This is a genomic window from Streptomyces sp. NPDC085460 (genome assembly GCF_044541975.1).
In the GTDB taxonomy this organism is placed as follows: domain Bacteria; phylum Actinomycetota; class Actinomycetes; order Streptomycetales; family Streptomycetaceae; genus Streptomyces.
Window position 1 is genome coordinate 54035 of sequence record NZ_JBITTO010000007.1, and the last position, 110397, is coordinate 164431.

Sequence of the window (110397 nt, forward strand, 5' to 3'; positions counted from 1 at the left end):
TGCCCGCCTCAACCGGGTGACGCCTCCACGGCCGACCTCGGGCACCGCCTCGGGCAGCGGGCTGACCCTCCAGTACAACGGAAGGGACCACACTTCAGCATCCTCCGGAACACGGAGGGCACGTACAGCTTCCTCGACCGCGAGGGCAACTGGCGTCGGGCCGGATGCGGCTACCACAGCTGCGGCTGACCGTATGCCTTCCACGACATGACGGCCCGGCAGGAGGAGCCGGGACCCTAGGCTGGGGGCCCGATACCCGACCGAGGGAGAGACCTGACGTGGATCCGATCACCGCAGGCGCGCTCGCGGCACTGGCGGGCGGCATCGGTGCCGAGGCCGGCCGCGAGGCGTGGCTGGGGCTGGCCGCGCTGGTACGGCGCCCGTTCCGGCGCGGCGCGGCCTCGGAGGAGGCCGGGGAGAGCGCGGAGCCGGCGATCAGCTCCGGCGAGGTCGAGGTCGCCGCGCTGGAGAGCGCGCCCGCCGACCCCGTCCGCGCCCAGGCGCTCGCCACCGCGCTGGGCGTGCGCGCCGCGCTGGACGCCGAGTTCCGCGCCCGGCTCGACGAGTGGTGGCAGCAGGCGCGGACGGCGCGGTCCGGCCCCGTCAGCAACCACATCAGCGGTACGGTGCACGGCGCCGCCGTCCAGGGGCGTGACTTCTCCGGCGTGACCTTCCACGTCACCCGCCCGCCCGCCGCGAACGACCAGGACTAGCCCGGCACCGGCCCCGGCCGCGCGCCGACGTCTCGCACTCCCCCGGCGGGAGGGGGCCGGTCTCCTCGCCGAGGCCGGCCTTCGGCGCGTCCCGGGCCGCCGTGTCCCCCGGTTGACCGCCTCGTTCGTCACTGCGGCTTTCGATCGAGCGAGGACGAGGTGGGTCATGCGGGTCCGAGGGGTGCCGGAGAAGGGAAGCGGGGGCCGTGCCGGGGCGGCGGACCGGCCGGGGAGGATGAACGCGCTCGACCGCGCGTTCGCGCTGCTGCCCGCGCGGGGCGCCGCGCCGATGGTGGTGGGCCACGTCCTGGACTTCCCCGCCGGGGCGTTCACGCTCGACGAGCTGCGCGGGCGCGTGGCCGAGCGGGCACCGGGTCTTGAGCCGCTGGGTGTCGTGGCGGACGCGGGGGCTCGCCGCTGGACCCGCACCCCGCCGCCGGAGCCCCGGGTGCACGTCCGTGAGGAGCGGGCGGACGGGCGGCTGGCCGAGGCGACCGACGCGTGCCTGCGGGCGCCGCTGCCCGCCCGTCCGGCGCCCGGCTGGGACCTGCGGCTGCTGACGTGCCTAACGGAGCGGGTGTCGCGGGTGTGCTTCCGTATCGAGCACGCCGTGACGGACGGGGTCGGCGCGGCGCACGTGGTGGCCGCGCTGCTGGCCGACGATCCGGTCGCAGGCCCGTACCCGTACCGGCCGCCGGGGCCGGGCCGGGCCTCCCTGCGATGGCTGGGGGCTTCGCCGTTCGAGCGGTTCCCGGAGCACGAGACGGTTCCCCCGGGATGCGCGTCGGTACCGAGCGGGCGGGCGTCGCTGGTGTACGCGGACGTCCCGGACGGGGAGCTGCGGGCGGTGGCGTCGCGGTGGGGCGCGGGTGTCAACGACGTGTACCTGACCGCTGTTGCCGGCGCGTTCGCGGCCTTCCAGCGGCGGGAGGCGGGGCGGGTGCACGACCTGCGGGTGGTGATGCCGATGTCCGTCCGTACGGAGGGGGCGCGGCTGGCCCCGGGGAACGCCGCGCTGCCGGCGGTCCTGCGGCTGCCGTGCACCGCGCCCGGTCCGCGCGAGCGGCTGGAGGCCGTGGTCGCGCAGACCCGCGCGCACAAGGCGTCCGGGCTGCGGGAGGGCGGCTGGAAGGCCCTGCTGCGCATGCCGCCCCGCTTCCTCCTCCGGACGACGGAACGCGCCCGGTTCCGGCTGGCCGCCAGCCACATCGGCGTCCACGGCGCCTACCGCGTCCTGGGCACTCCCCCGCTCGCCGCGAGCGTCTTCGGCCTGAACAGCCCCGGCATGCTCGGCTACGTCTCCCTGACCCGGACGCAGGCCACCGCCCGGCTCGCGGTCGTCCACGACCGGTCCCACGGCGCGGCCGGCGACCTGCCCGCCCTGTGGGTGAAGTCCCTCGCCGAACTCGCCGAGCGCGTCATGTAGTCGCCGCGTGGCCTCGCTCGGGGAGGGCGGCGGCACACCGCCCTCCCCGCCCTCACCGGCCCGCCTCCGTCAGCGGCTGAGGTCGCGGAAGCGCTTCACCGCCAGCGGGAAGAAGACCGCGACGAGGGCCAGGGGCCAGGCCACCGCGAGGAGTTCGGCGTGGGTGGCGGCCCAGGAGTCGCCGTCCGCTCCGGGGTTGCCGAACAGGCCGCGTACGGCCGTGGCCGTGGCCGACATCGGGTTCCATTCCACGGCCGCGCCCAGCCACTCCGGCATCGACGCGGGCGAGGCGAGGGCGTTGGAGAGGAAGGTGACCGGCCAGACGAGGATCTGGACGGCCTGGACGAGTTCCGGCTTGCCCGCGACCATCGCCAGGTGGATCCCGATCCACAGCATCGCGAAGCGCAGCAGCAGGAGCAGTCCCACGGCGCCCAGGAAGGCGGCGGGGCCTTCGCTCCAGCGCCAGCCGATCGCGTAGCCGACCGCGATCATCACGACCAGTCCGACGGCCGACTGGAGCATGTCGGCGACGCTCCGGCCGACCAGGACCGCGCCGGAGTGCATCGGCATCGAGCGGAACCGGTCGATCACGCCCTTGCCGAGGTCCTGGGTGACCGACGTCATCGTCGCCTCCAGGCCGAAGGCCATGGTCATGGTGAGCATGCCGGGGACCAGGTAGGAGGTGAAGTCGCCCTCGACGCCCCGGCCACCGCCGATGAGGTAGCCGAACATCAGCATCATCATGACCGGGAAGACCAGGCCGACGACCACCTGCACGGGCTGGCGCGCCCAGTGGGCGAGCTCGCGCCGGGTCATCGTCCAGGAGTCGGCGACCGCCCAGCCGAGCCGGGAACGGGTGGGGTGCGCGGTGACCGCGCTGTGCGCCACGGCGCTCATGCGGCGTCCTCCTTCGTCAGGTGCATGAAGACCTCGTCGAGCGTGGGCCTGCGGACCGCGATGTCCTCCGCCTCGATGCCGGCGGTCTCCAGCGCCCGTACGGTTCCGGTGAGCGCGGCCATGCGGTCGCCGACCACGGCGCTGACCAGCCGCCGGTCCTCGTCCACCGTCACCTCTCCGGGGAGGAGCGCGGCGGCGTCCGCCAGCCGGCGGGCGTCGCGGACGACCACGTCGACGCGGTCGCCGCCGGTCTTCGACTTCAGCTCGTCCGCCGTGCCCTCCGCGATGACCTTGCCGTGGTCGATCACGGCGATCCGGTCGGCGAGCTGGTCCGCCTCCTCCAGGTACTGCGTGGTCAGCAGGACGGTGGTGCCGCCGCCGACCAGCGACCGCACCGCGTTCCACACCTCGGTGCGGCCCCGGGGGTCGAGCCCGGTGGTGGGCTCGTCCAGGAAGAGCACCTCCGGCCGGGAGATGAGCGACGCGGCGAGGTCGAGGCGGCGGCGCATGCCGCCGCTGTACTGCTTGACGGCCTTGCGGCCGGTGTCCGCGAGCCCGAACCGCTCCAGGAGTTCGTCGGCCCGCGCGCCCGCCCGGCGGGCGCCGAGGTGGTAGAGGCGGCCGAACATCTCCAGGTTCTGGCGTCCGCCGAGCTCCTCGTCGACGGCGGCGTGCTGGCCCAGCAGCCCGATCCGCGCGCGCACCTCGGCGGCCCGGGTCCGTACGTCGGTGCCCGCCACCTCGACGCGTCCCTCGTCGGGGCGCAGCAGCGTGGACATGATGCGGACGGCGGTGGTCTTGCCGGCGCCGTTCGGGCCGAGGACGCCCTGGACGGTTCCCGCGCGGACCGTGAGGTCGAGGCCGTCGAGGGCCTGCTTGTCCCCGTACTTCTTCCGTAGACCTTCGACGACGATCGCCAGATCGTGGTCAGACAACGCACCCTCCCGGCACTCACTGATCAAACTTGACTAGAGAAGACCGTACGCCCCTCGACCCGACTAGTCAAGCTTGATTACCCAAGTGCGGCGGCGGCGGTCACCTCGGGTAGTCAAACTTGTACAGTTGCAGGAGTGAGAGCCCTCCACGAGGGACGGGAAGGAGACGCGCATGTCAGCGATCCGGCTGCTGATCCTCGGCGCCGTCCGCCAGCACGGGCGGGCCCACGGCTACCAGGTACGCAACGACCTGGAGTTCTGGGGGGCCCACGAGTGGTCCAACGCCAAGCCGGGGTCGATCTACCACGCGCTCAAGCAGATGGCGAAGCAGGGGCTGCTCCTCGCGCACGAGGTCGCGCCGAGCACCGCCGGCGGCCCGCCCCGGGTCGAGTACGAGATCAACGACAAGGGCACGGAGGAGTACTTCACGCTGCTGCGCGAGGCCCTGACCTCCCACGACCAGAAGGCCGACGTGCTCTCCGCCGGCATCGGCTTCATGGTGGACCTGCCCCGGGACGAGGCCGTCGCGCTGCTGAGGCGCCGGATCGCGGGCCTTGAGGAGTGGCGGGCCTCGGTCACCGAGTACTACACGCCCGAGGACGGCCCCGGCCAGCTCGGCCACATCGGCGAGATCATGAACATGTGGCTGCACTCCGCCGACGCGGGCGCGGAGTGGACGCGCGGCCTGATCGAGCGGATCGAGGGCGGCGCGTACACCTTCGCCGGGGAGGGCGACCCGTTCGTCGGCGTCCTGGCGGAGGACGACCCGAACCCGTACGCGACGGGCCCGCACCCCGAGGACGACCGCTAGGGCGTGTCCGACCCCGATCCTCCGGACAGGCCGTAGGCGCTCCGTCCCGCGACCAGCGTGCCGAGGGCCGTGCGCAGGTGGGTGACCGAGCGGCCCGTGCGGGTCGTCGTCACCATGCCCGCCGATCTGAGCGCCGCCGCGTGGGACGAGGCCGTCGCGTCGCTGACGTGGAGGGCGCGGGCCAGGGACGACGTGGTGTGCGGCTCGGCGAGGAGGCGCAGGGCGTCCAGCCGGGTGCGGCCCAGGACGGCGGCCAGGCTCTCGGCGGGGGCGACCGGGCGCCCCTCGGCGAGCGGGAGCCCGGGACCGGCCGGGTACGTCAGGACCGCGGGACGGCCAGGGGTGTCCTGGAGAAGGGGACCCGCCGGGTGGTGGAAGGTCGGCAGCAGGACCAGGCCGCGCCCGTCGAGGCGGAGGTCGCGGTCGGGGATCGCGCCGGGCCACTCCCACACGCCCTCATGGAGCCGGCCGCCCGGCGCCAGCCCTGTCAGCGCGGCGGCCACGCCGTGCTCGGCCGCCGTCAGGGCGTAACGGGCGAACTCCTCGCGGTGCAGGTCCTGTACGACGGACCAGACCGGGGCGAGGACCGTCTCGTACGCGGCCCGCTGGGCGCGGTACACGGTGCGCCAGGCCGTCTCGTCGCCCTCGTGCAGGCCGCGCAGCCAGTGAGGGACACCGCGCACCGCCCCGTACACCCGCTCCAGTTCGGAGCGGACGAGACCGGGGCCGGTGGCCCGGATCCGCTCGAAGCCGTCGGCCAGGGAGTCGCCGAGGACGTCGAGGAAGGACGGCGGTCGGCCCGCCGGAACCAGGTCGGCGAGCGGGCCGCTCGCGGGCGGGAGAGAGCGCAGGACGCGGGCGCGCCACGGCACCGTCAGCGGCCCGCCGCCCGGGGTGACGGCGGTCGTCAGAGCGGCGTGGAGCTCCTGGAGCGGCGCCGGGCGGGGTGCGAACCGGACGCGGGCGAAGTCCTCCGCGGTGAAGTGGACGCGCAGCACTCGCACAACTCCTCGTCCGGGGCGAGCCTTTCGGCCAGGGCCTGAACCTTCGCGCCGGGACGGCCCCGTCCCCAGGATGTCCGTATGACGTCTCGACGCGCTTTTCTGAAAGGCACCCTATGCGGGAGTGCCGCCGTCCTGCTGCCCACGGCCGCGTCCGCCGCCGCCGGCGGCGGCCCGGTCCTCCGGCTGCCGCCGCCGACCGGCCCGTACCCCGTGGGCATGCGGACGGTCTGTCTGACGGACCCGGACCGTGCCGACCCGTGGGTGGGCGGCGTACGGCAGGTGATGCTGACCGTCCTCTACCCGGCCCGATCGCTACGCGGCTTCCCCCGGGCCCCGCAGCTCACGCGGCGCGAGGCCGACGTGTTCGCCGAGTACGCGCCGTACGTCCGCCCGGGACTTCCGGAGCTCGGGGCGGTGGACTGGGGCGCGGTCCTCACCCATGGCCACCGGGGCGCGCCGCCCCTGCCCGGGCGGCGGCCGGTCCTGGTGTACTCGCCCGGCGGCGGCGACTCCCGCACGCTCGGCACGACCCTCGGCGAGGACCTGGCGAGCCACGGCCGCGTGGTCGTCCTCGTCGACCACCCCGGTGACGCCTCCCAGGTGGAACTGCCGACCGGGATGCGGCGGACCGTCCTGTTCGGACCGCCGGACCCGGCGACCTTCCGCACGATGGTGGACACCCGGGTAGCGGACCTCCGTCTGGTCCTCGACCGGCTCGGCGACCTGCCGCTCGCACCCGTCATGGACGCCCGCCGGATCGGGTTGTACGGGCATTCGGCGGGCGGCACGGCGGTGGTGCGGGCGGCCTGCCGGGACCGCCGGGTCGGCGCGGTGGCGAACCTGGAGGGCTATCTCGACCTGTACCCGACGCCGGTCGGCTTCGCGCGGCCGCTGCTGCTGTTCCGCACCGACGGGTTCGACGGGGCGGCCCGTATCACGTCCTCCTGGGCGGGCCTTCCCGGCCGCCGGATGCTGCTCTCCGACGCGAACCACTGGGCGTTCACCGACTACGGCCCGCTGGTCGCGCGGCTCCACACCGCCGGTCTCGTGACGGCTGCGGCGCGGGCCGCGCTCATCGGGACCGGCGACCCGGCGGTGACCCTCGCGGAGGTACGGCGCCGGGTGGGGGGCTTCTTCGCCCGCCACCTGCCGGAGCGGGACCACGCGGAGGGGCCGGTGCCCCTCCCGGGCCGCGCCACGGGGCGGCCGGAGGCCGGCTGAGGGTTCTCAGCCGCCCCAGCCCTCGTCGGAGTCGAACTGCCGCTCCCACAGGGCGAAGCTCTCCGGCTGGAGCCCGTAGGCGCTGTACTCCTTCAGCGCGGCGTCGACCTGCGGCGGCAGGGACGTCATCGATCCAAGGTCGCAGACGATCCGCCACCCGGGGTCATGTGCCCGCCGTTCCCCGGGAGTCAGGGCCTCCGGCCGCAGGCGTACCTGGAGGAGGTGGCGGCCGGTGCTGACGCCGCGGGGCCGGAACTCGTGCACCGCGACCTCGTCGACGTGCCGCCACTCGAAGCGGGAGGCGTACTTGTCCCGCCACCGGCACTCCAGGGTGTCGCGGTTCAGGCGCAGGTCGACGACGTAGGGCGGCAGGATCCGGGTGAGCAGGGTGAGCAGGAAGCCCAGCAGCATCAGTCCGGGACCGAGCAGGAGCCACATGCCGCCCCACATGGAGCAGACCAGGGTGAGGAGGACTCCCGAGGTGACCCCCCGTTTCAGCGGCGCGACGTTGGTCCTGCGGACCCGCAGCCGGAACGCGATGCCGGCATCGCTGGTGTGGGTGATCGCCTCGGGAGGCAGGGCGTCCCGGCCGGAGCGCCGCGCCCTGCGCCTCGCCCCCAGCGGGGTGGTCTCCGCGAGCCGTTCCTGGAGGCGGACGCTGCGGAACTGGTAGACGCCGCCGGTCTGCCGCAGGACGCCCTGCCGGTGCGCGTCGGCCAGATAGCGGGGCAGGCCCCACGGAGCCCGGCGGGTCAGCGCCAGCGTCGTCCGGCCGAGCAGCCACCGGCTCCAGGGGCTGACGCACACGAGCATCATGGACGCGCCGAGCCACGCGGCGACACCGGCGGACAGCGCGGAGGCGCCCGAGCGGCTCAGCTCCACGATGCCGACGCCGAACCCCGCGACCGGCCCGATGACCGTGATGCCGAGCAGGACGGCCGCGTGCTCGCTGCGCAGGAGGATCCGCGGCGTCGTCGCGTCCTCGCCGCGGTCGGTCGGAGCCGCGTACATCACGGCGAGCAGGACGCACAGGACGGGGCAGAGCCCGCCGCAGATCCGCCAGACCAGGGGGCCGTCCGTGGGCCGGGTCACCGACCAGACGCCCACCACGAAGGCGGGGATCGCGAAGAACAGCGCGCCTGACAGGCCCTTCCGGTCGGTGGCCCTGACGGCCGAGCGCAGCGCCGCTCCGGGGCGCAGCAGGTGGACGCGGCGCCTGGGCTCGCCGAACTTGAGTTCCGTGTACCAGGTACGGCCGGCGAGCTGGGCCCCGAGGCCGACCAGCACCCCGAACCCGAACGACGCCGAGGCCAGCAGCCCTCCCACGGCGCTTGGCCTGCCCGCCATCCCCCAGATGGTCCCGCCGGCCAGGATCGACACCTGGAGCGCCAGAAACCCGGCCACGACGAGCAGGGGCACCGCCGCCACGCGGGCCCAGGGCGTGGCCTCGTGCAGTCGCCACCACGCCAGATCCGGTGTGCCCGCCCTGGCGAGATGCTCGGCCAGTGTCTCGGCGTACTTCCGCGCCCGCTCGGCCTTCCAGCGGCGCGGTGGTTCCCAGCGGTCGTCCGACGGGACCCGGCCGTCGAACGCGACGGGGACGAACCGGTCGAGCAGGTGGTCCTCGATGGCCTGCCGTGTCGGATAGGCCGCCGGGTCGGCGAGTTCGGCCGGCTCGGTGGCCGGGTCCGCGTACACGGTCCGGGCCAGCCACAGCATCAGCGGCGTCGACAGGGCCGAGGCCGCCGGTCCGGTGGGCGTCGCCCGGATCCGCTGGAACAGCGGTTGCCATCGCGGTCGCAGGTGGGGCGCTGTGCTGGTGGCCAGGTAGGTGACCGCGTCGCCGGCTTCGAGCGGTTGCGCCTCCAGGCAGGCCGTGGACCTGAGCATGACGTCCCGCGCGGGTCCTTCGAACGCCTCCGTCCGCGAGGTGAGGATCAGCGGCCTGCCGTCGTACAGCGCACGGTTGAGGCCGTGCAGCGCCGAGGACCGGCGCGCGGCCGGCATCTCGTCGAGACCGTCCAGCACCGGCAGCACCACCGATCCGGCACGCTTCCACAGCTCGGCCGCGGGATGGCGGCCCGAAAGGCGCGGTAAGCCCGGGTAGTCCGCCGCGAGCCTGCGGATGAACCACGCGTCGAAGGTCTCCCGTTCCGGATCCCACGACGCCATGGACATCGGGACCGGAACCGGCAGCTGTCCCACCGCACGGACCGGCTCGCCGCCGCCTGGAGGCGTGAGCCTGCGCTTGAGCAGCTCCAGCGTGAGCAGGACGGCCAGCGCGGTCTTTCCCGAGCCGGCACCGCCCAGGATGACGAGCCGGCGCTGCGGGAGGCCGAGGAACCCCGCGACCATGTCGGGGACTTGGTCGCCGCGGGGCGCGTCGGCCGCGTCGTTCGGCGCCGCGCGCCGAGCCCACTGGAGACGCGGCTTCCACCGCACCGCCAACGACGGCCGGTCGCCTCCGATGTCCCAGACCTTCGCTTCCTCGCGCCACTGCCGGAACACCGCCTCGGCCAGGGCGCGTGTCGCCCTGTCCTCGGGCGTCTCGGCCGGCGGGGCGTGGAAGTGGATGTCGCCGTAGTTGTCCCGGAACTGGACGACGATATCGGCGTTGCCGTTGAAGACGTTGCGGAAACCGCCGTCTCCGAACTCGCCGCCGGCCGGCCCCCGCTCGGTCATCGGCCCCCCATGAGTCGCTTCCGCTCGGACGGTGGCATCGTAGCCACGAGGGTCGCGCACGGCCCGGGATTCGGCAACGGGAGCACACGCGCGACCTCGGACCCACGCGTCCTCAGTGGAAGTTCATCGGACCGTGGAAATCCCTGCCCATGACGACGTTGTGCTGCGTGCCGCCTTCGATCGTGTTGTGGACGTCGCCCTCGCCGGTCCGCCGCGCCCTCTCGTCCTCGGCCGCCCGGCCCTCCGACCGCCACCACGCCTCAAGGCCCGCGCGGAAGGCGGCGTCCTGCCCGGCCCGCAGTTCCAGTGCGGCCAGCAGCGCACGAGCGTCGACGACGGCCCGCTCCTCGCGCCCGACGCTCCGCTCCAAGGCGTCGGCCTCGGCCACACCCGGGGGCAGGGGGACCGCGCCGGCCCGCTCCGTGTCCGGCCCCGGGCCGCGCCTCACCAGTTCCCGCAGGGCCGTCCACGCCTGGGCTCCCGCGGCCCCCGCCGTACCGCCGGCCAACGCGACGAGAAGTTCGGCCACCATCGCTTCCACGAGCACCTCCGGTCTCCCCGCACCCACTGTGCGATCCAGCGAGCGTAGCGTCCGGGGGCGAAGTCACGGCCGTCCAGGTCAGGTTCGGATCTGCCACTCCAAGCAGCGGTGGCCTGATCCGTCCTCGTAGGGTGCGGGCCGGTAGAAGAGGAACGGACCGTCGGATTCGACAGCGTCGGCCAGGGTACGGAAGAGCTGGGTCAGGCTCGTGGCCCACAGGGTTCCGTCCAGGTCCCCGGACCCGATGCCCATCTCGTACACGTGACCGTACGAGGGTCCGGGTCGGTGATCGACGAAGGCCACCCCGCCGTCGTTGGGCAGCGCGAACGGCACGCAGCGGTGCAGGTTCACGGCCAGTTCGTCGTCCTCCCACAGGTCGGCGTCGATGTTGTCCTCGCCGACGTCCACGAGCACGTCGTACATCGTCATGATGTCGTCCACCCCGCACAGGCGGTGGCCCGAGGGGAGGAAGGCACCGGCGGGGAGGCGTCGGCCGGAGCCGGGATCGGCCACGGGTTCGCCGGCTCCGTCATGCTGCCGCAGCAGGGCCGTGAGCTCCGGGTGCAGACCGAAGCCGAGCCGGGACTCCAGCGCGGCGAGCCGCTCGCGCTCCGCCGGCCTTCGCAGCATGGCGTGATCGGCGGGCGAGTGCGCGGCGAGCCAGGACTCGAACCGCGTCCACTCCCGCTCGAAGGCGGAGAGGTCTGTCTGTGTCATCCGCCGAACATAGACGGTCGCACGGACAGCGAGGTCCCGGGGCAGGCGGAGTGGGTGGGGCAGGCAGGGTGGGTGGGGCAGGCAGGGTGGGTGGGGCAGGCGGGGTGGGCGGGGCAGGCGGGGTGGGCGGGGCCGGCGGGGTGGGCGGGGCCGGCACGAGCGGCACGAGTCCGGCCATGCCCGCTCACGGGCTCGTCGTGCGCGAGTCGTGGCTGGGCGGTGGCCCTGAAGTGCCGTTCACCCGGTCGCTGGGCGGTGGCGCTGAGGTCCCGAGGGCCCGCTCACCTGGCCGGTGGCCCTGAAGTGCTGATCACCTGCCGGACGACCTCCTCCGCGTCGAGCCGCTCGCCCCGGGCGCGGGCGGCCGTGTACGCGTCGTCCCCCAACAGCGCGCGCACGACCGTCTCCGCCCGCTCCACGTCCCCCCTCTCCGCCGGGGGCAGCGGCGCTCCGGTCGACGCCCGCAACGTCCCCGCCGCGCCCAGCAGCAGAGCCGCCTCCTCGCCCCGCCCGTCCAGGGCATGGGCGCCCGCCAGTCCCTCCAGGCCCAGCGCCACCGCCCGCGGGTCCCCGCTCGCCCGAGCCGTCGCGTAGCCCTCCTCGTGCAGCCTGAGCGCACCCTGCGCGTCGCCCCGCAGCTCCGCCGCGAAGCCCAGTTCCGCGAGGATCAGCGCGTTGGCGCCGTCGAGCCCGACCAGCCGGTGCCACGCGAGGACCTCGCGGAGGTGGACCTCGGCCTCGTCCAGCAGGCCCTCCCGGCGGGCTCCGAGGCCCAGGCCGAGGACGGCGTTGATCTCACCCGCCCGGAAGCCGGCCTCGACGGCCGCGTCGCGTCCCGCCCGGTGGTACACGCGCGCCTGCCCCAGCTCTCCCCTGAGGAGCGCCGTCCGGCCGAGACCCGACAGCAGGTCGGGCACCTCGGTGGTGAGCCCGAAGCCCTCGGCGGTCTCCAGCGCGGCACGCTTCAGCCGGTCCGCCCGCTCGTACGCGCCGCGGATCTCCGCCACGGTCGCCAGCGGGTACACCGACCACAGCCCCCCGCAGGCGTCGCCGACCGCCGCGAAGAGCGCGGCGCTGCGGGTCGCGTCGGCTTCGGCGCCCGCCAGATCGCCCCTGAGCAGCCGCTGTACGGACCGGTCGCCGAGGGCGGCCGCCTCGCCCCACGTCTCCCCGGTCCGGATGTATCCGTCGAGCGCCGCGTTCGTCAGGTCCTCGCCCTCGCTCTGGCTTCCGGTGCCGCAGAGCGCGTGGGCGAGGAACCAGCGGGCCCACGCGCGCCCGGCGGTGCCGGCCCCATAGGCCGCGTCGACGGACGCGAGCGCGCTCGCGATGCGTCCGTGGCGGTCCGTGCCGTCGCCGCTCATCACGGTGAGCCCGGTCCGCCAGACAGCGACCCGGGCTTGAAGCCGGGCGAGGGCCCTGGGACCGGGCACCGGGTCGGAGGAGGTGCCTGCCTCACCGGGTACCGGTTCCCGGGCGGAGGAGACAGCCGCCCCGTCAGGTACCGGGTCGGCCGGGGCGCCCGCCCCACCAGGTGCCGGGTCGGCCGGGGCTCCCGCCGTGGCCAGCGCCGTCGCCGTCGCCGTCGAACGGACCGCCTCGCCCAGGCGCCCGCGCAGCACCCAGTACCAGGCCAGCGCGTCCACGAGCCGCAGCGCGTGCTCGGCGTCGCCGCGCCGCGCCGCGCGGTCGAGGGCGGCGCGCAGGTTCGGCGACTCGGCGTCGAGGCGGGCCAGCCACTCCCGCTGCGCGGGGCCGCGGAGCTCCGGCTCGGCGGTCTCGGCGAGGCGCGTGTAGTACGCGAGGTGCCGGCCGTGCACGGCCTCGGTCTCCCCCGCCTCCGCCATTCGCTCGACGCAGTACGCGGCGACGGATTCGAGCAGCCGGTAGCGCGGTCCGTCCTTCCCGTCGACGGCGATGACCAGGGAACGGTCCACCAGCCGGGCCAGCAGGTCCAGTACGTCGGCGGCCGCGACCTCGCCGCCCCCGCACACCTCTTCCGCCGCGTCCAGCGTGCAGCCCTCGGCGTGGACGGCGAGGCGGCGCAGGACGAGACGCTCCGGCGCGGGCAACAGCTCCCAGCTCCAGTCGATCACCGCGCGGAGCGTCTGCTGCCGGGCTGGGGCGCCCCGCTGTCCGGCGCTGAGCAGCCGGAACCGGTCGTCGAGCCGCTCGCGCAGCCGGTGGACGCCGAGCGCGCGCACCCGGGTGGCGGCCAGTTCCAGGGCGAGCGGTACGCCGTCGAGGCGCCGGCAGATGTCCTCGACGGCGGCCCGCTGGGCGTCGTCCGGGACGAATCCGGGCGCGGAGTCGGCCGCCCGGGCCACGAACAGCTCGACGGCGCCGGGGAGGTCGAGCGGGGGAACCGGCCACAGCGTCTCCCCGGCGAGTGCCAGGGGCTCCTGGCTCGTCGTCAGCACCACGAGGTCGGCGGCGGTGCGCAGGAGCAGCTCCGCCAGCGCGGCGGCCTCGTCGATGACGTGCTCGCAGTTGTCGAGGAGGAGCAGCATCCGCTTGTCGCGCAGGACGTCGGCCAGTCGCTCGGCGCCGCTCGGCGTCCGTCCCGTCTCGGGCCGTACGCCCCAGGCTCCGTCGTCGCGCAGCCGGAGGGCGGCGGCGACGACCTCGGCCAGCTCGCCGTGCGCGCCGGCGAGCTCGACCAGCCAGACGCCGTCGGGGAACAGCTCCCGCGCCCGGCCGGCGGCCTGAACGGCCAGGCGCGTCTTGCCGACGCCTCCGGGCCCGGTGAGCGTGACGAGCCGGCGGCCGGCGAGCAGCGCGCCGACCTCCTCGACGGCCGCGTCCCGCCCGACGAGCCCACTGATGGCCGTGGGCAGATTGCCACGCGGGCCGGCCCGGCCGGCGGCATCGGCTGGGCTGTCGGCATCGGCTGCGCCGGGGGCGGGCAGGTCGGTGGCGGACAGGTCGGGATCCGCCTCGCCGGTAGCGGCCCGGCCAATTGCGCGCGGGTCAGTTGCAGGCAGTTCGGCATCGGCCCCGCCGGTAGCGGCCCGACCGGCAGCGGGCAGGTCGGTGCCCGCCTGTCCGGTGCCGACCCGGCCGGTCTCCCGAGCGGCCTGCGCCGCGGCTTCCGACGTCGGGGCTCCCGAAGCCGGTTGCGCGTCCGGCTCTCGTACGTCCGCTGCCAGGGCCGGGTCCTGGCGCAGCATCGCCCGTTGGAGGCCGGCCAGTTCCGGGCTCGGGTCGAGGCCCAGGTCCTCGGCGAGTCGGGCGCGCAGCTCCTCGTATCCCGCCAGGGCCTCGCTCTGCCGGCCCGAGCGGTAGAGGGCGCGCAGTTGCACGGCGCGGAGCCGCTCGCGCAGCGGGTGGGTCGCGACGAGCTCCGCCAACTCGCCTACCAGCATGGCGTGTTCGCCTGCGGCGAGACGCGCCTCCGCCGCCTCCTCGCGCACGACGAGCCGCTCCTCCTCCAGCCGGTGGGCGGCCGCGCGGGTGAACGGCTCGTCCGCGAAGTCCGCGAACGCGGGTCCGCGCCACACGCCGAGCGCCTCGGCGAACAGCGCGGCGCGGCGCTCCGGTTCGGGTACGGCGCGGGCTCGGGTGGCGAGCGCGGCGAACCGCTCCGCGTCCAAGGCGCCTTCGGGGAGGACCAGTTGATAGCCGGGCGCGCGCGAGGCCAGCAGGGCGCGGCCGCCCGGTTCGGCCTCCTCCAGGACGCGTCGCAGCTGGGAGACCTTGGCCTGGAGGGCGCGCAGCGGACGGCCCGGCGGCTCCTCGCCCCACAGGTCGTCGACGAGGCGGTGGGTGGCGACCGGGCGGCCCGTGTCGACGAGGAGCGAGGCGAGCAGGGCACGCACCTTGAGTTCGGGGACCCGGACGGGCCGCCCGTCCTCGGTCCACACGGCCGTCTCCCCCAGCACCCCGAATCGCATGGGATCACCGTAACTCCCGCCGGAGCCGGGGCCACACCAAGCCCGCACCCGGCCCGCACCCGGCCCGAGCAGTCCCGGAGCCGCCCCCGAATCAGGTCCGAGCAGCCCCCCGAACGGAGCCGTACAGAACCCGAACCGGCCCCGAACCAAACCCGAACCGGACCCGAGCCGATCCCGAACAGCTCTCCCGCAGAGTCGTCCCCGTCAGCAGGAAACACCACCACCGAGGAGACTCCGATGGCCCGCTCCACCACCCTCACCGGCAAGACCGCGCTCGTCACCGGCGCCAGCCGCGGCATCGGCCGCGCGATCGCCCTGCGGCTGGCCGCCGACGGCGCCCGCGTCGCCGTCCACTACGCCAGCAACGAGGCCGCCGCGAAGGAGACGGTCGCCGCGATCGAGGCGTCCGGCGGCTCCGCGTTCGCGATCCGCACCGAACTGGGCGTCCCCGGGGACGCCGAGGCCCTCTGGCGGGCCTTCGACGCGCACGCCGACGGCGTCGACATCCTGGTCAACAACGCCGGGATCGCCGGCGCGGGCACCATCGACGAGGTCGAGGAGGCCGACTACGACCGGGTCTTCGCGGTCAACGCCAAGGCACCGTTCTTCATCGTCAAGCACGGCCTCGACCGGCTGCGGGACGGCGGCCGGATCATCAACATCTCCTCCGGCGTCACCAAGGTCGCCTTCCCCGGCATGACCTCGTACGCCGCGTCCAAGGGCGCGGTCGAGGTGCTCACCCTGACCCTCGCCCAGACCCTCGGTTCGCGGGGCATCACCGTCAACGCGGTGTCGCCCGGCACCATCGAGACGGACATCCACCCCTGGATGGCCGACCCGGCCGCCAAGGCGCACGCCGCCGGGTTCTCGGTCTTCGACCGGGTCGGTCAGCCGGGAGACGTGGCCGACGTCGTCGGCTTCCTCGCCTCCGAGGACGCGCGCTGGGTGACCGGCCAGAACATCGACGCGAGCGGCGGCTCCGGCCTCGGTCTGTGACCTCCACCGCGCCCGCCCGCCTGCCCCCGGACCCTTCCGAAGGACGCCTCCATGCCCCGCCACACCCTGCTCGTCCACGCCCACCCCCGTACCGACTCCCTGACCGCACAGGTCTCCGGCCTCCTGCACGCCCGGCTGAAGGACGGCGGCGCGAGCGTCGACGTACTCGATCTGTACGCCGAGGGCTTCGACCCCGTCCTGCGGCCGGCCGACGAACCGGACTGGGCCGACCGGGAGAAGACGTACTCCCCCGAAGTCCACGCCCATATGGACCGCGTCCTCGCCGCCGACGACATCGTGGTCGTCTTCCCGGTCTGGTGGATGGCGCCGCCGGCCGTCCTCAAGGGATGGATCGACCGGGTGTGGAACTACGGCTTCGCCTACGGCCGCAGCAAGCCCCGCCTGGCCGGGAAGCGCATGCTCTGGCTCGCCCTGATGGGCAACACCGAGGCGGAGATCGCTCAGTGGGGCCTCTCCCCCGTCCTGGACCTCCAGCTTCGGGTGGCCGTCTCCCGGTTCTGCGGGATCGAGGACGCGTCCGTCGCGATCCTGCACGGCACCGAGCTGTCGGGGGTGCCGCGTGCGCAACGCCCGCAGCGCGTGCGGGAACTGCTGAGGTCCGCCGAGGAATCCCTGAACGGAGCACTGCCCCGATGACCACCACCGACACCCCCTCTGCCCCCTCTTCCCCCTCTTCTCCCTCTTCCTCCGTCGAGACCGGGCCCGCGAAGGCCGGGGCCCGCCAGTGGATCGGACTCGCCGTCCTCCTCCTGCCCGTCACGCTGATGACGGCCGACCTCGGCGTCCTGTGGCTCGCCACGCCCTACCTGGCCGCCGATCTCCGGCCGAGCAGCGCCCAGTTGCTGTGGATCACCGACATCTACGGCTTCCTCACCGCCGGCACCCTGGTCATCATGGGCACACTCGGCGACCGCCTCGGCCGGCGCCGGCTCCTGATGACGGGCTCGGCCGGCTTCCTGCTGGCCTCCCTGCTCGCCGCCTACGCGCCGAACGCGGAGACCCTGATCGCCGCCCGCGCCCTGCTGGGCGTGGCCGGAGCCGCCGTACTCCCCTCGACGCTCGCCCTCATCAGCCACATGTTCGCCGACGCGCGGCAACGGGCGACCGCGATCGCGATGTGGGTGACGGCGCTCTCGGTCGGCCTGGCGATCGGCCCGATCGTCGGCGGGGTGCTCCTGGCGGCCTGGTGGTGGGGATCGGTCTTCCTGATCGGTCTGCCGGTCATGCTGATCGCCCTCGTCGCGGCGCCGGTCCTGCTGCCGGAGTACCGCGATCCCGCCGCCGGCCGGACCGACGTGCCGAGTGTGGCCCTCTTCCTCTTCGCGGTCCTGCCCCTGGTGTACGGGGTGAAGTCGGTGGCCTCGCACGGCCCGACAGCCGGGGCCGCCGGGGCCTTCGCCGCGGGTGCGGTCCTCACCGTCCTCTTCGTCCGCCGCCAGAACCGGCTGACGACACCCCTGCTCGACCTGCGGCTCTTCCGCGACCGCGCCTTCACCGGTGCGCTGCTCACCCTGCTGCTGGGCATGACCGCGCTGAACGGCGTGGAGTACCTGGTCCCGCAGTACCTCCAGGCGGTCGCCGGCCGGTCACCCCTGGAAGCCGGGCTCTGGCTGCTGCCGGGAGCGGTCGGGCTGATCGCCGGATCGCAGCTGACCCCGCCGCTCGCCCGCCGCTACCGCCCCGCGTACGTCCTGATCGGCGGTCTGCTGGTGTCGCTCGCCGGGTACACGGCGATCGCGCTGGCGGCCGGGGCCGGTACGGCCTCCCTGGGCCTCGCGGTCATCATGTTCGGCGCCGCCCCGATCAGCGTCCTCGGCACGACCCTGGCAGTCGGCGCCGCACCCCCCGAGAAGGCGGGCGCGGCGGCGGCGACCGGCCAGACCGCGTACGACCTGGGCCTGGCCCTGGGGATCGCGCTCACGGGAAGTGTCGCGGCGGCGGTCTATCGCGGCGGGATCCCCGGCGACGCTCCCGCCGCGGCGCGGGAGTCACTGGGCGCGGCGAGCACGGTCGCGGACGAGCGCCTGCTGGCGATCGCGCGGGAGTCCTTCACCACGGCTCTGCAGGCGGCGTCGACGCTCAGCGCGGCCTTCGCACTGCTCACGGCGGCGCTGGTGGCGGTGCTGCTGCGCAAGGTGCCGACGATCTCTTCGGGCGGGTAGAGGGCCGGAGGGCGCGGCGGGCTCGTCCTGTGGACGGGCCCGCCGCGTTCCGGTCCGCGTACGCCGCGTACGCGCCTGAGGCCGGGGCCGATGAGTTCCGTGGGGGCGACGAGTCTGCCCTGGCAGTTGCTGTGGTCGACGGGTGGAGGAAACCGTGGAAGACGTCTGGTCGATGGTCCATGCGGAGCGCGCGGCGCTCATCGGTGTCCTGGAGCGCCTCGACGACGCGCGGTGGGACGAGCCTTCGCTCTGTGCCGGGTGGACCGTGCACGACGTGGTCGCCCACCTGGCCGACACGGCTCGGACGACGCGGCTGGGTTTCGTGCTCGGCCTCGCGCGGGCGCGGTTCGACTTCGACCGCCAGAACGCCCGCGGCGTCGCGCGCGAGCGCGGCGCCTCCCCGCGGGAGACGCTGGAACGGCTCCGTCGGGTGGCGGCGCGCAGGTCGACCCCGCCGGCGCCCCTCGACAGCCGGCTCGTCGAGGAGGTCGTGCACGGCGAGGACATTCGCCGGCCGTTGGGACTCTCCCGCTCCTACCCGACGGAGGCCGTCGTCAGGTCGCTCCGTCTCCAGGTCCGGACGCCGGCCTCCCTCGGCGGGGCCAGGGAACTCGTGGCCCGCACCCGGCTGACGGCCACGGACGCCGACGTGTCGATCGGCGAGGGCCCGGAGGTGAGCGGGCCCGCGCTCCCGCTTCTCCTGGCCGTCTGCCGTCGGCGGGTGGCGCTGGACGACCTCGGCGGACCGGGACTCGCGGCGTTGGCCGCCGCGATGTGACGGAAGGCTTACGCCCCCGGCGCGCTGGGCCCCGGAGGGAGGGGCCCCTGCCTAGGGTCGTGCGTATGCGTGTACTCGTCACAGGCGGAGCCGGGTTCATCGGCTCCCACATCGTGAGTGCTCTCCAACGGGCCGGTCACGAGCCGGTCGTGCTGGACGTCCTGCTTCCCAGCGCCCACACCTCCGTACCCGAGGCCCCCGCCGGGGGGTTCCTGCGGGTGGACGTGCGGGACGCGGAGGGCGTCCGGGTGGCGCTGCGCGGCGTCGACGCCGTCTGCCACCAGGCCGCCATGGTCGGTCTCGGCAAGGACTTCGCCGACGCGCCGGCGTACGTCGGCTGCAACGACCTCGGGACGGCCGTGCTCCTCGCCGGGATGGCGCGGGCGGGAGTGGAACGACTCGTCCTCGCCGGGTCGATGGTGGTGTACGGGGAGGGCCGGTACGACTGTCCCCGCCACGGGCCGGTGCGGCCGGGTCCTCGTCACCCCGAGGACCTGGCGGCGGGACGGTTCGAGCCGCGCTGCCCCTCCTGCGGTTCCGCGCTCTCGCCCGGCCTGGTCGGTGAGGACACACCGGCCGACCCGCGCAACGTGTACGCCGCGACGAAGCTGGCACAGGAGCACCTGGCGGCCTCCTGGGCCAGGTCGACCGGCGGCACGGCCGTGTCCTTGCGGTACCACAACGTGTACGGGCCCGGGATGCCCCGCGACACCCCCTACGCCGGTGTGGCCTCGCTCTTCCGTTCCGCGCTCGCCCGGGGCGAGGCACCGCGCGTCTTCGAGGACGGCGGACAGCGCCGTGACTTCGTCCATGTACGGGACGTGGCCGCGGCCAACGTCGCCGCCCTGGAGACCGACACGCCGCCGGCCGGCGCTCTCACCGCGTACAACACCGGCAGCGGGGATCCGCAGACCGTGGGGGAGATGGCGACGGCCCTGGCGCGGGCGCACGGGGGTCCGGGGCCTGTGACGACGGGTGAGTTCCGGCTCGGGGACGTCCGGCACATCACGGCGGACTCGTCCCGGCTGCGGCGTGATCTCGGGTGGCGCCCCGAGGTCGGGTTCGCGGCGGGGATGGAGGAGTTCGCCCGGGCCGGTCAGCGGGCCTCCGCGGCCGTCGGCGGGTAGGGCGGTCAGCCCTCGTGTCGCGGGCGGGCAGACCCGGTCAACCGCAGTGCCGCGGGCGGGTGAGCCCGGTCAACCGTCGTCGCGGGCGGGCAGACCCGGTCAGCCGTCGTGCCGCGGGCGGGTGGGGCCGTCCGTCCGTGTCGCGGGCGCGTAGCCCCGGTCAGCCGTCTGCCACGGGCAGGGAGACCTCGAAGCGGCAGCCGCCGGGCACGTTGCGGACCTCGGTCCGGCCGGCGTGCGCCTCGACGATGCCACGGACGATGGCGAGGCCGAGACCGGCTCCGGCGGGTGGCGTGCGGGCCTCGGTACCGCGCCATCCCGTGTCGAAGACGCGGGTCAGATGCTCGTCAGGGATGCCGCCGCAGCCGTCGGTGACGGAGACGACGACGGCCCCGTCCCGTCGCCGGGCGGCCACCGCCACGGTGCCGTCGGCGGGCGTGTGGCGGATGGCGTTGACGAGGAGGTTGGCCAGCACACGGGTCATCTCCCTGCCGTCCACGTCGACCGGAACCGCCTCGACCTCCTCACCCACCAGGCGCACCCGGTGTTCGCGCGCGAGCGGGTCCGCGCCGCTCAGGGCGTCGCCCACGAGGTCGTACACGGAGATGCGGCTGGGGGTGAGGACCACGGCTCCGGCGTGGATGCGGGAGAGGTCGAAGAGGTCGTTCACCATGCCGGTGAGGCGTTCGACCTCGGTGCGGATCTGCCGGTGGTAGCGGGCCGGTTCGGCGGCCATGCCGTCCTCCAGGGCCTCCGCCATCGCCCGCAGTCCGGCGAGCGGGGTGCGCAGGTCGTGGGAGATCCAGGCGACGAGCTCCCGCCGGGAGGACTCCAGGGCCCGTTCGCGCGCTCTGGAGGCTTCGAGCTTGGCGCTGGTGGCGGCGAGTTCCCGTGTGAGCGCGGCGAGTTCCGCGGGCGCCTCCCCCTGCGGCGGGGCGAAGCTGCCGCCGTCGCCGAAGTGCCGCGCGGCCAAGGTCAGCGCACGGCTGCCCGCGACCACCCACCGGCCCAGGACGAGGGCGGTGGCCAAGGAGACCAGGGCGGCCATGGCGACGACGACCGTGACGACCCACAGGTCGTGCGGCGAGAGGAACATCGCCCGGGCCACGGCGAGCGTGCCGGCGAGCATGGCGGTGACGGTCACGACGGCGACGACGGTGAGGGACACGGCGACCGAGAGGCGCCGCACGAGACGGAGGACGAGGGCCCCCGCGAGTCCCGCACAGGCGGCCCCGGCAAGGGCGAAGACGGCGATGAGCAGGACGTCCTTCACGCCGGGGCCTCCTGTCCGGCACCGGTTTCGAAGCGATAGCCGACGCCCCACACCGTCTGGATCAGGGCGGGGCGGCCGGGGTCGTCCTCGATCTTGGCCCGCAGCCGGCGGACGTGCACCGTGACCGTGGACAGGTCGCCGAAGTCCCACCCCCACACCGTCCGCATCAGCGCCTCGCGGCTGTGTGCCGTGCCGGGGTGCTCCATGAAGTGGGCGAGGAGGTCGAATTCGCGCAGGGTGAGGGCGAGCGGAGCACCGGCGCGGGTGGCCCTGCGGGTTCCCGGGTCCACGGTCAGGTCCCCGGCGCGCAGCGGGCCCGGGGAGGCGGATGCCGCGGCGGTGTGGTGGCGGCGCAGCACGGAGCGGACGCGCAGGACGAGTTCCCGGGGGCTGAAGGGTTTCGTGACGTAGTCGTCGGCGCCCACTTCGAGCCCCGTGACGCGGTCCTCCTCGTCGCTGCGCGCGGTCAGCATGATCACCGGTACGGGGCCGGTGGCCCGCAGCAGACGGCAGACCTCCAGGCCGTCCATGCCGGGCAGCATCAGGTCGAGGACGACGAGGTCCGGCCACCGCTCCCCGGCCCGGCGCAGCGCGTCGGCGCCGTCCCCGGCGTGCTCGACGGCGAACCGGGCCCGCTCCAGGTAGCCGGTGACGACCTCGGCGACCGTCGGGTCGTCGTCCACCACCAGGATCCGTGGGGCGGGGCGGGGGCCGCTGTGCTCGCTCATGGCGCCCAGCCTCGCATCCGCGCCGGGCGGGCGGCCACGGCCGGCCGGGGGGACCTCGCACGGCGTCCGCGTTTCGTAAGGACTTCCACCGCCCCGGAGCGCGACGGGATTCCTACGGTGGGAGCCGTGACCTCCATGAGCGTAGACGTCGTCCTTCCCTGTCTCGACGAGGCCGAGGCCCTGCCCTGGGTGCTCGCCCGGGTTCCCGAACGATGGCGGGCGATCGTCGTCGACAACGGCTCCACCGACGGTTCCGCCGCGCTGGCCCGCGGCCTCGGGGCGACGGTGGTGCACGAGTCCCGGCGCGGGTTCGGCGCCGCGTGCCACGCCGGACTGCTCGCCTCCGACGCCGACTTCGTCTGTTTCTGCGACTGCGACGCGTCCCTCGACCCCGGCCTCCTCGCGGGTCTGCTGGACTCCGTGCGCGACGGCTCCGCCGATCTCGTCCTCGGCCGCCGGCGGCCCGCCGAGCGCGGTGCGTGGCCGCTGCACGCCCGGGCGGGGAATCTGGCGCTGTCCCGCATGGTGCGCCGCAGGACGGGGCTCCGGCTGCGCGACCTGGGCCCGATGCGGGTCGCCCGGCGGGACGAGCTGCTGTCCCTGGGGCTGACGGACCGGCGCAGCGGCTACCCGCTCCAGATGGTCGTCCGGGCCGCCGACGCCGGCTGGCGGGTGCGCGAGGTGGACGTGCCGTACCTGCGGCGTTCCGGGCGGTCGAAGGTGACGGGCACGTGGCGGGGCACCTGGCAGGCCGTGCGGGACATGCGCCGGGTTCTGGACGAGGCCGCGCCGGTCGCGGGTGAGCGCGGATGACGGCGCTGCTCGTGATCGCCAAGGAGCCGCTGCCCGGCCGGGTCAAGACCCGCCTCACTCCCCCGTTCACGCCCCCTCAGGCCGCGGCGCTCGCCGAGGCCGCCCTGACCGACACGCTCGCCGCGGCGGCCCGGGTTCCGGCCGGCCGGCACGTGCTGGTCCTGGACGGAGAGCCCGGCGCCTGGCTGCCCCCGTGCTTCGAGGTGGTCCCCCAGGTGGCGGGCGGGCTCGACGTGCGGCTCGCCGCCGCTTTCGCCGGGTGCGAGGGCCCGGCGCTGCTCGTGGGCATGGACACCCCGCAGCTCACGCCCGCCCTGCTGACCCCGGCCGTGCGCGGAAGCGCGTACGACGCCTGGTTCGGTCCCGCGGTGGACGGCGGCTTCTGGGCCCTCGGCCTGCGCTCCCCCGACCCGGCGCTGCTGCTCGGCGTCCCCATGTCGCGGGCCGACACCGGCGCCGTCCTGTACGGGCGGCTCCGCGCGGCCGGTCTGCGGATCGGCCGGCTGCCCGAGCTGCGGGACGTGGACACCGCCGAGGACGCGCGTCTCGTGGCGGCCGAGGCGACGGGCACCCGCTTCGCCGCGCTGCACGCCGCCCTGGACCCGGCGCGGGCGGGAGCGGCCACATGACCGTCACGACGACGGCCTGGCGCGCCGGCCCGTACGCCGACGCCCTGCGCTCCGGCCGGGGTCCGCTCTATCTCAGCCGTGACGACGGGTGGCTGCTGCCGCTGGAGGTCGAGCGGTGGTGCGACGCCCCGGACGCGGCGGACCTGTCCGTCCTCGGCCGCTGTCGCGGGCCGGTCCTCGACATCGGCTGCGGTCCGGGGCGGCTCGTCGCCGCGCTGGCCGCGGCGGGGCGGCGGGCGCTGGGCGTCGACGTCAGCCCGGAGGCGGTCGCCCGAACCCTCGGGCTCGGCGGCACGGCCCTGTGCCGCTCGGTGTTCGATCCCCTTCCCGGGGAGGGGCGCTGGGGCACCGCCCTGCTCATCGACGGCAACATCGGCATCGGCGGCGACCCGGCCGCCCTGCTGCGCCGGGTGCTGCGGGTCGTCTCCCGCTCCGGACGGGTCGTCGCGGAGTGCGCGCCCGTGGACGTGGACGAGCGGTGCGAGGTCCGGGTGGTGGACGGGAGAGGCGGCAGCGGCCGGCGATTCCCGTGGGCGCGGGTCGGCGCGCCCGCGCTGGCGGCGCACGCGGCGGCCGCGGGCTGGGCGGTGACCGAACGCTGGGAGGTGACGGGCCGCCACTTCGCCGTCCTCGCCCGTGAGTCGTCCCCGCCGTGTCGCTGAGGGCGCTGCCCCCTGGCCGTGTCGCTCAGGGGGCCGTTCTCGCCGGCCGGTCGTCCTCGTCGTCCCGCTGAGGGCGGGCACGCCACCGTCGTACGAGGATCCGCGCCGCCGTCACCGCCGCGACCACCGCCAGCACGAGCGCGAGGTTGCGGCCGTACGGCAGGGGCAGCGCGGAGGGGTTGGGCGGCGCGCCCGGCCGGAGCAGCAGGGGCAGCGTGATGAGCACCAGGCTCCCCGCCGCCATCAGCGCCCCCCTCAGCGCGCCTCTGTCCGCCCGTCCGGCGAGCAGCAGCCCCACCGCGAGGACCAGCGGGGCGAGGATCCCGTCGTGCAGGACGAGCGCCCCGGCCAGCCAGAGGAGTACGCCCGCCGGGTCGGGCTCGGCCGCCACCAGCCGGGCGCCGACGCCGACCATTGCGATGCCGAGCCCGCCGGCGGCGTACCGCAGCGCGTGCGCGGTCGTCACAGCACCTCCAGGCGGTGCACCCACTTGGTCTGGAGGACGCCGGGCCGGTTCGGGGCGATGATCCGGGCCGGGAATCCGTGGTCGAGGGAGAGGACCTGCCCGTTGAGCGTGAGGGCGAGCAGGCTGAGGGGGTCGTCGGCGTAGTCCGCGCCCATCTCCATCACCCGGTAGGCGCCGGCCTGCTCCAGCGACGTCACCCGTACGCCGTCGTGCCCGGGTCGGCCGCCCGCCCGCGCCACCAGGTCGCGTACCCGTACGCCTTCCCAGCGGGCGTCGGCGCTCCACCCCTCGACACAGGCGATCGGCAGCCGGGCCGTGGTGCGGGGCAGCTCGCGCAGGGCGTCGAGGGTGAGCGTGTACGGGCGCGGGCCGGTGACCTCCAGCCGCCACGCGCGGAGGCCGCTCGCGGTGACGCCCGCGGCGGCCGCGGTCCTGTTGACCGGGAGCCCTTGCGGGCCGTGGTCGGGGTGCCGGGGGGCGAGCAGGTCCAGGGACTTCAGGGGGGTGAACGTCTGGCCCACCGTCGTCAGGGTGACCGCTCCGACGGCCGCCCCCGTGCCGAGCAGCAATGAGCGGCGGTCGCGGACGTCCTCGGCGGGCAGCGCGAGCGTCCCCTCCGACGTCCTCCGCCAATGGGCGCCGATCTGCGGGGCCTTGACCGCGACGTGCAGCAGGACCGAACCGGCCACGACCCAGGCGACGGCGAAGTGGACCGGGACGAAGGAGAACGGCCAGGGGTACCACTCGGCGATGTTGAGCAGGCCGGTCAGCACCTGGAAGAGGGCGGAGGCGACCAGCACCGCGACGGACAGGCGTTCCAGCGCGTGCCGCCACGACCGCACCGGCGGCCACACGAACAGGCGCGGGTACACCGCCCACAGCTTCACCAGGAGCAGCACGATCGCGGCCAGGCCGGTGGCGACGTGCAGGCCCTGGGTGAGCCGGTACCCCCACACGGGTCGGGGCGGGAGGCTGTTCGACAGCCAGTCCGGCGGGTGCTGGAGGTAGTGGCTCACGAGGCCGGTCGCGAAGCAGACCGCGAAGGCGGCGCCGAGCCAGCGGCCGACGGCGGTCGCCGTCCGCGCGTCGTGCGGACGGCCGGTGAAGACAGGCGGGCGGAACGCGGGCAGGGTGATCCTGCGCGGGCGGAAGGTCATGGTTCCCATGACACCGTCGCGGGCCGCGGCGCGGGGGCTCCGACACCTTACGGAATCCGAACGCCTCGACGCGGCGCCGTCCGTGTGCGCGAGCCTCCTGCCAGGCTGCGCCCATGTCTCGTACCCGTCCGCTCGCGGTCACCGTCGTCCTGGTCGCGATCCTGGCCACGGCCCTCACCGCGCTGCTCGGCGGGGACGCCGTCGGCGGAGGCTTCCTGGGCGGCTACGCGGCGTGCTGGGCGCTGTTCGCGGCTGCCGTGGTCGCGCTGCGCCGGGTCGCCGGACGCGCTGTCGTGCCCCTGGTGCTCGCGGGGGCGGTCGCGGTCGCCGCCACCGGGCTCGTGGAGGCGCCGCGCACCAGCACGGACGCGTACCGGTACGCGTGGGACGGGCGGGTGCAGGCGGCCGGGATCTCCCCGTACGACCGCGCCCCCGCCGACCCGGAGCTCGTCCCGCTGCGCGACGGATGGCTCTTCCCCGCCGCCACGGCATGCCCGGGCACGCCGGACGTGGCGCCGCTGCCCGACGGCGGGTGCACCCGCATCAACCGGCCGGCCGCGCACACCGTCTACCCGCCGGTCGCCGAGGTGTGGTTCCTCCTGGTCCACGGGCTGGCCCCGCCGAACAGCCGCCACAAGGCCCATCAGGTCGGCGCGGGTCTCCTCTCCCTCGCGGTGACCGGCCTGCTGGTGACCGTCCTGCGGCGGCGCGGGGACCCGCGCCGGGCCGCCCTGTGGGCCTGGTGTCCCGCCGTCCCCGTCGAGGCCGTCAACAACGCGCACGCCGACGTCCTCGCCGTCCTGTTCTCGGTCGCCGCCCTCGCCGTCGTGGCCCGCCGCCGCCTCACCGGCGGCGCGCTGCTCGGCTTGGGGATCGCGGCGAAGATGCTGCCCGCCGTGCTGCTCCCGGGCGCCGTCTCCGGGGCGCGCCGCCCGCGCGCCGTCCTCGCGGTGGTGGTGCCGGCCGCGGTGGTCGTCGGCGCGGTGTACCTCCCCTACGTCCTGCTGTCCGAGGCTTCGGTCCTGGGCTACCTGGGCGGCTACGCGGAGGAGGAGGGGTACGAGGACGCCGGCGCGGGCGGACGCTTCGCGCTGCTGCGGCTCGTCCTGCCGGACGCGTGGGCCACGACCGCGGCGCTGCTGGTCCTGACGGGCGTCGCGCTCGCCGTGTGGTGGCGCGGCGATCCCGAACGCCCCTGGCGCGGCGCCCTCCTCACCACGGGTGCGGCCTTCCTCCTCCTCACCCCCGGCTACTCCTGGTACGCGCTCCTCCTCGTCGCCCTGGTGGCACTGGACGGCCGGGTGGAGTGGCTGGGCGTGGCAGGGGCCGGCGCGGTCGCGTATCTCGCCGGCCCGGGGGCGGGCCAGGGGGCCGTGACGGCGGCGTACGCGACGGCCGCCGTCCTGGTGGCGGCGGGCGCGGGGCTCCGGCGCCGGCGACGCCCGCCCCCGGTGGAGCGCACGCCGTCCGGTGCCGAACCGGACGCGGCGGGGCGGCCGTTGTCCGGTGTCAGCGGGTGGCGGGGTTTCCCGAGTAGGGCAGGAGGGCCATTTCGCGGGCGTTCTTGACGGCTGCGGCGATCTTGCGCTGCTGCTGGGCGGTGACGCGGGTGACGCGTCGGCTGCGGATCTTGCCCCGGTCGGAGATGAACTTCCGGAGCAGGTCGGTGTCCTTGTAGTCGATGTACGTGATCCCGGCGGCGTCGAGCGGGTTGGGCCGGGCCTTGAGGGGCTTGCGGGGGTCCTGGCGGCGTGCCATGGAGGTGCTCCTTGCTGGTCGTTCGGGGGGTCAGGTCTGGTCGAGAAGGGTGTCGAAGGCCGCGGGCAGATGTCTCCACGCCTCGCGGCCGGCGGCGTACTCGGCGTCCGTCAGCAGGCAGGATTCGAGGAGTTGTTCGACTCCTTCGCGATCCAGCCCCGGTGAGGTGAAGACGAGGTGCTGGCAGCAGTCGCCGTGTTCGGGGTGCCAGTCCAGTGACGCGGCGGCCCGGCGCATGGGCGGGACCATCTCCCATGCGGCGTCCGGCAGTGAGGCCAGCCAGGGTCCGGCGTTCTCCACGCACAGGGCGCCGCCGGCGGCGTCCCAGGCGAGCAGGGTGTCGGGCCGGTCCGCGAGCCAGAACCGGCCGCGGCTGCGGGCGGCGGCGCAGCACAGGTCTTCCAGCGCCTCGTAGAGGCGGCCGGGGTGGAAGGGCCGGTGGCGGCGCCAGACGAGGGTGGTCACCCCGGCCTCGTCGGCGTTCTGCGGCAGCAGCGCGCACGCCGGGTGCTGGGCCGCGGCGGCCGCCTCGACGTCGAAGCCGGCGAAACCGGCGAATGCGGCCTCGGCGAGTTCTCCGGACTCCGCCGCCACCTGGCGTGCGGTGGGGTGGAGTTGCGCGAGGAGGGCGCGGTCCTCGTCGTCCGCTTCCTCGTTGTCGACGAGGGCGAGGACGGGGGCGTACTCCAACTGCCGGGCCCAGGTGTCCCCGACGGTGCGCTGGTCCGTGGGGGCGGCTTGCAGGCCGGCCTCGGCGAGGTCGTCGCCGTTGGCCAGGTAGGGCAGGACGAGCGCGGGGTCCACGGCGGTGATGACGTTGGTGAGGACCACGCGGTCGCCCGCGTGGGCGGCGATGACCTCGGCCATGCCCCTGGGCTCCACCGAGTCCCACAGTTCGACGACGGCGAGTCGTGTGAGGCCGCTGCCCGCCAGCCTCTCCAGCTCGGGGACGAGGTCCTCGCGCAGGGCGCAGCACGCGCAGTCGTTGACCAGAGGGGCCTCCTCGTCGGAGAGGAGACCGGAGGCGTCGCGGATCAGGCGGCGTACGGTCCGGTCGTCCGCCCCGGTGAGGTCGTGGTGCAGGGCGACGCTGCCGGGGACGGCTTCCAGGAGCCGGTCGACGGTCTGCCTGCGGGCGTCCGCGTGGAGTCCGGCGACGAGGACGACGGGGAGAGCGGGGTCCCGCTCCATCATCGGGTTCCGTAGCGGCGCTCGAAGCGTTCGACGCGGCCGGCGGTGTCCAGGACGCGGGCGGTGCCGGTGTAGAAGGGGTGGCTGACCGAGGAGATCTCGACGTCGACGACGGGGTAGGTGTTGCCGTCCTCCCATTCGATGGTCTTGTCGCTGGTCATCGTGGAGCGCGTGAGGAAGGCGTGGTTCGAGGCGGTGTCGCGGAACACGACGGGGCCGTAGGCGGGGTGGATGCCGGGCTTCATGGTGAGGGCGGGCCTTTCGGGGTGGGTGGGGGCGGGCGGGACCGGGGGATCAGCGTTCTTCGCGGAAGTCGACGTGGCGGCCGACGACGGGGTCGTACTTGCGCAGGGTCATGCGGTCGGGGTCGTTGCGGCGGTTCTTGCGGGTGACGTAGGTGAAGCCGGTGCCCGCGGTGGAGCGGAGCTTGATGACGGGGCGGAGTTCGTTGCGTGCCATGCGGCTAGTATATGGGAATGATTTCCATTACCGATAACGTAGTGGACGTAGAGAGAGGCAGGTAACACACCCATGTCCGCCCACTGTCAGCTGACCGGCGCCCAGCCCGGCTTCGGCAACGCCATCTCCCACTCCCACCGGCGCACTTCGCGCCGCTTCGACCCGAACGTCCAGCGCAAGCGCTACTGGCTCCCGAGCGAGGGCCGGCACGTCCGCCTCACCCTGAGCGCCAGGGCGATCAAGACCGTGGACATCATCGGCATCGAGGCCGCCGTGGCCCGGATCCGTGCCCGCGGAGGGAAGGTCTGATGGCGAAGAAGAGCAAGATCGCGCGCAACGAGCACCGGAAGGCGGTCGTCGAGCGGTACGCCGCCCGGCGGGCCGAGCTGAAGGAGATCATCGGCCGCCCCACCAGCACGCCGGCCGAGCGCGAGGCCGCACGGGCCGAACTCGGCCGCCAGCCGCGCGACGCCAGCGCCACCCGCGTACGCAACCGTGACAGCGTCGACGGGCGCCCCCGCGGCCATCTGCGCAAGTTCGGCCTCTCCCGGGTCCGCGTCCGGCAGCAGGCGCACGCGGGCTTCCTGCCCGGAGTGACCAAGTCCTCCTGGTAGCCGGCCCCTTCTCCCCTGAGGCAGCGGGTCCGCCGCCTCAGGGGAGGACCGGCGCGCGGCTCCCGCAGGCGCCGCACACCCGCGCCAGGAGGGACGCCCGGCGAACGGAGAAAGGCGCCGCGTCGAAACGCGGCGCCTTGCGTACGCCCTCACGGAGCGGGAAGGGCGAAGAAGCCGGGTGGGGCGGTGCCGTGGCTGCGACCACCGCCCCACCCGGAGCTCGTCGGGCCGGTCACACGAGAGCGGCACCCTCGTGCGCGCAGGCGTCGTCGATCCCGGAGGAGTCCCACGCGGGGAACGGGTCCTCGGCGGGAGGCTCCTCGCCCTCGGCCAGCAAGCAGCTCGTCAGCGCCGCCCCGAGGGCCTCGGCCCTGAGGCCGGTGCCGATGAACACCAGTTCCTGCCCCTGGGCGTCGTCGCGGACGCCGGAGGGCTCGAACCGGGCCACGGAGCCGGCCTGCGACCACAGCCCGGTGATCCGCGGTCGGCCCGCGAGCCAGAAGAAGCCCTTGGAGCGCAGGACGTGCCCGAAGGCGCCGCTGTCGAGCCCCTCGGTGACGAAGGTGAACAGCCGAGCCGGATGGAAGGGCTTCTCGGAGCGGAAGACGAGGCTGGAGATCCCGTACTCCTCGGTCTCGGGCACATGGTCGCCGTTGAGCTCCATGACCCAGCCCGGGGCCTCCTGCGCGCGCTCCAGGTCGAACAGGCCGGTCCCCAGGACGCGCCCGAGAGGCACCTGCCCGTGGACGGCGGTCACCAGCTGGGCGGCGGGGTTCAGCCGGGCGAGGGCCGCGCGCAGCCGGAGGGCGTCGTCCGCCCCGACGAGGTCGAGCTTGTTCAGCACGATGACGTCGGCGAACTCGATCTGGTCGATCAGCAGGTCGCTGACCGTCCGCTCGTCCTCCTCGTACGGGGCGAGACCCCGCTCCACCAGGCCGTCCCCGGCGTCGAGCTCGGGCAGGAAGTTCGCCGCGTCCACCACGGTGACCATGGTGTCCAGACGGGCCAGGTCGCCCAGGGTCGCGCCGTCGTCCCGGGGGAAGGCGAAGGTGGCCGCGACCGGCAGGGGCTCGGAGATGCCGCTGGACTCGATGAGCAGGTGGTCGAAGCGGCCTTCGCGCGCCAGCCGGTCCACCTCCTCCAGGAGGTCGTCGCGCAGGGTGCAGCAGATGCATCCGTTGGTCAGCTCGACCAGGCGTTCCTCGGTCCGTGACAGGGCGGCCTCGCCGCCGCGTACCAGCGCCGCGTCGATGTTGATCTCGCTCATGTCGTTGACGATCACCGCGACCCGCAGTCCGTCGCGATTGGTGAGCACATGGTTGAGCAGGGTGGTCTTGCCGGCGCCGAGGAAGCCCGAGAGGACGGTCACCGGGAGCCGCCGGTCGGCGTCGCTCACCGCACTCGGCCTTCGGGCCGCAGCAGGCCGCGCTCGTACGCCCGCACCAGCCGCTGCGGCACGTGGTGGACGACGCCGTCCACCGAGACCGGCACCAGCTGGGGCGTCACGGCCTTCCACTGGGCGCGGCGGTGGCGCGTGTTGCTGCGGGACATCTTCCGCTTCGGGACAGCCATGACCTACCTCCTGGAACAGGGACAACGCGCAGGACGTTACATGAAAACGACTTCCATTACCAAGTCTCGCGGAGGCGGTGATCCGGCGACCGCGACGGGTGGACGCTGCGCGTCGGCGGGCGAAGCGGAGGAGACTTGGAGGAGACGTCTCCTCACAGCCCAGGAGAAGGCCATGACCACCGCCCACCTCGAACATCCCGGCCACACCCACGCCCACCACGAGGGGTGCGGGCACGTGGCGGTTCCCCATGGCGATCACGTCGACTACGTGCACGACGATCATCTGCACCGGATGCACGACGGCCACGCGGACGAGTGCGAGCCCCAGGGCCACACGCCCCACGACGCGCACCCCCACGCCCACGGCGAGGGCTGCGGGCACGTGGCGGTTCCCCACGGCGACCACGTCGACTACGTGCACGACGGTCACCGCCACGCCGGCCACGGCGAACACTGGGACGACCACTGAGCCCGTTCGCCCCGAGGACCTCGTCGCGGTCCGGTTTGCCCGGAACGGGCGCGGGGGACGGGGACGCCGTCCCCTGAGGGACGCCTGAGGCGCGCCTGCGGAGCGCCGGCCGGTTGGGCGCGTCCCGTACGTCGCCGCGCGGACGGACGGGAAGGATTCGGGCCTCGGACGTCAATGCGGGGTGCGTCCACGGGAGTTGTGCGGGGCGGGTTGAGACGGCGTCAGGCCCTTTGTTGCGGAGGGGTAACGGGGAGGGGGGCGGCGTACCGGGCCGCGCCCGGCATGGTGTGGGATTCCCCAGGTCAGCACCACTCCGTCCAAGGGATTCCGTCCTACGTGAACCACTTCATATCCCGGGCCGGCGGCTCCGCAGTGCCGCCGGCCCGGCGTTCGGGCAGGCGCTTGCGCGCCGTCGCCGCCCTGGCTTCCGCCGCTCTCACGGCCCAGACGCTTCTGGCCGGCCAGGCGACCGCCGTACCCGGGAACACCCCTGCCGCCCCCACCGCCGACAAGCCGGCCCTCGGCCCCGCCGAGGCGCGGGACGCGGCCACGGCCCACCTGTCGGCGCGGCTCCAGAAGCGCGAGATCGAGATCCTCGACGAGCGCACCGACTCCACGAGTTCCTACGCGCTGCCGGACGGCGGCACCCAGGTCCGCTCGTACACCGGCCCCATCCGCGTCAAGGACGCGGCCGGCCGCTGGCAGCCCATCGACACGTCGCTCGTGGACACGGGCTCCGCCATCAAGCCCAAGCGGGCCGCGGCCGACGTGTCGCTGTCCGACGGCGGTTCGGGCGAACCGCTGGTCGAGGTCGCCCGCGGCGCGCAGTCGCTCGGCATCGGCTGGGCGGGCAGGCTGCCCGCGCCGGAGCTCAAGGGCTCGACCGCCACCTACAAGGGCGCCGTCGCCGGCGGCGACCTGGTCGTCACCGCCCTCAAGGAGGGCTTCTCGCACTCCGTCGTCCTCCACGAGGCGCCCAAGGGGCCGGTGGAGTACCGGATTCCGGTCGAGGCCGACGGCCTGACCCTGAAGGAGACCCCGGACAAGCGGCTGCGCTGGGACGACACCCGGAGCAGGGCCAAGGCCACCGCTCCCGCACCGGTGATGTGGGACTCCACCTACGACCGCGCCTCCGGCGACGCCCGGCACATGGCCGCCGTCGACGTCGAGATCGAGAAGGGCGCGGACGGCGAGGGCCAGGTCCTGGTCCTGAAGCCGGACGCGAAGTTCCTCGCGGACCCGAAGCTCGTCTACCCGGTGACGATCGACCCGACCGACTCCCTCATGGGGCCGGTCACCGACACCTGGATCCAGTACGACGACTACCTGACCTCGCAGCGCGGCTCGACCGAGCTGAAGGCGGGCACGTACAACGGCTCGGAGAAGGCCCGCTCCTTCCTCCAGTTCAACGTGGACAAGTACAAGGGCAAGGTGATCACGGACACCGACCTGCGCCTGTACTCGACCTACGCGTCGAGCTGCAACACCGCCAACTCGGGCAACGAGGTCCGCCGGATCACCGGCGCCTGGGACCCCTCGGCCATCTCCTGGTCGCAGCAGCCGGCCACGACCGCCACCGGCGCCGTGGTGAACAAGTCCGCCAAGGGCTACAGCGCGAGCTGCCCGGCCGGCCACGTCTCCTGGGACGTCGACGCCATCGTGCAGGCGTGGGCCGACGGCCAGCCGAACCACGGTGTGCGGATCGCCGCCGTGGACGAGACCGACGTCCTGACCTGGCGCCGCTACCACTCGGCGAACCAGACGGACGGCTCCCACAACGCCGCGTACGAGCCGTCCCTGACGGTCACGTACAACACCAAGCCGGGCGCGGCGACGCCGCTCTCCCCGCTGTCGGGCACGTCGACCAACGACACCACCCCGACCCTGACGGGCAAGGCCACCGACGCCGACGGCAACACCGTCCAGCTCACCTACGAGATCTGGGCCTCCGCCGGAACCGCGGCGCTCCAGACCGGCAAGTCGGCCTCCGTGGCCTCCGGCGCCAACGCGCCGTGGACCCCGGCCACCGCGCTGGCTCCGGGCGCCTACAAGTGGCGTGCCGCCGTCCACGACGGCACCAGCTGGAACGGCACCTGGTCCGCCTGGCAGACCTTCACCGTCGACACCTCCAAGCCGGCCGCCACCGCCGTCTCCTCGGCGGACTTCCCGGCCGGGCAGTGGTCCGGAACCCCGGACGCGGACGGCGACTTCACCGGTTCCTTCACCTTCACCCCGCCGGCCGGCGACGTGAAGGACGTCCGGTACCGCCTGGACTCGGGCGCCTGGGTCACCGCCGCCACCACCGGCGCCGCCGTCACCAGGCCGCTCGTGTTCAAGGCGGGCCCGCACACCCTCACCGCGCACACCCGGGACGCGGCGGGCAACGTTTCCGCCGACACGGTGTACGCCTTCTCCGCCGGCAAGGGCGCGGCCCTGGTCTCCCCGGCCGAGGGCGACCGCCCGGCCCGGCGCGTGGTGCTGGCCTCCGAGGGCCGGTCCACGTACACCGGCGTGCGCTACCAGTACCGGCACGGCGAGGCCGACGCATGGAAGGACGTGCCCGTCGCCGACGTGCGCCGTTCCCTCGACGGCGGCGCGGTCGGCGCCTGGCCGTTCGCGGTGACCGGCGGCAAGCCGGCCTCCCTGTACTGGAACATCACCGACACCCTGGCCAACGACGGCCCGGTGGACGTCCGCGCGGTGTTCGGCGACGGGAGCACCACCGACGCCTCTCCCGAGGCCGAGGTCGTCGTCGACCGCAACGCGGGCGAGGCACCGACCGCCCAGGTCGGCCCGGGTTCGGTGAACCTGCTCACCGGTGACTACAAGCTGAGCGCCAAGGACGTCCAGGCGTTCGACGTGGCCGTCAACCGGACCGCCTCCTCGCGCGCCAACCCTGACGACTCGGAGGGCCAGGCGGCCGTGTTCGGCCCCGGCTGGGTCTCCTCCGTGAGCGCCGAGACGTCCGGCAGCGGCTACACGCAGCTGCGGAAGACCTCCGCGACCTCCGTGGAGATCCTCGACGCCGACGGCGGCTCCACGGCCTTCACCGCGAAGGCGGGCGGCGGCTGGGAGCCCGAGGCGGGCGCCGGGACGCTCACCCTGACCGGCACGCTCACCGGCGACTCCTTCACGCTGAAGGACACCGACGCGACCGTCACCGTCTTCACCAAGGCGGGCGCGGGCGCCACCACCTGGACGCTCGCGACCTCGGCCGCCGCCGTGGACGACTCGACGGTCACCGTCGTGTCCGAGACCGTCGGGCAGGGCACCGGGACGGTCGTCCGCCCGAAGTACCTGATCTCCCCGTCCGAGGCCGTCACGGCCGCGACGTGCCAGGCCGCGCCGTCCACCAAGGGCTGCCGCGTCATCGAGTTCGTGTACGCGACGGCCACCACGGCCACCGGCTGGTCCACGGCCGCCGACTTCGGCGACTTCGCGGGCCAGGTCGCGTCGATCAAGCTGTGGGCCACCGACCCCGGCGCGGGTGCCGCCCGTGACGAGGTCCTGTCCCGCTACCGGTACGACAAGTCCGGCCGGCTGCGCCAGCAGTGGAACCCGCACTACTCGCAGGCCACGCAGGTGCAGTACTCCTACGACGCGGCGGGCCGCGTCTTCTGGATGATGCCGGGCACCGAGCAGCCGTGGAACTTCCACTACGGCAAGGCCGGTTCGTCGCTCACCGCCGGTGAGGGCATGCTCCTGAAGGTGACCCGTCCGACCCTGAAGCAGGGCACGACGAACACCGTGGAGTCCACCGCGACCAGCACCGTCGTCTACGACGTCCCGCTGTCCGGCGCCGCCGCGCCGCGCACGATGGACCCGGCCACGGTCGGCGCCTGGGCGCAGAGCGAGGTCCCGACCGACGCGACGGCGGTCTTCCCCGCCGACTCCGTGCCGGCCTCCTCCACCGGAGCCGACCTGACGGCGGCCGGCTACGGCCGCGCGTCGATCACCTACGTCGACGCCAACGGACGGGAGACCAACACGGCGACCCCCGGTGGCGGTCTGACCACCACCGAGTACGACGCCTTCGGCAACGAGGTGTCGTCGCTGTCCGCCGCCAACCGCGACCTCGCCCTCGGCGCCGGTCCGGACGCGGCCGCGCAGCTCGCCGCGCTCGGCCTGACCGGCCTGAGCACCGCCGAGCGGGCCGAGCGGCTCTCCGCCGCCACGGTGTACTCGGCCGACGGCCAGCGGGTGCTGCACTCCTACGGCCCCCTGCGCCTGGTGTCCCTGGCGGGCCCGGTGGCGGCCTCGGGCGCCAACCCGGCCCTGCCGGCGGGCGCGCTGGTCCCGGCCCGTGAGCACACGGCCGACAAGCACGACGAGGGACGTCCGGCGGACGCCGCCGTCTCGGGCCTGCCGACCTCCTCGGTGACGGGCGCGGCCATCGAGGGCTACCCGCAGGACGCGGACACCCGGACCACGGTGACCACGTACAACTGGGCGACCGGCGAGGAGCTGGTCACGCGGGACGGTCAGGGCAACCAGGTCGGCAACACCCGCTCCACCTACCGCGCGGACGGCAAGCCGGCCACCACCAGCCTGCCCGCCTCGAACGGCGGCGACGCCGGCACCCTGACGTACACGTACTGGACCGCCGACGGCACCGGCGCGTGCGCCGCGCGTCCGGAGTGGGCCGGGCTGCTCTGCCGTACCGAGCCCGCGGGCAAGGTCACGGGCGGCACGCCCGCGGACGTGGCCACGACCGCGTACACGTACAACCGCTGGGGCGGGGTGGCCACCACCACCCGCACGGCCAACGGCGCCACGCTCACCAGCACCGTCGGCTACGACGACGCCGGGCGGCGCGCCCGGACGAGTGCGAGCGGCGGTCCCGGCACGGCCGTGCCGGAGACGGTGTTCACGTACGACCCCGAGACCGGGAAGACGACGGGCCAGACGTCCGGCGGCAAGACGATCTCCTACGGGTACGACACGCTCGGCCGGCTCGTCTCGTACCGGGACGGGGCGGGCAACACCGCCACGACCGAGTACGACCTGCTGGACCGGCCGGTGAAGTCGGCGGACTCCACCGGGGCGAGCACCACCTACGGCTACGACGCCGCGGGCCGGCTCACGAGCCTCGGCGACTCCGCCGCGGGCACCTTCACCGCCTCCTATGACGCGGACGGCCGGCTGACCGGCCAGCAGCTCCCGGGCGGCTACCGGCTGAAGGTGACGACCGACCCCGCGGACCGGACGACCGCCCGCGAGTACACGGACGCCGCCGGCACGACGGTCCTCGCGGACATCGCCGAGTACCGGGTCAACGGCCGCATGGCGGGCCACAGCCTGACCGACGGCACCGGTGTCTCCACCGTCCTCGGCTATGACGGGGCGGGCCGGCTGACCAGCGCCGCGGACACGTCCGCGGCGGGCTGCGCGGTCCGGTCGTACGGCTTCGACGCCAACAGCAACCGGACGTCGAAGTCCACGACCCTGGACGACTGCGACCCGGCCACCGCCGACGCCGTCGTCACCCCGGAGTCGTACGCCTACGACAGCGCCGACCGGCTGACCGGTGTCGGCCGGACGTACGACGCCTTCGGCCGCGCCACCACCCACGGCGCCGCCACGCTGGAGTACTTCACCGGCGACCTGCTCCGCTCGGAGACCGTGGGCACCCAGCGGCGCGTCTGGGACCTCGACGCCGCGAGCCGTCCGGCCGTGGCCACGACCTGGTCGCAGGGCCAGGACGGCACCTGGAGCACCGTCGGCACCGTGACCCAGCACTTCGGCGACGACTCGTCGAGCCCGGACTGGGCGGTGACCTCCGACGGCAAGGTGAACCGATTCGTCAACGATCTCACCGGCGGGCTCGGCGCGATCACCGGGCCCGGCGGCAGCGTCGTGCTCCAGCTGACGAACCTGCACGGGGACGTCTCGGTCCAGCTGGACCTGACCACCCCGGCCGAGTCCTCGGTCCAGCGCTACGACGAGTACGGCCTGCCGGTCGACGACACCCTCGCCGCCCGCTACGGCTGGCTCGGCTCCGCCCAGGTGTCCAGCGAGACCCTCAGCGGTCTCGTGCTGACCGGGGCGCGCGCCTACGACCCGGCCACCGGCCGGTTCCTCCAGGCCGACCCGAAGTACGCGGGCGGCAGGAACGCCTACGTGTACTGCGGCGGCGACCCGGTCGGGTGCAGCGACTCCAGCGGCCTCGCCGACTACTACCGGCACTACGACCTCGGCAAGACCGGCGCGTCGGACAAGTCCGTGTTCAAGTACTGGAAGAGCCACTTCAAGGCGGTCTTCCCGATCCCGGGCCGCCCGAACAAGATCACCCGGGAGGGGCAGGACTTCACCCTCCGCCCCGTCGTCCTGGGCGTGTCGTGGTACTTCCCGGTCAACGTCAACAGCATCGGCAAGAGCTACCTCCAGCTCGGCGCCCGCTTCGGGCACCCGGACTGGCCGGGCGGCTGGGTCGGCTTCGACCTCTACAAGAAGAAGGGCCGGATGAAGCTGGAGATCCGCGGCCACCTCGGCGGCGGCGCGGCGGTCCTCGGCCGGAGCTTCAACGAGGCGATGGCGAAGAAGTACTGGGACAAGTTGGGCAGCAATCTGCGGAAGGTCGTCCGAAACAAGTTCTGACCGGGGCGTGACGCGACCCCGGGTGACCGCACCCGGGGTCGACTTCCCCCTTGAACATGTTCAATACTGAGGGCCTGGGGCCCGCGCCCCCGTCGTCCACGGGGGCGCGGGCCCTTCGGGCACCCGACCGCACCAAGGAAACTCACCCATGAACTCCCCCCACACCGGCGACTCGTCCCCCACCGGCGGCGCCCCGCGCCCCGGCCGCAAGGTCCGCGTCGGCCGACTCCTGGCGTACGGCTACGTCGGCCTCGTCGCGGCGGCCGGACTGGCCCGCGCCGTCGCGGGCGCGCGGCCCGACGGATTCCTCGACGTCCTGCACCTGTCCACCTTTCCGGGCTCGGTGCTGGTGACGATCGGGGTGCTCTACCCGCTCGCCCTCCTCGACCCGGAGACCGACCCGGACCCGGACGCCACCGGCAATCCGTTCGCCTCGGCCGCGCTCGTCACGGCCGGCGCGGCCGTGAACGTGCTGCTCGTGTACGGGGTCGTCCGCCTGACGCGCGCCCTGCGCGGCGGGAAGGTCTGACCCTCCCGGGCCGCTCGCGCCCGACCTCGGCCCGGCCGGCCGCCTGCGGTGCGGCTACGGGGCGCTGTGAGCGGCGGCCTCGTCCGCGGTATAGGACGAGGCGAAGGTGAACGCGCGCGGGGACGGCCCGTTCTCGCGCAGCTCCGCCAGCCGCTCCAGGGCCTCGGCGACGGTCGGGACGTGACCGGCGGGGACCCACCACAGCACCAGGTGCGCCTCGACGTGCCGCTGGAACCACTCGCGCCGGCGCCGCATGACGTCCAGGTGCCCACTGCGGTAGGCGAAGTCCCACAGGGCGTCCTGGGTCTCCCAGACGCTGAGGTTGACGATGACGTCCTCGCCCGCCGGCCGCAGCCCGGTCGCGTCGCCCGCGCCCTCCCCCACGAGCCGCCACACGAATCCGGGCGCGCCGTCGGCGGCGGCGTTGACCGGGTCGAGCGCCTCGACGAAAGGCGCGATGCGCGGGTCGTCGAGGGGGTGGCGCAGGGTGGCCACGTTGAGCTGGGCGAGGTGGACGGCGGCGGGCGCGGCTGGGGTGGTCATGACCTCATCCCAGCACGGCCGCGTTTTCTATGTCAATGCTCGTTGTTTTTAGAAGCTCGGACCACGACACAGCACTCCCCCGGGCGGGCGTCCATCCGTGCGCGGAGGGGGCCGTCGACACCGAACAGCCCTTCCAGCAGGGCGAGGTTCATGCCGCAGACGAGCGGCGGGAAGGCTTCGGCGACGGCGTGGAAGGGGCAGTTGCGCATCCGGATGACGGCGCCGGGCTCCGCGCCCCCGCCTTCGGCTCCGCCGCCGTCCCCTTCGGCGCCGCCGTCCTCCCCCTCGGCTCCCCCGACTCCTTCGGCCGCTTCGAGGCGGGGTTCGTAGCCGCGCGCGGCGAGGATCGCCATGGCCTCGTCGAGGCCGCCGCACGGCTCCGCCGAGCCGCGCAGGGCCTCACCCCGGCGGCGCGCGGCGGCGGTGAGCCCGGCGTCCAGGCCGGCCTCCTCCGCGGCTTCGGCGAGGAGCTCGGCGGCGGTGCGGTAGTCGCGGCCGGGCAGCGACACCGTGCGCTCACCCGCCGCCCGCGTGTACACCTTGGCGGGGCGGCCCGCACCCGGCCCGGAGCGCCCCGTGAGCCGGCGGCTGCCGCTCTCCAGCAGTCCGGCCTCGGTCAGTTTGTCCAGGTGATGCGCGGCCAGCGTCCGCGCGACGCCGGCCCCCTCGGCGGCCTCGTTGCGGCCGACCTCGCGCCCCTGCGCCACCACGTACTCGTAGAGGCGGCGGCGCACCGGGTCCTGCAGCATCGCGATCGCGTCGATGTCCTTCATCCGGACATTCTATTGACCATCCATGTCGGACATAGAAGGTCGGGCTCAGAGGCGGTCGACGACCTGGAAGCGCATGCAGACCACGGGCGTGTCCTCTGCCACCGGGGTGCCGATGCCCGCCCAGAAGCCGGAGTGGCCGGCCCGCCAGTCCTCCAGGGAGCGGTCGCCCTCCCCCTCGGCGGCGGCGTGCTCCCAGGTGACCTCCCGGTACGCGACGACCTCGACACCGGTGATCTCGATCGTGGCGACGTGGGTACCCTCGTCCCCGACGAGCGCCAGACGCTCCCCCGCGAACTCGAGGCCCTCGGCCTCCTCCACGTACTCGGACAGCAGGCCGGTGGTCGCGGTCTTCCGCCCGGCCAGCACCAGCCCCGTCAGCCGCTCCCTCATCTCGCCGGGCGTGCCCAGCTCCAGCACCCGCATGCCGTTCACTCGCGGCCACATGGTCCCACCGTCCCTCCGGGCTTCGCCCGCTCGTCGCTCGTCGTGCCGTGCCGCCGCCTCGCCTTCGTTTCCGCAGGTGACGGCTCGTCCGGGAAACTAGGCCACCGACTGCCGCGGGCGCAAAGGAGATTCGCCGGGGCGGGGAGGACGGGCGTCAGACCCGGGTCGTACGGCTCCGGGTGTCCGGTTGCGACCGTGGGAGGACGCGGGGACCGGCGCCGGGGCCGTAGCGTCCTCGGCATGAACACACTGATCCGGGCGGCTGCCACCGCCCTGCTCGCCTGCGCCGTCGCGTTACCCGCGGCCACCACCGCCACCGCCGCCGCCCCGACTTCGGCTTCGGCTCCCCCACCGGTCGCGGTCTCCGTCCCGCAGAACACGCCGGCGTCCCTCGCCGACCGGCCGGCCGGGGCCCTGCGGATGCCCGCGCCCACCGGGCCGCACAAGGTGGGGAGTTCCGTCCTGCACCTCGTGGACCGCTCCCGCACCGACCCGTGGGTGCCCGAGGCCGATGGCCGGGAGCTCATGGTCACCCTGCACTATCCGGCGGCCCGTTCGGCGCACGGCCGTCCGGCGGCGTACGCCACCCGGGAGGAGGCCCGGCTGCTCCTCGAGGCCGTGTCGGTGGCCGACCCGGCGCTGATCCGGCAGGTGGCGAAGGCCCGTACGCACAGCGCGGTGGACGTGCGACCCGCCCCCGGACGGCACCCGCTGGTGGTGCTGTCCCCCGGCTTCGGCATGGGGCGCTACACCCTCACCGGACTCGCCGTGGACCTCGCCTCACGCGGCTACGTCGTGGCCTCGCTCGACCACGCCTACGAGGCGTCCGGTACGTCGGTGCCGGGCGGACGGACGCTGACCTGCGTGGCGTGCACCGTGATGGAGGAGAGCGGCTGGAGCAAGGGCTCGGTGGTGACGGGGACCCGCGCGGCCGACACCCGGTTCGTCCTGGACCGGCTGACCGGCCCCCGGCCCGCCTGGAAGTACGCGTCCTCCATCGACCGGAAGCGGATCGGCATGGCCGGCCACTCGATCGGCGGGGCGAGCGCGGGCACCGCCATGGCCTCGGACCGGCGGATCGACGCCGGGGTGAACATGGACGGCACGTTCTGGGACGAGCTGCCGGCGGACGGGCTCGGCGGACGTCCGTTCCTGTTCCTGGGCACCGACTCCCACGGGCCGGGCGGGGACGACGCCTCCTGGGACAGGACGTGGGCGGGCCTGCGCGGTGCGAAGCACTGGCTGACCGTCACCGGCGCCGACCACCTCGGCTTCTCCGACGCGCCCGTGCTCCTCGGCCACCTCGGTCTCCCGCACGGTGACCTCCCGGCCGAGCGCGCCGTCTCCGTCACCCGCGCGTACGTCGCCGCGTTCTTCGACGAGCACCTGCGGGGCGAGGACCAGCCGCTCCTCGACGGTCCGGACCCGGCCCACCCCGAGGTCCGGTTCCACCACCCCTGAGGTCGGTACGCACGCGCTGACGCGAGCGGACGAGGGCGGGCCCGCTCAGCCGGGCCCGCCCTTCCTCGTACGACCGCCCGTCGGGGGCCCGCCCTTCCTCGTACGACCACCCGTCGGGGACCGCCCTTCCTCGTACGACCGCCCGTCGGGGGCCCGACCGCCGGCGCGAGCCCGTGGGGCGGAACGGCCCTGGGTGCGCGGCCGGATCACCGGCCCGGCCCCGGTCAGCCGGTCGCCGGCACCAGGGTCCGCCTGACCCATCCCGTGGCCGCGCCCAACAGCCCACCGACCAGCCACGCCACGAGCAGCCACTCCGTCAGGAGTCCGCCGTCGCCGCCCGCGGCGGTCGCCGTCACGGAGAACGCCGCGTGGGCCGCCGGAAGGACGAGGGCACCGATCACCGCGCCCGTGCCCGGTGAGGCGCTCATCCAGGCCAGGCAGACGACGAGCCCGGCGAAGGCCCACCCCGTGGTCATGGCCAGGGCCGGAATCTCCCCGAAGGCCGTCCACAGGAACACCGCGACCGGCGCGTCCGGAACGCCGTGCCGCGACGCTCCCGCGGCCACCAGCCCCGCGACCGCCCCGAAACCGAGCCCCGCCGTCAGGCCCCCCACCAGCATCTTCATGCCGGAAGACTAGGTGGAGACAGGACTCCTTGTCATGTCCGGGCCTGCCACGGCAGACCCCCCGCGCGAGGGAGGCCGCGACCGGGAGAGGCACGCGGCGGCGACCGGTCGCCTGTCGAACAGAGAGCGCAGCGGGCCCCGCCCGGTGCCGGGGAAACCCGCATCGCCCCTACGGGCACCGGCCGTTCGCCCCGGGGAGCACCGGCTCCGCGGCCCATCACCGTGCGCCAGGAAGCGATCACCCGTGGCTAGGATCGGGCGCCCGTCGCACCGACGCGGCGGTAACGAGACAGGGGCAACTCATGGCCATCATCGTCAGCTTCGATTTCCCCGGCGCCGGACAGGAGCTCTACGACGCCGTCATCGAGCGGGTCACCGAGGGGCGGGGCTTCTCGCGCTTCGCCGACCTGCCGAACACCGGGCTCGTCTCGCACGCGGCGGGGCCGGTCGACGGCGGATTCCGCGTGACGGAGGTCTGGGAGAGCGTGGAAGCCCTGGAGCACCACGCGCGGACCTTCGGCCCGATCCTCGCCGACCTCGGTCACGCCGACGTCCAGCCCACGATCTTTCCGGCGCACAACGTCGTTGTGCGGTAAGGAGAGTTCACGGTCGCCCCAGGCCCGTCGGGTCCGGGGCGACGTCGCTGCCGGTCCCGGTTCTGGTGGACTGGTGGCATGACCTCTCTGCCGCGGCGGTTCTTCCTGGCGCTCGAACGGTTCAACGCCGCCCACCCCTGGGACCACAACGCGCACTACCACCCTTGGATCATGCGGCAGTTGCCCGGGCGCTTCCGCCGCGCGCTCGACGTCGGGTCCGGCAGCGGCGACCTCGCCCGGCTGTTGGCCACGCGCGGCGAGGAGGTCCTGGGGATCGACTCCGATCCGGTGATCACCGCGCGGGCGCGGGAGCTGACGCCGCCGGCGAGCCGGGCGGACTTCACGGTCGCGGACGGGCTGAACGGGATCCCCGCCGGGCCCTACGACGTCATCACCTGCGTCGCCACGCTCCACCATCTGCCCTTCTCGGACGCCCTGACCGGCTTCCGCCGGCACCTCGCTCCCGGCGGGACCCTGGTCGTCGTCGGCCTGTTCCGGGCGCGGACCTTCGGGGACCATCTCCTCGGCGCCGCCGCCGTCCCGCTGAACGCCGCCATGGGCTGGGGGAGGAACGGGGGCCGCAGGGCCGCCGCCCGGCCGGAGGCGATGACGGCCCGGACCCGGCCGGCGGAGATGTGCTTCGGCGACATCGTCGCGGAGGCCCGCGTCGTACTGCCGGGCGCCCGGCTGCGGCGGCGCCTGTTCTGGCGCTACACCCTCGTGTGGCGGCGGCCCGGTCCCCGCTGAGCCGGCACCGTCAGGAGCCGAGGCCGCCGTTGCTCTTCAGCAGCTGGCCGTTGATCCACTGCCCCTGGGCCGAGCAGAGGAAGTCGACCAGATGCGCGGTGTCCTGAGGGGTGCCCATGCGGCCCAGCGGTGTCCCCCGCAGCACCCGCTCCCGGATGGTGTCGTCCATCCAGCCGGTGTCCACGGGGCCGGGGTTGACGACATTGGCCGTCACGCCGAGAGGGGCGAGCTCGTGGGCCGCGGCCAGGGTGATGCGGTCCAGAGCGCCCTTGCTGGCCCCGTAGGGCAGGTTGCCGACGGTGTGGTCGCTGGTCAGGCTGATGACGCGGCCCGTGCCCGGGGTGCCCCGGAACCGGCGGCCGTACTCGCGGATCAGCAGCCAGGGGGCGCGCGCGTTCACGGCGAAGTGGCGGTCGAAGCTCTCGACCGTCGTGTCGAGGAGGCCGGAGTCGACCGACTCGCAGTGGCACATCACCAGGGCGGTCACCCCGCCGAGACGCCGCTCGACCTCGTCGAAGACGCGCTCCGCGGCGCTCGGCTCCGCGAGGTCCGCCTCCACCGCCGCCGTCCTGGCCCCGTGCTCCGCCAGGGCCCGAGCCATGGCCTCGGGCGCGCCGGCCTCGGCGCCCCAGGGCATGCGGTCGTCGTACGGCGACCAGTAGGTGAAGGCGATGTCCCAGCCCGACCGGGCCAGTCGGGCGGCGACACCCGCGCCGATGCTCACGGACCGGCCGACGCCGGTCACCAGCGCGACCGGCCGGCGGGCTTCCGGCACGTCCTGCCGGGCTGCGTTCGTCACGGCGCCATGGTGGGGCCGGGGCGCGGACGACACAAGCGGATTTCGGGCGGCGACAGCGGAGGCGGAGGTGGACTGTCGGGACGGGGCCTGACAGGAGCCCCGGCGGTACGAAGGCCACGCCCGCGACGGCCCCTCTCGGGACCGTCGCCGAAACGGGGTCCAAGATCATAGGGTCGCCTGATGATCGAGAAGACTCCGGCCACCGCGCCCTTCCCGCCCCTGCTCACCCGGCACGACGAGGCCGAGACCTGTGCCGACCCGAGCAGCGTGATGACGCTGCTCGCCGACTCGGACCGTACGGCCGACGGCTTCACCAGCTACCGCTCCACCTTCGCCGAGGGGGCCGTGGGAGCGCCCGCCCACTTCCACACCAAGGCGACCGAGCTGTTCTTCGTGATCAGCGGCTCCCTCCGGGTCCTCGTCGGCGAGGAGGTCACGGTGCTCCACGCGGGCGACTTCCTCGCGGTGCCCCCGCACACCCCGCACGCCTTCGCCGCCGCGCCCGGCCGCACGGCGGACGTGCTGTTCGTGTTCACCCCCGGCATGGGCCGCTTCGACTACCTGCGGCTGCTCGGCCGGGTCATGCGCGGCGAGGCCGACGTCCAGGAGATCGCGGACTCGGCGGAGCGCTACGACAACCACTACGTCGACAGCCCCGTGTGGCGCGCCGCGCTGGAGGAGTCCGCGTGATCGCGCCCACCACCCACGTCCGGATCGCGCGCCCCTCCCGCGATCTCGCCGCCGCCGAGCGCTTCTACGTCGACGGTCTGGGCCTCGCCGTGCAGTGGCGCTCCACCGCGAGCGGGCCCGGCAAGCACGACCTGCTGATGGTCGGGCCCGCGGACGGCGGGTGGCACTTCGAGCTCACCCGCGACCCGGCGGCCCCGCTCGACCCCACGCCCACCGTCGACGACCTCTTCGTCCTCTACCTGGGCGAGCCGCCCGAGGAAGCGCTCGTCGAGCGGCTGATCGCGGCAGGCGGGACGCGGGTGGCGTCGCACAACCCGTACTGGGACGAGTACGGGGTGACGGTCGAGGACCCGGACGGATACCGGCTCGTCCTCTGCTCCCGTACCTGGGGCTGAGCGGGCGAGAGGACGAGGGGCGAACGGGCGGGCGCGGGGCGAACGGGTGGGCGGGCGGTGTCAGCCGGCGAGCTGGAACACCCGGTCGCCCTGGCTGAGGCCGAAGGTGTCCGCCGCCGAACCGCCGCGGACGACCAGTTCGGCGAAGCCGACGCCGGAGCTGCCGACGGTGATGCCGGGCTCGCCCAGCGGGACGTCGGGGAGCCGGTCGTAACACCGCACCCGGACGTCCCGGCCTTCGAGCCGGTTGTGGACGAGGAGGCTCTTCGCCCGGTCGTAGCCGGGGAGTTCGGTGGCGGGGCGGTCCAGCTTGCAGTTGCCGAAGTTGTCCACGACGGCGACGCGCACCTCGTCCTCGGCGGACGGGTGCACCGCCATCGGCTCGGCGGGGACCGTCCGGCCGTCCGCCAGCCAGCGGGCGAGCAGGGGCACGTACCAGAGGCTCCGGAACTGGGTCCGCACCATCTCCTCGATCTCGGCCGCCGTCAGCTCGGCCCAGCCGCCGGCGGCTGCCTCCAGCACCTGGCGTACGTCGGTGACCTGGACCTCCGTCAGGCCGAGGTAGGTCGCCAGCGGGGCGAGGACCCGCCGGCTCGCGGTGGTGATGACCAGGTGGTCCCCGTGCCGGAAGTAGCAGAAGGGCACGCCGTTGGGCCAGTGCCCGTCCCTCGGGGCGATGTTGACGAGCACCACGACCGGTCGGCTCGGGCCGCCGATCAGGTCCGTGGAGCGGAGCAGGTCGAGCAGGGTGAGGGCGGCGGCACCCTCCGGGTCCGGGCCGCCCAGCGGCAGGACGGTCGGCGTGGAGCCGAAGAGGGTGGCGATCCGGGTGGACTGGCGGGCGAGCGCGTTGGGGTCGGCGCAGTCGGTGAGGGAGACGACCGGGAGAAGGGTCATGACGGGTTCGTCGCCGTTCTGTCGAGGGAGGGCGTGCTGTCGAGTGAGGGCGTGGTGCGAGCTGTCGGGCGGGAAGGGGCGAGGGAGGGAGCGGGATCGCCGCGCCGGTCCGGTCCTGGGCAACAAAAAAGGACCCTCCGTCTCCGGAGGGTCCGTCGCATCCAGTGCGCACACGGCTTCGCTAGCGAAGCGCCTCCGGGGTCGGGGGCATCATTCGCATCATGGCGAGGCCGGTGGTGTGCTGCATGGGCGGGACGATAGCACCCGACGGCGCCCTCCCGCCCCGCCGTCCGCGGAGTGGGCGGGCGGAGCGAGGGCCGGGCGAGCGGTCGCCCCTCACGGAGCGTCACCAGCGGTCGGCGGTGTCCCGGCGTGCCCGCCCCGTCGTGCGGGCGCATCCTGGCAGCAGGGCCGGATACCCCTGGCCGACGAGGAGGCCGCGTGGGACCGAGCAACCCGGCCGGGGACGCCGAACCCCGGCCTCGGGGCGGGTCGCCGCTCGCCGGTGTCGCGGCGGCCCTGCTCGACGCCGACGGGCGGGTCGTGTGGTGGTCGAGGGCCGCCCAGCGGCTGCTCGGCTGGACCGGCGAGGAGATGACGGGCCGGCCGGCCCGCGAGGTGCTGGGCGAGGTGCCGGAGCCCGGCGATCCGACGGCCGGGCGGCGGGTGCGGCTGCGGCACCGGTCGGGCCGGGTGGTGGAGGCGGACGTCCGGGTGTCCGGAGCGGACGGCTCCGCCGAGCGGCTGGTCCTGGCGCTGGCGCCCGACGAGGCGTGCGGCTGGGACCAGGACCGGGACATCGCGCGGGCGCTGCTGGCCCAGGACGGCATCGGCGTCGCCCAGTACGACATCACCGGGCGTCTCGTGCGGACCAACGCGGCCATGGAGGCGCTGCGCCCTCCGGGGGCCGGCGAGGACTGGCTGGTACGGCTGGCCGCGCGGGACGGGAGCGGCACAGCGGGGGCGGCGTTCGAGGACGTGGCCGCCACGGGGGTCCCGCTCGCCGGGGGCGTCTACGAGCCGGTGCCGGCCGGCGGCTCGTCGGCGCTCTCCCTGTCGTGCTTCCGCGTGGAGGACGTGCTCGGCACGCCCCGGGGCGTCATGGTCGAGGCGTCCCGGGTGGTGGAGGCGGGGCCCGGCCAGCGCATCGACGCCGCGTACCGCGGGGCGTTCGAGATCGGGCAGTCGCTCGACGTGGTCCAGGTGGCGCGGGACCTCACCCGGGTGCTTGTGCCGGGGCTGGGCGACCACGCGACGGTCGACTACCCCGAGGACGTCCTGGAAGGCCGCGACCCGGCGCCCGGCTATCCGGGCCAGGAGGCGTCCGCGCCGCGCCGGGTGGCGGTGCGGACCTCCGAGGGGGCGTGGCCGGAGCGGCTGATCCAGGTGGGCGAGGCGATCCCCCGGGTGGCGGAGTCGCCGGAGATCGCCGCCAAGTTCGTCGGGGACGTGCTGGTCGCGGACGCGGAGCAGGCGCGGCGGATCCTCGGCGGCGATCCGGAGCGGATCGCCCGCTTCCTGCCCGAGGGCACGCACGCCTCGCTGGGCTGCCCGCTCTACCGGCGCGGACGGTTCTTCGGGTACGCGGCGGTGTACCGCACGCGGGGCGCGACGCCCTTCGACGAGACCGACATCCGGCTGATGCACGACCTGTGCGCGCGGACCGCGACCGCCATCGACAACGCGTTCCGGTTCGCCCGCGAGCACCAGACGGCGGTCGTCCTCCAGCGCAGTCTGCTGCCGCCCGCGGCGACGCGCAGCACCGCCGCGGAGACGGCGGGCTTCTATCTGCCCGCGGGGGGTTCGGTCAGCGTGGGCGGCGACTGGTACGACGCCTTCGACCTGTCGTCGCTGCGGGTCGGGCTCGTCGTCGGCGATGTCGTCGGGCACGGCCTGGAGGCGGCGGCGACCATGGCCCGGCTGCGTACCGCCGTCCAGACCCTCGCCGAACTCGACCTTCCCCCGGACGAGTTGCTGGCCCGGCTGGACGATCTGGTGCGGCGGATGCAGATCGAGGCCGAGCATCCGGACACCGTCGGCGGCTCGTGTCTGTTCGCCGTCTACGATCCGGTCGCCCGCACCTGCCGGATGGCGTCCGCCGGTCATCCGCCGCCCGCCCTCGTCACCCCGGCGGGCGAGGTCGCCTTCGTCCCCCTCGCCCCGGGGCCGCTGCTCGGCGTCGGGGACCATCCCTTCGAGGTCACCACCCTCACCCTGCCGCCGGGGAGCACGCTGGTCTGCTACACCGACGGGCTCCTCGGGCGGGACGTGGCGGCCGGTTCCGAGCGGCTGAAGGCGGATCTCGCCGAGCTGAGCGGGGACTTCGGGAGCCCGGCGTCGCTCGGTGAGGCGGTGCTCGCGCGGAGCCCGCACGCCGAGAACCCGGCCGACGACATCACCCTCCTGCTGGCCCGTACCCACGCCGTTCCCGAGGAGTCCACGGCGGTGTGGGAGTACCCCGCGGACCTCGCGGCGGTGGGCGACGCGCGCGCCGACGTCCGGGGGCGGCTCGAGGAATGGGGGCTGGACGAGCTGGTGTTCAGCACGGAGCTGATCGTGAGCGAGCTCGTCACCAACGCGATGCGGTACGCCGGGGGGCCGGTCACCGTGCGCCTGGTCCGGGACCGGGTGCTGGTGTGCGAGGTGTCGGACCCGAGCAGCACCCAGCCCCGGCTCCGCCGCGCCCTGGTGACGGACGAGGGGGGCCGGGGCCTCTTCCTGGTCGCCCAGCTGACGAGCCGCTGGGGCAGCCGCTACACGACGCGCGGCAAGACGATCTGGACGGAGCAGGACCTGCCCGAGCGGCCCGACCGGCCTCGATGAGGCGGGTGGGCGGGTCCCTTCAGCCGGGCGTGACGACGACAGTGCGGCCGTCCGGGTCGGTCAGGACCCGGCGGCGGGCCCCGGCGGCCCCGGCCGGTGCGGCGAGGCCGAGGCGGAGGTGCCCGGTCGGCGGGCGGCCGGTCGCCGGGTACAGCTCCAGGACGGCACCGTCGGCGAGGACGGCCGCGTAGTGCTCGGGGCCCGTACCGTGCCGTTCCCGGACGAAGGTCAGCCCCAGTCCGGTGTAGAACGCGCGGCAGTCTTCCAGGCGGTCGGTGTGGAGGACGACGAGGTCGATGCGCAGGGGGATCCTCCGTGGTGGCGGGGTGCGTACGTCGTACGACACGGCACCGTACCGGGCGGAACTCCCCTCCTGTCTAACGGGTTTCCTGAGGCGCGTCCGTCAGGAGGTCCCTTCTGAGGTCGCCGAGGATGCGGGCGAGGACGCGGGAGACGTGCATCTGGGAGAGGCCCACGCGCAGGCCGATCTCGGCCTGGGTCAGGTCCTCGCCGAAGCGGAGGGCGAGGATCTCGCGGTCGCGGGCGTCGAGGCGGGCGACCAGCGGTCCGAGGGACTCCAGGTCGTCGATGAGCTCGTAGCCGGGCTCCGTCACGGCGATGCGGCGGCCGACGACTCCCTGCGGGGCGTTGTCGTCGTCCTCGGCTCCGACGGGGGCGTCGAGGGAGTGGACGGAGTAGGCGTTGGCGGCCAGCTCCCCCTCCGCGACCTCGGCCTCGGTGAGGTCGAGACGGTCGGCGAGTTCGGCGCGGCTGGGCCGGTGGCCCTCGTCCTGTTCGAGCGCGTCGGAGGCCCGGACGAGGGCGATGCGCAGCTCCTGGAGCCGGCGGGGGACGTGGACGGCCCAGCCCGTGTCACGAAAGAACCGTTTCATCTCGCCGACGACGGTCGGCAGCGCGAACGCGGAGAACTCGACCCCACGGTCGGGGTCGAAGCGGTCGATCGCCTTGATGAGCCCGATGGCGCCGACCTGGACGATGTCCTCGGCGGGCTCGGGGCGGCCCCGGAAGCGGCGCGCGGCGAACTTGACCAGGCTGAGGTTGAGCTCGACGAGCGTGTTGCGGAGGTAGGCGTGCTCCGGTGTGCCCTCGTCGAGCTCGCGGAGCCGGGCGAAGAGCGCCGTCGAGAGGGCCCGCGCGGTGTCGGTGGAGACCTCGGTCGGGCGTTCCGGTGCGGCCAGGCCGTCGAGAGCCCGCCGCCGGACGGCGGCCGGGGACGTACCGCGGGGTCGGACGAGGGTTTCCGGGGATCGGCCGGTGGACATGAGCACTCCTTCGGCGGTTCCTGCGAGGCGCGGCGCGGCCCGCTCAGGCCGGGTCCGGCGGCCGGAAGAGTTCGCCGGTGCCGGTGAGGTCGAGGAGGCGGGCCACCTGGTCGCTCGCCGAGGCGATCGACAGGGAGCCGTGCCCGCGCAGGGCGAGACGGCGGACCCGCAACAGCGCGTTGAGGGCCGTCGAGTCGCAGAACGTGACGTCGGACATGTCGAGGACGAGCGGGCTGCCGTCCACCCCTCCGGCCAGGACGTCCGTGAGGGCCGCCTCCAGCGCGACGGCGCTGTCCATGTCGATCTCGCCGCCGAGGCGCACGACCGTCCTGGTCCCGGCCGGCACCGGCACCGTGCGTACGCGCATCCGCGTGCTGTCGGCGCGGCCGTCCGGGGCGGGCGGCGGGGATACGGGCGACCTGGTCATACCTCCTCCTGGAGGGAGGGGAGGGTCTTCATCCCGAGTGTGCGCCGCGCGGACATATACGTCAATTTTTACGTGAATTCCGCTTCGCCTATCCGGCCGGGGCGGGACCCGGCGCGTGCGGCCGCTCACACAGCGACGGCAGCCCGCTCGCGGGCTGCCGTGATCGCGTACGCCGCTCGTCATCCCTCCGGCGCGCGTCCCCCCTCCGGGGAGGACAGCGGCAGGTGGACGTGGACGGACTTGCCCCCCGGGGCCGGGCGGCAGGTCATCCGCGCGCCCGAGAGCCTGGCCACGATGGCGAGGCCGAGTCCGCCCTCCCCGGTGAGCGACGGGGTGCGCGGGGCCGGCGGGTCGGGGGCACGGTCGGTGACGGCGATGCCGAGGCCGCTCCGGTCGAGGACCAGGTCCAGGGCGCGGACGCCCCCGGCGTGCCGGACCGCGTTGACCACGAGTTCGGTGACCACCAGGACCGCGTCGCTCTCGGCGGTCCGGTCCACCGGCGCGCCGTCCCCGTCCGGCGCCCCCGCGCGGTGGCCGGCCTCGCGCAGCAGGCGGAGAACCTCCTGCCTGGCGCGCATCGCCGCGTCCGGGCCTTCGATGTCGAGGTGACGGCGTACGGCGGCCTCCATGCCCCACACCCTCCTTCGCCCGTGCGGGTCGTCGTACCGCGCGACTGCCCGCGTTCCCGGGCCGCCATGCCAGGGAGGGCGCCCCGCCGTTTGACTTGGAGCGCGCTCCAGCGCCTAGCGTCCCGAGCCGTGATCCCGAGTACAGGAGGCAGCGGCATGACGAAGGTTTCCACCCGGCGCCTGGGCGCCCTGGAGGTGTCCGCACAGGGCCTGGGGTGCATGGGCATGAGCCACGGCTACGGTTCCGCGGACGACGCGCGGTCCGTCGCGACGATCCACCGCGCGCTGGACCTCGGCGTGACCCTGCTGGACACGGCCGACTTCTACGGGGCCGGGCACAACGAGGAGCTGGTCGGGCGGGCCGTCGCCGGGCGGCGGGACGAGGTCGTGATCGCCACGAAGTTCGGCTTCGTGAACCGGCTGGGCGAGGCCACCCGGGTGCGCGGGGACGCCGCCCATGTGCGGAAGGCGTGCGAGGCGTCGCTGCGGCGGCTCGGCGTGGACCACATCGACCTGTACTACCAGCACCGGGTCGACCCGGAGGTGCCGATCGAGGAGACCGTGGGCGCGATGGCGGAGCTCGTCCGGGCGGGCAAGGTGCGCCACCTCGGGCTCTCCGAGGCCGGCGCGGCCACCGTACGCCGGGCGCAGGCGGTGCACCCGATCGCGGCGCTGCAGAGCGAGTGGTCGCTGTGGACGCGTGACCTGGAGGCGGAGATCGCCCCGGTCTGCCGTGAGCTCGGCATCGGCCTCGTACCGTTCTCGCCGCTGGGGCGCGGCTTCCTGACCGGTCGCTACCGGTCGCTCGACGGCTTGGCCGAGACCGACGTACGGCGGACCCAGCCCCGGTTCGCGGAGGGCAACCTGGAGCGGAATCTGGCCATCGTGGCGCGGCTGGACGAGCTCGCCGCGGCGAAGGGGGTCAGCACCGGCCGGCTCGCCCTCGCCTGGGTGCAGCACCGGGGCGACGACGTGGTGCCGATCCCCGGCACGCGGCGCCGGAGCAACCTGGAGGAGAACCTCTCGGCGCTGGCCGTCGAGCTGTCCGCCGAGGACCTCGCGGCGATCGAGGCCGCCGCGCCGGCCGGGCGGATCGCCGGTACGCGCTACGACGCGACCAGCCTTTCCTTCACCGGCCGCTGAGCGTTTCCGCCACCCCTGTCCGCGTCGGACGGGGGTGGCGGCGGGGGCGTGGAGACGGCCTCAGACTTTGTCCACAATTCGCCCACACCTTCGCCCCAACTCCCTTGGCGATGCTCTAGATTGACCATGCTTCAGCCGATCGGGCACTCGGCGACCACTCGTGCCCTTCCTGTCCGGCGCCACGCACCACCAGCAATGACACCCCCCGGTACCAGTCGTGCGGGGGATGTTCTGTTCTTCGGGTCCGGGAGGACCTCGGGTGCGGGGAGCGCCCTGGGTCTCGACGGGTTTTCGCGCACTTCGTGAGTCCCGGCGCGGCGGGTGAGCCCCGCTGCCGCCGGTGTGAGTCGTTCACGCAGTTCACCGGAGCCTGGGGGGTTCTGTGCGGCAAGGGGGATTAGCCGGCCCGTTTCCGTCGACGCGCGAGCGTCCGGCGACCGGGGCCGTCGACCAGCCCGCGATCGAGTGGGAGCAGCGGTACCGCCGTACCGTCATCATCAGCGACACCGTGACCACCGCGCTGGTGGTGACCGCGATCGGCGACTTCTTCGGGGTCAGGGACGCCGCCGACTGGCACGAGAAGTGGGGCATCCTCGCCTTCGGCACCCAGCTGCTGGTGCTGGCCTCGCTCGCGGTCGGCCGCGCGTGGGCGCCGGCGGTGCTCGGGCAGGGCGCGGAGGAGTTCCGGCGGCTCGGCCGGTCGCTGTTCGCGGCGACCGTCGTGCTCGCGCTCGGCGGGATCGCGCTGACCTCGCGCAACATCAAGCTCTGGATCTTCGTCGCCGTCCCGGCGATCGCGCTCGTCACCATGACGGCGCGGTATCTGCTGCGGCTCTGGCTGCACAAGCAGCGCAAGGAAGGGCGGTGTCTGCGGCCGGTGCTCGCCGCGGGCAGCGCGGACACCGTGCGCGATCTGATCAGCAGGACCCGGAAGTTCCCGCACCTCGGCTGGCGCGTGGAGGCGGTGTGCACGACGGACGGGCACGGGCCCGACGGCGACCAGGTGGAGGGGGTGCCGGTCGTCGGCCCGCTGGCGGAGGTCTCGAACCACGTGCGCCGTGACGGCTACCGGGTGGTCGCGGTCACGCCGGACCCGCACTGGTCACCGGACCGGCTGCGGCGGCTCGCCTGGAACCTGGAGGGCAGCGACGCCGAGATGGTCGTGGCGCCGGTGCTGATGGAGGTGGCGGGTCCGCGGCTGCACGTCGACGCGGTGCTCGGGATCCCGCTGCTGCGGGTCAGCATGCCGGCCTTCACCGGCGGGCGCCGCGCGGTCAAGGAGGTCGTCGACCGGCTGGGCGCGGCGGTCCTGCTGGTCGTGTTCGCGCCGCTGATGCTGCTCGTCGCGCTGCTCGTGACCGTGGACAGCCGGGGCGGGGCGTTCTACCGGCAGCGCCGGGTCGGCAAGGACGGCCGCGAGTTCACCATCCTCAAGTACCGCACGATGGTGGCCGACGCGGACCGGGTCCGGGCCGGGCTCGCCGGACTCAACGAGGGCGCGGGGCCGCTGTTCAAGCTCCGCAGGGACCCGCGGGTCACGCGGGTGGGGGCGGTGCTGCGCCGGTACTCGATCGACGAGCTCCCGCAGCTCCTCAACGTGCTGGCCGGTTCGATGTCGCTGGTCGGCCCGCGCCCGCCGCTGCCCGAGGAGTCCGCCGCGTACGGCCCGGACATCCGGCGGCGGCTCCTGGTCAAGCCGGGGCTCACCGGGTTGTGGCAGATCAGCGGGCGCAGCGACCTGTCGTGGGAGGAGACGGTCCGGCTGGACCTGCGGTACGTGGAGGACTGGTCGCTCGCCCTGGACACGGTGATCTTGTGGAAGACGCTGCGTGCGGTCCTCCACGGGCAGGGGGCGTACTGATGCGCGGGGGACGGCGTCGTCGTCCGGCCGGCGCCGGGATCGCGGGCCCGTGGGGCCTGCCTGGGGGGAGGAAGGCTTCATGAGGGTCAGCGTTTTCGGGCTCGGTTACGTGGGCTGTGTGTCGGCCGCGTGCCTGGCGAGCTCGGGGCACGAGGTCGTCGGCGTGGACGTGAACCAGGTCAAGGTCGACCTGGTGAACGACGGCAGGGCGCCGGTGGTCGAGGAGGGGATCGGCGAGCTCGTCGCCGAGGTCGTGCGGACCGGGGCGCTGCGCGCCACCGGTGACGTCCGCGAGGCGATCGGGGCCAGCGAGGTGTCGCTGGTCTGCGTGGGTACGCCGTCGGAGCCCAACGGCAGCCTGTGCACGACGTATCTGGAGCGGGTCACCGAGGAGATCGGGGCCGCGCTGGCCGAGCGCGGCGGGCGGCACACCGTCGTCTTCCGCAGCACCATGCTCCCGGGCACCTGCCTGAACTTATTGGTCCCGATCCTGGAGAAGTACGTCGGCGGTACGGCCGGCGTGGACGTCGGGGTCGCGGTGAACCCGGAGTTCCTCCGCGAGGGCACCAGCGTGCGGGACTTCTTCGACCCGCCCAAGACCGTCATCGGCGAACTGGACGCGGCCAGCGGCGACGTGGTGGCGGCGCTGTACGAGGGGCTGCCCGGCGAGGTGTTCCGGGTGCCGGTCCCCACGGCCGAGGCGATCAAGTACGCGGACAACGCCTTCCACGGCCTCAAGATCGGTTTCGCCAACGAGCTGGGCGCGGTGTGCCGGGCGCTGGGGGTCGACTCGCACCAGGTCGTCGACGTCTTCCTGGCCGACCGAAAGCTGAACATCAGCCCCGCCTATCTGCGGCCCGGCTTCGCCTTCGGCGGCTCCTGCCTGCCCAAGGACCTGCGCAGCCTGGTCCACGCGGCGCAGCGGGCGGACGTCTCCGTGCCGATCCTGTCGCATGTGCTGCCCTCCAACGCCGACCACCTCCAGCGGGCGGTGGAGCTGGTCGAGCGGACGGGCCTGCGCCGGGTGGGCCTCTTCGGTCTCTCCTTCAAGCCGGGCACCGACGACCTGCGGGAGAGCCCGCTCGTGGAGCTGGCGGAGCGGCTCTTCGGGAAGGGGTACGACCTGCGGATCCACGACGCGAACGTGAGCCTCGCCCGGCTGCTCGGCGCCAACCGCGAGTACATCGAGACCCGGCTGCCGCACCTGGGGCGGCTCCTCGCGGACTCCGTCGGCGAGGTGCTCGACCACGCCGAGGTGGTGCTCGTCGGGACCAGGGACCCGGCCGTCCTGGCGGCGCTGCCCCGGGGCGGCAGCCCGGTGATCATCGATCTCGTCCATCTTCCCGACGCCGACGCGCGGCGGGCCGAGCCGGGGTACGTGGGCCTTGCGTGGTGACTCGACCAGCGGCGACCGGGCGACGGCCGGGCGCGCGCTGATCCTGGTGGAGAACCTTTCGGTGCCGTTCGACCGGCGCGTGTGGCAGGAGTGCGTGACGCTGCGCGACGCGGGCTGGGAGGTGCACGTCATCTGCCCCCGGGGCGGCAAGCGGGACACGGAACCGGAGGCGGTGGTCGACGGGGTGCGGATCCTCCGCTACCCGCTGCGCGCGGCCACCGGAGGTCCGGCCGGCTATCTGCGGGAGTACGGGACGGCGCTGTGGCACACGCTGCGGCTGGCGCGGAAGGTCGGCCCGGTCGACGTCGTCCACGCCTGCAACCCGCCGGACCTGCTGTTCCTGCCCGCCCTGTGGCTGAAGCGGCGGGGGGCGGCGTTCGTCTTCGACCAGCACGACCTGGTGCCCGAGCTGTACCTGTCGCGGTTCGGGCGCGGCGAGGACCTGCTGTACCGGGGGGTGCGCGCGCTGGAGCGGATGACGTACCGGGCCTCGGACGTGGTGCTCGCCACCAACGAGAGCTACCGGGACGTGGCCGTGCGCCGGGGCGGGCGGCGTCCTGAGGACGTGTTCGTGGTGCGCAGCGCGCCGGACACCGACCGCTTCCGGCCGGTGCCGGCCGAGCCGGAACTGAAGCGCGGCAAGCCGCATCTGCTCTGCTACCTGGGCGTGATGGGCCCGCAGGACGGCGTCGACTACGCCCTGCGGGCGCTGGCGAAGCTGCGCGACGAGCTCGGGCGGACCGACTGGCACGCGGTGTTCGTCGGCGCCGGGGACACCTTCGACGCGATGGTGTCGCTGGCCGGGCGGCTCGGGATCGCGGAGCACGTGGAGTTCACCGGGCGGGTCCCCGACGCGGAGCTCGTGCGGTGGCTGTGCAGCGCCGACGTGTGCCTCTCCCCCGACCCGCGCAATCCGCTCAACGACGTGTCGACGATGAACAAGGTCCTGGAGTACATGGTGATGGGCCGGCCGATCGTCTCCTTCGACCTCAAGGAGGCGCGCGTCTCCGCCGGTGAGGCGGCCGTGTACGCCCCCGCGAACGACGAGGCCGCGTTCGCCGCGCTGATCGCGGAGCTGATGGACGATCCGGAGCGGCGGGCCCGGATGGGCAAGATCGGCCAGGAGCGGATCCACGGGCCGCTGGCGTGGCGGAACTCCCAGGAGGCACTGCTCGCCGCGTACGCGGCCGCCGCTGGCGGCCGGGGCCCGGCGGCGGGCGGCGCGGGACGGGCGGGGACGAGGCCGCGCCGTTGAGCGACGACACCATACGCCTGGTCACGGTCGGGCGGTTGATCCGTCGGCGGGGGCGGCTCCTCACCGTCCTCGCCGTGCTGGGCGCGCTCGCCGGGTACGGCACCTCGGCGCTGCTCCCGGCGCGGTACACGACGTCGGCGTCGGTGCTGCTGCCGGGCGCGTGGGAGGAGCGCGAGCTGCTGACGCAGGCGCAGGTCGCGACCAGTTCGGTGGTGCTCGACCGGGTGGCGGCCGGGCTCGGCGGGACCGGGGCGGGCGGCGGCGGGCTGCGCGAGCGGGTGCGGGCCGAGGCGGCGGACGGCAACATCGTCAGGATCTCGGGCACGGCCGGCACCCCGGAGGGCGCGCAGCGGCTCGCCGACCTGGTGGCCCGGGAGTTCGTCGGCTTCGCGGCACGGATCGTCGGCGACGACGCCGACCCGGAGGCGGCGGCGCGGCTCCAGGCGCTGCGGCAGACGGTGACGCGGACCGCCCGCCGCGTCACCGAGCTGGCCGAGGCGGCCGGTCCGGGGACGTCGGTGGAGAGCGTGCAGACCCGCACCGAGCTCGCGAAGCTGCACACCTCCCTCCAGGAGGCCATGGACAAGCTGGAGCAGGCGGCTCCGTCCGCCGGCAAGGCCAACATGGTCGTCATGGGGGCGGCGGCCCGGCCGAAGGACGAGACGCCGCCGACGCGGACGCAGCTCGTCGCGGCCGGTGCGCTGCTGTTCTTCCTGCTCGCGGTCGTCGGCCACCTGGCCGCCGCGCGGGTGAGCCGGCGGCTGCGGACCGAGGCCGAGCTGGCCGCAGCGCTGGGCGCGCCGGCGCTCGGCACCCTCGACGTGCCGGACGAGCGGTCCGCGTCCGGGCCGGAGGACGGGGGGCTGGGGGCGCGTCTTCGCCGGCTGCTCGGCCTCGACGTCCGGTGGGAGGTGCCCGTGCCGTACGCCTCCGGTGGCGAGGCCGGTCTGCTGGTCCGCCACCGGCGGGTGTGCGCCCGGCTGCGGGACCGGTCGCCGGGTCCGGAAGGGCTGCTCGTCGTCGTCCCCGAGGGCGACGCGACCGCCCGGCGGGCCGCCGGCCGGCTGGCCGCCGAGGCGGCTTCCGCGGCCGCGGCCGGTGACGGGTGTCCTCCGCTGCGGGTGGTGGAGGTGCCGGTGGACCGGCCGATGGTGGCGGACCGCGCCGACGAGTCCGGTGCGCTGGTCGTGCTCGGGGCGGGCGCCTGGACGGCGGGGGAGATCGGCGGGATCGCCGAGGCGTGCGCCGACGCCGGACACGAGCTCGTCGGCGTCGTCCTCGCCGGTCCGGTGAGGACCCGCACGGCCCGGTCCGCGCGGCGCGGGGCCGCCGTCCCGGCGCGTCCGTCCGGGGACGAGACCGTGGAGGCCGCGCGGTGACGACGCGTACGACACCGGAGCCGCCGACCGCCGCTCCGCTCCTCGACCTGCACACCCTCGTGGTGGCGGTACGCAGGCGGCGCCGCCTCTGGGGCTCGGTGGCCCTGCTCGGTCTGGTCGGCGGCGCGGGGACGGCCGTCCTGCTGCCGCCGGCGCCGACCGCGGTGACGAAGGTGCTGGTCGCGCATCAGGAGGACCAGCCGACCGACCCGGGGACGCTGATCCGCACCGATGTCGCGCTGCTGCACACCACCCGGATCGCCGGCCGGGCCCTGGAGGCCCTCGGCTCCCCCGAGAAGCCCGAGGACTTCATGAAGGAGTACGAGGGCCGGGGGCTGACCAACAACCTGCTCCAGATCGAGGCGACCGGCGACGGCGACGCCGAGGCGGTGGCCCGTGTCCGGGCGCTGGCCGACGCGTTCGTCGCGGACCATGTGCGGCGCCTGCGGGAGGCGTCGGAGGCGGAGGCCCGGACGCTGCTCGACCAGCGCGAACGGCTGCGGTCGGAACTCGCCGAGGTCAACCGGGCGATCGGCGACGACCCGCCGGAGAGCGGGCCGGGCGCGTCGGCGGACCGGGAGTCGCTCTTCGCCCGCCGGGCCGAACTGACGTCACAGATCACCGAGTTCGGGCAGCGCGCGGCGGAGGCCCGGATCGGCACCCCTCAGCTCGTCGCCGGCACCCAGATCGTGGACGCGCCCCGCCCCGTCCGGTACTCCCTGCCCGCGACCGCCGCCACGAACGCCGGGATCGGCCTGGCGCTCGGCCTCGCCCTGGGCCTCGCGGCGGCGGCGGTCGGCACGGTCGTCGCGGACCGGCCGGTGCTGCGCCGCGATGTCGCCGCGCACCTCGGCGCCTCGGTGATCGCCGAACTCACGCGCAGATCAGGCTGGTTGTGGCGCCGTCGGCGGGTCCGGGCGGCGCGGACGCGGCTCGTCGTGTCCCTGGCGCGGACCGTGCGCGGTTCGGCGGAGCCCGTGTCGCTGCTGGAGCTGGGCTGCGCGCGGGCGGCCGGCGCACTCGCCCTGGACCTGGCCTCGGCCCTGTCGGCCGAGCGCCCGGTGGTCGTCGTCGACGGGCTCCCCGACGGCCGGCTCGCCGGGCGGCGACCGAGGCCGGGCGACCCCGAGGTGGTCGGCGCGGAGCGGGCCACGACCGGTTCGCGCCATGAACTCCGGCTCGGTGTCGGCTCGGTGGCGCCCGGTACGTCGTGGATCGACGTGCCGCACCTCGGCACCCGGACCGTGCTCGTGGTGCGGGCCGGGCACGGCAGCGCCGCCTGGCTGCACACCGTGGCACGGCACCTCGCCGAGCAGCACGTGGAGGTGATCGGCCTGGTCCTGATCGACCCCGATCCACGGGACAGGACCGACGGCACCCTCTGGGACGGACCCCCCGCCCCGCCGAACGGCGGAGGGAGCCGGCCGCCCCGGCGGCACGGCGTGGGCCTGCCGCGCATCGAGCGGCTGCCGACGTGGTCGGCGAGGGTCCCCGACAGCGAACAGGAGGCGCGGTAGACATGTGTGGCATCGCGGGCACCTACCGGTGGCCGGACGGGAAGGCCGTCACCGACCGGATCACCGACGTCCTCGCCCACCGGGGCCCCGACGGGGCGGGCCGGTACAGCCACGCGGCCGGGGACGGCGAGGTCCACCTGGGCCACCGCCGCCTGGCCGTCGTGGACCTCTCCCCGACGGGCGCCCAGCCGATGGCCTCGGACGGCCTCGTGCTGACGTACAACGGCGAGCTGTACAACGCGCCGGAGCTGCGGGCCGAACTCGCGGCGGCCGGGGTGCGGTTCCGCGGCACCTCCGACACCGAGGTGCTCCTGGAGGCGTGGCGGCGGTGGGGCACCGGCTGTCTGCCCCGGCTGCGCGGCATGTTCGCGTTCGGGATCTTCGACGAGCGGACCGGTGAGCTGGTGCTCGCCCGCGACCAGCTCGGCGTCAAGCCGCTGTTCCTGCTCCGGCGCGGCGAGGGGCTGGTGTTCGCCTCCGAGCTCAAGGCGCTCTCCGCCGCGACCGGCGGTCTCGACGTGGATCCGGCGGCGCTGGTCGCCTCGCTGCTCTACCACTGGGTGCCGGACTCGCGGTGCGCGTTCCGCGAGGCGGAGAAGCTGCCCCCGGGGAGCTGGCTGCGGATCGGGCCCGGCGGGCGGGTGGAGCGCGGCACGTTCTGGCGGCTGCGGGAGGTGGCCGCCGAGGGCCGGGAGCGGGCCCGCTCCGGCGAACTGCCGGACCTGGCCGCCGTGGTGGAGGAGTCCACCCGGCGCCACCTGCTCTCCGACGTGCCCGTGGCGACCTTCCTCTCCGGCGGTCTCGACTCCAGCTACCTGACCGCGCTCGCCGCCCGCGAGCGGCCGGGGATCTCCGCCTACACGATCGGCTTCCGCGCCGAGGACGCCCGCTTCGAGGCCATGCCGGACGACCTGGGGTACGCCCGGCGGGTCGCGGAGCGGTACGGCGTCGACCTGCACGAGATCGAGATCGCGCCGGACGTGCAGGACCTGCTGCCGCGGATGACGTACCACCTGGACGAGCCGATCGGCGACCCCGCCGCGATCAACACGTATCTGATCTGCTCGGCCGCCCGCGAGGCCGGGGTCAAGGTGATGCTCTCGGGGATGGGCGCCGACGAGCTGTTCGCCGGCTACCGCAAGCACCTGGCCAACCTCCTTGCGCTGCGCTACCAGCGGGTCCCCCGGCCGCTGCGGCGCGGACTGTCCGCCGCCGTGGACCGGCTGCCGGTCGCCTCGGCCCGCCGAGGCTACCGGTCGGTGCGGTTCGCGAAGCGGTTCCTCTCCTTCGCGGACCTGCCGGAGGAGACCGCGTTCCGCCGCAGCTACACCCTGTACGACCGGGCGGAGCTGCTCGCCCTCGTCGATCCGGACCTGGCGGGAACGGTCGACGACGTGCTGGCCGAGCACACGGACGTGTACGGGGACAACGACCTCGACGACTTCGTCAACCGGATGTGCCTGGGCGACGCCCGGATGTTCCTGCCGGGCCTCAACCTCGCCTACACCGACCGGTCGAGCATGGCCGCGTCGACCGAGGTGCGGGTGCCGTACGTGGACGTCGAGGTGGTCCGGGCGGCGTTCGCCGTGCCCGGCGACCGCAAGATCGTCGGACGGCAGGGCAAGGCCGTCCTCAAGGAGGCCGCCGCCACCGTCCTGCCCCGGGAGATCGTGTACCGGCCCAAGGGCCTCTTCAGCGCCCCGCTGCGGGCCTGGATGAGCCGGGACCTGGCGCCGCTGGTGCGCGAGGTGGTGCACGACGGCGTCCTCGTCGGCTCCGGGCTGCTGCGCCGCGACGCGCTGGCCCGCATGGTCGCCGAGGACGCGGCCGGGCACCGCGACTACTCCAAGCACCTCTGGCACGTGCTGACCCTCGAACACTGGTACCGCGCCGCGACCTCCGGGTCCGTCCGGCACGGCGACTCGAACGCGTAGAGAAACAAGGGGACTTCGGGTGAAACAGGTTGTGCAGAACTACAAGACCGGCGAGCTGGCGGTGCTCGACGTGCCCACCCCGGGGTGCAAGCCGGGCGGGGTGCTCGTCCGCACCGCGTACTCGCTGATCTCCACCGGCACCGAGCTGATGAAGGTGTCCGAGGCCGGCATGTCGATGGTGGGCAAGGCCCGCTCCCGGCCCGACCAGGTCGCCAAGGTCATGCAGAGCGTGGCCGTCAACGGGGTGCCCGCCACCTACCGCAAGGTGATGGGCAAGCTCGACTCGTACACGCCGCTCGGCTACTCGCTCTGCGGGGTGGTCGAGCAGGTCGGCGAAGGCGTCGACGACGTCAAGGTCGGCGACCTCGTCGCCTGCGCCGGCAACGAGCACGCGCTGCACGCCGAGGTCAACTGGGTGCCGAGGAACCTCTACGCCCGCGTCCCGGACGGCCTGGCGCCGCGCCACGCGGCCTTCGGCACCGTCGGGTCCATCGCCCTCCAGGGCGTCCGCCAGGGCGAACCGCGCCTCGGCGAGGTGGCCCTGGTCATCGGCCTCGGCCTGATCGGGCAGCTGGTCGCGCAGCTGCTCACCGCCTCGGGGGCCCGCGTCGTCGGCGTGGACCCCGACCCGGAGCGCTGCGCGCTCGCCGAACGCCTCGGCGCGGTGGCCTGCGGCGATCCGGCGTCGGCCGCCGTGGAGGCCGCCGTCGCCGAGCTGACCGACGGGCACGGCGTGGACCAGGTGTACCTGGCGGCCGGCGGCGCCGACAACCAGCCCGTCGAGCTGGCGGCCCGGCTCAGCCGGGACCGGGGCCGGGTGGTGGACATCGGCAAGTGCCGCCTCGACCTGCCGTGGAACGCGTACTACGAGAAGGAGCTCGACGTCCGGTTCTCCCGCAGCTACGGACCCGGCAGGTACGACCCGGAGTACGAGCTCGACGGGCGGGACTACCCGATCGGCTACGTGCGCTGGACCGAGCGCCGCAACCTGGCCTGCTTCCTCGACCTGCTGCACCGGGGCCGCGTCGACGTCGAGCCGCTGGTCTCGCACATCGCCGGCTTCGACGACGCCGTCGAGACGTACCGGTCCCTGAAGGACGGCGGCCTGAAGGCCGTGGCCGTGCTCTTCCGGTACCCCGAGCAGCCCGTGGAGGCGCCGGCGCCCGAGGTGGCGGTGCCCGCCGTGCGGGGGGAGCGCCGGCCGGCCCCGCCCGTCCGGAGGCCGGTGCGGCTCGCCTTCGTCGGCGCGGGCAACTACGCCACGTCGATGCTGCTGCCGCACCTCGTCGGACGGGACGGCGTCGAGCTGTCCGCGGTCGTCACCACGACCGCGCTGTCGGCGGCCAACGCGCGGCGGAAGTTCGGCTTCGCCGCGGCCACCACCGACCTCGACGCCGTGCTGGGCGACCCGTCCGTCGACGCCGTGTTCGTCGTCACCCGGCACAGCTCGCACGCCGCGCTGACCCGCCGGGCCCTCCTCGCCGGCAAGGCGGTCTTCGTCGAGAAGCCGCTGGCGCTCTCCCAGGAGGAGCTCGCCGGAGTGCTCGCGGCCGTCGAGGAGTCCGGCAACGACCGGATCCAGGTCGGCTTCAACCGCCGCTTCGCGCCGCTGCTCCAGGAGGCGCGGCGCCGGTTCGGCCCCCGGACCGGCCCGGCGAGCCTGCGCTACCTGGTCAACGCGGGCCGCCTCCAGCACGGCAGCTGGTACCTCCGGCAGACCACCGAGGGCTCCCGGTTCGCCGGCGAGGGCGGTCACTTCATCGACACGGCCAGCTGGCTCCTCGGCGCCGACCCGGTCTCCGTGTACGCGGCGGCCACGCCAGGCCACCACGACCTCCAGGTGGTGCTGGGCTACCCGGACGGCTCCACCGCCACCCTCAGCTACGTCACCACCGGCGCCTCCGCCTTCCCGAAGGAGACGCTGGACCTGATCGCGGACGGCAAGGTGCTGAGGCTCGACGACTTCGTCCGCGCCTCGGTCCACGGCCCCGAGCGGTGGGTCAGTTCCCGGCTGCCGAAGGCCCGGGACAAGGGCCAGAACGCCGAACTGGCCGCGTTCGTCCGGGCCGTGCGGACCGGCGGTCCGATGCCGGTGCCGCTGGAGTCGCTGGTCGCCACCACGGCCGCCACCCTCGCCGTCCAGGCCGGTCTGGCGTCCGGCGCGCCGGTGACGCTGGAGCGGCCGCGATGACCATGGGCCCCACCTGGTACCTGCGGCGGCTCTCCCGGATGGGCCCGCGCGAGGTCGGCGGCCGGACCGTCGACGCGGTCCGCCGCCGGCGGTGGCGCTCGGCGCGCCCGCGCTGTCCGCGCGTGACCGGCGCCCGGTTCACCGCCGTGCTGCCCCCGGGGACGCTCGCCGCGGTGCCACCGGACGCCGCGAAGCGGCTCGTCGCCGAGGCGGACCGGCTGCTGGCCGGCCACGCCCGGTACTTCGGCGTCGACCGCGACGACATGGCCGACCCCGACTGGTGGTACGACCCGAAGACCGGGCGCCGGGCGCCCTGGGGCCACGCCTTCGACGTGCCGTACCGGGACGAGGAGACGGTCGGCGACATCAAGCAGATCTGGGAGCCGTCCCGGCACCAGTACCTCACCGTGCTGGCCGCCGCCTACGCGGTCACCGGCGACGAGCGGTACGCCGAGCGGGTCGCCCTCCACCTGCGGTCGTGGTGGGCGGCGAACGCGCCGCTGCGCGGGGTGCACTGGACCAGCGGCATCGAGCTGGGCATCCGGCTGCTGTCCTGGGTGTGGATCCGGCGGCTGCTCGACGGCTGGCCCGGCGCGCCGGGCCTCTTCGAGGACAACCCGGTGGCGCTCCGCCAGATCTGGCACCACCAGCGGTGGCTGGCCGCCTTCCCCAGCCGGGGGTCGTCGGCGAACAACCACGTCGTCGCCGAGGCCGCCGGGCAGTTCGCCGCGGCCTGCGCCTTCGGCTGGTTCCCGTCCTCGGCTCGGTGGCGGGCCGACGCGCTGCGGTCCCTGGAGCGGCACCTGCGCGGCAACACCTTCCCGTCCGGCCTCAACCGCGAACTGGCCACCGAGTACCACGGGCTCGTGCTCGAACTCGGCCTCGCCGCCCTGGCCGAGGCGGACACCGCCGGCGTGCCGGTACCGCCGTCGGTGCGGCTGGTGCTGCTGCGGATGACCGACGCGCTCGCCGCCGTGGTCGACGACCGGTTGCGGCCGCCGCGCCAGGGCGACTCCGACGACGGGCACGGCCTCGTCGTGGACGGCCCGGACACCGACCGCTGGGGCTCCCTCCTCACCACCGGGGACGCCGTCTTCGGCCGGCTCGCCTGGTGGCCCGAGGTGCCCGGCACCGATGTGCGCACCGCGCTGCTCGGCGCGCTCGTCCGGCCGTACGGGAAGGGCGGGGCCGCACCGGCCGTGCGCCGCCCCGCGGCCCGGCCCGCGCACTTCGCCGACGCGGGGATGACGATCCTGCGCGGTCCCGGCGGGATCTGGTGCCGCTGCGACGCCGGCCCGCACGGGTTCCTGTCGATCGCCGCGCACGCCCACGCGGACGCCCTGTCCGTGGAGGTCCGGCACGACGGGGTGGACGTGCTCGCCGACCCGGGGACGTACTGCTACCACGGGCAGCCGGAGTGGCGGCGCTACTTCCGGTCCACCCTCGGCCACAACACCCTGGAGTGGGCCGGCGCGGACCAGTCCGTCTCCGGCGGCCCTTTCCTGTGGACCCGGCACGCCCGCGGCCGGGTGCTGGCCGCGGACACGGGCGGGGAGGTCGCCCGCTGGTGCGCCGAGCACGACGGCTACCGGCCCGTGGTGCACCGGCGCCGGGTGGAGCTGAGCGCGGCGGACCGGGAGCTGCGGGTGGTCGACGAGGTGCGCGGCGACCGGGGCGAGGTGCGCCTGGTGTTCCACCTGGGGCCGGCGGTCGCGGCGGAGCTGACGGGGAACCGCGCGGTGCTGTCGTGGGACCGCGACGGCGAGGTCCGCTCGGCCGGACTCGACCTGCCCGGGGAGCTGTCCTGGCGGGCGCACCGCGGCGAGACGGGGCCGCCGCTCGGCTGGTACTCGGCCGGCTTCGGCCGCAAGGAGCCCAGCACGACGCTGGTCGGCACCGGTGTCGCCGACGGCACGCGGCGGTTCACGACCGTGCTCGGGTTCCACGGCTAGGCGGGCTCGTGGGGATCGAGGGGATCGAGGGGCTGGAGGGGGAGGCTTGGGGAGCGAGGGGGGTCGCGTGAGGGCCGCACCGGGCCGCCTCGGGCTGCCGGACGGGCCCGGCGTGACGGGCACGGGCACCTGGGCGACGCCGTCCGGCGCGGCCGGCCCGCCGAGGGCCGTGGGGATCGCCTGGGCGCTGCTGGGGCTCAACACGCTCGGCTCCGCCGGGGCGAAGACGGTCGTCCCGCTCCCCCGCTCGCTCATCCAGATGGGCACGATGGGCGCGCTGGTCGCCGCCTTCGGGCTCGCGCTCGCGCTCAACCTGCGGCTGCGCGTCCGCCCCAGCGCCTTCGTGTTCCTGCTGACGCTGCTGCTCGTGCCGAGCGTGCTGTCCAGCGTGCAGCTGGAGGTGGGCTTCGGGGCGCTGTTCCGCTGCGCCCGGCTGGCGCTGTTCGTCGCCACGCTGTGGCTGCTCAGCCGCTGGTGGGACGAGAGCGCGGCGTTCGTCCGCTATCACGTCCGCATGTACGTCGCGGTCCTGGCGCTGGTGGCGGTCGGTCTGCTCGTCGCGCCGGGCACGGCGCTGCCCGAGTACTACGGGGAGCGGCTCGTCGGCGCGCTGTGGCCGCTCACACCGCCGCAGATCGGGCAGTACGCGGCGGTGGTGGTGGGCCTGACCGTGCTGCTCCTGCTGGGGCGCGGGACCACGCGGGCCGGTGCGGCGGTGGTCGTCGTGCCCGCCCTGGTGCTGCTCGCGATGACCCACACCCGGACGGCGACGCTGGGGCTGCTGATCGGGCTCGTGCTCGCGATCGGCTCGCTCTTCCTGACGAGCGCGCCGGCCCGCCGGTTGTTCGCCTGGGCGGTGGTGTGCGCGGCGGTCGCCGCGGTGGTGTTCGGCTCCGCGCTGCGGGCGTGGTTCCTGCGCGGGCAGAGCCAGGAGAGCTTCTCCAACCTGACCGGCCGGGCGAAGGTGTGGGACGCGCTGCTGGCCGAGCCCCGCTCGCTGCGGGAGCGGCTGTTCGGCACGGGCCTGGGCGACAAGTCGTTCGACGGCCTGCCGATCGACAACAGCTGGCTGGCCGTCTACCACGAGCAGGGCCTGCTCGGTGTGGTCCTCGTGGCGGGGATGCTCCTCGCCCTGGGCGGCGTGGCGCTGCTGCGCCCGCCGTCGCTGCCGAGGGCCTGCGCGATCTTCCTCGTCACGTACTGCGCGCTGTCGTCGTACACGGAGGTCGGCCTGGGCGACGCCTCGGCGTATCTGCTGCATCTGACGCTGGCGGCGGCGCTGCTCGCGGCGCCCGCGCCGGCCGCTCCGCCCACGGCGGCCACGCCGCCGGCACCCGACCCTTCCCGACGACGTGTCCCGCGATGGGCCCGGAGGTGACCTGACCATGCGTGTCCTTGTGGTGCACAACCGCTACTCCTCGGCGCAGCCGAGCGGGGAGAACCGGGTGGTGGACGAGGAGGTGGGGCTGCTGCGCGCGGCCGGCCACCGGGTCGAGCTGTTCGAGCGGCGCAGCGACGACATCGCCCGCCGGTCCCTGCCCGGGAAGGTCGCGGTGCCGCTGCTCGTGCCGTGGAACCCGGCGGTCCGTACGGAGCTGGCGGCGCGGCTCCGGGCCGGCCGGCCGGACGTGGTGCACGTCCACAACGTCTTCCCGCTGCTCTCCCCCGCGGTGCTGGCCGCGTGTGCCGACGTCGGCGTGCCGGTCGTCGCCACGCTGCACAACTACACGCAGGTGTGCCCTCCGGGGACGCTGCACAGGGACGGCCGGCCGTGCTCCGAGTGCGTCGGGAGGACGGTGCCGCTGCCGGCCGTACGGCACGGCTGCTACCGGGACTCGCGGCCGGCGACGGTGCCCCTGGCGGTCGGTCTCGCGGTCAACCGGCGGCGGTGGTGGTCGGGCGTGGACCGGTTCTTCTGCATCTCGGCGGCGCAGCGGGACGTGCTGGTGCGGTCGGGCATGCCGGCCGGGCTGCTCGTGGTGAAGCACAACTTCGTGCCCGAGCCGGGCGTCCGCCGGGAGGGCGACGGGGAGCACCTGCTCTTCCTCGGCCGGCTCGCGGAGCCCAAGGGGGTGCGGTTGCTGATGGCGGCATGGGACGCGCTGGCGGCGGAGGGCGGTATGGGCGTGCCGCTGGTGGTGGCGGGCGCGGGCCCGCTGGAGCCGGAGGTGACCGCGTGGGCGGCGGGCCGGGACGACGTGCGGTACGCCGGTCTGTACGGCCCCGAGGAGTGCCGGGATGCCGTCGCGCGGTCGGTCGCCGTGGTGGCGCCGTCGCTGGCGCGGGAGACGTTCGGCCTGGTCGTCGCGGAGGCGATGGCGGCGGGGGTGCCGGCGGTCGCCGCCGGTCACGGCGGGTTCGCCGAGCTCGTCGAGGACGGGGTGACGGGGCTGCTGCACCGGCCGGGGGACGCCGTTTCGCTCGCGGAGTGCCTGCGGCGGATCGCGGCCGGGCCGGAGGGCAACCGGGAGATGGGCCGGGCGGCCCGGATCCGGTACGAGCGGGGCTTCGGCCCGGCCGTGGGCCTGGCGCGCCTGGAGGAGGAGTACCGGTCCGTGATCGCGGGCCGGTCCGGCGGCGGGGGCGCCCCGCCGCCCGCAGGGGAAACGACCGGCAGGAAATCGACTGGCTCGCCGCGGGTCCGCCCGCGCGGGCGGGATGGGGGAAGCAGATGACACGGTGCAGGCTCTGTGGTGCGGCGGCGCTGACCAGCGTCGTCGACCTGGGGGCGACCCCGCCGTGCGAGAGCTTTCTGGCGGCTGACGAACTGGACCTGCCGGAGCCCACGTACCCGCTGCACCTGCGGGTCTGCGCGGAGTGCCGGCTGGCGCAGCTGCCGCCGCTGATCACGCCGGAGGAGACGTTCACGCAGTACGCGTACTTCTCCTCGTACTCGACGTCCTGGGTGGAGCACGCGCGGGCGTTCGTCGGGGAGGCGGTGGACCGTCTCGGGCTCGGCCCGGACGCCTTCGTGGTGGAGGTCGCGAGCAACGACGGGTATCTGCTGCGGCACGTGGTGGAGCGGGGGATCCGCTGCCTGGGCGTGGAGCCGTCGGTGAACGTGGGGGCGGCGGCGCGGGAGGCGGGCGTGCCCACGCTGACGGCGTTCCTGTCGCCGGAGACCGGTACCGCCGTCCGCGCGGAGCACGGCCCGGCGGACCTGGTGGTCGCGAACAACGTGTACGCGCACATCCCGGACGTCATCGGGTTCACGCGGGGACTGCGGGCCCTGGTCGCCGACGACGGCTGGGTGTCGATCGAGGTGCAGCACCTGCTGACGCTGATCGAGGGGAACCAGTACGACACGATCTACCACGAGCACTTCCAGTACTACACGGTGGCGTCCGCGGCGCGGGCGCTGGCGACCGGCGGCCTCGCGCTCGTGGACGTCGAACCGCTGCCGACGCACGGCGGCTCGATCCGGCTCTGGGCCCGGCCGGCCGAGACGGCCGGTGAGCCGTCGCACCGGGTCGCGGAGGTCCTCGACCGGGAGAAGGCCGCCGGGCTCCACGAGCCGTCCGGGTACACCGCGTTCTCCGCCCGGGTCGCGAAGGTGCGCAGGGACCTGCTGCGGTTCCTCGTCGACGCGGCCGAGCGCGGCGAGACGGTCGTCGGCTACGGCGCCCCCGGCAAGGGCAACACCCTCCTGAACCACTGCGGCATCCGGCCCGACCTCCTCGCGTACACCGTCGACCGGAACCCGTACAAGCACGGCAGGTTCACCCCCGGCACCCGCATCCCGATCCTGCCGCCCGAGCGGATCGCCGCCGACCGTCCGGACTACGTCCTGGTCCTGCCCTGGAACCTGCGGACCGAACTGGTCGAGCAATTGGCCTACGTGCACGAGTGGGGCGGCCGGCTCGTCTTCCCCGTACCCGAACTGAGCATCGTCGAGGTGACGCGATGAAGGTCGTCCTGTTCTGCGGCGGTTACGGGCTGCGCATGCGCGCCGGAGCCTCCGACGACGTGCCCAAGCCGATGGCGATGGTCGGCCCCCGGCCGCTGATCTGGCACGTCATGCGGTACTACGCGTACTTCGGGCACACGGAGTTCATCCTCTGCCTCGGGTACGGGGCCCACCACATCAAGGAGTTCTTCCTCAGCTACGAGGAGACGACCTCCAACGACTTCGTGCTGCGGGGCGGGCGGACCGAGCTGCTGTCCACGGACATCGCCGACTGGACGATCACGTTCGCGCAGACCGGCATCGAGTCGCCGATCGGGGAGCGGCTGCGCCGGGTGCGGCCGCACCTGGAGGGCGAGGAGATGTTTCTCGCCAACTACGCCGACGTGCTGACGGACGCGCCGCTGCCGGAGATGATCGACCGGTTCGCGCGGCGGGACGCCGGCGCGTCGATGATGGTGGTGCCGCCGCAGTCCTCCTTCCACTGCGTGGAGCTGGGCGAGGACGGCCTGGTCGGGGGCATCACGCCGGTGAGCGAGCTGCCGCTGTGGGAGAACGGCGGCTACTTCGTGCTCCGCCAGGAGGTCTTCGACCACATCCCGGAGAACGGCGACCTGGTCGCCGACGGCTGCGCGGCGCTGGCCAAGCGGGGGCGGCTTGTGGCGCACCGGCACCGGGGCTTCTGGAAGCCGACCGACACCGTCAAGGAGCGCGCCGCGCTCGACGAGGCGTACGCCCGGGGCGACCGCCCGTGGGCCGTGTGGGAGCGGGACCGCGCCGGGGCGGGCGCGTGATCGGGCTGGGGGCCGGGCGGCCCCTGGAGCGGATCGCCGCGGTGGGCGCGCACTGCGACGACATCGCCATCGGCGCCGGCGGCACGCTGCTCACGCTGTGCCTGGCCCGGCCGGGCGTCCGGGTCGACGCGCTGGTCCTCACCGGTGGCGGCGGCGAGCGTGAGGACGAGGAGCGGGCCGCGCTCGCCGCGTTCTGTCCGGGCGCCGACCTGCGGCTGACGGTGCTGAAGCTGCCGGACGGCCGGCTCCCCGCGCACTGGGAGGAGGCCAAGTCGGCGGTGGAGGAACTGCGCGCCCGGACCGATCCGGACCTGGTGCTCGCCCCGCGTACCGAGGACGCCCACCAGGACCACCGCGGGCTCGCCCGGCTGCTACCCACGGCCTTCCGCGACCACCTCGTGCTCGGCTACGAGATCGTCAAGTGGGACGGCGACCTCGGCCGGCCCGTGGCCTACCAGCCGCTGACGCCGGAGGTCGCCGAGCGGAAGGCACGGCTGCTCCAGGAGCACTACCCCTCACAGCGCCACCGGCCCTGGTACGACCGCGAGGCGTTCCTGGGTCTCGCGCGGATCCGCGGCATCGAATGCCACGCCCGCTACGCCGAGGCGTTCGCCGTCTCCAAACTCACTCTCGATCTGGGGGAATGAACCGTGCGCGTACTGCTGACCGGACACCAGGGCTACCTGGGCTCCGTGATGGCCCCGGTCCTCGCGGCCGCCGGGCACGAGGTCGTCGGTCTCGACTCCGGCCTGTTCGCCGACTGCGTGCTCGGCCCGCGCCCGGCCGATCCCGCCGGGCACCGGGTGGACCTGCGCGACGTCACGGCCGAGCACGTCGCCGGCGTGGACGCCGTGATCCACCTGGCGGCGCTCTCCAACGACCCGCTGGGGTCGCTCGCGCCCGACCTCACCTACGACATCAACCACCACGCGTCCGTCCGGCTGGCCCGGCTGGCCCGCGACGCCGGCGTAGGGCGCTTCCTGTACGCGTCGACGTGCTCGGTGTACGGCGCCGCCGGCGGCGACGAGCTGGTCGGCGAGGACGCCCCGCTGCGCCCGGTGACCCCGTACGCCGAGTCGAAGGTGCGGGTGGAGGACGACCTGCACGCGCTCGCCGACGCCGACTTCACCCCGGTCTACCTGCGCAACGCCACCGCCTTCGGCCACTCCCCCCGGCTGCGCGCCGACATCGTCCTGAACAACCTGGTCGGCCACGCCCTGCTGTCCGGCGAGGTCCTGGTGCTCTCCGACGGCACCCCGTGGCGCCCGCTGGTGCACGCCGCCGACATCGCGCGGGCCTTCACGGCGGCCCTGGAGGCGCCCCGGGAGGCGGTGCACGACCGGGCGTTCAACATCGGCAGCGAGACCAACAACGTCACGGTCGCGGAGATCGCCGCGCAGGTCGCGGAGGCGGTCGACGGCGCGAAGGTGGTGATCACCGGGGAGAACGGCGCCGACCCCCGCTCGTACCGGGTGGACTTCTCCCGCTTCCGGGCCGCGATCCCCGGCTTCGCGTGCTGGTGGACGGTGAAGCAGGGCGCGCTCGAACTCGCCGACGCCTACCGCGAACACGGCCTGACCCGCGAGGACTTCGAGCGGCGCTTCACCCGCCTCGCCGTGCTGCGCGCCGCGTCCGAGGCCGGCGCCGTCGACGGGACCCTGCGGTGGCGCCGGTGACCACGCCCGGCGAGGAGATGCACGCGCTGGTGGAGCGGCTGTACCCGATCTGCCGGAGCATCACCGGCGACGGGGTGCGCGCCACCCTGGACATCGTCGGCGAGCACCTGCCGCTCGACGTGCACGAGGTGCCGACCGGGACGCGGGTGCTGGACTGGACGGTGCCGCAGGAGTGGAACATCCGGGACGCGTACGTCGCCGACGCCACCGGCCGGCGGGTCGTCGACTTCGCCGCGTCCAGCCTGCATGTGCTCGGCTACAGCGTCCCGGTGGCGGCGCGGATGCCCCTGTCGGAGCTCCGCGGCCACCTGCACACCCTGCCGGACCACCCCTCCTGGGTGCCGTACCGCACCAGCTACTACCGGCCGGAGTGGGGGTTCTGCCTGGCCCAGGAGACGCTGGACGCGCTGCCGGACGGCGAATACGAGGTGCGGATCGACTCGACGCTCGCCGACGGGCACCTCACCTACGCCGAGCACGTCGTCCCCGGGCGGGTGACGGACGAGGTGATCGTCTCCTGCCACGTCTGCCATCCGTCGCTGGCCAACGACAACCTGGCCGGGATCGCCGTGGCCGTCTTCCTGGCCCGTGAGCTGGCGGAGCGGACGCCCCACTACACGTACCGGTTCCTCTTCGCGCCCGGCACCATCGGGGCGATCACCTGGCTGGCGCGGAACGCGGAGCGGATCGACCGGGTGAGGCACGGCGTCGTGCTGGCGTGCGCCGGGGACCGGGGCGACCTGACGTACAAGCGGAGCCGGCGGGGCGACGCCGAGATCGACCGGGTGATGCGGCACGTCCTGGAGACCTCCGGACGCCCGCACCGGGTCGTCGGCTTCACCCCGTACGGGTACGACGAGCGGCAGTTCTGCTCGCCCGGATTCGACCTCGGCGTCGGCTCCCTCACCCGCACCCCGTACGCCGGCTACCCGGAGTACCACACCTCGGCCGACAACCCGGACTTCGTCTCCCCCGAGGCGATGGAGGACACCCTCGCGGTCTGCCGCGAGGCGTTCGGCGTCCTCGACCGCAACCGCCGCTACACCAACCTCAGCCCCTACGGCGAACCGCAGCTGGGCCGGCGGGGGCTGTACGACGCGCTGGGCGGGCGCAGCGACACGCGGCAGGCGCAGATGGCGATGCTCTGGGTGCTCAGCCTCTCCGACGGCGAGCACGGTCTGCTGGACGTCGCCGAGCGGTCCGGGCTGCCGTTCGACACGGTCGCCGCCGCGGCCGACGCGCTGCGCGACGCCGGGCTGATCAAGGCATGACGCCGCAGACCGCCGAGGGGGAGACGACCGCGCCGGCCGGGCGCGGGTCCGGGCGGCGGGCCCTCGCGGGCCGGCTCTCCTGGGGCCTCGCCGACCAGGCGGTGTGCAGCCTGACCAACTTCGCGGTCGGCGTGTACGTGGCCCGCTCGCTGGGGCTCGCCGCGTTCGGCGTGTTCAGCCTGGCCTGGGTCACGTACGGCGTGGTGCTCGCCGTGTCCCGGGGCCTGGCGACCGACCCGCTGGTGGTGCGCTTCAGCGGGGTGCCGGACGCGGCCTGGCGCGCGGCGACGGCCCGGTCGACGGGGACGGCGCTCGGCGTCGGCGCCGTCGTCGGCGCGGTGTGTCTCGTGGCCGGCCTGCTCGTCGGCGGTCGCGTGGGCACCGCGTTCGCCTGCCTGGGCGTCGTCCTGCCGGCGCTGCTGCTCCAGGACGCCTGGCGGTTCTCCTTCTTCGCCGCCGGCACCGGCCGCAAGGCGTTCGCCAACGACCTGCTGGGCGGGGTCGCGCTCGTCCCCGCCATGGTCCTCGCGGCGGGCGTGGGCAGCGTGGCCGCCTTCGTGCTCGCCTGGGGAGCGGCCGCCGCGGTGGCCGCCGGATACGGCCGCCTCCAGTCCGGCATCCGGCCCCGGCCGGGCGCGGCGCGTCGCTGGATCCGCGAGCAGCGCGACCTCGGCTACCGGTACCTGGCCGAGAACGCGGGCGTCGCCGGTGCGGGCCAGCTGCGGGCGTACGGGCTCGGGGCGATCGTCGGGGTCGGCGCGGTGGGGGTGGTGCGCGGGGCGGAGCTGCTGCTCGGCCCGTTCCTCGCCGTGCTGATGGGCCTGTCCCTGGTCACCGTCCCGGAGGCGGCGCGGGTGCTGCGGCGGGCCCCGCACCGGCTGCGCGTCTTCTGCCTGTTCCTCGGCGGCGGGCAGGCCGCCGCCGCCCTGCTGTGGGGCGCGGCGCTGCTCCTGGTGCCCGACCGGCTCGGCGCGTTCGTGCTCGGCGGCGTCTGGCACCCCGCGTCGGAGCTCATCGTGCCGGCCACGCTCGGCGTCGCCGGCGCGAGCCTCGGCACCGGTGCGGCGGCCGGGCTGCGCGCGCTCGCCGCCGCCCGGCGCGGCCTGCGCTGCCAGCTGATCGCCTCCACCCTCTACGTCGGCGGCGGGCTCGGCGGCGCGGTGGCGGCCGGCACCGCCGGCTCGGCGTGGGGCGTCGCCGCCGCGACCGTCGTGAGCTCGGCCGTGTGGTGGCTGGCCCTGCGCTCGGCCCTGCGCGCCCACGCGGACCCCGCCGCCGGTGAAGCCGCGACCACCGGAACGACCGGAACGACATCAACAGCGAAGTGAGGACGTCATGACCGCCCGACCCCGGCTGAGCATCGGCCTGCCCGTCTACAACGGCGAGGAGTACCTCGCCGAGTCCTTCGACGCCCTCCTCGGCCAGACGTACGAGGACTTCGAGCTGGTCGTCTCCGACAACGCCTCGACCGACGGAACGGCGGACATCTGCCGCCGGTACGCCGAGAAGGACTCCCGCGTCCGCTACCTCCGGCTGCCCCGGAACATCGGCGCCGCCCCGAACCACAACCACGTCTTCACGCAGTGCCGGGGCGAGCTGTTCAAGTGGGCCTCGCACGACGACCTGTACGCCCGTGACCTGCTGCGCCGCTGCGTGGAGGCGCTGGACGAGCACCCGGAGGTGATCCTCGCCCACGCCGACCAGGCTGTCATCGACGAGGAGGGCCGGGTGAAGGTGCCGTACGCGTACGGGCTCGCCACGGCCTCCCCGCACGCGCCGGTCCGGTTCCGCAGCATGCTGTTCGAGCCCGGCGGCGACGACTTCTACGGGGTGGTGCGGGCCGATGTGCTGCGCCGGGTGAAGCCGCACGACAGCTACCACCACGCGGACCGCACCTTCGTCTCCGAGCTCGGTCTGCACGGGCCCTTCCACCAGGTGCCGGAGCTGCTGTACTTCCGCCGCGACCACCCGACCCGGGCCGAGCGGGCCAACCCCTCCAAGCGGTCCCGGTGCGTCAACCTGGACCCGCGCCGGGCCGGCCCGCTGCACCCGACGCCCCGTCTCCTCGCCGAGTACGTCTGGGGCTTCGTCGCGGCGATCCGGCGGGCGCCGCTCTCCTCCGCCGACCGCCGCGCCTGCTACCGCCACCTGGCCGAGTGGGCGGCGAGCCGGGCCCGGCCGGGCGCCGGCGAGCGCGTCGAGGACCGGGCCCCGGTGGACCCGGCGCAGCTGTCCGTCTCCGTGGACGACCTGGTCGCCGGGCGCGAAGGCCGACGGGCGTGACGCCGGTACGGGTGGGGGTCTTCGGCCTGCTGGGCTCCGGGAACCTCGGCAACGACGGCTCGCTCGAAGCCGTCCTCGGCCACCTCCGCGCCACGCGCCCCGAGGCGGTCGTGGACGCGCTGTGCGGCGGACCCGCGACCGTGACGGCCCGGTACGGGATCCCCGCCACGCGGCTGCACTGGTACCGCGGCGAGTACCGGACCGCGTCCCGCGCGGGCGCGATCGCCGGCAAGGCGCTGGGCAAGGTCGTGGACGCCGTCCGCACCGCCGCCTGGGTGCGCCGCCACGACGTGGTGATCGTGCCGGGCATGGGCGTCCTGGAGGCCACGCTGCCGCTGCGGCCGTGGGGTTTCCCGTACGCGCTGTTCCTGCTCTGCGCCTCGGGGCGGCTGCTCGGCACCCGGGTCGCGCTCGTGGGCGTCGGCGCGGACGCGATCGCCGACCGGCCGACGCGGGCCCTGGTGCGCTGGTCGGCCCGGCTCGCCGCGTACCGCTCCTACCGGGACACGCTGTCGCGGGACGCGATGCGGGCGATGGGCGTGGACACCGCGCGCGACCCGGTCCACCCGGACCTGGCCTTCGCCCTGCCCGTGCCCGAGGCTCCCTCGGTTCCCGCCCCGCCGGGCCCCGCGGGGCGGGTGTGCGTCGGCGTGATGGCCTTCCGCGGCGGCAACGACGACCGGGACCGGGCCGACGAGATCCACCGGCGCTATCTGGACGGTGTGACCCGTTTCGTCCGCGCGCTCGCCGCCGAGGGCAGGACGGTCCGGCTGCTGACGGGCGACGCGTGCGACGCGCCGGTGGTCGACTCGATCCTCGACGCGGTGGACTCGCCGCTGGTGACCGCCGCGGAGGCGGCCTCGCTCGGCGACCTGATGCGGGAGACCGCCGCCGCCGACACGGTGGTGGCGACCCGCTACCACAACCTGGTCTGCGCGCTGCGGACCGGCACCCCGGCCCTCGCCCTCGGCTACGCGGCGAAGAGCGAGGCGCTCATGGCCCGGATGGGGCTGGCCGCCTTCTGCCACCCGGCGCGCGAGGTCGACGCGGACCGGCTGCTCGACCGGTTCCGCGCGCTGGAGAAGGACGCGGCCGGCCTGCGCCGCACCCTCGCCGACCGGAACCGCGCCGTCGCCCGCGAACTCGACGCCCACTTCCGGGCGTTGACGACCGCCCTGTTCCCCGACACCGTCCCCACCCCGCGAGAGGCACCATGAAAGCGACCGAAGTACCGGCGATCGCCGGCGCCTACCTGTTCGAGCCGACGCCGCACGCCGACGAGCGCGGCTCCTTCTGCCGCACCTTCGACGCCGACGTGGTCCGCTCCGTCGGCCTCGACCCGGACGCCTTCGTCCAGGACAGCCTCTCCCGCTCGGTCCGGGGCGTGCTGCGCGGGCTGCACCTGCGCTCCGGCGCCGGCGAGGCGAAGCTCGTGCGCTGCTCGTACGGGCGGATCTTCGACGTCATCGTGGACCTGCGGCCCGGCTCTCCGACGTACCGCGCCGTGGCCACCTTCGAGCTGTCCGACGCGACGCAGACGACCCTCTACATCCCGGCGGGGTGCGCGCACGGCTTCCAGGCGCTGACGGGACCCGCCGACGTCTCGTACCGGATCGACCGCCCGCACGACCCGGCCGAGGACGTGACGATCGCCCACGACGACCCCGAACTCGCCGTCCCGTGGCCGCTGCCGGTCACCTCGATGTCCCGCAGGGACCGGGAGGCACCGAGCCTCGCCGAGGTCCTGAAGCGGCGGGAAGGCTGACGTGGCCGGGGAACCCGAGGAGTTCGCACTGCCCTTGTCGCGGGCGGCGAACGAGCGCCTGCACGCGATGGTCCCCGGCGGCGCGCACACCTACGCCAAGGGCGACGACCAGTATCCCGAGGGCCTCGCGCCGGTCATCAGCCACGGCCGGGGCGCCCACGTGTGGGACGTCGACGGCAACCGGTACGTCGAGTACGGCTCCGGCCTGCGGTCGGTCAGCCTCGGCCACGCCCATCCGCGCGTGACCGAGGCGGTCCGGCGGGAGCTGGACCGGGGCGGCAACTTCGTCCGGCCGTCCGTGGTGGAGATCGAGGCGGCGGAACGCTTCCTGGCGACGGTGCCCACCGCCGAGATGGTGAAGTTCGCGAAGAACGGCTCCGACGCGACGACCGCGGCGGTGCGCCTGGCCCGCGCCGCCACGGGACGGGCGCGGGTCGCGATCTGCGCCGACCACCCGTTCTTCTCCACCGACGACTGGTTCATCGGCACCACCCCCATGGCGGACGGCATCCCGCCGGCCACCGCCGCGCTCACCGTGCGGTTCCCCTACGGCGACCTGCCGGCCACCGAGGAACTGCTCAGCCGGTACGAGGGGGAGATCGCCTGCCTGATCCTCGAACCGGCCACCCAGACCGAGCCTCCCCCCGGATACCTGACGGGCCTGCGCGCCCTGGCCGACCGGCACGGCTGCCTCCTGGTCCTCGACGAGATGATCACCGGCTTCCGCTGGTCGGAGGCGGGCGCCCAGAGCCTGTACGGGGTCGTGCCCGACCTGTCCACCTTCGGCAAGGCGCTGGGCAACGGGTTCGCCGTCGCCGCCCTCGCGGGCCGCCGCGAGCTGATGGAGCGGGGCGGGCTGCGGCACTCCGGCGACCGGGTGTTCCTGCTGTCCACCACGCACGGCGCGGAGACGCACGCGCTGGCCGCCGCGACGGCCGTGCAGACGACGTACACCGAGGAGGGCGTCACGGCGCGGCTGCACGCCCTCGGCGAGCGGCTGGCGGCCGGGGTCCGCGAGGCGGCGGCGAGCATGGACGTGGCCGATCACGTGCTCGTACGGGGCCGGGCCAGCAACCTCGTCTTCGCCACCCTCGACGAGCACGGGCGGCCCTCGCAGGAGTACCGCACCCTCTTCCTGCGCCGGCTCCTCGCGGGCGGCGTGCTGGCCCCGTCGTTCGTGGTGAGCGCCGCGCTCGACGAGGCCGACATCGACCACACCGTCGAGGTGGTGGCGCAGGCGTGCGCGGTGTACCGGAAGGCGTTGGACGCCGGCGATCCGACGCCGTGGATGGGCGGACGGGCGGTGAGACCCGTGTTCCGCCGCAGGGCCTGAGGAGGTGCCGGCGGGGCGGCTCCGGCGCGTCCCCCCGTCCCGGCCGGTCAGCCGTCGACGGCGACCGCGGCGGACCGGCCGGCGATCCGGTCGATCAGCCACGCGGTCGCCGGCACCACCGCGAGGGCGGTGCACAGACCGCCGAGGGTGTCGGTCGGGTGGTGGGCGGCGAGGGCGACCTGCGCCCAGCCCATGACGGCGCCGGCGGCGAGGGCGGCGACGAGGGCCAGGAGGGCGCCGGCCGCCCGGCCGAGCCGCCCGGCCGCGAGCAGCGCGAGCACGAGGGCGTACGCGGTGAGGAAGCCGGTGTGCCCGCTCGGGTAGGAGAGGTATCCGTCGTGGATGGTGCGCCCGACGAGCGGCTTCAGCACCTTCGTCGCGCCCACGGTCAGACCGGTGCCGGCGACGACGAGCACGGCCGCGCGGGGCCGCCGCAGCAGCAGGCAGACGCCCACGGCGGCCAGGACCAGGACCGCCGCGCCCAGCGGCTCGCCCAGGAAGTCCACGGCCAGGGCGGCCCGCCGCCCGCCCGGCATCGTGCCCGCCACGGCCTCCCCGATCCGGGCGTCCACCCCGCCGGACTCACCGGCGCCCGCGTACCGGACCCCGATCAGGACGACCGCCGACGCGGCCAGGGCCGCCGTCGGCCCGAGCCACGTCCGTGACGGCGGGGGCAGCAGGGCGGCCGGCGTGTTCCGCAACTCGGCTCCTCGGGACGGCGGGACCGCACACGACGCCCACCACCCTAACCACCGCCCGGCGCCGCCGAGTTCAGCACCTGACCCAGTGGCCCGGGGAGGTCTCCTTGAGGGTGCTGGTGACCATGACGTTCCACAGGCCGAGGTGCTGCTCCGAGCCGTTGGCGTAGGTGTGGCCGCCGAGGTGGTGGGCCCGGCCGGCCTGCGTGTGGGCGTAGTTGCTGGCCGTCACGCAGACCGGCGCGGTGCCGGTGGTGGTGGCGGTGACGGCGGCGCTCCTGGCCCCGGGCGTGCCGGCCGCGTCCACGGCGGCGACGGTGTACGCGTAGGCCGTGCCGGCGGCCAGGCCCGTGTCCGTGAAGGCCGTACCGGCGGTGATCGGCGCCGGGTTGGCCTTCGTGCCGTTCCTGTACACGTCGTACGAGGCCGCGCCCGGCACGGCGTTCCAGGCCAACGAGACGCTGGAGGAGGTGGTGGCGGTGGCGGCCAGACCGGTCGGCGCGGGCAGGGACGGGGTGCCGGTGGGCGCGCCGGCGCCGAGGGCCGCGGCCATGTTCATCACGGCCGTCATCTGCGGGCCGCTCTTGTGGGCGTAGTCGGCCGACTTGTAGCCCCACCAGTCCCAGCAGCCGCGGGGGTTGCCGGTCATGGTGGTGGCCTGCGGGTAGAGGACGATCAGGTCGTTGGTGTCGGCGTACTCGTTGAGGTACGCCTTGTCCATGAGCGCGTTGCCGACGAGACCGAAGTACTGGTAGCAGCCGTGGAGGGTGACCATCAGCTTGCAGGACGCCCCGTCCTGGCAGGACCTCGGGACGTACGCGAAGCCCTCGGTGCCCATACTGATCGCGCTCGGGCTGCCGCCGGGCGTGTACGCGCTCTGGTCGAAGCGCACGAGTTTCCCGGTCAGGGCGGAGGAGGTGGCGGGCTTCACGCTGCCGAGCAGGTGCGTGAGCATCTCCTCGACCGGGTCGCCTCCGCAGGTGTTGACGTACGGCGAGCTGGTGGAGGTGCACGCGTTGGGGCCGATCGGGCTGACCCAGGCGTGCCCGGCGGCGGAGGTGTTGTCGTTGACGACGTCGGTGCCGAGGTCGCGGTAGTAACGCGCGAGGTCGTCGTGCACGGCCTGCTTGACGGTGGTGTCGTTGGTGCCGTGGAACAGCCACACCTTGTCGCCGGCGAGGTTGGCCACCGGGTCGAGCTTGCCGGCCGCGGCCCGGTCGCGGGTCAACTGGGCGAGCTGGGCGGGGGTCTTGCGGGCCTGGAAGGTGTCCATGCAGGCGTACAGGGCGGTGTTGAGGTTGTTCTGGGCGCAGTCGTACGGGCCGGCCGAGAAGATTCCGGCGCCCTGGAACACACCGGAGTAGGCGACGTGCAGCTGGTTGGCCATGAATCCGCCGGACGAGAGGCCGCTCACGTACGTCTCGTCGATGTCGTACCGCTCCAGCGGGCCGGCGGTCGGCGGCGGCACGGCGGCCGTCACGGGGGCGGCGGTCGCGGCGGCGATGCCCACGGCCGCGAGGGCGGCCACGAGGAGCCGTCTGACGGTCGCCTTCGCGGCCACGTGGGAGAGCGTCGGGGCGGGTGTCTTCACGGGTGCCTTCGCGGGCTGCTTCATGAGGGTGTTCACGGGGATCTTCATGGGGTCTCCGGAAGGGGAGCGGGGCGGTGGTGGGGATGCGGACATCCTGAGGACAGCGGGCGGCCCCGGCCCACATGTCGTCCCACCACTTCCACGGCCGCCGATGTGGCGTGCCCTGCCATAGAAACGAAAGGTTCCGGCCACCCCGTGCCCGGCGGCGGCCGATCGTGCCGCCCTCCGTGTGGCGTGAGGGGCGTTTCCACTAGGTTGTGACCCCCGCACCCGTCCGAAGAGTTCGTCGAAGGGCTGACCTCGACCGTGGAACAGCTGACCGGGGAGGACCCCGCGCACATAGGCCCGTACCGTCTGATCGCCCGCCTCGGCGCGGGCGGGATGGGCCTGGTCTACCTGGGCCGCAACGACCTGGGGCGTACGGTCGCCGTCAAGGTCGTGCAGGCCGAACACGCCCAGCACGGCGAGTTCCGGCGGCGGTTCGCCCGCGAGGTGGCGGCGGCCCGGCGGGTGGGCGGGGCCTGGACCGCCGACGTCCTGGACGCCGACACCGAGGCCGCCGTGCCCTGGGTGGCGACCCAGTACATCCCCGGACCCGACCTGACCACCGTCGTGGGGCGGGACTTCGGCCCGCTGCCCGAGCACTCGGTCCGCACCCTCGCCAACCGTCTCGCGCTGGCCCTCCAGGCGGTGCACGAGGCCGGCCTGATCCACCGTGACCTCAAGCCGTCCAACGTCCTGATCACCGTGGACGGCCCGCGTGTCATCGACTTCGGCATCGCGCGCGCGATGGACGGCCTGGCCGGGGACAGCCTCCACACGCGCACCGGCATGCTGATCGGCTCGCCCGGCTTCATGTCCCCGGAGCAGGTGCGCGGCCTCGAACTCACCCCGGCGTCCGATGTGTTCTGCCTGGGCGCGCTCCTCGTCTACGCCTCCACCGGACGCCTCCTCTTCGGCGCCACGGACACCGGTCTGAACGCCCACCTCTTCCGCGTCGCAGAGGAGGAACCGGACCTGACCGGCGTGCCCGACGCGCTCGTCCCCCTCGTCCGCGCGTGTCTGCACAAGGACCCGACGCTGCGGCCCACGCCGCACGAGGTGGCCGCGCACACGGCGACGGCCGCCACCGGCGAGGCGGACGAATGGCTGCCGGGGGCGGTACTGGCCCAGCTCGGCCGCCGCGCCGCGCATCTGCTGGACTACGCGCCCGCCGCCGTACCCGCCCGGCCCGCGTCCGCCCGGCCCGCGCCCGCGTCCGCCCGGCCCGCGCCTCACGTGTACACCCCGACGGCCCCGGCGCTCGCCGACGCCCCGCCGCTCCTGCCGTCCGGCCCCTGGAGCGCGCCCACGTCACCGGCCGGCGCCGCGCCTCCGGAGGTGTCACGGCCGCGGCGCTGGTGGGGCCTGGCGGCGCTCGCCCTGGCCCAGCTGATCGTCCTCTTCGACGCGGCGTTCTCCAACACGGCCATGATGATGAACGGCGCGAGCCGGGACCTGGGGCTGCCCGGCGACGGCCTGAAGGTCTCGTCCACGGTCTATCTGGACCTCATGCCCCTCGCCTACGCGCTGGCCTTCGTCCTGGTCCTGCTGTGCGGCACCCGCGTCGCGGACCGCCTGGGCCGCAAGAGGGCCCTGCTGCTCGGCCTGACGGGCTTCGCGGTGACCGCCGTGCTCGGCGGTCTGGCGCCCTCCGGCGAGCTGTGGATCGCGGCCCGCGCCCTCCAGGGCGCCTTCGCCGCGCTCGTCTCGACCTCCGCGCCGCTCCTGGTGTCCCCCGCCTTCCCCGACCCCCGGGAACGCCGCAAGGCGGTCGGCCTCCACATCGTGATCGCGGGCATCGGCCCGGCCCTCGGCCTGCTGATGGCCTGGATGGTCGCCCTGGGCTTCGCCTGGCGGTCGTGCCTGCTCGCCACGGTCCCGTTCGCCCTGATCGCCCTGATCGGCGTGGCGACCCTGGTCCATGACCGCCCGGGCCGCACCGGCGCCCGCCTCGACTCCCTCGTCGCGCTCTTCGGCGCCCTCGGAGTGACCGCCGTCAGCGGAGCCGTCCCGCACTTCACCGGCCAGCACGTCGTGCTCCCGGTCGCCGGGCTCCTCCTGGCGGCCTACGTCTGGCGCCAGACCGTGACGTCCGCCCCAACCCTCACCCCCGCCGGCCCCGCCCTCCGGGCCCCGGCCGTTCCGCTCGCCGCGATGGCCCTGACGAACGTCGCGGCGGTGGCCGTCCTCTTCGCCACGGGTCACCTGCACTCCTGACAGAGCCTTCCCGAGCGGACGAGGAGCGGCTAGCACTCCTCGTCGGCTCCCGCGCCGTCCGGGTAGCGCCCCGCCGGCCAGTCGGCGAAGAGCGTGTGCTCGACCTCGTCGCGCGCCGGCGTCCGCTCGGTCGCGGGCCGGATCATCGTCACCGGCGCGTACGCGACGAGGACCCGGTCGTCGTATCCCTCGGCGCCCGGGAACGGCGCGACGGCGACGTGCACCGGGGCGTCGTCGGGCACGCCCACCAGCGCCTCGCGCAACCGCCCCACGGTCCAGACGACGGGCCGGTGTTCGGTCTCGACTCCACTCTCTTCCATGCGCGGAGGCTACCGCTCGTCGTCCGGGCGCGTGAGGGGCGTCCGGCGGCGCGCTACACGGTCGCCGGTCCGTCGAGCCGGGGCGGTACCCAGGTGTGGTGACGGAGGATCATGCGGGTCGCGGCGCGCGAGGGGGTCAGCCGCATCGCCGTGTTGCGCAGGGCGACGGCCGCCGGGTGGGAGAGCCGCTGGCCCATGCGTCCCGCCTGGCGGGCGGCTCGCGCCACCGCCTGGCTGCGCGGCCGGCGCTCGGCGTCGTACCGGGCGAGCCCGGACTCCACGGTCGGCTCGCCGGCGAGCGCGGCGGCGAGGGCGACCGCGTCCTCCAGTGCCTGGCACGCGCCCTGCCCGAGGTGGGGGGTCATCGCGTGCGCCGCGTCGCCGAGCAGCGCGATCCGGCCGACGGCGTACGCGGGCAGCGGAGTGCGCAGTTCGTCGACGTCGTGGTGGAGCACGGCGTCGGGGCGGGTCGCGTCGAGCAGGGCGGGGATCGGCTCGTGCCAGTCGCGGAACCGGCGGCGCAGCTCGCCCAGCGGGTCGGCGAACCGGTGCCCGGCGGGGAGGTCGAGCACGGCGTGCCACTCGGCCCGCCCGTCCGTGAAGGCGATGTGCCCGAACTCGGACCCCCGCCCCCAGGTGAGTTCGAAGTCGGTCCGCAGCGCGACGGGCCGCTCGGTGATGGCGCGCAGCACGGTCGATCCGCTGTAGGCGGGCCCTGGGTGGCCGGGGAAGAGCAGGCGGCGCACCGCGCTGCCGATGCCGTCGGCGGCCACCACGAGATCGGCGTCGAGGACGGTGTCGCCGCAGTGGATCCGTACCCGTGTCGCCTCGTCCCCGGTACGCCGTTCAGGCGAGGGGTCGGCCTGCCGCACCGACGTGACCTCCGAGCCGATCCGCAGCGCCCCGGCGGGCAGGCCCTCGCGCAGCAGCCGGTGCAGCGTGGCGCGCGGGATGCCCATGATCGGGGTGCCGACCGCCTGCTCCAGCGCCGCGCCGTCCATGCGGGTCAGCCAGCCGCCGCGCGGTGTGCGGGTGCCGCCGCTGTACTGGCCCCGGGAGGCACGGCGTACGGCGGCGCCGACACCGAGCGCGTCCAGGGCCCGCAGGCCGTTGGCGGCGAGCGAGATCCCCGCGCCCGCGTCGTCGAGGACGGCCGCGCGCTCGACGACCGTCACGTCCCAGCCGACGCGGCGCAGGCCGATCGCGGCGGCGAGCCCGCCGATGCCCCCTCCGACGACCACTGCTGTCCCGCCCATGCCGTACCGCCCTCACTCTCACGTCCACCCAGTCTTCTACATCTGTAGAAGAAGGAGGCTAGCCGAGTCTCTACAGGTGTAGAAAGGGGGTATGGCTTCCGATCGACGTACGCTCCTCGCCGACGCGGCACTCGACGTCCTGGCCGACGACGGGATCCGCGGCCTGACCCACCGGGCGGTGGACCGCAGGGCCGCCCTACCGCCCGGCACGACGTCGGCGTACTTCCGCACCCGGGCCGCCCTGCTCACCGGGCTTGTCACCCGCCTCGTCCAGCGGGACCAGGAGGAACTCCACGCGACGGCCGAGGAGTTGCCGCCTCTGCGCACCGTCGAGGACGTGGTCGACGGTCTGGCGCTGCTCGCCCGGCGACGCCTCACCGGCGAGGGCCGGCGCCGCTCGCTGGCCCGCTACGCCTGCGCCGTCGAGAGCGTGCGCGACCCCGAGCTGCGCGAACTGCTCGTCCCGCGCGAGAACTCCGGGCGCGAGGCCGTCCGCCTGTTCCTCGCCACGCGGGGTACTCCGGACGTCGAGAACCGCACCCACACGCTGCTCACCTGCGTCGACGGGCTGGTCTTCGACCGGCTCGTGACCGGCGGCGACGTCCCGCGCGAGGCCCTGGAGGGCCTGGTCGCCGCGGCCCTGCGCGGGACCCCGGCCGCGGCCGCGTCAGGACGAGGGCGCGCTTCCTGACGCCTCCTCGTCCTCCTCCCCCTCCTCCCCCTCCTCCGGCAGATGGAAGTAGACGGTGCCCGACCACCAGGGGCCGTGCTCGGTCGCCTCCGCTGTGATCACCACGTCCTGGACCTCGACGGGCCCCAGCGCCTCGACGGAGTCCGCCAGCCGCAGCAGCAGCGCGGGAACGCTGTCGCACCCTGGGCCGGCGGGGTTGGCCTGCGAGAAATGACGCACGGTCCCAGGCGTCGGGATGTCCGTCACGTACCGATCCCAAGCGCCCGGTTCACCACGTCCACCGCGGCGGATCCTCGCCCGTGAGCCCGTCGACGGATTCCCGGATGAGGTCGGCGTGACCGGCGTGACGGGCGTACTCCTCGACGAGGTCCAGGAGAACGCGACGGAGGTTGGGCCGCTCTCCGCTCCGGGTGGTGTAGGCACCGAGCTGGTCCAGGCCGCCTTCGCCGACGGGGGTGCCGCACCACAGCCGTGCGAAGTGGCGGTCCTCCACGTGCGCCAGGTGCTTGAGCAGCCCGCCCAGCGTGATCGCGGAGGTGCCGAGGGTCGCGCGCAGGCCGGCAGCGTCCAGGCCGGAGCACTTCCAGGCGAGCGTGGCCCGCCGGCGTTCGAGGGCGCCCAGGACGGCCGCCGCCTCGGTTCCGGCGAGGGGAGGCTCCGGCCATGGCTCGGCTGCGATCTCGGTCATGCCGCCCGAGCCTGGCGAACGCCACGGACAGGACGCCGGGTCAAGGCGCCGGGTTCCGCGGAGCGTCCATCGCCCGCTCCCAGAGGGCCAGCCCTTCCCGCAGGAGCGCACGCACCGCCGCGGCCTCCTCGCGTGTCCAGGGCTCCTCGCCGTACGCCTTCTCCCAGGCGCGGTCGGCCACCGGCCCGCGAGCGAACCGGAGCGGCCCTGCCCCCACACCACGGGCGAGGTCCTCGACGAAGTGCCACGCGTCGAGCAGCAGCCCCCCGGACGCCGCACCGCGCTCGGAGCCGGGGCGCTCGACCCACCCCCGTACGACGTCCAGATCGATCGCGCCCTCGTCCTCCCACCCGAGCGACCAGCCCTTCCGGTCGCCGTACTCCTGGAGGGCGTCACGGTCCGCGAACACGAGCAGTCCCCCGCGCTCACCGACGACGAACTCGTCCAGCGCGTCACCCACTCCGGGCCGCCAGACCAGCGTCACGCACTCCGCCCCGCTCACCACCCGGTACGGAAAGTGGTCGACCATCCTGCCCCTCCCCCCAGCCAGGCCGCCCCGTCCGCTCAGGCGTCCCACGCGCGCGGGCGGTCCATGGCCTCCCACTCCGGGCGCAGCAGCGAGAACACGGCGAGGTCGTGGCGGCGGCCCCGGTGGAGGCAGGCGGCTCGGCTGACGCCCTCCCGCACGAATCCGGACCTGGCGAGGACGGCGAGCGCGGGAACGTTGTCGGTGTGGGTCTCCGCGGTGAGCCGGTACATCGGGAGTTCACCGAACGCCAGGTCCACCAGGGCGTCGAGGCCGGCGGTGCCGTGGCAGCTCGGCGTCCTCGACGTCGAGCGCGGCGAGGCCGATCGCCCCGGCCCGCCAGGAAAGCTCCCTGGTGATCTCCACCTCGTCCTCGTGGCCGGTGTTCCCGGTTTCCCCGCGCATGGGCGGATGATACGAGCGCCGCAGCGCTCGGACCAGGGGGTTTTCCCCTCCTGCGCCGGGGGCTCCCGCCGTGGGCTCCCGCCGGCCCGTCCGGGCAGCGCATTGCGGTGATCTTCCGGCGAACCACCCGAATCCCGCATGGATGTCCTAGGGGGTGATCGTTTCTGCATGATGCTCTCGCCCTCGTGAACACACGTACCAGACTCGCTCTCGCGAGCGCCGTCATGTCAGCGCTGGCCCTCTCCGCCCCGACCTCGACGGCCCACGGCTCCGTCTCCGCCGGCCCGGATCCCGTTCCGGCACCCCTCGAAACCGCCGCCAACGCGGTGCCCGGCGAGTACATCGTGACCCTCGGCCGGACGATGAACGCGACCAAGGCCGCGGAGAAGCTGAAGCTCAAGCCCACGTTCGTGTACGAGAAGGCGATCAACGGGTTCGCCGTGCCGCTGACCGCGGCGCAGCTGGACATCGTCCGGAAGACGCCGGGGGTGATGTCCGTCGAGGAGGACGCGGTGGCGGTCGCCCCGCCGCTGCCGGCCGCCCCGGTGACCGGACGCGCCCCCGCCGCCTCCTGGGGCCTGGACCGCATCGACCAGTCGCTGCTCCCGCTCGACAACGACTTCACCACCCAGGGCAGCGGCGCCGGCGTGACGGCGTACATCCTCGACTCCGGCATCGACTACACCCACGACGAGTTCGGCGGCCGCGCCTCCTTCGGCTTCGACGCGATGGGCGACGGGCGGGCCGGACGGGACTGCAACGGCCACGGGACGCACGTCGCGGGCACCGTCGCCGGCAGCACGTACGGGGTCGCCCGCAAGGCGAACCTGGTGAGCGTCCGCGTCCTGGGGTGCGACGGCCGCGGCACGTACTCCGGGATGATCGCCGGGCTCGACTGGGTCGCCCGGAACGCCCGGCAGCCGGCGGTCCTGAACGGTTCGCTGGGCGGCGACCGGTCCACGGCCCTGAACAACGCCACCACGGCCCTGCGCGCCGCCGGCGTGCTGCCCGTCATCGCGGCCGGCAACAGCGCGAAGGACGCCTGCACCGTCTCCCCCGCGTCGGCGGACGGCACGCTCACCGTCGCCGCCTCCAACCAGTGGGACGAAGAGGCGTCGTTCTCCAACTACGGCCCGTGCGTCGAGGTGTACGCCCCCGGCCAGGACATCGTGTCGGCCAGGATGGGCGGCGGGTCCGTCGCCCTGGACGGTACGTCGATGGCCGCCCCGCACGTGACCGGCGTCGCGGCCCTCTACAAGGCCGAGCACCCCACGGCGACCCCGGCCGAGGTCGCCCAGTGGATCGACGGCCAGTCGACGAAGGACGTCCTGAGCAACGTCAGCGCCGGCACCCCCAACAAGCTGCTCTACACGGGCGGCCTGTAGCCGGACCCCGCGTCCCGTCGGCGCCCGGCCGGCGGGACGCGGGCCGCCGCCCCCTCGATCCCTTACGGCACGCCGGGCGTCACGACGGCAACCGGTCCACCGCACCGGAGAGTTCGTCGGCCGCCGGCCAGGCGCGGGGGTACGGCGTGCGCATCGTCCCGGCCGCCACGGGGGTGTGGGGCGCGGCGGCGTGGAGGCGGCCGTCACGGCGGACGACGGCCCCGCTGCGGAGCATGGTGGTGACCAGTTCCTCCGCGAGGGCTTCCGGCGTACGGGCGAGGAGCGCGGCGGCGTCGGTGAGCCAGGCGCGTGCGTGCAGGTACGACTCGACCTCGCCGGCCGGGATTCCCCCGCGGATCATCAGCGCGAAGGCGAAGATCCTGCGGGCGCCGTACCAGACCGCGCCGTCCGGGTCGTCGACGAGCCGCTGGGCGCGGCGCAGCGCGGCGGCGAGGGTCGCGGCGGGGTCGGCGGGGAGGGGGCCGTGGGAGGGGAGGATCACCCGCGGGGCGAGGTCGGCGAGCCGCTTCAGGGAGGCGAGCGCGGTGGCGGCGGCGTCGGGCCCGTCGAGGGCGAGGTTCACCCAGCCGGCGTCGTAGTCGGACAGCGCGTCGCCGACGACGAGCAGGCGCTCCTCCGGCTCCCACAGGGCGAGGTGGCCCGGGGTGTGACCGGGGGTGCGGACGACGGCCCAGTCGGTGTCCCCGAGGCGGAGGATCTGTCCGTCGGCGAGGGCGAGGTCGACGGTGTACGGGGCGACGGGCTGGTCGAGGTACTCGGCCGAGCAGCAGCCGGGGTCGCGGCGGGCGAGCGCTTCCGCCTCGGGCGCGCCGGCGGCGATGCCGGCGCCGTGTGCCTGGAGGAGGGCGTTGGCGCCGACGTGGTCGGAGTGCCAGTGGCTGTTCACGACGAGGTCGAGGCGCCCGGTCCGCGCCCGGACCCAGGCGGCGGTCTCCTCGGCGTGGCCGACGAAGCCGGTGTCGACGAGGGCAGGGTGCCGTCCGGGCAGGAAGAGGGTGTTGGCGTCGGGGAACGGGCGCTGCCACCACGTCAGCCACGACGGAAGCGCGGGCGGGGGCTGGGAGGAGGAAGAGGGAGGGGTCGGCTGGGCCACGGACGTGCTCTCCTCGGGGATCCGTATCGGGTGGGCGGTCTGCGCGGGCGGGGCGGGGTGGGGCGGAGCAAGCGGGGCGGGGCGGGCGGAGCCGGCGGGGTGGGGGCCTCAGGCGGCGAGACGTTCCACCAGCAGGAGGGCACCGATGGCGATCATCATGGCACCGCTGACGCGCGTGACGATGCGGGCGGCCGAGGGCCGGGTGGCGAGGACCGTGCGGGCCAGGACGCCGACGGCGAGGTAGACGACGGCGCAGACGGTCAGGTGCACCGTGCTCAGGAGCCCGGTCTGCGCGGCGACCGGCCAGCCCGTCACGGGGTCGATGAACTGCGGGAAGAGCGAGAAGTACAGCAGCAGCGCCTTGGGGTTGAGACCGCTGGTTCCCGCGCCCTTGAGCAGGACGCGCAGGGCGGACGTCTCCGCACCTCGCTCCGCCGCCGCGGGCGTGACGGGCTGCCGCAGGACGCCCCAGCCGAGCCACAGCAGGTACCCGGCGCCGGCGACGGTGAGCGCGGTGAGGGCGGCCGGGGAGCCGGCCACGATCACGGCGACGCCGGCGACGGCCACGAGCGCGTACGCCGCGTGCCCGGTGAGCAGGCCCGCGACCGCCGGGACGACGGAGCGGTCGCGCAGTCCGGCGGAGATCGCGTAGGCCCAGTCCGCGCCGGGGGTGAAGACCAGGAGCAGGTCCACCGCCAGGAAGGCCGCCAGCGTCGTCGTGTCCATCGTCGGTTCGTTCCCTCTCGCACTTCTCTTGTTCTGCGAGGGAACGGTAGGCGGAACGCGCCCGAAGGTGTTTGCGTCTTTACCCCATGATCACGCCTTCTGGGGAAGAATCTTCTCCATGGACGCACTTGACCGGAAGATTCTTGCCGAGCTCCAGCAGGACGGCCGTCTGACCATCACCGAGCTGGCCGCCCGGGTGCGGCTCAGCGTCTCGCCCTGCCACCGCAGGCTGCGCGATCTCGAACGCGAGGGCGCGATCCGCGGCTACCGCGCCGTCGTCGACCCCGCCGCCCTCGGCCTGCACTTCGAGGCCCTCGTCTTCGTCACCCTGCGCTGGGAGACCCCCGACACTGTCACGGCCTTCGAGGAGGCGGTGGCCGACGTCCCCCACGTCCTCCGGGCACAGCGCCTCTTCGGCGAACCCGACTACCTCCTGCGGGTCGCGACCGCCGACCTGACCGCCTTCCAGCGGCTCTACGACGAGCGCCTCGCCCGCCTGCCCGGCGTGCAGCGCCTGACCTCCACCCTGGTCATGAAGAACGTCATCGACGACCGCCCGCTGCCCGAGAGCTGACCCGAGCGCCCCGCGTCCACGCCCGCGCCACGCCCCCGAAAACTCTCCGAAATAAATCTCCGAAGAAAGTCGGGCGGGGATGTCGAGAAACCGCGTCCGGCTTCGTCCCCGGGGTGAACGCGACCAGAATGGGCCGCACCAGCACCGAGGAGAACCACGATGGCCAAGTACCTGCTGCTGAAGCACTACCGAGGCGCCCCGGCCGCGGTCAACGACGTGCCGATGGACCAGTGGACCCCGGAGGAGATCACCGCTCACATCCAGTACATGCGCGACTTCGCGGCCCGGCTGGAGAAGACCGGCGAGTTCGTGGACGGTCAGGCGCTCGCCCCGGAGGGCGCGTGGGTCCGCTACGACGGCGAGGGGCGTCCGCCGGTCACCGACGGCCCCTTCGCGGAGACCAAGGACCTCATCGCCGGGTGGATGATCATCGACGTCGACGACTACGAGCGCGCCGTCGAGCTGGCCGGGGAGCTGTCGGCCGCCCCCGGCGCGGGCGGGGAACCGATCCACGAGTGGCTGGAGGTGCGCCCCTTCCTCTCCGCGCCTCCGACCATCACGGAGTGACGCCTCCGATGGACGAGGTCCTGCTCAGGAGCGTCACCCCGAGCGTCCTCACGGTCCTCGTACGCCGCGGAGCGGACTTCGCGGCGGCCGAGGACGCGGTGCAGGAGGCCCTGGTGGAGGCGCTCCGGGCCGGCGCCGCCGACGCCGGCCCGGCCGGTGCCGACTCGGCCGGTGCCGACTCGGCCGGTGCCGACTCGGCCGGTGCCGACTCGGCCGGTGCCGACTCGGCCGGTGCCAACTCGGCCGGTGCCGTCGGCGCCGACGCCGGCCCTCGCGCGGGCGGTGACGGCGCCCTCCGCGATCCCAAGGGCTGGCTGATCACCGTGGCCTGGCACAAGTTCCTCGACGCGCGGCGGGCCGACGCGGCCCGCCGACGGCGGGAGGACCGTGTCGAGGAGGAGCCGCCACCGGGACCGGTGCCGGCCGCCGACGACACGCTCCAGCTGTACTTCCTCTGCGCCCACCCGTCGCTGACACCGGCCTCGGCGGTCGCGCTCACCCTGCGCGCGGTCGGCGGGCTGACCACGCGCCAGATCGCCCGCGCCTACCTGGTCCCCGAGGCGACGATGGCGCAGCGCATCAGCCGGGCCAAGCGGACCGTCTCCGGCGTGCGCCTCGACCGGCCCGGCGACGTCGCGACCGTGCTGCGCATCCTCTACCTCGTCTTCAACGAGGGCTACTCCGGGGACGTCGACCTGTCCGCGGAGGCGATCCGGCTCACCCGTCAGCTCGCGGCGCGCGTCGACCACCCCGAGGTGGCGGGGCTCCTCGCGCTGATGCTCCTGCACCACGCGCGGCGCGCGGCCCGCACCGGGGCCGACGGCAGCCTGGTGCCGCTCGCCGAGCAGGACCGGGGCCGCTGGGACACCGCCCTGATCGCCGAGGGCGTCGGGATCCTCCAGGCGGCCCTCGCCCGCGACCGGCTGGGCGAGTTCCAGGCGCAGGCCGCCATCGCCGCGCTCCACGCCGACGCGCCCACGGCCGCGGAGACCGACTGGGCACAGATCGTCGAGTGGTACGACGAGCTGGTGCGGCTGACCGCCAACCCGGTCGCCCGCCTCAACCGCGCGGTCGCCGTCGGGGAGGCCGACGGCCCGCACGCCGGCCTGGCGGCCCTCGCCGGCCTGGACGCCTCGCTCCCCCGCCACACCGCGGTGGCCGCGTACCTCCACGAGCGCGCCGGTGACCTGACGACGGCGGCCCGCCTGTACGCCGAAGCGGCGCACAAGGCTCCCCACCTGGCGGAACGCGACCATCTGACCCGCCAGGCGGCCCGCCTCAACACCCGCCGGCAGCGGCCCTGAGGGGCCGCTGCCGTCCGCCGGGCGTGCTCAGCACCTCACGTCGGTGGCCGGGCGCTCGCCGGTCGTCAGGAAGCGGGTGACGGTGCGGTCGCCGCAGGCGTTCCCGGTGCCGCCCGCCGAGAGCAGGTAGGCGCCGTGGCCGCCGCTGTCGACGGAGACCAGGCGGGCGCGGTCGCCGAGCGCCGCGCGCATCTTCAGGCCGGAGGAGTGGGGGGTGGCGGGGTCCCGCAGGTTCTGGATCATCAGGATGTTCGACGGGCCGCCGTCGTGGAGGCGGACCGGCTTCTCCACCGCGCCGCCCTTCCAGAAGGAGCAGGGCGTGATGTTGGCGGGCATGCCGCCGGTGAGCGGGTGCCGGGCGCGGTCGGCGGCGACCGCGCGGGCGTACGCGGGTACGGAGCGGGGCCAGTCGACGTCGTTGCAGATCACGCCCACGGTGATCGCGGCGGGCTCGTCGGGCATCGCCCCGGACAGCTCGGGCGGCAGCACGGGCACGCCCTCCGGGTCGAGGGCCTGCCCCACGAGGCGCGCGAAGCCGGGGAAGGCGGCGTCGGAGTAGAGGGCGAGCTGGAGGGCCTGCCGGAAGGAGGCGCCCGTGAGCGGGGCGCCGGCCACGGCGGTCGGGCGGGGCGCCCGGTCGAGCCGGGCGGCGAGGTCGAGCACGAGCGCGCGCACGTCCTCCGGGGTGTCGGCCAGGCGCAGCCCCTGCGCCGCGCGGTCCGGGTGGGAGGCCCAGGCCGCGAAGTCGGGGAAACGGTCCTCGGCGCCCTTCGCCATGTCGGCGAGCCAGCCGCGCGCGACCCGGCGCGGGTTCGGGTCGGCGCTGCTGTCCAGGACCCAGCGGTCGGTCCGCCGCGGGTACTCCTGCGCGTACCGGGCGGCGACGTACGTCCCGTACGAGGTGGCCCACGCCGACATCTTCTCCTCGCGGAGGGCCCGGCGCAGCAGCTCCATGTCGCGCACCTGGTTGGCGGTGGTGAGGCTCCTCAGCGTGGCGCCGCCGTTCCGGGCGCACGCGTCGGCGATGCGGCGCGCCCGTTCGACGTTGGAGCCGATCGACCCGTCGGCGGCGGGCCAGGACCGCAGGGTCACCATCCACCGGTCCTCCTCGGCGAGCCCGCACCGCGCCTTGACCGAGCCGCCGACCCCGCGCGGGTCGAAGGCCACCAGGTCGTAGGCCCCTCCGGTCTCCTTCGCCAGCGCCGCGCCCTTCTGCGCGAGGCGCTGCACCCCGGAGCTTCCGGGCCCGCCGGGGATGACGAGCAGCGTGCCGCGGCGGGTCTCCGGCCGGGTGCCGGGCAGCCGGGAGACGGCCAGATCGACGCGGGGACCGGTGGGGTCCGCGTAGTCGAGCGGCACGGAGAGCGTCGCGCACCGCTGCCCGTCGGCCGGCTTGACCGAGGCGGGGCAGTCGCCCCACGTCAGCGCACCGCCGGCGGCCGGGGCGGTCGGCCTCCCGGCCGTGGTCCCGGCGGCGTTCGCGGGGCCTCCGGCGGCGAGGAGACCGGACGTGGCGAGAGCGGCGACGGAGAGGGCGGAGGCCAGAAGTGACGTACGTGCGCGGTGTGTTGTCATGCCCTCAGCTTGCCGTCCGGCTCCGCGTCGGCCCCATCCTGCCACCGGGCCCATCGGGGGTGAGGCCAGCCCGACCTCAGGGGCGGGACGGGCCGGCCTTCCGGGCGGCGGGCGTCAGCGGGCCAGCCGCGCGTCGATCAGCGCCTTGAACTCCTCGTAGGAGGAAGGCGGTGCGATCCTGATGCCGTCGGCGAAGAACGTCGGCGTGCCCTGGACGCCGAGTCCGAGGCCGTCCCGCTGGTCGGCCTCGATCCGCCGGAGCGTGGCCGGCGCGCGGACGGCGGTGTCGTACGCGGCCATGTCGAGGCCGAGGCCGTCGGCGTAGGCGCGGAAGAGGGACGCCTTCGACTCCTTCGACTCGCCCCACTCCTTCTGTGTGGCGAACAGCTTCGCGTACATGGCCTCGAACGCGCCCTGCTGGGCGGCCGCTTCGACGGCGAGGGCGGCGGTGGTGCTGTTGCGGTGGCCGGGCATGGGGAAGTAGCGGGCGACGAAGGTGACCCGGTCGCCGTACTCGGCGCGCAGCCGCTCCACCGTGGGGTACACGGCTCCGCAGCCCTCGCACTCGAAGTCGAGGAACTCGACGATCGTGAGCTCGCTCTTCTTCGGCGAGGTCAGCCGATGGCTGGTGTCGCGCACGGCGCGGGCGTCCACGGCGGGTTCGGTGTCGAGGGCCGTGGTGGCGTCCTGGGGAGCGAAGAGGAGGAAGGAGCCGAACGCGACGGCGAGGGCGGCGAGGAGGACTCCGGCCGCGAGGAGGTTCTTCTTCAGCTTGGTCATGGTGCCTCGGGTGTGGGTGAGGGGCGGGAAGGGCGCACGGTGGGCCGCCGCCGCGCGGGGCCCGGTCCGGGTCGCGCGCGGGCCGGACGGCGCCGGGTCCCGCCCCCGCTACACCGCTAGGGCGTGTCTGACAATTGGCGTCGGATCAGGCCGGGTCGTCCGGTGCGTGCGATCGGCGTGCGGCCGGGGCGCCCTTGTAGCGGAGCTACTTGGGCGTTTCGGCCGTGCGGCGAGCGTGCGTGCCGGACGGGCCGGACCCGACGGGAATTGTCAGACACGCCCTAGGGCGTACGGAAGCGGCGGGCGGCGCTCGGCCCGGTCGCGGCGGGAGGCGTGGCCGAGGGGGCCACGCGGGGCGCGCGGCGGGGCTCGGCCGCTGACCGGTCGCGGGACGAGGGCGGAGTGCGGGAGCCGCGGGCCGGCGGGCCGGCGCTCGGCGGCGGGGCGGGTTCCGGTGACGATCCGGAGCGGCCGGAGGAGGTTCAGGACGGCGGCCACGCCGGCGCGCACGGACGCGGTGTGGCCGCGCAGCCGCTCCGGGACGCCGAGCAGGCGCACGGCGAGGACGAAGGTGATCAGGTGCCCCGCGAAGAACGCCTCCGGCGGGACTCCGACGGCGGTGACGTGGTCTGCCACCGCGTCCGCCCCGCCACCGGGCAGCCGGACCAGGGCGCAGGCACCGGGGACGGCGTACGCGAGCTGGTGGGCGAGCTGTGCGCCGGCGAGCGCGGCGAGGAGCTGGGGGTCGGTGAGGCGCCGCCGCGACAGCGCGTACGTGCTGGTGGCGGGCCCGGCGAGGAGTGCGGCGAGGAGCGCCCAGGGGGCGAGGTGGCCCTGTGTCAGCAGGTGGAAGGCCAGGGGCAGCAGCACGGTGGTCCCCGCGACCGCGGCGGCCACCGCTCCCCGGCCGGCGTCACGGGCGCGCGCCGTGAGGCGCGTCGGTGGCCGGGGCGGGGAGGGCATCGTGTCGCGCTTTCGTGGTGCCGGGGGCGTCCTCACGGCACCGCGGCGCCGTGAGGTGTCCGCGCAGCGTATCCGGCGGGGTCGCGGGGCGGCTCGGCCGGGGGGCGCGTCCCACCCGTCGCCGGCGGGCGGTGGCGGCGTCCTCGACGGCGGGCGGTGGCGGCGTCCTCGACGGCGGGCCGCAGCCCACGCCGGCGCATCACACGGGAGGGCGCCGCGCGGTGCGGGTGGCCGGGCCCGAGAAGCGGAGGTGGCCGTCGGCGATCCCGTCCCTGCGGAGCAGCCGGCGGTCGCTCCGGTAGCTGGTCGAGGTCGCCCACGGCGCCTCGGGTCCCTGCCGGGGCAGCCGGTCGAGCGCCCGCCGCACGTAGCCGGCGCCGAAGTCGAGCATGGGGCGGGTGGGCAGGCCCGGCTCGCTCTCGGGCCGTGCGGTGTCGTGACCGTGCCGGTCCATGTGGGCGAGCACCCGGCAGACGTACTCGCAGAGCAGTCCGATCTTGAGGGTCCAGGACGCGTGGGTGTAGCCGATGGCGATGTTGAGGTTCGGGACGCCCGACAGCATCGTGCCCCGGTGGAGGAGCGAGTCGGCGGGCGAGACGTCCCTGCCGTCGACGGTGAGCCGCATGCCGCCGAGGAGCTGGATGTCGAGTCCGGTGGCGGTGACGACGACGTCCGCGCGGAGTTCGCGGCCGGACCGGAGCAGGACGCCGTCCTCGGTGAAGGTGGTGATCCGGTCGGTGACGACCGAGGCCCTGCCCGCGCCGATGGCCTTGAACAGGCCGCCGCCCGGGTCCGCGCAGAGGCGCTGGTCCCACGGGGCGTACGGCGGGCTGAAGTGTTCGTCGACCGGGAAGCCGGCGGGCAGGTGGCGGGCGTTCGTCGCGCGGATCAGCTTCCTGGTCGCGGTCGGGAAGCGGCGGGCGAAGCGCCAGATCAGCTGCTGCTTGACGATGTTCTTGCGCCGTGTGGCGGTGTGCCCGCGCTCGTCCCCGAGCGCGGCGCGGAGGAGGCGGGCGAGCCTGTCCTCCTTCGGGACGGGCACGATGTAGGTGGGTGTCCGCTGGAGCATCGTGATGTGCGCCGTGTCGTCGGCCATGGCGGGGACGAGGGTGACGGCCGTGGCGCCGCTGCCGATGACGACCACGTGCTTGCCGCGGTGGTCGAGGTCCTCGGGCCAGTGCTGGGGGTGGACGATCCGGCCGCGGAAGCGCTCGCGGCCCTCGAAGTCGGGCGTGTATCCAGCGTCGTGGCGGTAGTAGCCGGCGGCGCAGAAGATCCATCCGGCGGTGAGGACGATCCGCTCGCTCGTGCCCGTCTCCGGGTCGGTCCGCTCGACGCGGACCGTCCAGCGGGCCGTCGCGGAGGACCAGGCGGCGGAGACGACCTTGTGGTGGTGGCGGATGTGCGCGTCGAGGCCGTTCTCGGCGACGGTCTCCCGCAGGTAGGAGAGGACGCGGGAGGCGTCGGCGACGGACTCGCGGTCGCGCCACGGCTTGAACGCGTAGCCGAAGGTGTAGAGGTCGGAGTCGGAGCGGACGCCGGGGTAGCGGAACAGGTCCCAGGTCCCGCCGGAGGCGCCGCGGGCCTCCAGGATCGCGAACGACCTGGCCGGGTGCCTGAGCCGCAGAGAGCGGCCGGCCCCGATGCCGGAGATCCCGGCGCCGACGACCAGGACGTCCAGGTGCTCCGGAGCGTCCGCGTCCGGTCTCCGGTCCGGGTGCGGCTGCTGCGGGTCCTGTGGCCCCCGTGGCGCGTACGAAGTCATGGGAAAGAGGATGCGTCATCGCGGATCGCCGTTCGACAGCGGAGGTACGGTCCCGCTAGTTTAGGTAGACCGACCTACCTAGTAGAGGGGCGTGGACGTGCCGGAGCACGGGAGTGGACAGGGGGCCGGGAGCGGGCGGCGGCGGCCCGCCCGGGAGCGGTTGCTGGCGGCGGCCGCCCGCCGGTTCTACGCGGACGGCGTGGCGGCGACCGGCATCGACGCGATCACGGCCGACGCGGGCGTGGCGAAGATGAGTCTGTACAACAACTTCTCCTCCAAGGCCGAGCTGGTCCGGGCGTACCTGGACGCGCGCCACGAGGAGTGGCTCGGCCTCTACCGGGCCCGCCTGGAGCGGGCCGACGGTCCCCGTGAGGGCGTCCTCGCGGTGTTCGACGCGTACGCCGACCACGCCGCCTTCGCGTACGAGCACGGCTTCCGCGGCTGCGGCCTCCTCAACGCGGCCGCCGAACTCCCCGTCGGCGACGAGGGCAGGGACGTCGTCCGCGCCCACAAGGAGGAGGTCGAGCGGCTGATCGCCGGCCACCTGGAGGAGCTCCTGCCCGCCGCCGACGGCCCGGACGGCCCCCGCCTCCCCGACCGGGCGGATCGGGTGCGGGACACGGCCGAGCACCTGTCGTTCCTCCTGGAGGGCGCGATGGCCCGCGCGGGTCTCGAAGGCGACGGCGGCCGCGTCCGGCACGCCCGCGCGCTCGCCTCGTCCCTGCTGGACCGGCTGTGAGCGGCGCCGGGGCGGGCAGGGGCGCCGCGTGCGTGCTGGCCGCCTCCGTGCTGTGGGGGACGACGGGTACGGCGGCGACCTTCGCCCCGGACGTCGGCCCGCTCGCCATCGCGGCCGTCGCCATGGGGCTCGGCGGCCTGCTCCAGGCCCTCGTCGCGGCCCCGCGGATCGCCGGGAGCGCGGCGCGCCTGCGGGAGCGGCGCGGCACCGTCCTGCTCGGCGCCGTCTCGGTCGCCGTCTACCCGCTCGCGTTCTACAGCTCCATGCACCTCGCCGGCGTCGCGGTCGGCACCGTCGTCTCCCTCGGTACGGCTCCGCTCGCGTCCGCCCTGATCGAACGCGTCGTGGACGGCCGCCGCCTCACCCGCCGCTGGCTCCTCGCCGCCGCCCTCGGCCTGGCCGGAACGGTCCTGATGTGCGTCGCCGAGGCCGCCCACGCCTCCGGCGGCGCGGGCCGGGCGTCGCCGGCCGGCACGCTGGCCGGCATCGGCCTCGGGGTCGTCGCGGCGGCCACGTACGCCCTGTACGCGTGGGCCGCCCACCGCCTGATCACCGACGGGATCCCCTCCCGACCTGCGATGGGCGCGGTCTTCGGCCTGGGCGGGCTGCTGCTCCTCCCGGTCCTGGCGGTCACGGGAGCGCCGCTGCTGGCCTCGTGGTCCCATGCCGCTGTGGGCGCGTACATGGCGCTCGTGCCGATGTTCGCCGGGTACGTCCTGTTCGGCTGGGGCCTCGCCCGCGTCCCGGCCAGCACGGCCACCACCCTGTCGCTCCTCGAACCCGCCGTCGCGGCCGTCCTCGCCGTCCTGGTCGTCGGCGAGCGCCTGCCGGGCGCGGGCTGGGCCGGCGTCGCCCTGGTCGGCGCCTGCCTCGCCGTGCTGACCACGCCCTCGCGTACGTCACGAGGCCCCGGCCACCCGTCCCCTGCCGGACCACCGGTCCGCGCCACGGCCCCGGCCGCCGCGCAGCAGTCGCAGCCCGGGGCGACCGCGCCGACCGGGTGAGGCGCGAGGCCCGCCCTCCGGCCGCCTGACGCCCGCTCAGGTCGCGTCGGCGCGGCGGGTCCGGCTCCCGAGGGCCTGGCCGGCGAGCAGGACCGCACAGGCGGCGGCGGAGAGCAGGCCGCCGGCGAGGACGGTGCCGCGCACGTCGGCGAGGGACAGGACGAGCCCGCCGAGTGCGGCGCCGGCCGCGATTCCGGCGTTGTAGGCACCGGAGTTCGCGGCGAGCGCGATGTCGGTGCGGCCCGGCGCGCAGTGCAGCATCGCGTTCTGGGTGGTCATGAAGACCGGGCCGAGCGCGCCGCCGACGAGGACCAGGAACGCCACGGCCGCCACCGGATCGGTCCCGGTCGCGTACAGCCCGAGCATGCCCACCGCCTGGGCGGTGACGGCGGCGGTCAGCGCGGCCCGGGGGAAGCGGTCCAGCAGGGCTCCGGTGACGGTGACCCCGGCCAGGCAGGCGAGGCCGAAGGCCATGAGGAGGGCGCTGACCGTGCCCGGCGCGAAGCCGCTGACCTCGCCGAGGAACGTCACGACGTAGGTGAACGCCGTGAACGCCCCCGCGGCCGCCAGGGCGCCGGTCGCGAGGACGATCCCGAACCGGCGTGCGTCCGGGCCGAGTCCGTACGCCGCCGGTTCCTCCTCCGGGCGCGAGGTCGGCAGCAGCGCGGCGATCGTCACCAGCGAGGCGCCTCCCAGTCCCGCGAGGAGGGCGACCGGCACCTGCCACTCGCTCTGCCGGCCGAGCCAGGTCCCGAGGGGCACGCCGAGCACGAGCGCGAGCGATCCCGCGACGGAGAGCGCCCCGACCACGCGCCCGCGCACCTCGGGCGGGAACAGCCCGACCGCGACGGGACCCATGACGGCCCAGAACAGCGCCTGGGCGAGCGCGGTCAGCAGGCGGGCGCCGAGCAGCACCCCGTAGGAGGGCGCCAGCGCGGCGACGAGGCTGGAGACGACCAGCGCCGCCAGGAGCGCGGTGAGCACGTGGCGCCGTGGTACGGCGCGCACGGCGTGCGCGAGCGGCACGGACGCGACGGCGACGGTCAGGCCGTAGCCGGTGACCAGCAGGCCGACGGCCGAGACCGATACGTGCAGGCCGTCGGCGATGACGTCGAGGAGACCGATGGGCAGGTTCTCGGCGGTGTTGAAGGTGAAGGCGGCCAGCATGAGCGCGGCAAGCACCGCCCGTCCGCGCCAGGACGCCCGCCGTGGCACGGCCGCGTGCCCTCGTTCCGCGCCCGCCCGCCGCACCGACTCCGTGGCACCGTCCGTGACTCCTCCCCCTCGTGAACGAGGGGGCTTCTCGCTATGCCGGGTTGGCGTCGCGACGGACCAGCCCGGCCCGTAGAACGTTGATCGCGCCCACCGTGTCCGCGTGCGCCTGGTGGCCGCACGAGACGCAGTGGAACTTCTCTTGCGTGGGCCGGTTCTCCTTGGCGGTGTGCCCGCATTCGGGACACTGCCGTGAGGTGTTGCGGGGGTCCACGGCCATCACTTCCCGTCCGGCGCTTTCAGCCTTGGCGGTGAGGATCTGGAGGAACACCCCCCATCCGGCGTCAGCGATCGAGCGGTTGAGCCCGGCCTTCGCGGCGGCCCCGTTGAACAGGAAGCTGCCCGGCTTCCCGGGGTCGGGCTTCGGCGCGGGGGCCTTGCCCATGCTGCGGATCCTGAGGTCTTCATGCGCGATGAAGTCGTGCGCACGGACCAGGCCGAGCGCGGTCTTGTGCGCGTGGTCCAGCCGCTGACGGCGAACCTTGCCATGCAGCCTGGCGACCTTGTCCACGGCCCGCTGGTGGTTCTTCGTGCGCCGGTCGCGGCGCACGCGAGGGAACCGACAGAGGGCCTGCTGTGCTGCTTCGAGCTTCGCGGCAGCCCGGCGCCCGTGACGGGGGTTGGCGACGAACTCACCGTTGGAGCCGGTGAGGAAGGTGGCTATGCCCAGGTCGATACCGACCACGCTGCCGGTCGCGGGCAGCGGTTCGGGCTGGTCCTGCTCGGCCGTCAGCACGACGAACCACTTTCGGCCCTCGCGCTTGACCGACACGGTCTTGACCTTGCCGACCACGGGCCGGTGCTGGTTGACCTTGACGTGGCCAACGCCCTGGAATCGGACGCGGGTGACGGGGTCGTGCGGGGTGGAGTCCCAGCGGCAGCCGTCGCCGTCCTTGGGGAAGTCCACGGTGTCGAACCAGTTCACGCCCCGGAAGCGGGGGTACCCCGGCTTGTCCCCGGCCTTGATCCGGCGGAAGAACGCGGCGAACGCCTTGTCCAGCCGACGCAACGTCGCCTGCTGAGCGGAGAACGACCAGCGGCCCTGACGCTCCGGGTCGAAAGCCCGGATGTCCTTGAGCTGGGCGGACTGCTGCCCGTACCGGACGGTCGTCTTCGAGGTGTGCCGGTAGGCGTCACGGCGTTCCTGCAAAGCCCCGTTGTAGAGCGAGCAGTGGTCACGCAGCATCGCGGTCAATGCGGCCCGCTGGCCCACGGTGGGCCGCATGAGGAACTTGTACGCACGGATCATCCGGCCCCCCTTCCTGAACGGCTTCGAAGATCCTCCTACCCTTGGCGTAGGTCACCACGCTGGGAGCCGAACCCCGATATTCGCACAGGTCGTCACGTCGCCTGCAGCCTCCATGCCCACTTGGTGTTCGTCACGAAGTACCGGCGCGGCATCTTCGATGACGCCATGCTGAAACGGTCCGAAGAGATCATGCGGGAGGTGTGCGGCAGCTTCGAAGTGGAGCTACGCGAGTTCAACGGCGAGGCCGATCACGTCCACCTCCTCGTGCATTACCCGCCGAAGATCGCCCTGTCCAAGCCGATCAACTCGCTCAAGGGCGTCAGCTCCCGTTACCTGCGGGCCGAGTACACCGGCCGCATCGACCGGATCGGCATGGGGCCGGTGTTCTGGTCCCGCTCGTACTTCGCCGAGAGCTGCGGCGGCGCACCACTGACGGTGATCCGCCAGTACATCGAGCAGCAAGAACGTCCACTCTCACGTGCAGGTCAGAGCAGTCCTGAGATGCATTTCCTCCCCGGCTAAAGCCGGGGATACCCTGCAAGATCAGGGATGGAGGTACCTCACCAAGCGCGCGCTCGCGCCGCAAGGAGGTGTCCGCGGGCCCTGCGGGGCGGTGGGCCCGCGGTCGCGTCATCGGACCACGCGGTGGCGGAGGTAGACGACGTTCGCGCCGAACGTGCGGGTCTCGACGAGTTCGAGGTCCACCCGGCGCTCGTCGCGCGGGAAGAACGGGATGCCCCCGCCCACCAGGACCGGGTGGACCATGGCCCGGTACTCGTCGATCAGGCCCGCCGCGGCCGCCTCGGCGGCGAGCGTCGCCCCGCCGATCGCGATCTCGCCCTCCCCCGGTTCGGCCCGCAGCCGCTCGATCTCCTCGGCGAGCCCGCCGGAGGCCAACCGCGTGTTGGTGCCCTGAACCTCCGTCAGCGACCGGGAGAACACCACCTTGGGAAGCGGGTTCCACAGGGCCGCCCATTCACGCGAGGCGTCGTCGAGCGACGGGTCCTGCTCGGCGGTCTCCCAGTACAGCATCGTCTCGTGCAGCCGCCGCCCGAGGAGGTGGACGTCGATCGTGCGGATCTCGTCGATCCAGAACCGGAACACCTCGTCGTCCGGGTCCGTCCAGTCGAACCTGCCGTCGGGCCCCACGATGTAGCCGTCGAGGGAGACGCCCATGGAATAGGTCACGCTGCGCATCAGAAGAAGACCACCTCGGTCGCGTGCTCGGCCGCGCGCCCCGGCCGCTGCCGCGGGCGCGCCTCCTCCGGCCCGCGCGGTCGCGCGCGCCGGGTCGTCCCACGAAACCACACCCCGTGGAGCGGCCCGGTCCGGCTCGCCGGGTGCCCTCTCGCCGGGGAGCCCTGGGAGGGCTCCCCGGCCGGCTCGGCCGCGCGCTACTTGGCCGGCGGTGCGTCGAACCGCACCGAGCGGAGTTCGAGGGTGTCCTTGGCGGGCTTGCCGTGGGCCTTGAGGCGCCACTCGGCGCCCTGGCAGTTCGCGCCGACGTAGACGGTCACGGCCGCGTCGGTGTCGTTGTGCGGGCCGTAGCCGGGGAGCTCCTCGTCGTCGCCGACGGCGTGCAGGTTGACGCACTTGCCGCCGTGCGGGTCGTGCAGGGTGACGTGCCGCTCCTGGCCGTAGCCGTCGACGTACTTGTAGTGGAACTCGCCCCGCGCCGCCTGGGCGGACCCGGCCGTCGACAGGACGAGTGCGAGGGCGGCGACGGTGGCGCCGAGCGTGGTGCGCAGCTTCATGGCAGGAGGCCCCTTCGGAAGATGATCAAGGAAACAGCGGTCACCCTACGAAGGCGGGGGACGGGCGAATCGATCCGGCGGACCGGCGAAGGGCGCGTGTCGCCCCGGCACCACCCGTACGGGCGCACCGGCGCGGAGGCCGGGTACGACGGCGGGGAACCCCGGGCCGCTGTCGCCCCGTTCCGTCCTCCGGCCGTCCATACGAGCGGCGGGCCGGGTGATTCCGCGTGTCGCCGCGAGCAAGATCCGGCGGCGAAACGTATCTCTCGTTCCATGACCCATGACATGGAACACTCGCTGTACGCACACCTGCGCGAGCGCTTCGGTGACGAGGCGGGGTGGCCGGAGGCGACCGCCCTGATCGCGCCCTACCTGCGGATCGTCGTCGACGCGCTGGGGCCGGAGGACGCCGTGACGTTCCTGACGGCGGTGCGCTCGGCGCTGGACGAGGAGACGGCCCGGGAAGGAACGATTCACCTCGGGTTCGGCGCGCATCTCTGGTCGCGGCTCGACGCCGTCTCCTGGGACGGCTCGCCGGCCAGGACCTCGGCGTGGGAGGCGGCCCTGGCCATGCACCGCCTGGCCGCGCTGATGCCCTCCTCCCGGCTGGCCGACCTCGTGGACATCGGCCTGCGGTCCTGCCGCGCCCTGCGCGTTCCCGCGGGGCGGTAGGGCGGCGTCCCGCCGGGGCACGGGCGGCGGCCCGTGCCCCGGCGCGGTCAGCAGAGGATCCGGAAGGGACCGTGGCCGTGGTCCGCCGGCGGGGTGCCGGCGGCGGGCCGGCCGCTGGGGAGCACGGGTCGGCCGCACGAGACGAAGAGGTCGTCGTAGCGGGTCCGGGAGCGGGACCGGTACGCGGGCGTGGACCGGGCGAGCATCCTGACGACCTCCTCCGCCAGCATCAACTGGTACTGGCAGGACTCCTCGTTGAGGCCGCCGATGTCGCCGGTCGCGACGTGGTTCTCCTGCCGGCAGCCGCCCCCGCAGAGGTAGCGGGCCCAGCAGCCGCCGCACACCGGGTGCTCGTCGACGGTGCGCCGCCACTCGGGGTGCGCGCGGGTGATGCCCCGCTCGCCGGTCCCGACGTCGAAGCCCTCGTCGCCGACCAGGCGGTGGCACGGGCTGATGCTGCCGTCCGGGGAGTGCGTGTAGTACGTGCGGCCGCCGGAGCAGAAGGCGAGGGCCGCCGCCCCCTCGGTGATCATCTGGACGGTCCTCTCGTACTCCAGCACCCCCTTGAAGCGGTTGCCGGGGTCGAAGAGCTTCGGGTAGTGGTCGAGGAAGTCCCTGAACTGCTCGACGATGCCGGGCTGGAGGAAGTGGTTGATGTACCGGATGTCACCCCGCGGCTCGGACAGCGTGCGGTCGCCGAGGGTGAGCGCGACGGGGACCGTCGTGCCCTTCCGGACCGGGTAGACGCCCGGGTAGATCTGGAAGTGGTCGAAGAGGTCGAGCCGCCACAGGGCGAGCACGCTCTCCTTGAGGGACGGTTCGGCCGTGGCGATCGTCATCCGCGCGACGAGCGTGACGTCCTCGCCGCACTCCTCCCGCAGCCGGCGCAGGTTGCGGACGATCCGGTCGTACGACCCCTTGCCGTTCTTCGCGGGGCGGTTGGCGTCCTGGACCCGGCGGCCGCCGTCGATCGAGACCGAGACGACGAAGTTGTGGTCCCGGAAGAGCGCGGTGGTGCCGGGCGGCAGGAGCGTCAGGTTGGTGGAGACGCGGTGCGCGAAGCGCGTGCCGGTCCGCGCGGCGACCTCGTCGGCGCGGGCGCAGATCTTCCGGATGACGCCGAGGTTCGCCAGGGGTTCCCCGCCGAAGAACTCGAAGCGGACGCGCTGGGACGGGGCCGCGTGGGTCTCGATGAAGTCGAAGATCCAGCCGATGGAGTGCTCCCCCATCGCCTCGGTGATGCGGCCGTAGTCCCCGCCCTCGGCGAAGCAGTAGGTGCAGGCGAGGTTGCAGACGTTGGTGAGGTTGACGTTGACGGCGAAGTCGGCGCCGTCGGAGAGCGCGCTCCCCGCGAGGAGGGCCCGGTGGGTGTCGTCGCCGACGCCGGCGTCCGTCCTGAGCCGGTCCCACGCCCGCCGCTCGGCGGGCAGCAGGTGGTCGACGCCGGCTTCCAGACGGCGGGCGGTCGCGGCCGGGGCGAGCAGCAGGCGGTGGTTGCCGGTGATCAGGACGGCGGCGGTGCCGCTGTCCCGGTCGTCGGCGTGGGCGTCTTCGTCGCCGGGGCCGGGGCCGGGGCCGGGGCCGGGGCCGGGGCCGGGGCCAGGGCCGCGCAGGGGGATGACCCGGTAGTCCGTTCCGTGTCTCATGGCCGCGGGCTCCGGCGGGGGTCGCGGGCGAAGAGGGGCAGGGGCGAGACGTCGCCGTTGTGGGTGCCGGCCGTCGCCTCGACCGTGGGGAAGTGGGCCCGGTCGAAGACCTGGTGGAGGGTGGACTCACAGGCGCGGTCCACGGCCACCAGCACGCCGGTCTCGCCCGGTGTGCTCTTCGCCGCGATGGAGCGGAAGCTCTCGTGCGGCGCGAGGTCGATCACCTCCCACGACCGGTCCGCGGTGGCGTCGCCGAGGCGGCGGGCGTACGCCCTCGCCGGGACGGCGGAGGTGTTGCGCAGCTGGTAGTGGAGCGCGCGTACGTCTCCGTGCCAGTCGAAGCCGGCGACGGACAGGTCCTGTCCCGGCGGGAGGTCCCGGACCCGTTCGCGCGGCCGGGCGTCCGGGAGCAGGGTGATGCCGGCGTGGCTCCCGCAGCCGGTGCAGCGGCCCGCGGCGTCCACGCCGACGAGGTCGGCGTTCAGCCCGTACCGCGTGACCTGGAGCAGTCCGCACGCGCCGCAGCGGGTGTCGGTCGAGGCGGTGTCGTAGACGTTGCCGAGGTAGACGTGCCGCAGCCCCATGCCGAGGGCGGTCGCGCGGGCCTTCTCCAGGCGGTCCACGGGGGTGCGGATGGTGTGCGTCATCTTGTAGTCGGGGTGGAAGCGCACGAAGTGGGTCGGTACGTCGGGGCTCAGCCGTTCGCCGACGAAGGCGGCCATGTCCCGGGCGGTCCTCTCGTCGTCGCTGAGGTCGGTGACCATGAGCGTGGACACCTCCACGTGCTTGCCGGCCCGGAACACCCGCTCCGTTCCTTCGAGGACGGGCTCCAGCCAACCCTTGGTGATCCGCCGGTAGTACGCGGGGTCGAGGGACTTGATCGACACCGAGAAGATGTCGATGACCGGGAGGAGTTCCTCGATCGCCTCGCCCGTGATGAAGAACGCGGACTTGTAGAGGTTGACGATGCCGGCGGCCTTCGCGAGGGCGGCGGTCTCGACGACGAACTCGTGCCACACGACGGGGTCGTTGTAGGTCCAGGAGATCACGCCGATCCCGTGCCGGACCGCGATGTCGACGACTTCCTGGGGCGTGTAGTGGTGGACGTCCTTGTCCTCCGCGTAACGCGCCTGCGAGGTCTTCCAGTTGTGGCAGTAGTCGCAGTTGAGCATGCAGCCGATGTTGCCCATGGAGAGGATCCGGGCGCCGGGCGCGTAGTGGAACACGGCCTCGGTCTCGATGGTCTCCTCGGTGGCGTGCACCGACCGGCCGTAGTTCAGCGTGACCAGCCGCCCGTCGCGGTTGGCCCGCACGCGGCAGAAGCCGTGCTGGCCGGGGCGTATCCGGCAGTTCCTCGGACTGAGGTGGCAACGGACGACGCCGTCGGCGAGGCGCTCTTCGAGCCGGGCGGGGCGGGCCTCGCTGTTCCAGGCCGGCTTCGGGGTCGGGTTCGGGGGCGGGACCGGGTTCGGGTTCGGATTCTGGTGCGTCACAGGCTGTCCTTCCGAGAAGGAGGTGACCGGCGGGACGTGCGCGGTTCGCAGCTGGAGCGTTCGAAGGAAGCCGGGTGGTGAAGGGGCGGGAGAGACTGCTCGCCGCGATCCGCCCCGTTAACCACCACTCTGTCGGATGAGGATTGTTGAACGTTCCTCACCGTTCCTGGCGACGAGCATGACCGAGCGTTCTCACCGGCGTCAAGAACCCCGACCGCCGGAAGCGCGGCGGACCGTCGGCCCGGAGGACGACGACGAGGCCCCGCCGGCCGTTCCGGTTCGCCAGGGCGACCTGTTCGGGCGGCGGGGCCTCAGGGTGGGGATCAGGCGGCAGCGCGTCAGGCGACGGCGGTGCCCTCCAGTTCGACCAGCTGGCCGGGGATCGCCAGGCGGGTCACCCCGAGCATCGTCGTCGTCGGCGCCACCCGCGCGGCGCCGAGCCGGGCGGCCAGGACGCCGTAGTGCCGGACGAGCAGGTCGACGTCGGTCGTGTAGACGTTGAGCCGCACCAGGTTCGCGAGGGACATCCCGGCGCCGGCGAGCACGGCCTCCACGTTGTCGACGCTCAGCGCCAGTTGCGCCGCCATGTCACCGTCGTGCAGCGGCTCGCCCTTCTCGCTCATCGCGGTCTGGCCCGAGAGGTAGAGCGTCCTCGACTGGCCCGACACCACCTCCCCCTGGTTGAAGCCCCTCTCCACCGACCACGTCACCGGGTTGACCGCGGTTCGCTCCATCACCACTCAGCTCCCTCGCCTCACGCGCCGTGCTTCGGCGCCGTGGAAAGGAGCCTCCCAAGCAATCACGACATCCCCTGTCACGTATTCCGGTACGGTTTTCGTATGCGCGCCGACCGGCTGGTCTCCCTGGTGCTCCTGCTCCGCCGCCGGGGCCGGCTGACCGCCGACACCCTGGCCCGTGAGCTGGAGGTGTCCACGCGTACGGTGCTGCGCGACATCGAGGCGCTGTCCGCGGCCGGTGTCCCGGTCTACGCCGAGCGCGGACGGCACGGCGGCTTCTCGCTGCTGCCCGGTTTCCGGACCGAGCTGACCGGGCTGAACCACGACGAGGCCCTCGCGCTGCTCACCGCCGGATCGGGGCGCGGCGAGCAGGCGTTCGGGCTCGGTTCGGCTCTCGCCTCGGCGATGCGGAAAGTGGTCGACGCACTGCCCGAGAGCCATCAGACCACCGCGAGCGACGCGGCCCGGCGCTTCCTCGTCGACCCGGAGACCGACCTCCTCGCCCGCCGGCTGGTCACCGACCGGGTCCCCGGCACGACCATGAGCGAGGTCCGGCGCGCGGTCCTCGCGGGACACAAGCTCCGCATCCACTACGCGGCCACGGGCCAGTCCCCGCGGTGGCGCACCGTGGACCCGATCGGCCTCGTGACCGTCCGGGACAGGTCCTATCTCCTGGCCACCCGCGCGGGCGAGGACCGGACGTACCGGCTCACGCGCGTGCTGGCCGCCGAGGAGCTCCCCGAGGCGGCGGAGCGGCCGAACCAGGTCGACCTCGACCGGATCTGGCGCGAGCGCTCGGCCCGCTTCCTCTCCGGCAGCGACCACGTCACCGTGCTGCTCCTGGTGGACCCGGCGCGGCGCGAGGAACTGCTGGACACGGCGCTGGCGGTCCGCGCGGAGGAACCCGACGCGGACGGCCGGCTCCGGCTGGAGCTGATCTTCCAGGACGCGCGGCACGCCGAGTGGGCCCTGTGGCAGCTCGGCGCGGACGCGGAGGCGCTGTCCCCCCGGTCGCT

Annotated in this window: 105 protein-coding genes (1 of these 105 running past the window's edge); 56 read left to right on the forward strand and 49 right to left on the reverse strand. The window is 74.5% G+C overall.

The window, feature by feature from the left end; translation table 11 throughout:
• Positions 1 to 278: 278 nt before the first annotated feature.
• Entirely contained in the window at positions 279 to 713 is a 435-nt protein-coding gene (locus tag ACIGHB_RS19085) for a hypothetical protein (RefSeq protein WP_399914434.1), read from the forward strand.
• Between the two features lie 235 nt (positions 714 to 948).
• Positions 949 to 2139: a wax ester/triacylglycerol synthase domain-containing protein gene (locus ACIGHB_RS19090; protein WP_399914436.1), complete on the forward strand. Its 1191-nt coding sequence runs from the start codon at positions 949 to 951 to the stop codon at positions 2137 to 2139.
• 69 nt (positions 2140 to 2208) lie between these two features.
• Here the strand turns inward: ACIGHB_RS19090 and ACIGHB_RS19095 are convergent, their stop codons facing one another.
• Positions 2209 to 3036, reverse strand: coding sequence for an ABC transporter permease (locus tag ACIGHB_RS19095; RefSeq protein WP_399914438.1), 828 nt, complete (start codon positions 3034 to 3036; stop codon positions 2209 to 2211).
• On the reverse strand, positions 3033 to 3971 hold the full coding sequence (locus tag ACIGHB_RS19100; RefSeq protein ID WP_399914440.1) for an ATP-binding cassette domain-containing protein: 939 nt from the start codon (positions 3969 to 3971) through the stop codon (positions 3033 to 3035). The genes ACIGHB_RS19095 and ACIGHB_RS19100 overlap by 4 nt, the downstream gene beginning before the upstream one ends.
• Before the next feature lie 172 nt (positions 3972 to 4143).
• On the opposite strand from ACIGHB_RS19100, the gene ACIGHB_RS19105 reads away from it, so the two are divergent.
• Positions 4144 to 4782 (forward strand): PadR family transcriptional regulator, encoded by a 639-nt coding sequence (locus ACIGHB_RS19105; protein WP_360309720.1) that lies wholly within the window; start codon positions 4144 to 4146, stop codon positions 4780 to 4782.
• Here the strand turns inward: ACIGHB_RS19105 and ACIGHB_RS19110 are convergent.
• Complete coding sequence (locus ACIGHB_RS19110) at positions 4779 to 5780, reverse strand: ArsR/SmtB family transcription factor (RefSeq protein WP_399914442.1); 1002 nt, start codon at positions 5778 to 5780, stop codon at positions 4779 to 4781. The two genes, ACIGHB_RS19105 and ACIGHB_RS19110, sit on opposite strands and share 4 nt — an antisense overlap.
• Before the next feature lie 84 nt (positions 5781 to 5864).
• On the opposite strand from ACIGHB_RS19110, the gene ACIGHB_RS19115 reads away from it, so the two are divergent.
• The gene (locus ACIGHB_RS19115) at positions 5865 to 7007 is read left to right on the forward strand and encodes an alpha/beta hydrolase family protein (protein WP_399914444.1); all 1143 of its coding nucleotides are present in this window, start codon (positions 5865 to 5867) and stop codon (positions 7005 to 7007) included.
• A 6-nt stretch (positions 7008 to 7013) separates the two neighbouring features.
• Here the strand turns inward: ACIGHB_RS19115 and ACIGHB_RS19120 are convergent, their stop codons facing one another.
• The 4 genes from ACIGHB_RS19120 to ACIGHB_RS19135 all read right to left on the reverse strand — a co-directional run bounded on the left by ACIGHB_RS19120 (position 7014) and on the right by ACIGHB_RS19135 (position 14840).
• On the reverse strand, positions 7014 to 9689 hold the full coding sequence (locus ACIGHB_RS19120) for an NACHT domain-containing protein (RefSeq protein WP_399914445.1): 2676 nt from the start codon (positions 9687 to 9689) through the stop codon (positions 7014 to 7016).
• Positions 9690 to 9801: 112 nt separating this feature from the next.
• The gene (locus ACIGHB_RS19125; protein ID WP_399914447.1) at positions 9802 to 10236 is read right to left on the reverse strand and encodes a hypothetical protein; all 435 of its coding nucleotides are present in this window, start codon (positions 10234 to 10236) and stop codon (positions 9802 to 9804) included.
• 72 nt (positions 10237 to 10308) lie between these two features.
• On the reverse strand, positions 10309 to 10947 hold the full coding sequence (locus ACIGHB_RS19130; protein WP_399914449.1) for an SMI1/KNR4 family protein: 639 nt from the start codon (positions 10945 to 10947) through the stop codon (positions 10309 to 10311).
• 281 nt (positions 10948 to 11228) lie between these two features.
• A complete protein-coding gene (locus ACIGHB_RS19135; RefSeq protein WP_399914451.1) occupies positions 11229 to 14840 on the reverse strand; it encodes an AfsR/SARP family transcriptional regulator in 3612 nt (1203 codons plus the stop codon).
• 237 nt (positions 14841 to 15077) lie between these two features.
• Between ACIGHB_RS19135 and ACIGHB_RS19140 the strand changes: the two genes are divergently transcribed.
• The 5 genes from ACIGHB_RS19140 (at position 15078) to ACIGHB_RS19160 (ending at position 19924) form a co-directional block, all read left to right on the forward strand.
• On the forward strand, positions 15078 to 15836 hold the full coding sequence (locus tag ACIGHB_RS19140; protein WP_399914453.1) for an SDR family oxidoreductase: 759 nt from the start codon (positions 15078 to 15080) through the stop codon (positions 15834 to 15836).
• Positions 15837 to 15887: 51 nt separating this feature from the next.
• Positions 15888 to 16493, forward strand: coding sequence for an NAD(P)H oxidoreductase (locus tag ACIGHB_RS19145; protein WP_399914455.1), 606 nt, complete (start codon positions 15888 to 15890; stop codon positions 16491 to 16493).
• The gene (locus ACIGHB_RS19150) at positions 16490 to 18019 is read left to right on the forward strand and encodes an MFS transporter (protein ID WP_399914458.1); all 1530 of its coding nucleotides are present in this window, start codon (positions 16490 to 16492) and stop codon (positions 18017 to 18019) included. The genes ACIGHB_RS19145 and ACIGHB_RS19150 overlap by 4 nt, the downstream gene beginning before the upstream one ends.
• Positions 18020 to 18191: 172 nt before the next feature.
• A complete protein-coding gene (locus tag ACIGHB_RS19155; protein ID WP_399915012.1) occupies positions 18192 to 18797 on the forward strand; it encodes a maleylpyruvate isomerase family mycothiol-dependent enzyme in 606 nt (201 codons plus the stop codon).
• Positions 18798 to 18862: 65 nt separating this feature from the next.
• Positions 18863 to 19924: an NAD-dependent epimerase/dehydratase family protein gene (locus ACIGHB_RS19160; protein ID WP_399914460.1), complete on the forward strand. Its 1062-nt coding sequence runs from the start codon at positions 18863 to 18865 to the stop codon at positions 19922 to 19924.
• Between the two features lie 160 nt (positions 19925 to 20084).
• On the opposite strand, the gene ACIGHB_RS19165 is transcribed toward ACIGHB_RS19160, so the two are convergent.
• Both ACIGHB_RS19165 and ACIGHB_RS19170 read right to left on the reverse strand, forming a co-directional pair.
• Positions 20085 to 21197 carry a HAMP domain-containing sensor histidine kinase gene (locus tag ACIGHB_RS19165; protein ID WP_360309740.1) on the reverse strand — a complete coding sequence of 371 codons (1113 nt, stop codon included), beginning with the start codon at positions 21195 to 21197 and terminating at the stop codon, positions 20085 to 20087.
• Positions 21194 to 21925, reverse strand: a complete 732-nt coding sequence (locus ACIGHB_RS19170) for a response regulator transcription factor (RefSeq protein ID WP_399914462.1) — start codon at positions 21923 to 21925, stop codon at positions 21194 to 21196. Before ACIGHB_RS19170 ends, ACIGHB_RS19165 begins: the two co-directional genes overlap by 4 nt.
• Positions 21926 to 22060: 135 nt before the next feature.
• On the opposite strand from ACIGHB_RS19170, the gene ACIGHB_RS19175 reads away from it, so the two are divergent.
• Genes ACIGHB_RS19175 through ACIGHB_RS19185 form a run of 3 tightly spaced genes read left to right on the forward strand, consistent with a single transcriptional unit; the run spans position 22061 to position 24029 of the window.
• Entirely contained in the window at positions 22061 to 22738 is a 678-nt protein-coding gene (locus tag ACIGHB_RS19175; protein ID WP_360309850.1) for a glycosyltransferase family 2 protein, read from the forward strand.
• Positions 22735 to 23367 (forward strand): DUF2064 domain-containing protein, encoded by a 633-nt coding sequence (locus ACIGHB_RS19180; RefSeq protein ID WP_399914464.1) that lies wholly within the window; start codon positions 22735 to 22737, stop codon positions 23365 to 23367. Before ACIGHB_RS19175 ends, ACIGHB_RS19180 begins: the two co-directional genes overlap by 4 nt.
• Complete coding sequence (locus tag ACIGHB_RS19185) at positions 23364 to 24029, forward strand: methyltransferase domain-containing protein (RefSeq protein WP_399914466.1); 666 nt, start codon at positions 23364 to 23366, stop codon at positions 24027 to 24029. Before ACIGHB_RS19180 ends, ACIGHB_RS19185 begins: the two co-directional genes overlap by 4 nt.
• A gap of 25 nt (positions 24030 to 24054) precedes the next feature.
• On the opposite strand, the gene ACIGHB_RS19190 is transcribed toward ACIGHB_RS19185, so the two are convergent.
• Positions 24055 to 24495 (reverse strand): hypothetical protein, encoded by a 441-nt coding sequence (locus ACIGHB_RS19190; protein ID WP_399914468.1) that lies wholly within the window; start codon positions 24493 to 24495, stop codon positions 24055 to 24057.
• Entirely contained in the window at positions 24492 to 25661 is a 1170-nt protein-coding gene (locus ACIGHB_RS19195; protein WP_399914470.1) for a molybdopterin-dependent oxidoreductase, read from the reverse strand. The genes ACIGHB_RS19190 and ACIGHB_RS19195 overlap by 4 nt, the downstream gene beginning before the upstream one ends.
• A 104-nt stretch (positions 25662 to 25765) precedes the next feature.
• Here ACIGHB_RS19195 and ACIGHB_RS19200 point away from each other — a divergent pair, with 104 nt between their 5' ends.
• Positions 25766 to 27220 carry a glycosyltransferase 87 family protein gene (locus ACIGHB_RS19200; protein WP_399914472.1) on the forward strand — a complete coding sequence of 485 codons (1455 nt, stop codon included), beginning with the start codon at positions 25766 to 25768 and terminating at the stop codon, positions 27218 to 27220.
• Here ACIGHB_RS19200 and rpsR read toward each other — a convergent pair.
• Genes rpsR through rpmG form a run of 4 tightly spaced genes read right to left on the reverse strand, consistent with a single transcriptional unit; the run spans position 27162 to position 29060 of the window.
• Positions 27162 to 27410, reverse strand: a complete 249-nt coding sequence (gene rpsR / locus ACIGHB_RS19205; protein WP_360309754.1) for a 30S ribosomal protein S18 — start codon at positions 27408 to 27410, stop codon at positions 27162 to 27164. The two genes, ACIGHB_RS19200 and rpsR, sit on opposite strands and share 59 nt — an antisense overlap.
• Before the next feature lie 30 nt (positions 27411 to 27440).
• Positions 27441 to 28601 carry a CobW family GTP-binding protein gene (locus tag ACIGHB_RS19210; RefSeq protein ID WP_399915014.1) on the reverse strand — a complete coding sequence of 387 codons (1161 nt, stop codon included), beginning with the start codon at positions 28599 to 28601 and terminating at the stop codon, positions 27441 to 27443.
• Positions 28601 to 28846, reverse strand: coding sequence for a type B 50S ribosomal protein L31 (locus ACIGHB_RS19215; protein WP_360309758.1), 246 nt, complete (start codon positions 28844 to 28846; stop codon positions 28601 to 28603). Before ACIGHB_RS19215 ends, ACIGHB_RS19210 begins: the two co-directional genes overlap by 1 nt.
• Positions 28847 to 28895: 49 nt before the next feature.
• Positions 28896 to 29060: a 50S ribosomal protein L33 gene (rpmG, locus tag ACIGHB_RS19220; protein ID WP_019753828.1), complete on the reverse strand. Its 165-nt coding sequence runs from the start codon at positions 29058 to 29060 to the stop codon at positions 28896 to 28898.
• A gap of 72 nt (positions 29061 to 29132) precedes the next feature.
• Here rpmG and rpmB point away from each other — a divergent pair, with 72 nt between their 5' ends.
• Both rpmB and rpsN read left to right on the forward strand, forming a co-directional pair.
• Positions 29133 to 29369: a 50S ribosomal protein L28 gene (gene rpmB, locus ACIGHB_RS19225; protein WP_399914475.1), complete on the forward strand. Its 237-nt coding sequence runs from the start codon at positions 29133 to 29135 to the stop codon at positions 29367 to 29369.
• Positions 29369 to 29674 carry a 30S ribosomal protein S14 gene (gene rpsN / locus ACIGHB_RS19230; protein ID WP_399914477.1) on the forward strand — a complete coding sequence of 102 codons (306 nt, stop codon included), beginning with the start codon at positions 29369 to 29371 and terminating at the stop codon, positions 29672 to 29674. Before rpmB ends, rpsN begins: the two co-directional genes overlap by 1 nt.
• Before the next feature lie 232 nt (positions 29675 to 29906).
• Here the strand turns inward: rpsN and ACIGHB_RS19235 are convergent, their stop codons facing one another.
• Both ACIGHB_RS19235 and rpmF read right to left on the reverse strand, forming a co-directional pair.
• Positions 29907 to 31070: a GTP-binding protein gene (locus ACIGHB_RS19235; protein ID WP_399914479.1), complete on the reverse strand. Its 1164-nt coding sequence runs from the start codon at positions 31068 to 31070 to the stop codon at positions 29907 to 29909.
• On the reverse strand, positions 31067 to 31246 hold the full coding sequence (gene rpmF, locus ACIGHB_RS19240; RefSeq protein ID WP_360309766.1) for a 50S ribosomal protein L32: 180 nt from the start codon (positions 31244 to 31246) through the stop codon (positions 31067 to 31069). The genes ACIGHB_RS19235 and rpmF overlap by 4 nt, the downstream gene beginning before the upstream one ends.
• Before the next feature lie 172 nt (positions 31247 to 31418).
• Here rpmF and ACIGHB_RS19245 point away from each other — a divergent pair, with 172 nt between their 5' ends.
• From ACIGHB_RS19245 to ACIGHB_RS19255, 3 genes are all read left to right on the forward strand, one after another.
• A complete protein-coding gene (locus ACIGHB_RS19245) occupies positions 31419 to 31715 on the forward strand; it encodes a hypothetical protein (protein WP_399914481.1) in 297 nt (98 codons plus the stop codon).
• A 336-nt stretch (positions 31716 to 32051) separates the two neighbouring features.
• Positions 32052 to 38312 (forward strand): DNRLRE domain-containing protein, encoded by a 6261-nt coding sequence (locus tag ACIGHB_RS19250; protein ID WP_399914483.1) that lies wholly within the window; start codon positions 32052 to 32054, stop codon positions 38310 to 38312.
• 148 nt (positions 38313 to 38460) lie between these two features.
• Positions 38461 to 38841 carry a hypothetical protein gene (locus ACIGHB_RS19255; protein WP_360309772.1) on the forward strand — a complete coding sequence of 127 codons (381 nt, stop codon included), beginning with the start codon at positions 38461 to 38463 and terminating at the stop codon, positions 38839 to 38841.
• Positions 38842 to 38895: 54 nt separating this feature from the next.
• On the opposite strand, the gene ACIGHB_RS19260 is transcribed toward ACIGHB_RS19255, so the two are convergent.
• The 3 genes from ACIGHB_RS19260 to ACIGHB_RS19270 are packed head-to-tail and all read right to left on the reverse strand — an operon-like array spanning position 38896 to position 40601.
• On the reverse strand, positions 38896 to 39384 hold the full coding sequence (locus tag ACIGHB_RS19260) for a DUF3291 domain-containing protein (protein ID WP_399914486.1): 489 nt from the start codon (positions 39382 to 39384) through the stop codon (positions 38896 to 38898).
• Between the two features lie 32 nt (positions 39385 to 39416).
• Entirely contained in the window at positions 39417 to 40157 is a 741-nt protein-coding gene (locus ACIGHB_RS19265) for a helix-turn-helix transcriptional regulator (RefSeq protein ID WP_399914488.1), read from the reverse strand.
• Between the two features lie 45 nt (positions 40158 to 40202).
• Entirely contained in the window at positions 40203 to 40601 is a 399-nt protein-coding gene (locus ACIGHB_RS19270; RefSeq protein ID WP_399914490.1) for an ASCH domain-containing protein, read from the reverse strand.
• Positions 40602 to 40841: 240 nt separating this feature from the next.
• On the opposite strand from ACIGHB_RS19270, the gene ACIGHB_RS19275 reads away from it, so the two are divergent.
• Positions 40842 to 42062 (forward strand): alpha/beta hydrolase family protein, encoded by a 1221-nt coding sequence (locus ACIGHB_RS19275; RefSeq protein ID WP_399914492.1) that lies wholly within the window; start codon positions 40842 to 40844, stop codon positions 42060 to 42062.
• A 224-nt stretch (positions 42063 to 42286) separates the two neighbouring features.
• Here ACIGHB_RS19275 and ACIGHB_RS19280 read toward each other — a convergent pair whose 3' ends face one another.
• Positions 42287 to 42688, reverse strand: a complete 402-nt coding sequence (locus tag ACIGHB_RS19280; RefSeq protein ID WP_399914494.1) for a hypothetical protein — start codon at positions 42686 to 42688, stop codon at positions 42287 to 42289.
• A gap of 302 nt (positions 42689 to 42990) precedes the next feature.
• On the opposite strand from ACIGHB_RS19280, the gene ACIGHB_RS19285 reads away from it, so the two are divergent.
• Both ACIGHB_RS19285 and ACIGHB_RS19290 read left to right on the forward strand, forming a co-directional pair.
• A complete protein-coding gene (locus tag ACIGHB_RS19285; protein ID WP_399914496.1) occupies positions 42991 to 43284 on the forward strand; it encodes a hypothetical protein in 294 nt (97 codons plus the stop codon).
• A gap of 78 nt (positions 43285 to 43362) precedes the next feature.
• Positions 43363 to 44031: a class I SAM-dependent methyltransferase gene (locus tag ACIGHB_RS19290; RefSeq protein WP_399914498.1), complete on the forward strand. Its 669-nt coding sequence runs from the start codon at positions 43363 to 43365 to the stop codon at positions 44029 to 44031.
• 10 nt (positions 44032 to 44041) lie between these two features.
• On the opposite strand, the gene ACIGHB_RS19295 is transcribed toward ACIGHB_RS19290, so the two are convergent.
• Positions 44042 to 44830: an SDR family oxidoreductase gene (locus tag ACIGHB_RS19295; RefSeq protein ID WP_399914499.1), complete on the reverse strand. Its 789-nt coding sequence runs from the start codon at positions 44828 to 44830 to the stop codon at positions 44042 to 44044.
• Between the two features lie 180 nt (positions 44831 to 45010).
• On the opposite strand from ACIGHB_RS19295, the gene ACIGHB_RS19300 reads away from it, so the two are divergent.
• The gene (locus tag ACIGHB_RS19300; RefSeq protein ID WP_360309790.1) at positions 45011 to 45520 is read left to right on the forward strand and encodes a cupin domain-containing protein; all 510 of its coding nucleotides are present in this window, start codon (positions 45011 to 45013) and stop codon (positions 45518 to 45520) included.
• The gene (locus ACIGHB_RS19305; RefSeq protein ID WP_399914502.1) at positions 45517 to 45915 is read left to right on the forward strand and encodes a VOC family protein; all 399 of its coding nucleotides are present in this window, start codon (positions 45517 to 45519) and stop codon (positions 45913 to 45915) included. Before ACIGHB_RS19300 ends, ACIGHB_RS19305 begins: the two co-directional genes overlap by 4 nt.
• Before the next feature lie 60 nt (positions 45916 to 45975).
• On the opposite strand, the gene ACIGHB_RS19310 is transcribed toward ACIGHB_RS19305, so the two are convergent.
• Positions 45976 to 46812, reverse strand: a complete 837-nt coding sequence (locus tag ACIGHB_RS19310; RefSeq protein WP_399914504.1) for an SAM hydroxide adenosyltransferase — start codon at positions 46810 to 46812, stop codon at positions 45976 to 45978.
• 441 nt (positions 46813 to 47253) lie between these two features.
• On the opposite strand from ACIGHB_RS19310, the gene ACIGHB_RS19315 reads away from it, so the two are divergent.
• The gene (locus ACIGHB_RS19315) at positions 47254 to 49635 is read left to right on the forward strand and encodes a SpoIIE family protein phosphatase (RefSeq protein ID WP_399914506.1); all 2382 of its coding nucleotides are present in this window, start codon (positions 47254 to 47256) and stop codon (positions 49633 to 49635) included.
• A gap of 19 nt (positions 49636 to 49654) precedes the next feature.
• Here the strand turns inward: ACIGHB_RS19315 and ACIGHB_RS19320 are convergent, their stop codons facing one another.
• The 4 genes from ACIGHB_RS19320 to ACIGHB_RS19335 form a co-directional block, all read right to left on the reverse strand.
• The gene (locus ACIGHB_RS19320; RefSeq protein WP_399914508.1) at positions 49655 to 49981 is read right to left on the reverse strand and encodes a VOC family protein; all 327 of its coding nucleotides are present in this window, start codon (positions 49979 to 49981) and stop codon (positions 49655 to 49657) included.
• 31 nt (positions 49982 to 50012) lie between these two features.
• Entirely contained in the window at positions 50013 to 50918 is a 906-nt protein-coding gene (locus ACIGHB_RS19325) for a SigB/SigF/SigG family RNA polymerase sigma factor (RefSeq protein ID WP_399914509.1), read from the reverse strand.
• A 43-nt stretch (positions 50919 to 50961) separates the two neighbouring features.
• Entirely contained in the window at positions 50962 to 51345 is a 384-nt protein-coding gene (locus ACIGHB_RS19330) for an STAS domain-containing protein (protein ID WP_360309802.1), read from the reverse strand.
• 179 nt (positions 51346 to 51524) lie between these two features.
• Positions 51525 to 51974 carry an ATP-binding protein gene (locus tag ACIGHB_RS19335; protein ID WP_399914511.1) on the reverse strand — a complete coding sequence of 150 codons (450 nt, stop codon included), beginning with the start codon at positions 51972 to 51974 and terminating at the stop codon, positions 51525 to 51527.
• A 156-nt stretch (positions 51975 to 52130) separates the two neighbouring features.
• On the opposite strand from ACIGHB_RS19335, the gene ACIGHB_RS19340 reads away from it, so the two are divergent.
• The 21 genes from ACIGHB_RS19340 (at position 52131) to ACIGHB_RS19440 (ending at position 79628) form a co-directional block, all read left to right on the forward strand.
• Positions 52131 to 53117: an aldo/keto reductase gene (locus ACIGHB_RS19340; RefSeq protein WP_399914513.1), complete on the forward strand. Its 987-nt coding sequence runs from the start codon at positions 52131 to 52133 to the stop codon at positions 53115 to 53117.
• Positions 53118 to 53499: 382 nt separating this feature from the next.
• Positions 53500 to 54978: a sugar transferase gene (locus ACIGHB_RS19345; protein WP_399914515.1), complete on the forward strand. Its 1479-nt coding sequence runs from the start codon at positions 53500 to 53502 to the stop codon at positions 54976 to 54978.
• 79 nt (positions 54979 to 55057) lie between these two features.
• Complete coding sequence (locus tag ACIGHB_RS19350) at positions 55058 to 56374, forward strand: nucleotide sugar dehydrogenase (RefSeq protein ID WP_360309810.1); 1317 nt, start codon at positions 55058 to 55060, stop codon at positions 56372 to 56374.
• Positions 56364 to 57629 (forward strand): glycosyltransferase family 4 protein, encoded by a 1266-nt coding sequence (locus ACIGHB_RS19355; RefSeq protein ID WP_399914517.1) that lies wholly within the window; start codon positions 56364 to 56366, stop codon positions 57627 to 57629. The genes ACIGHB_RS19350 and ACIGHB_RS19355 overlap by 11 nt, the downstream gene beginning before the upstream one ends.
• Complete coding sequence (locus ACIGHB_RS19360) at positions 57626 to 59008, forward strand: polysaccharide biosynthesis protein (protein ID WP_399914519.1); 1383 nt, start codon at positions 57626 to 57628, stop codon at positions 59006 to 59008. Before ACIGHB_RS19355 ends, ACIGHB_RS19360 begins: the two co-directional genes overlap by 4 nt.
• Entirely contained in the window at positions 59005 to 60525 is a 1521-nt protein-coding gene (locus ACIGHB_RS19365; protein WP_399914520.1) for a Wzz/FepE/Etk N-terminal domain-containing protein, read from the forward strand. The genes ACIGHB_RS19360 and ACIGHB_RS19365 overlap by 4 nt, the downstream gene beginning before the upstream one ends.
• Before the next feature lie 2 nt (positions 60526 to 60527).
• Entirely contained in the window at positions 60528 to 62459 is a 1932-nt protein-coding gene (asnB, locus tag ACIGHB_RS19370; RefSeq protein ID WP_399914522.1) for an asparagine synthase (glutamine-hydrolyzing), read from the forward strand.
• 19 nt (positions 62460 to 62478) lie between these two features.
• Positions 62479 to 64650, forward strand: coding sequence for a bi-domain-containing oxidoreductase (locus ACIGHB_RS19375; protein WP_399914524.1), 2172 nt, complete (start codon positions 62479 to 62481; stop codon positions 64648 to 64650).
• A complete protein-coding gene (locus ACIGHB_RS19380) occupies positions 64647 to 66602 on the forward strand; it encodes an alginate lyase family protein (RefSeq protein ID WP_360309822.1) in 1956 nt (651 codons plus the stop codon). Before ACIGHB_RS19375 ends, ACIGHB_RS19380 begins: the two co-directional genes overlap by 4 nt.
• 112 nt (positions 66603 to 66714) lie before the next feature.
• On the forward strand, positions 66715 to 67980 hold the full coding sequence (locus ACIGHB_RS19385; RefSeq protein WP_399915016.1) for an O-antigen ligase domain-containing protein: 1266 nt from the start codon (positions 66715 to 66717) through the stop codon (positions 67978 to 67980).
• Between the two features lie 7 nt (positions 67981 to 67987).
• Positions 67988 to 69277 carry a glycosyltransferase gene (locus ACIGHB_RS19390; RefSeq protein ID WP_399914526.1) on the forward strand — a complete coding sequence of 430 codons (1290 nt, stop codon included), beginning with the start codon at positions 67988 to 67990 and terminating at the stop codon, positions 69275 to 69277.
• A complete protein-coding gene (locus tag ACIGHB_RS19395; protein WP_399914527.1) occupies positions 69274 to 70509 on the forward strand; it encodes a class I SAM-dependent methyltransferase in 1236 nt (411 codons plus the stop codon). Before ACIGHB_RS19390 ends, ACIGHB_RS19395 begins: the two co-directional genes overlap by 4 nt.
• Positions 70506 to 71300 (forward strand): glucose-1-phosphate cytidylyltransferase, encoded by a 795-nt coding sequence (locus ACIGHB_RS19400; protein WP_399914529.1) that lies wholly within the window; start codon positions 70506 to 70508, stop codon positions 71298 to 71300. The genes ACIGHB_RS19395 and ACIGHB_RS19400 overlap by 4 nt, the downstream gene beginning before the upstream one ends.
• A complete protein-coding gene (locus ACIGHB_RS19405) occupies positions 71297 to 71947 on the forward strand; it encodes a PIG-L family deacetylase (RefSeq protein ID WP_360309830.1) in 651 nt (216 codons plus the stop codon). Before ACIGHB_RS19400 ends, ACIGHB_RS19405 begins: the two co-directional genes overlap by 4 nt.
• 3 nt (positions 71948 to 71950) lie before the next feature.
• Positions 71951 to 72976, forward strand: a complete 1026-nt coding sequence (locus tag ACIGHB_RS19410; protein WP_399914531.1) for an NAD-dependent epimerase/dehydratase family protein — start codon at positions 71951 to 71953, stop codon at positions 72974 to 72976.
• Complete coding sequence (locus tag ACIGHB_RS19415; protein WP_360309834.1) at positions 72964 to 74247, forward strand: DUF4910 domain-containing protein; 1284 nt, start codon at positions 72964 to 72966, stop codon at positions 74245 to 74247. The genes ACIGHB_RS19410 and ACIGHB_RS19415 overlap by 13 nt, the downstream gene beginning before the upstream one ends.
• Positions 74244 to 75575 carry a hypothetical protein gene (locus ACIGHB_RS19420; RefSeq protein WP_399914534.1) on the forward strand — a complete coding sequence of 444 codons (1332 nt, stop codon included), beginning with the start codon at positions 74244 to 74246 and terminating at the stop codon, positions 75573 to 75575. Before ACIGHB_RS19415 ends, ACIGHB_RS19420 begins: the two co-directional genes overlap by 4 nt.
• A 7-nt stretch (positions 75576 to 75582) precedes the next feature.
• Positions 75583 to 76530 (forward strand): glycosyltransferase family 2 protein, encoded by a 948-nt coding sequence (locus tag ACIGHB_RS19425; protein WP_360320668.1) that lies wholly within the window; start codon positions 75583 to 75585, stop codon positions 76528 to 76530.
• Complete coding sequence (locus tag ACIGHB_RS19430; protein WP_399914536.1) at positions 76527 to 77747, forward strand: polysaccharide pyruvyl transferase family protein; 1221 nt, start codon at positions 76527 to 76529, stop codon at positions 77745 to 77747. Before ACIGHB_RS19425 ends, ACIGHB_RS19430 begins: the two co-directional genes overlap by 4 nt.
• Positions 77744 to 78295 (forward strand): dTDP-4-dehydrorhamnose 3,5-epimerase family protein, encoded by a 552-nt coding sequence (locus tag ACIGHB_RS19435; RefSeq protein WP_399914538.1) that lies wholly within the window; start codon positions 77744 to 77746, stop codon positions 78293 to 78295. The genes ACIGHB_RS19430 and ACIGHB_RS19435 overlap by 4 nt, the downstream gene beginning before the upstream one ends.
• A 1-nt stretch (position 78296) precedes the next feature.
• Entirely contained in the window at positions 78297 to 79628 is a 1332-nt protein-coding gene (locus tag ACIGHB_RS19440; RefSeq protein ID WP_399914540.1) for a glutamate-1-semialdehyde 2,1-aminomutase, read from the forward strand.
• A 47-nt stretch (positions 79629 to 79675) separates the two neighbouring features.
• Here ACIGHB_RS19440 and ACIGHB_RS19445 read toward each other — a convergent pair whose 3' ends face one another.
• Positions 79676 to 80329, reverse strand: coding sequence for a phosphatase PAP2 family protein (locus tag ACIGHB_RS19445; RefSeq protein WP_399914542.1), 654 nt, complete (start codon positions 80327 to 80329; stop codon positions 79676 to 79678).
• Positions 80330 to 80399: 70 nt separating this feature from the next.
• The gene (locus ACIGHB_RS19450) at positions 80400 to 81965 is read right to left on the reverse strand and encodes a fibronectin type III domain-containing protein (RefSeq protein WP_399914543.1); all 1566 of its coding nucleotides are present in this window, start codon (positions 81963 to 81965) and stop codon (positions 80400 to 80402) included.
• 258 nt (positions 81966 to 82223) lie between these two features.
• Between ACIGHB_RS19450 and ACIGHB_RS19455 the strand changes: the two genes are divergently transcribed.
• Complete coding sequence (locus tag ACIGHB_RS19455; protein WP_399914545.1) at positions 82224 to 84176, forward strand: MFS transporter; 1953 nt, start codon at positions 82224 to 82226, stop codon at positions 84174 to 84176.
• Positions 84177 to 84205: 29 nt separating this feature from the next.
• Here ACIGHB_RS19455 and ACIGHB_RS19460 read toward each other — a convergent pair whose 3' ends face one another.
• Together ACIGHB_RS19460 and ACIGHB_RS19465 are read right to left on the reverse strand one after the other, a co-directional pair.
• On the reverse strand, positions 84206 to 84496 hold the full coding sequence (locus ACIGHB_RS19460; RefSeq protein WP_399914547.1) for a DUF6225 family protein: 291 nt from the start codon (positions 84494 to 84496) through the stop codon (positions 84206 to 84208).
• 53 nt (positions 84497 to 84549) lie between these two features.
• Entirely contained in the window at positions 84550 to 85752 is a 1203-nt protein-coding gene (locus ACIGHB_RS19465; RefSeq protein ID WP_399914549.1) for an FAD-dependent monooxygenase, read from the reverse strand.
• A 91-nt stretch (positions 85753 to 85843) separates the two neighbouring features.
• Here ACIGHB_RS19465 and ACIGHB_RS19470 point away from each other — a divergent pair, with 91 nt between their 5' ends.
• Complete coding sequence (locus ACIGHB_RS19470; protein WP_399914551.1) at positions 85844 to 86443, forward strand: TetR/AcrR family transcriptional regulator; 600 nt, start codon at positions 85844 to 85846, stop codon at positions 86441 to 86443.
• Here the strand turns inward: ACIGHB_RS19470 and ACIGHB_RS19475 are convergent.
• The 5 genes from ACIGHB_RS19475 to ACIGHB_RS19495 are packed head-to-tail and all read right to left on the reverse strand — an operon-like array spanning position 86420 to position 88062.
• Positions 86420 to 86662 carry a hypothetical protein gene (locus ACIGHB_RS19475; RefSeq protein ID WP_399914553.1) on the reverse strand — a complete coding sequence of 81 codons (243 nt, stop codon included), beginning with the start codon at positions 86660 to 86662 and terminating at the stop codon, positions 86420 to 86422. The genes ACIGHB_RS19470 and ACIGHB_RS19475 overlap by 24 nt on opposite strands.
• Positions 86663 to 86711: 49 nt before the next feature.
• A complete protein-coding gene (locus tag ACIGHB_RS19480) occupies positions 86712 to 87131 on the reverse strand; it encodes a DUF664 domain-containing protein (protein WP_399914555.1) in 420 nt (139 codons plus the stop codon).
• Positions 87132 to 87171: 40 nt separating this feature from the next.
• Positions 87172 to 87660: a hypothetical protein gene (locus ACIGHB_RS19485; protein WP_399914557.1), complete on the reverse strand. Its 489-nt coding sequence runs from the start codon at positions 87658 to 87660 to the stop codon at positions 87172 to 87174.
• A 35-nt stretch (positions 87661 to 87695) separates the two neighbouring features.
• Positions 87696 to 87917: a GNAT family N-acetyltransferase gene (locus tag ACIGHB_RS19490; RefSeq protein WP_399914559.1), complete on the reverse strand. Its 222-nt coding sequence runs from the start codon at positions 87915 to 87917 to the stop codon at positions 87696 to 87698.
• Positions 87898 to 88062: a hypothetical protein gene (locus tag ACIGHB_RS19495; protein ID WP_399914561.1), complete on the reverse strand. Its 165-nt coding sequence runs from the start codon at positions 88060 to 88062 to the stop codon at positions 87898 to 87900. Before ACIGHB_RS19495 ends, ACIGHB_RS19490 begins: the two co-directional genes overlap by 20 nt.
• 224 nt (positions 88063 to 88286) lie before the next feature.
• Here ACIGHB_RS19495 and ACIGHB_RS19500 point away from each other — a divergent pair, with 224 nt between their 5' ends.
• Positions 88287 to 89447, forward strand: coding sequence for a S8 family peptidase (locus ACIGHB_RS19500; RefSeq protein WP_399915018.1), 1161 nt, complete (start codon positions 88287 to 88289; stop codon positions 89445 to 89447).
• A 79-nt stretch (positions 89448 to 89526) separates the two neighbouring features.
• Here the strand turns inward: ACIGHB_RS19500 and ACIGHB_RS19505 are convergent, their stop codons facing one another.
• Complete coding sequence (locus ACIGHB_RS19505) at positions 89527 to 90561, reverse strand: MBL fold metallo-hydrolase (RefSeq protein WP_399914563.1); 1035 nt, start codon at positions 90559 to 90561, stop codon at positions 89527 to 89529.
• A gap of 108 nt (positions 90562 to 90669) precedes the next feature.
• Positions 90670 to 91287, reverse strand: a complete 618-nt coding sequence (locus tag ACIGHB_RS19510; protein WP_360320621.1) for a LysE family translocator — start codon at positions 91285 to 91287, stop codon at positions 90670 to 90672.
• A 118-nt stretch (positions 91288 to 91405) separates the two neighbouring features.
• On the opposite strand from ACIGHB_RS19510, the gene ACIGHB_RS19515 reads away from it, so the two are divergent.
• The 3 genes from ACIGHB_RS19515 (at position 91406) to ACIGHB_RS19525 (ending at position 93732) form a co-directional block, all read left to right on the forward strand.
• On the forward strand, positions 91406 to 91861 hold the full coding sequence (locus ACIGHB_RS19515) for an Lrp/AsnC family transcriptional regulator (RefSeq protein ID WP_388876632.1): 456 nt from the start codon (positions 91406 to 91408) through the stop codon (positions 91859 to 91861).
• Positions 91862 to 92020: 159 nt separating this feature from the next.
• On the forward strand, positions 92021 to 92428 hold the full coding sequence (locus ACIGHB_RS19520; RefSeq protein WP_360320615.1) for a YciI family protein: 408 nt from the start codon (positions 92021 to 92023) through the stop codon (positions 92426 to 92428).
• An 8-nt stretch (positions 92429 to 92436) separates the two neighbouring features.
• Positions 92437 to 93732, forward strand: a complete 1296-nt coding sequence (locus ACIGHB_RS19525; protein ID WP_399915020.1) for an RNA polymerase sigma factor — start codon at positions 92437 to 92439, stop codon at positions 93730 to 93732.
• A gap of 27 nt (positions 93733 to 93759) precedes the next feature.
• Here ACIGHB_RS19525 and ACIGHB_RS19530 read toward each other — a convergent pair whose 3' ends face one another.
• From ACIGHB_RS19530 to ACIGHB_RS19545, 4 genes are all read right to left on the reverse strand, one after another.
• A complete protein-coding gene (locus ACIGHB_RS19530) occupies positions 93760 to 95307 on the reverse strand; it encodes an alpha/beta hydrolase (protein ID WP_399914566.1) in 1548 nt (515 codons plus the stop codon).
• A gap of 114 nt (positions 95308 to 95421) precedes the next feature.
• Positions 95422 to 96087 carry a thioredoxin domain-containing protein gene (locus ACIGHB_RS19535; RefSeq protein ID WP_360322494.1) on the reverse strand — a complete coding sequence of 222 codons (666 nt, stop codon included), beginning with the start codon at positions 96085 to 96087 and terminating at the stop codon, positions 95422 to 95424.
• A gap of 270 nt (positions 96088 to 96357) precedes the next feature.
• Positions 96358 to 96984, reverse strand: coding sequence for a hypothetical protein (locus ACIGHB_RS19540; RefSeq protein WP_399914568.1), 627 nt, complete (start codon positions 96982 to 96984; stop codon positions 96358 to 96360).
• A gap of 265 nt (positions 96985 to 97249) precedes the next feature.
• Positions 97250 to 98815 carry a flavin-containing monooxygenase gene (locus tag ACIGHB_RS19545; protein WP_399914570.1) on the reverse strand — a complete coding sequence of 522 codons (1566 nt, stop codon included), beginning with the start codon at positions 98813 to 98815 and terminating at the stop codon, positions 97250 to 97252.
• Between the two features lie 97 nt (positions 98816 to 98912).
• Here ACIGHB_RS19545 and ACIGHB_RS19550 point away from each other — a divergent pair, with 97 nt between their 5' ends.
• Both ACIGHB_RS19550 and ACIGHB_RS19555 read left to right on the forward strand, forming a co-directional pair.
• Positions 98913 to 99554, forward strand: coding sequence for a TetR/AcrR family transcriptional regulator (locus ACIGHB_RS19550; RefSeq protein WP_399914572.1), 642 nt, complete (start codon positions 98913 to 98915; stop codon positions 99552 to 99554).
• 32 nt (positions 99555 to 99586) lie between these two features.
• A complete protein-coding gene (locus ACIGHB_RS19555) occupies positions 99587 to 100558 on the forward strand; it encodes a DMT family transporter (RefSeq protein WP_399914574.1) in 972 nt (323 codons plus the stop codon).
• Between the two features lie 36 nt (positions 100559 to 100594).
• Here the strand turns inward: ACIGHB_RS19555 and ACIGHB_RS19560 are convergent, their stop codons facing one another.
• Entirely contained in the window at positions 100595 to 101725 is a 1131-nt protein-coding gene (locus ACIGHB_RS19560; RefSeq protein ID WP_399915022.1) for an MFS transporter, read from the reverse strand.
• 139 nt (positions 101726 to 101864) lie between these two features.
• Positions 101865 to 103079 carry an RNA-guided endonuclease InsQ/TnpB family protein gene (locus tag ACIGHB_RS19565; RefSeq protein ID WP_399914576.1) on the reverse strand — a complete coding sequence of 405 codons (1215 nt, stop codon included), beginning with the start codon at positions 103077 to 103079 and terminating at the stop codon, positions 101865 to 101867.
• 78 nt (positions 103080 to 103157) lie between these two features.
• Here ACIGHB_RS19565 and tnpA point away from each other — a divergent pair, with 78 nt between their 5' ends.
• On the forward strand, positions 103158 to 103601 hold the full coding sequence (tnpA, locus tag ACIGHB_RS19570; RefSeq protein WP_399915024.1) for an IS200/IS605 family transposase: 444 nt from the start codon (positions 103158 to 103160) through the stop codon (positions 103599 to 103601).
• Between the two features lie 108 nt (positions 103602 to 103709).
• Here the strand turns inward: tnpA and ACIGHB_RS19575 are convergent, their stop codons facing one another.
• Together ACIGHB_RS19575 and ACIGHB_RS19580 are read right to left on the reverse strand one after the other, a co-directional pair.
• Positions 103710 to 104276: a dihydrofolate reductase family protein gene (locus ACIGHB_RS19575; protein WP_399914577.1), complete on the reverse strand. Its 567-nt coding sequence runs from the start codon at positions 104274 to 104276 to the stop codon at positions 103710 to 103712.
• A 197-nt stretch (positions 104277 to 104473) separates the two neighbouring features.
• Positions 104474 to 104833, reverse strand: coding sequence for a hypothetical protein (locus ACIGHB_RS19580; RefSeq protein ID WP_360320893.1), 360 nt, complete (start codon positions 104831 to 104833; stop codon positions 104474 to 104476).
• Between the two features lie 273 nt (positions 104834 to 105106).
• On the opposite strand from ACIGHB_RS19580, the gene ACIGHB_RS19585 reads away from it, so the two are divergent.
• The gene (locus ACIGHB_RS19585) at positions 105107 to 105505 is read left to right on the forward strand and encodes a hypothetical protein (protein WP_360320890.1); all 399 of its coding nucleotides are present in this window, start codon (positions 105107 to 105109) and stop codon (positions 105503 to 105505) included.
• Between the two features lie 47 nt (positions 105506 to 105552).
• On the opposite strand, the gene ACIGHB_RS19590 is transcribed toward ACIGHB_RS19585, so the two are convergent.
• From ACIGHB_RS19590 to ACIGHB_RS19600, 3 genes are all read right to left on the reverse strand, one after another.
• Positions 105553 to 107151 carry a radical SAM protein gene (locus ACIGHB_RS19590; RefSeq protein ID WP_399914580.1) on the reverse strand — a complete coding sequence of 533 codons (1599 nt, stop codon included), beginning with the start codon at positions 107149 to 107151 and terminating at the stop codon, positions 105553 to 105555.
• A complete protein-coding gene (amrS, locus tag ACIGHB_RS19595; protein ID WP_399914582.1) occupies positions 107148 to 108644 on the reverse strand; it encodes an AmmeMemoRadiSam system radical SAM enzyme in 1497 nt (498 codons plus the stop codon). Before amrS ends, ACIGHB_RS19590 begins: the two co-directional genes overlap by 4 nt.
• A gap of 338 nt (positions 108645 to 108982) precedes the next feature.
• Positions 108983 to 109378 (reverse strand): RidA family protein, encoded by a 396-nt coding sequence (locus ACIGHB_RS19600; RefSeq protein WP_399914584.1) that lies wholly within the window; start codon positions 109376 to 109378, stop codon positions 108983 to 108985.
• Positions 109379 to 109483: 105 nt separating this feature from the next.
• Between ACIGHB_RS19600 and ACIGHB_RS19605 the strand changes: the two genes are divergently transcribed.
• Positions 109484 to 110397 carry the 5' portion of a helix-turn-helix transcriptional regulator gene (locus ACIGHB_RS19605; RefSeq protein ID WP_399914586.1) on the forward strand. 115 nt of this gene lie beyond the right edge of the window, so 914 of the gene's 1029 nt are visible here — the first part of the coding sequence; the start codon lies at positions 109484 to 109486; the stop codon falls past the right edge of the window.

Excerpts from the sequence above, each read along its gene's own strand:
- ACIGHB_RS19300 (WP_360309790.1), top strand. The coding sequence starts at position 45,011 with ATGATCGAGAAGACTCCGGCCACCGCGCCCTTCCCGCCCCTGCTCACC.
- rpmG (WP_019753828.1), bottom strand. The coding sequence starts at position 29,060 with ATGGCACGCAACGAACTCCGCCCCGTCATCAAGCTCCGCTCCACCGCG.
- ACIGHB_RS19270 (WP_399914490.1), bottom strand. The coding sequence starts at position 40,601 with ATGTGGCCGCGAGTGAACGGCATGCGGGTGCTGGAGCTGGGCACGCCC.
- rpsN (WP_399914477.1), top strand. The coding sequence starts at position 29,369 with ATGGCGAAGAAGAGCAAGATCGCGCGCAACGAGCACCGGAAGGCGGTC.
- ACIGHB_RS19170 (WP_399914462.1), bottom strand. The coding sequence starts at position 21,925 with ATGAGCGAGCACAGCGGCCCCCGCCCCGCCCCACGGATCCTGGTGGTG.
- ACIGHB_RS19585 (WP_360320890.1), top strand. The coding sequence starts at position 105,107 with ATGACCCATGACATGGAACACTCGCTGTACGCACACCTGCGCGAGCGC.
- ACIGHB_RS19265 (WP_399914488.1), bottom strand. The coding sequence starts at position 40,157 with ATGAAGGACATCGACGCGATCGCGATGCTGCAGGACCCGGTGCGCCGC.
- ACIGHB_RS19500 (WP_399915018.1), top strand. The coding sequence starts at position 88,287 with ATGTCAGCGCTGGCCCTCTCCGCCCCGACCTCGACGGCCCACGGCTCC.
- ACIGHB_RS19280 (WP_399914494.1), bottom strand. The coding sequence starts at position 42,688 with ATGAAGATGCTGGTGGGGGGCCTGACGGCGGGGCTCGGTTTCGGGGCG.
- rpsR (WP_360309754.1), bottom strand. The coding sequence starts at position 27,410 with ATGGCACGCCGCCAGGACCCCCGCAAGCCCCTCAAGGCCCGGCCCAAC.
- ACIGHB_RS19465 (WP_399914549.1), bottom strand. The coding sequence starts at position 85,752 with ATGGGCGGGACAGCAGTGGTCGTCGGAGGGGGCATCGGCGGGCTCGCC.
- ACIGHB_RS19135 (WP_399914451.1), bottom strand. The coding sequence starts at position 14,840 with ATGCGATTCGGGGTGCTGGGGGAGACGGCCGTGTGGACCGAGGACGGG.
- ACIGHB_RS19350 (WP_360309810.1), top strand. The coding sequence starts at position 55,058 with ATGAGGGTCAGCGTTTTCGGGCTCGGTTACGTGGGCTGTGTGTCGGCC.
- ACIGHB_RS19425 (WP_360320668.1), top strand. The coding sequence starts at position 75,583 with ATGACCGCCCGACCCCGGCTGAGCATCGGCCTGCCCGTCTACAACGGC.
- ACIGHB_RS19480 (WP_399914555.1), bottom strand. The coding sequence starts at position 87,131 with ATGACCGAGATCGCAGCCGAGCCATGGCCGGAGCCTCCCCTCGCCGGA.
- ACIGHB_RS19525 (WP_399915020.1), top strand. The coding sequence starts at position 92,437 with ATGGACGAGGTCCTGCTCAGGAGCGTCACCCCGAGCGTCCTCACGGTC.
- ACIGHB_RS19120 (WP_399914445.1), bottom strand. The coding sequence starts at position 9,689 with ATGACCGAGCGGGGGCCGGCCGGCGGCGAGTTCGGAGACGGCGGTTTC.
- ACIGHB_RS19145 (WP_399914455.1), top strand. The coding sequence starts at position 15,888 with ATGCCCCGCCACACCCTGCTCGTCCACGCCCACCCCCGTACCGACTCC.
- ACIGHB_RS19150 (WP_399914458.1), top strand. The coding sequence starts at position 16,490 with ATGACCACCACCGACACCCCCTCTGCCCCCTCTTCCCCCTCTTCTCCC.
- ACIGHB_RS19460 (WP_399914547.1), bottom strand. The coding sequence starts at position 84,496 with ATGGAAGAGAGTGGAGTCGAGACCGAACACCGGCCCGTCGTCTGGACC.
- ACIGHB_RS19195 (WP_399914470.1), bottom strand. The coding sequence starts at position 25,661 with ATGGGAACCATGACCTTCCGCCCGCGCAGGATCACCCTGCCCGCGTTC.
- ACIGHB_RS19325 (WP_399914509.1), bottom strand. The coding sequence starts at position 50,918 with ATGTCCACCGGCCGATCCCCGGAAACCCTCGTCCGACCCCGCGGTACG.
- ACIGHB_RS19600 (WP_399914584.1), bottom strand. The coding sequence starts at position 109,378 with ATGGAGCGAACCGCGGTCAACCCGGTGACGTGGTCGGTGGAGAGGGGC.
- ACIGHB_RS19215 (WP_360309758.1), bottom strand. The coding sequence starts at position 28,846 with ATGAAGCCCGGCATCCACCCCGCCTACGGCCCCGTCGTGTTCCGCGAC.
- ACIGHB_RS19105 (WP_360309720.1), top strand. The coding sequence starts at position 4,144 with ATGTCAGCGATCCGGCTGCTGATCCTCGGCGCCGTCCGCCAGCACGGG.
- ACIGHB_RS19090 (WP_399914436.1), top strand. The coding sequence starts at position 949 with ATGAACGCGCTCGACCGCGCGTTCGCGCTGCTGCCCGCGCGGGGCGCC.
- rpmF (WP_360309766.1), bottom strand. The coding sequence starts at position 31,246 with ATGGCTGTCCCGAAGCGGAAGATGTCCCGCAGCAACACGCGCCACCGC.
- ACIGHB_RS19560 (WP_399915022.1), bottom strand. The coding sequence starts at position 101,725 with ATGCTGGCCGCCTTCACCTTCAACACCGCCGAGAACCTGCCCATCGGT.
- ACIGHB_RS19535 (WP_360322494.1), bottom strand. The coding sequence starts at position 96,087 with ATGACCAAGCTGAAGAAGAACCTCCTCGCGGCCGGAGTCCTCCTCGCC.
- ACIGHB_RS19510 (WP_360320621.1), bottom strand. The coding sequence starts at position 91,287 with ATGGACACGACGACGCTGGCGGCCTTCCTGGCGGTGGACCTGCTCCTG.
- ACIGHB_RS19310 (WP_399914504.1), bottom strand. The coding sequence starts at position 46,812 with ATGACCCTTCTCCCGGTCGTCTCCCTCACCGACTGCGCCGACCCCAAC.
- ACIGHB_RS19115 (WP_399914444.1), top strand. The coding sequence starts at position 5,865 with ATGACGTCTCGACGCGCTTTTCTGAAAGGCACCCTATGCGGGAGTGCC.
- ACIGHB_RS19290 (WP_399914498.1), top strand. The coding sequence starts at position 43,363 with ATGACCTCTCTGCCGCGGCGGTTCTTCCTGGCGCTCGAACGGTTCAAC.
- ACIGHB_RS19200 (WP_399914472.1), top strand. The coding sequence starts at position 25,766 with ATGTCTCGTACCCGTCCGCTCGCGGTCACCGTCGTCCTGGTCGCGATC.
- rpmB (WP_399914475.1), top strand. The coding sequence starts at position 29,133 with ATGTCCGCCCACTGTCAGCTGACCGGCGCCCAGCCCGGCTTCGGCAAC.
- ACIGHB_RS19565 (WP_399914576.1), bottom strand. The coding sequence starts at position 103,079 with ATGATCCGTGCGTACAAGTTCCTCATGCGGCCCACCGTGGGCCAGCGG.
- ACIGHB_RS19175 (WP_360309850.1), top strand. The coding sequence starts at position 22,061 with ATGAGCGTAGACGTCGTCCTTCCCTGTCTCGACGAGGCCGAGGCCCTG.
- ACIGHB_RS19255 (WP_360309772.1), top strand. The coding sequence starts at position 38,461 with ATGAACTCCCCCCACACCGGCGACTCGTCCCCCACCGGCGGCGCCCCG.
- ACIGHB_RS19180 (WP_399914464.1), top strand. The coding sequence starts at position 22,735 with ATGACGGCGCTGCTCGTGATCGCCAAGGAGCCGCTGCCCGGCCGGGTC.
- ACIGHB_RS19245 (WP_399914481.1), top strand. The coding sequence starts at position 31,419 with ATGACCACCGCCCACCTCGAACATCCCGGCCACACCCACGCCCACCAC.
- ACIGHB_RS19390 (WP_399914526.1), top strand. The coding sequence starts at position 67,988 with ATGCGTGTCCTTGTGGTGCACAACCGCTACTCCTCGGCGCAGCCGAGC.
- ACIGHB_RS19210 (WP_399915014.1), bottom strand. The coding sequence starts at position 28,601 with ATGGAGCGGGACCCCGCTCTCCCCGTCGTCCTCGTCGCCGGACTCCAC.
- ACIGHB_RS19495 (WP_399914561.1), bottom strand. The coding sequence starts at position 88,062 with ATGCGCGGGGAAACCGGGAACACCGGCCACGAGGACGAGGTGGAGATC.
- ACIGHB_RS19450 (WP_399914543.1), bottom strand. The coding sequence starts at position 81,965 with ATGAAGATCCCCGTGAACACCCTCATGAAGCAGCCCGCGAAGGCACCC.
- ACIGHB_RS19340 (WP_399914513.1), top strand. The coding sequence starts at position 52,131 with ATGACGAAGGTTTCCACCCGGCGCCTGGGCGCCCTGGAGGTGTCCGCA.
- ACIGHB_RS19395 (WP_399914527.1), top strand. The coding sequence starts at position 69,274 with ATGACACGGTGCAGGCTCTGTGGTGCGGCGGCGCTGACCAGCGTCGTC.
- ACIGHB_RS19260 (WP_399914486.1), bottom strand. The coding sequence starts at position 39,384 with ATGACCACCCCAGCCGCGCCCGCCGCCGTCCACCTCGCCCAGCTCAAC.
- ACIGHB_RS19400 (WP_399914529.1), top strand. The coding sequence starts at position 70,506 with ATGAAGGTCGTCCTGTTCTGCGGCGGTTACGGGCTGCGCATGCGCGCC.
- asnB (WP_399914522.1), top strand. The coding sequence starts at position 60,528 with ATGTGTGGCATCGCGGGCACCTACCGGTGGCCGGACGGGAAGGCCGTC.
- ACIGHB_RS19590 (WP_399914580.1), bottom strand. The coding sequence starts at position 107,151 with ATGAGACACGGAACGGACTACCGGGTCATCCCCCTGCGCGGCCCTGGC.
- ACIGHB_RS19285 (WP_399914496.1), top strand. The coding sequence starts at position 42,991 with ATGGCCATCATCGTCAGCTTCGATTTCCCCGGCGCCGGACAGGAGCTC.
- ACIGHB_RS19515 (WP_388876632.1), top strand. The coding sequence starts at position 91,406 with ATGGACGCACTTGACCGGAAGATTCTTGCCGAGCTCCAGCAGGACGGC.
- ACIGHB_RS19530 (WP_399914566.1), bottom strand. The coding sequence starts at position 95,307 with ATGACAACACACCGCGCACGTACGTCACTTCTGGCCTCCGCCCTCTCC.
- ACIGHB_RS19545 (WP_399914570.1), bottom strand. The coding sequence starts at position 98,815 with ATGACTTCGTACGCGCCACGGGGGCCACAGGACCCGCAGCAGCCGCAC.
- ACIGHB_RS19435 (WP_399914538.1), top strand. The coding sequence starts at position 77,744 with ATGAAAGCGACCGAAGTACCGGCGATCGCCGGCGCCTACCTGTTCGAG.
- ACIGHB_RS19130 (WP_399914449.1), bottom strand. The coding sequence starts at position 10,947 with ATGACACAGACAGACCTCTCCGCCTTCGAGCGGGAGTGGACGCGGTTC.
- ACIGHB_RS19330 (WP_360309802.1), bottom strand. The coding sequence starts at position 51,345 with ATGACCAGGTCGCCCGTATCCCCGCCGCCCGCCCCGGACGGCCGCGCC.
- ACIGHB_RS19155 (WP_399915012.1), top strand. The coding sequence starts at position 18,192 with ATGGTCCATGCGGAGCGCGCGGCGCTCATCGGTGTCCTGGAGCGCCTC.
- ACIGHB_RS19335 (WP_399914511.1), bottom strand. The coding sequence starts at position 51,974 with ATGGAGGCCGCCGTACGCCGTCACCTCGACATCGAAGGCCCGGACGCG.
- ACIGHB_RS19580 (WP_360320893.1), bottom strand. The coding sequence starts at position 104,833 with ATGAAGCTGCGCACCACGCTCGGCGCCACCGTCGCCGCCCTCGCACTC.
- ACIGHB_RS19380 (WP_360309822.1), top strand. The coding sequence starts at position 64,647 with ATGACCATGGGCCCCACCTGGTACCTGCGGCGGCTCTCCCGGATGGGC.
- ACIGHB_RS19275 (WP_399914492.1), top strand. The coding sequence starts at position 40,842 with ATGAACACACTGATCCGGGCGGCTGCCACCGCCCTGCTCGCCTGCGCC.
- ACIGHB_RS19185 (WP_399914466.1), top strand. The coding sequence starts at position 23,364 with ATGACCGTCACGACGACGGCCTGGCGCGCCGGCCCGTACGCCGACGCC.
- ACIGHB_RS19520 (WP_360320615.1), top strand. The coding sequence starts at position 92,021 with ATGGCCAAGTACCTGCTGCTGAAGCACTACCGAGGCGCCCCGGCCGCG.
- ACIGHB_RS19470 (WP_399914551.1), top strand. The coding sequence starts at position 85,844 with ATGGCTTCCGATCGACGTACGCTCCTCGCCGACGCGGCACTCGACGTC.
- ACIGHB_RS19140 (WP_399914453.1), top strand. The coding sequence starts at position 15,078 with ATGGCCCGCTCCACCACCCTCACCGGCAAGACCGCGCTCGTCACCGGC.
- ACIGHB_RS19485 (WP_399914557.1), bottom strand. The coding sequence starts at position 87,660 with ATGGTCGACCACTTTCCGTACCGGGTGGTGAGCGGGGCGGAGTGCGTG.
- ACIGHB_RS19575 (WP_399914577.1), bottom strand. The coding sequence starts at position 104,276 with ATGCGCAGCGTGACCTATTCCATGGGCGTCTCCCTCGACGGCTACATC.
- ACIGHB_RS19160 (WP_399914460.1), top strand. The coding sequence starts at position 18,863 with ATGCGTGTACTCGTCACAGGCGGAGCCGGGTTCATCGGCTCCCACATC.
- ACIGHB_RS19095 (WP_399914438.1), bottom strand. The coding sequence starts at position 3,036 with ATGAGCGCCGTGGCGCACAGCGCGGTCACCGCGCACCCCACCCGTTCC.
- ACIGHB_RS19420 (WP_399914534.1), top strand. The coding sequence starts at position 74,244 with ATGACGCCGCAGACCGCCGAGGGGGAGACGACCGCGCCGGCCGGGCGC.